The sequence below is a fragment of the Nocardia cyriacigeorgica genome (assembly GCF_005863245.1).
Lineage (GTDB): Bacteria > Actinomycetota > Actinomycetes > Mycobacteriales > Mycobacteriaceae > Nocardia > Nocardia cyriacigeorgica_C.
The window spans coordinates 519,045-632,942 of the sequence record NZ_VBUT01000003.1 but is presented as its reverse complement, the minus strand read 5'-3'; the positions used below and the strand labels follow the sequence as shown (position 1 = coordinate 632,942).

Sequence of the window (113,898 nt, the reverse complement as noted above, 5' to 3'; positions counted from 1 at the left end):
CTGTGGCTGTTGCAAGCGGCGATGGTGCGCGGCGCGCTCTATGAAACCAACGGCTATCCAGCGACTTTCGGCTCCTATTTCCATCTCGGCAACGCGGGCAACGTGCTATTGACCGCCGGGCTGGCGTTCCTGGCCACCACGCTTGCCTCGGCACTGTGCCTGCTACCGGGTATCGCGGTGGGAATGGGGTGCATGTTCTCGCTGCATTACGTGATCGATCAGAACCAGGGGCCGATCGAGGCCATCACCTCGAGCGTCAAGCTGGTGATCACCAATATCTGGCCGGTGATCCTGCTGATGCTCACGGTCCTGGTCGTCGCACTGCTCGGCCTGCTGGCCTGCGGTTTCGGTCTGCTGGTCGCCGGGCCGGTGGCGACCATCGCCGTCACCTACGCCTACCGCACCATGACCGGTGGACACGTCTCGGCCATCTGAGCAGCCCCGGAAACGCCGATGGCCGGCCCTGTGCGGGGCCGGCCATCGAGACGTAAGTCGCTACCGCTTGGCAGTTTCGGACTCGACGGGCGCGCCATCGGCCGAAACCTCGGTCACACCCTTGATTTCCGGCTTGGCGTCCAGGCCGGCTTCCTTACGCTGCTGCGCGGTGATAGGCGCGGGCGCGTCGGTCAGCGGGTCGACGCCGCCACCGGTCTTCGGGAAGGCGATCACCTCGCGGATGGAATCCATGCCCGCCAGCAGCGCGGTGATCCGGTCCCAGCCGAAGGCGATACCGCCGTGCGGCGGGGCACCGAAAGCGAAGGCGTCCAACAGGAATCCGAACTTCTCCTGCGCCTCGTCATGACTGATACCCATCACCTCGAACACGCGCTCCTGCACGTCACGACGATGGATACGGATGCTGCCGCCGCCGATCTCGTTGCCGTTGCAGACGATGTCGTAGGCGTAGGCCAGCGCGGAACCCGGATCGGTGTCGAAGGTGTCCATCGACTCCGGCTTCGGCGAGGTGAACGCGTGATGCACCGCGGTCCAGGCCGAATAGCCCAGCGCGACATCGCCGCTCGCGGTCGCCTCGGCGGCGGGCTCGAACAGCGGCGCGTCCACGATCCACACGAACGCCCACGCGTCCTCGTCGATCAGGCCGACCTTGCGCGCGATCTCGCCACGCGCGGCACCGAGCAGCGCGCGCTGCGCCTTGGGCGCACCCGCGGCGAAGAACACGCAGTCACCGGGCTTGGCGCCGACATGGTCGGCGAGGGTGGCGCGTTCGGTCTCGCTGAGGTTCTTGGCGACCGGGCCGCCGAGCACCCCGTCCTCGTCGATCAGCACGTAGGCAAGGCCCTTGGCGCCGCGCTGCTTGGCCCATTCCTGCCAGGCATCGAGCTGACGGCGCGGCTGGCTCGCACCACCCGGCATCACCACCGCGCCCACGTACGGAGCCTGGAACACCCGGAACGGAGTGTCCTTGAAGAACTCCGTGCACTCGGTGATCTCCACCCCGAAGCGCAGGTCCGGCTTGTCGGTGCCGAAGCGGCGCATCGCCTCGTGGTAGGTCATGTGCGGGATCGGGGTGGGGATCTCGTAGCCGATGAGTTCCCACAGCGCCACCAGGATCTCCTCGGCCAGCAGGATGACGTCCTCCTGGCGAACGAAGCTCATCTCGATGTCGAGCTGGGTGAACTCCGGCTGACGGTCGGCGCGGAAGTCCTCGTCCCGGTAGCAGCGCGCGATCTGGTAATAGCGCTCGATACCACCGACCATCAGCAACTGCTTGAACAGCTGCGGGCTCTGCGGCAGCGCGTAGAAGTTGCCGGGCTGCAACCGCGCGGGGACCAGGAAGTCGCGGGCGCCCTCGGGGGTCGAGCGGGTCAGGGTCGGCGTCTCCACCTCGACGAACTCGTGGCGGGCCAGCACCCGGCGGGCGGCGGCGTTGACCTTGGACCGCAGCCGGATGGCGTGGGCCGGGCCCTCCCGGCGCAGGTCCAGGTAGCGGTGGGTCAGGCGGGCCTCTTCACCGGGCTGCTCATCGAGCTGGAACGGCAGCGGCGCGCTCTCGTTGAGCACCTCGAGCTCGCTGACGTTGACCTCGATCGCGCCGGTCGGCAGGTCGGGGTTCTCGTTGCCCTCGGGACGCTGTTCGACCACGCCGACGATCTTGACGCAGTACTCCGCGCGCAGGCGGTGCGCCTGCTCGGCGGCCTCACCCTCACGGAACACCACCTGCGCCACTCCGGAGGCGTCGCGCAGATCGATGAAGATCACGCCACCGTGGTCACGCCGCCGGGCCACCCAGCCGCTCAGGGTGACGGTCTGACCGGCGTGCTCGCTTCGCAGCGAACCAGCCAAGTGGGTGCGCAGCACGATGTTCCTTTCGACGAATGTGACACCGGAACGCCCTCCCGGTGCAAGCCATCGTAGTGAGACACATTCGCCGAGCGGAAACCGATATCGGGTCCATGCGTGCGAAGCTGTAGCGGACACGTCACAGATAGGGATTTCTCATGACCTTCAACGAGGGTATGCAGATCGACCCGAATCGAGCCTCTTCCGGCGGCGGGCCGGGCATGGGCGGCAAGTTGGCCCTCGGCGGCGGCGCCGGCGGACTGATCGTGCTGGTGCTGACCCTGCTGCTCGGCGGCGATCCCGGATCGGTGCTCGGCCAGTTCACCGGCGCCCAGGATGTGCAGTCCCAGCCCACCGCGGGCACGCCCGAGCACTGCCGCACCGCCGCGGACGCCAACCGGTACGTGGACTGCCGGGTGGTGCTCACCGCGCAGAGCCTGGACGCGGTCTGGGCCGCCGAGCTGCCGAAACAGGCGGGTGTCGAGTATGTGGAACCAGAGCTGGTCTTGTTCTCGGGCTCGGTGTCCACCGGCTGCGGCAATGCCACCAGCGCGGTCGGCCCCTTCTACTGTCCGGCCGACCAGACCGCCTACTTCGATGTCAGCTTCTTCCAGGAACTCGTCGACCGGTTCGGTTCCAGTGGCGGTCCGCTGGCCCAGGAGTACGTGGTCGCGCACGAATTCGGCCACCACATCCAGACCTTGCTCGGTGATATCGGCCGCGCCCAGCGCGATCCGCGCGGCCCGGAATCCGGCGCGGTGCGCACCGAGTTGCAGGCCGATTGCTACGCGGGGATCTGGGCGCACTTCGCCGACAAGATGCCCGCCCCCGGCGGTGATGGACGGCCGTTCCTACAGAAGCTCTCCGACACCGATATCGCGGACGCGTTGTCGGCGGCGTCGGCGGTGGGTGACGACCGGATCCAGCGGGCCGCGCAAGGACGGGTCAACCCGGAGGCGTGGACGCACGGATCGTCGGAGCAGCGGCAGAAATGGTTCCTCGCCGGCTACCAGAGCGGCCGGATGCAGGCTTGCGATACCTATTCCGCCCGCGATCTGGACAATCCGGCTGCCCGCTGAACCACCGCTCGGCTCGTCCGCTGCGCGCGTAGCTGTCCGAAAACAGCGGCCTCGCACCGGTTTCGGTGCGAGGCCGCTGTCATGTGCCCAGCGATCGGACCCTGTCTAGAACTGGTCCTGGTAGTAGTCGGACCCGTCGCCCTCGTCGGTGCTGGTGGCGCCGATGACCTCGGGGGTGGATTCGCCCAGCGGGCCGGTGAGGTCGTCGTTGCCGGTGCGGCTGCGGTACGGGTCGACGTTGCGCGAGTGCTCGTCCTCGTTGTTGTTGCGCTGCCCCGCGGCACCGGCCGCACCGGGGCCGCCCATGAATCCGGAACTCGAAGCAGGCGTGGTGCCGAGGCCCGCGCCCATCGGCATGCCGGCGACGGGCGCGCGCATACCACCGGGCAGCGCGACGCCGCCGGGTGCGCCGGAAGTGCCGGGCAGAGAAGGGATTCCGGCCACGCCGCCGCTACCGCCACGACCTGCCCCGCCGCCGCTGCCGCCACGACCGAAACCGCCCGTGCCGAACGCTCCGGCGCCGCCGCCGCTGCCGGCCGAACCACCGCTGCCGTAGCTCGCCGCGCTGGTGGACAGGCCATTGGTGCCGCTGGTGCCGGAATCGAATCCGGCCGCGGTGGTGGCGACCTCCTCGGCCTGCGCCATGAGCGGTTCGCCGACGTTCTGCATGACCGCCTGCGCGATCTCCTGGGGCGCCGGGCCGTTCTGCCCGACCAGCTGGCTCACCAGCCCGTTGAGCTCGGCGGTCTTGCCCGCCAGATCGCCTCGGGTGGCGTTGACGACGCTGACGGCCTGGCCGAGGTGCTCGGTGGCGGTCGCCATCAGGGTGGCCTGGGCGGGCGGGGTCATGATCACCGGCGCGAGCGCGACGGCCTGGCTGGCGAACGAGGTGGCGATCGTGGTGAGCTGGGCGTTGCCCTGCTGCACCACCGCGGCCGCGCGCTGGGTGAGCTCGGAGATATCGATTCCGCGCTGGCTGGTCTCCAGACCCTCGCTGTTGGCCTTCTGACCCGCGTCTTGTGCGGCGGTGGCGGCCTGGCTCTGCCAGACCTGCTCGACGGCCCCGAGGCTGCCCTTGCCGACCTGCATCGCCATCTCGATGACCTTGGAGGACTGGCTGAGGATGGCGGTGGGGTCGAAGGCCCCCATGACACCGGTGCCGAAGCTGCCGAGCAGATCGAGGATCGGCTTGAACAGCATGTCGATGCCGGGCAGGGCGGGCAGCGCGATACCGCTCATCAAGGCGCCGACCGGGTCGGCGGGCAGGGCCGGAAGCGCCGCGGCCGCCGGCGTCGCGGACGCACCCGCGGCCGAGGCGGCACTCGCGGCGGAGGATCCGCCGAGCACACTGCTCACCGCACCGCCGGCTTGACCGAGCACGCCCTGGGCGGCGTCGAGGACCGGCGCCGCGGCGTGGTTGATCACCGCTTCGGCATCGCCGATCAGGGCCGATGCCTCCGGCGGCAGACCGCTGAGGACGTCCTCTGGCGTGGAGACGGGCGCACCGAGACCGGACATGCCCGGCATGCCGACCGGTGCGGCACCGACGCCCGGCCCCTCATCGGTGATCTTCTGCGCGAGAACGAATTCCGGCGGTTCGATCGGCGGGAGGTCGGCGGGCAGCTGCGGCATCGGCAGGTCGAGGATCGCCTGCTGGTCCGACGGCACCGCCGGGGCTTGCTGCGCGGCAGCGGCGACCTGATCGCGAGCCTGCTCGAGCATCGACCGATCGGCTTCCGGCGCGATCACGCCGGACGCGCCCGAGGCATCCAGTGGTTTCACAGGACACCGCCGATCTCTCCGGCGGCCTTGCCGAGATCGCCGGCATTGCCGAGATCGGTGACGTCGTAATTGGTCGCCGAACTGAACGCCGCCTGCGACAACTTGGCGTACTTATCGGACAGATCCTGGATATCGCGCGCCTGCAAGACCTGCGCGGCCGCGAACGACATCAGATAGTCGGCGCCGATCAACCCGAATACCGGAGTCATCGCCGAGACGCTGGCGACCACGTCCATATTCCCCGCCCCGGCGATATCGCCCGCGATCGCCGCATTCGTGGCACCGAACGCGCGGAGCCCTTCGGTTTCTACCGAGACATCACTCATGGAGCTGCCCCCCAATCCTCATCAACATCAGTGTCGTCAACATCGCGTTGCTCGAACGTCCGCTCGTCTGCCCCTACAGCGCAAGTTCACCCGACAGCACGGCCGCTTCGGTTGCGGCCCAATATAGCCGACGACGCCGACATCGCTCGACCCCTCTCACACGCGCGCGGCAAAATTGGAACGTGTTGCAATTTAGAACAAGTTCTATATTCTCTGTCCCATGAAGGTCGCAGTGACCGGCGCAGCCGGGTACCTTGGCACGAACTTGCTCCCCCTGCTCGCCGATCGCGGACACGAGATCACGGCGATCGACCGGGTCGTGCCGCAACAGCCCGGCCCAGCGGGCGTCACCTGGGTCTCCGCCGACGTCCTCGACCCCGCATCCATGCGGTCGGCCCTGGCGGGCGCCGAGATCGTCTACCACCTCGTCGCGGTGATCACCCTCGCCGAGAAGAACGACCTGGCCTGGCGGGTGAACACCGAGGGTGTGCGCGTGGTGGCCGAGGCCGCCCTGGCCACCGGGGTGCGCCGGATGGTGCACGCCAGCTCCATCCACGCCTTCGACCAGTACACCTGCGGCGGCAGCATCGACGAGACCTCGGTCCGCTCGACCGATCCGTCACTGCCGGTCTACGACCGTTCCAAGTGGCAGGGCGAGATCGAGTTGCGCGCCGTCATCGACCAGGGACTGGACGCGGTGCTGTGCAATCCGACCGGCGTGTACGGCCCGCGCGATCTGAGCACCCCGCTGTCGCGGATCAACCGCACCCTGCGCGACGCCGCACTCGGCCGGGTGCCCGCGATGATCGGCGGCGGATTCGACCTGGTCGATGTCCGCGATGTGGCCGAAGGCCTGATCCTGGCCGGCGAAAAGGGCCGCACCGGTGAGAATTACCTGCTCGGCGGCGAAATGACCTCGATGCTCGACGTCTGCCGCACCGCGGCCACGATCAACGGCAAGAAGGGCCCGCGCTTCGTCATCTCGCCCAAGGTGATCACCGGGCTGATGCCGGTGCTCGAGCCGATCGGCAAGCGGTTCGGCACCGATATCGTGTCCAAGGCCGCCATCGGGGCCCTGGTATCGGCCCCAATGGTCGACCACGGCAAGGCAACTCGCGAACTCGGCTACCAGCCGCGGCCGCTACAGGAGACAGTGCGCGACCTGGTGGCGTTCTTCGCCGATCCGGCCGCCACCACGCCGTCGCAATCGCGCCGGATTGCTTGACAGCGGTTAGAACGCATGTTCGACTAGCGGGGTGCGGTGGCAAAGCCAGACCCTGGACGCCGACGACGGCGCGCTGCCCGGCCTGGACCGGGCAGGCTTCGTCCGAACTGTACAGACCCCCGAATTCGACGGCATCACCTTCCACGAAGTGCTCTGTAAGAGCGCGCTGAACAAGATGCCCGAGGAGTCGGGCCTGCCGTTCCGGTGGACGATCAACCCGATGCGCGGGTGTTCGCACGCCTGCCGGTACTGCTTCGCCCGCGGCACCCACGAATACCTGGACCTGGACGCCGGATCCGATTTCGACAACCAGATCGTCGTCAAGACCAATATCGCCGCGGTGCTGCGGCGCGAACTCGCGCGCCGCAGCTGGCATCGCGAAACCGTCGCCCTGGGCACCAATACCGATCCCTATCAACGCGCCGAGGGCCGATACCGGCTGATGCCCGGCATCATCCGGGCCCTCACCGACTCCGGTACCCCCTTCTCCATCCTCACCAAGGGCACGCTCCTGCGCCGCGACCTGCCGCTGCTCACCCTGGCCGCGCAGCAGGTCCCGGTGCATATCGGGGTATCGCTGGCGATGCTCGATCCGGAACTGCATCGCAGCGTCGAGCCGGGCACTCCGTCGCCCAAGGCCCGGCTGGAGCTGGTGCGCGCACTCGCCGACGCCGGCTTCGAGGTGGACGTGATGGTGGCGCCGGTGATCCCCTACCTCACCGACAGCAGTGCTCATCTCGATGAGCTGTTCGCCGCCATCGCCGAGGCGGGCGCACGCAGTGTCATCGCCTTCCCCATGCATCTGCGCGGCAGCACCCGCGGCTGGTTCCTCGGCTGGCTGGCCGAGACCCATCCGGCGCTGCTGCGCCGCTACCGACAGCTCTACGGCCGCGGCGCCTACGTCACGCCCGAGTATTCGCGCTGGCTGCGTGGCCGCATCGACCCGCTGCTGGAGCGGCACCGGCTCACCCGGGAGACCCGTGAGCCCGATGAGACGGTCGAACCGGCTCCGGTGACCGCCGATCCGCAATTGGCCCTGTTCGCCTGACCGGTCCGCTCCGCCACGCTGACGTGCGGCGACGCGCCCAGGATCGCCCGCTTTCCCGGCAGCCCACCCGCCGAGCGGAGTAGGTTGGCCAGGGGCAGCTCTCTTCGACAGGAAGTGAAGCAGGCACATGGTCGACCACCACGACATCGCGAGCCGGGCAGCCGTTCCCGGCTCGACACTGCGGGCCGCCACCCCGGTGGATCGGGTGGTGATCCGCTTCGCGGGCGATTCCGGCGACGGCATGCAGCTGACCGGCGATCGCTTCACCCATGAGGCGGCCGCCTTCGGCAACGACCTCGCCACCCAGCCCAGCTTTCCCGCCGAGATCCGCGCACCCCAGGGCACGCTGCCCGGGGTGTCGTCGTTCCAGATCCAGATCGCCGACCACGACATCCTGACCGCGGGCGATCAGCCCGACGTGCTGGTGGCGATGAATCCGGCCGCTTTGAAGGCCAATCTCGGCGACTTGCCGCGCGGTGGCACCGTCATCCTCGATACCGACGAATTCACCGCCCGCAACCTGGCCCGCGTCGGCTACACCAGCGATCCGCGCACCGACGGCACCCTGGCCGATGTGGTGGTGCATCCGGTGCCGATGAGTTCGCTGACGCTGGCCGCCACCGAATCCGCCGACGTCGGTAAGAAGGCCGCCCAGCGGGCGAAGAATATGTTCGCGCTCGGTCTGCTGTCGTGGATGTACGGGCGCGAGCTCGGCGGCACCGAACGATTCATGCGGGAGAAGTTCGCCGACTCCCCCGCCATCGCCGAGGCCAACATCCTGGCCTTCCACGCCGGCTGGAATTACGGCGAGACCACCGAGAGTTTCGCGACCACCTACACCGTCGCGCGCGCGGCCCTGCCGCCGGGTACCTATCGCCAGATCACCGGCAACACCGCGCTGGCCTACGGGTTGATCACCGCGGGGCAGCTGGCGGGTCTGCCGGTTTTCCTCGGCTCGTATCCCATCACCCCGGCCTCCGACATCCTGCACGAATTGAGCAGGCACAAGGACTTCGACGTCACCACCTTCCAGGCCGAGGACGAGATCGCGGGCATCGGCGCGGCATTGGGCGCCGCACTCGGCGGGGCGCTCGGTGTCACCAGCACTTCGGGGCCCGGGCTGGCGCTGAAGAGCGAGACGATCGGCCTGGCCGTGATGACCGAGCTGCCACTGGTGATCATCGATGTCCAGCGCGGCGGCCCGTCCACCGGGCTGCCGACCAAGACCGAGCAGGCCGATCTGCTCCAGGCCCTGTACGGGCGCAACGGTGAATCACCGGTCGCGGTGCTGGCACCGCGCTCGCCGGCGGATTGCTTCGACACCGCGGTCGAGGCGGCCAGGATCGCGCTGACCTATCGCACGCCGGTGCTGCTGCTGTCGGATGGCGCGATCGCGAATGGTTCGGAGCCGTGGGCGATTCCGCGGGTGGACGAGCTGGCGCCGATCGACCCCGGCTTCGAAACCGAGGCGCCCGGAGACGGCCCCTTCCAGCCCTACGCCCGCGATCCGGAGACGCTGGCCCGCCCGCTCGCAGTGCCCGGTACAGCCGGGCTGGCCCACCGCATCGGCGGTCTGGAGAAGTCCGATGGCAGCGGCGAGATCTCCTACGATCCGGCCAACCACGAACTCATGGTGCGGTTGCGCCAGGCCAAAATCGACGCGATCGGCGTCCCGGACGCCGTGGTCGACGACCCGGATGGACGCGCGGAACTGCTGCTGGTGGGCTGGGGCAGCTCCTTCGGCCCGATCGGCGAGGCCTGCCGGCGCGCGCGCCGACGCGGCGTCCCGGTGGCCCATGTGCATCTGCGCCACCTCAACCCGCTCCCGCCGAACCTGGGTGAGCTGCTGCGCGGCTACCGCACCGTGGTCGCCCCAGAAATGAACAGCGGGCAGCTCGCGACGCTGCTGCGGTCCCGCTACCTGGTGAATGTCCGGCCGTGGACCAAGATCGCGGGCACCGCCTTCTCCGCTCAGGAACTCGTCGGCGTCATCGACGCCGCGCTCGACGGATCACTCGACGACATGGAACAGGACAAGGCCTTCGCCGCCAGGGCGCGGGCCACCTATCGCAGCCCCGGGGGCCGCTCATGACCATCATCGACCTCACCGGTGCCGGCGCCTTTCTGGGTATGCCGGACGCGTCGGGCACGGCGGCGGTGCCGCGCTCCGACAGCCCGCACAAGGCCAAGGATTTCGCCTCCGACCAGGAAGTGCGCTGGTGTCCCGGATGCGGCGACTACGTCATCCTGGCGACCGTGCGTGGCTTCCTCGCCGAACTCGGGGTGCGCAAGGAGAACCTGATGTTCGTCTCCGGGATCGGCTGTTCGAGCCGTTTCCCGTACTACCTCGACGCCTACGGCATCCATTCGATCCACGGCCGAGCGCCCGCCCTGGCCACCGGTCTCGCGGTGACCAGGCCGGATCTGTCAGTGTGGGTGGTGACCGGTGACGGCGACGCACTCTCGATCGGCGGCAACCATCTGATCCACGCGCTGCGCCGCAACGTCAACCTGACGATCCTGCTGTTCAACAACCGCATCTACGGCCTGACCAAGGGTCAGTACTCCCCTACCTCCGAGCCGGGCAAGGTCACCAAGTCGACGCCGATGGGTTCGGTGGATCATCCGTTCAACACGCTGTCGGTGGCGCTGGGCGCCGAAGCCACCTTCGCCGCACGCGCGCTGGATTCCGATCGCGCCGGGCTCACCGAGGTGCTGCGCGCGGCGACCGCGCACCGGGGTGCCTCGTTCGTGGAGATTCTGCAGGATTGCCCGATCTTCAATGACGGGTCCTTCGATGTGCTGCGCCGCGGCGACAGCGAGTCCCGGCTGATACCGCTGCGGCACGGGCAGCCGATCGTGTTCGGCGCTGACGGCGAATACGCGGTGGTGCGTGACGGTTTCGGTCTCGCGGTGGCGCGCACCGCGGATGTCGCCGAGGGCGAGATCATCGTGCACGATGCGCACGCCGACGCACCCGAATACGCCTACGCCCTGTCACGGCTGTCGGATCAAGGGCTCGAGCATGTCGTCACCGGCGTCTTCCGCGATGTCGTCCGCCCCACCTACGACGACGCGGTGCGCGCCCAGACCGCGGCGGCAAAGCAGGGCCGGCGCGCCGAGCTGCAAGAGCTGCTGACCGGTACCGAAACCTGGACGGTCGGCTGACACGTCACTCAGGCCGGTTTGGCGAATCCCAGGTCGATCACCGCGCTGCGCTCGGCCTCGAGTTCGGCGACCGAGGCGTCGATCCGGGCGCGGGAGAAATCGTCGATCTCCAGATCCGGCACGATGGTGTATCCGCCGCCAGCGCAGGTCACCGGGAACGAGCTGATCAGCCCCTCGGGCACGCCGTAGGAGCCGTCGGACGGCACCGCCATCGACACCCAGTCACCCGCGCTGCCGAGCGCCCAATCGCGGATGTGGTCGATCGCGGCGCTTGCGGCGCTGGCGGCCGAGGAGGCGCCGCGGGCCTGGATGATCGCGGTGCCGCGCTGTTGCACGGTGGGCAGGAAGTCATTGCGCACCCAGTCGGCGTCCACCACCTCGAGCGCCGGGCGGCCGGCGACGGTGGCGTGGGTGAGGTCCGGGTACTGGGTCGCCGAGTGGTTGCCCCAGATCGCGACCCGCTCGATCTCGGCGGCCGCAGCGCCGGTCTTCTTGGCCAGCTGGGCGATGGCCCGGTTGTGATCGAGCCTGGTCATCGCGGTGAACCGCTCGGCAGGCACATCGGGGGCGTTGGACATGGCGATATAGGCGTTGGTGTTGGCCGGGTTGCCCACCACCAGCACCTTGACGTCGTCGGCCGCGCTGGCGTTGATCGCGGCGCCCTGATCGGTGAAGATCGGCCCGTTGGCGGCCAGCAGGTCCGAGCGCTCCATCCCCGCGGTGCGCGGCCGCGCGCCGACCAGCAGCGCGATATTCGCGCCGTCGAATCCCTCCCACGGATCGTCACTGATATCGACCGACTCGAGCAGCGGGAACGCGCCGTCCTCGAGTTCCATCGCGACACCTTCCAGCGAAGCCACCGCGGCCGGAATCTCGAGCAGGCGCAGCCGGATCGGGGTGCCGGGGCCGAGCATGGCGCCGGAGGCGATCCGGAAGAGCAATCCGTAGGCGATCTGGCCGGCCCCGCCGGTCACGGCGACGGTCACGGGCGCGGGTCGGGCGGCAGCACTCACAGCGACTCCTCAGCGGTCGGCCGGATGATCTGGCGTTTTCCACCCTAGCCAGCCGCACAGCCGGAATCGGCCGACCGTGAGGTATCAGACACCTCAGCTCAGTTCGGCCACTTCACTATCGGTCAGCACCACCGGGGAGACGTAGTCCTTGGCGCGGGCGAGGGCGACCGCACGATAGAGCGGACGCTCCCCCAACCCGGCATCGCGCGCCTCGGCCCGCAGCTGGTGCACCAGCATGTCCGAGACCGCCACCGCGGTCGCCAGATGGCTGGCGGCCAGCGCGTCGGCCAGTTTGCGCAGGCCGAGCAGATGCAGTTCGCGACCGCTGCCCGCGTCGGTGTACATGGCCAGCGGGATGATCTGGGTGTCCGGCCCGGCCGTAACCCGCAGCACGATCCGGCTCAACCGGCCCGGATACACCAGGATCTCCACCCCGGTCGCCTCGGCGAGCGGGATCCGGCGCTCACCGAAGAGCCTGCGCGCGTGAATCGTGGTCCCGCGCAACCACATCCGCCGACGCCGCAGCGCCAGCGCGTAACCGACGGTCGGCGCGCCGACCACGAGCCCGATGAGGACCGCGATCGGCCAGCTCAGCCATACCGCCGCCAGCAGCGCGGCGCCGATGCCGACGCCGATGGCGGCCAGGGCCAGGCGCCGCAGCATCGGCGCGTACACCTCGGGAGCGACCAGGTCGAGCCCGATCGGCGGATCGGATTCGCCCGGTGCGGGAGTTGGTTCGGTCACGGTCGCGCAGTCGTCCTCACGGCGGGAAATGTCGCGGGCACCGTACTACTCCGCGCGATGCAGCGCGGCGGTAACAGCGCCGACCACCTCGCCGAGCGGGATCTGCCGCTGGTCGCCGGTGGCCATGTTCTTCAGGCCGATGGTGTGTTCGGCCAGATCGCGGTCGCCGAGCACCAGGGTGAACTTCGCACCGGAGCGATCGGCGGCCTTCATCGCGCCCTTCACCCCGCGTCCGCCGTAGGCCAGGTCGACCCGCACCCCGGCGGCGCGCAGCTGTGCGGCCAGCACCACCATCCGCTGGGTGGCGGCCTCGCCCAGCGGCACGCCGAAGACCTCGCAGCGCGCCGGATCGCCCGCCGACTTGCCCTCGGCGGCCAGCGCGAGCACGGTGCGGTCGACGCCGAGACCGAAACCGATCCCCGACAGCGCCTGCCCGCCCAGCTGCGCCATCAGGCCGTCGTAGCGGCCGCCGCCGCCGATCCCGGACTGCGCGCCGAGACCGTCGTGGACGAACTCGAAGGTGGTCTTGGTGTAGTAGTCGAGCCCGCGCACCATCCGCGGGTTCACCACATACGGCACCCCCAGCGCGTCGAGGTGGCCGAGCACCTGCTCGAAGTGCGTTTTCGCCGATTCCGACAGGTGATCGATCATCAGCGGCGCGTTGGCCGTCATCTCGCGCACCTGCGGGCGCTTGTCGTCGAGCACGCGCAGCGGGTTGAGCTGGGCGCGGCGGCGGGTCTCCTCGTCCAGCGGCAGCCCGAGCAGGAACTCCTGCAGCAGCTCGCGGTACTGCGGACGGCAGGTCTCATCGCCGAGTGAGGTGACCTCGAGGCGGAAGCCGTCGAGGCCGAGGCCGCGGAAACCGGCGTCGGCCACGGCGATGACCTCGGCGTCCAGGGCGGGATCATCGACGCCGATGGCCTCGATGCCCACCTGCTGCAGCTGACGGTAGCGCCCGGCCTGCGGACGCTCGTAGCGGAAGAACGGGCCGGAATAGCACAGCTTGACCGGCAGCTGTGCGCGGTCGAGTCCGTGTTCGATGACCGCGCGCATCACTCCGGCGGTGCCCTCCGGGCGCAGCGTGACGCTGCGGTCGCTGCGGTCGGAGAAGGTGAACATCTCCTTGCTCACCACATCGGTGGACTCGCCGACACCGCGGGCGAACAACTCGGTGTCCTCGAAGACCGGCAGCTCGATATGCCCGTACCCGGCGAGTCGGGCGGCGCGGATCAGGCCGTCGCGCACCGCGACGAACTCGGCCGAGCCGGGGGGCACGTAGTCCGGTACCCCCTTCGGGGCGGAGAAGCTGCTGGTCTTGGTCACGATGGTCCAGTTTCCCTCACTACCGGGCCTCGAGTCCAACCGGTTTGTCCGCGCGGGTCGCGGCGGGTGCCGGGCGGTCTCAGGAAGAGATGGCACACTCTTAGCCGAACATGACACTTTCGTAGTGAGAGAACAGCGCACGGCCGGGCCCCCGGGTCCGGCCGCCGCACGGGAGGAACGTGGTAGTGCCGAGCAACGAACAGCGTCGAGCGGCAGCGAAACGCAAGCTGGAGCGCCAGCTGGCCAACCGGGCCGCGCGGGCGCGCAAGCGCAAGCAACTCACCATCGCCATGTCGGCCCTCGGCGTCGTCGTCGCGGTCGCGGCGGTGACCGGCGTGTACTTCCTGACCCGCGGTGAGGACAACGACAACACCGCGGCCGAGACCCCGGACGCCTCGCTGTCGAGCACCCCGATCGCCGCGCCTCCGCCGCCGGCCCAGGCCAAGCCCGCCACCGTCAGCTGCGCCTACCCCGACAGCCCCAAGCCCGCCGACAAGCCCGCGCAGAAACCGCGCACCGAGGGCATCCAGACCACCGGCGACAACGCGACGCTGAGCATCAGCATGGAGACCAGCCAGGGCCCGATCGGCCTGACGCTCAACAACGCCGAATCGCCGTGCACGGTGAACAGTTTCGCCAGCCTCGCCGGTCAGGGCTTCTTCGACGGCACCAACTGCCACCGGCTCACCCAGGGTCCCGGCCTCGAGGTCCTGCAGTGCGGCGATCCCACCGGCACCGGTATGGGCGGACCTGGCTACCAGTTCGACAACGAGTACCCCACCGATCAGTTCGCCCCCGATGACCCTGCCCTGCAGGAGCCCATCGCCTACAAGCGCGGCGTCATCGCCATGGCCAATGCCGGCCCCGGCACCAACGGCAGCCAGTTCTTCCTGGTCTACGGCGATTCCCAGCTGCCGCCGAACTACACCATCTTCGGCACCGTCGACGAGACCGGCCTGGCCACCCTGGACAAGATCGCCCAGGCCGGCCAGGACGAGTCCAACGGCCCCGGCGACGGCAAGCCGAACCTGCCGGTGACGCTGAATTCGGTCCGCATCGACTGAATTCCCGACCGTCGGATCGGGCCCGGAACGGCACTGCGTTCCGGGCCCGAGCTGTAGGCGGCGGACCGGCTCCGCCGTCATCATCCGGCTCCGCCGACCTCGCACCGAAGATCATCCGGCGAGTTCGGTTCCATGCCGGAAATGTGCGATATATGCTGATGAGCGGTCCGCTCGTACGACTGGGCCAGGTGTTCTCGGGTAATCTCGTAATACGGAGTGCGCGTAGCGAAGTCGGCTGCGCGGCTCCCGGTGTTCGCGCAGGCGGGCCAGGACCGCCGAGCGGCCACCGTGTCGCATGGCGGTTGTATCGATGACGTAAGAAGTCGATGACATATGAAGCGGCGTTCATGACGAAGCACCACAATCATCCATAGGGATCACCGCAGCATCGGGAGCAGCCATGTCCGAGGAACTGGACGATATCGGCCGGGAAACCGCGGCCATGATGAAGACCATGTTGCAGATCGCGACCCTGGTCGCGCTGAAAACCCGGGAACGTGGTCAGAAGGAAGCCGAGGCCAGAGCCAAGCTCACCGAGGCCAAGATCAAGGAAGCCCGCGAAGCGCAGATCCGTGAGGCCCGCGAATCCAAGTCCAAGGATCCGCGCAATATCGAACTGGCCCAGATGATTTCCCGGCCCGCGCCGGAGAAGACGCTCGGCCAGGAGAAAGTGATGGGGCTGGCGCAGCAGGCCACCGCGACCGTCGAGCGCGAGAGCATGCCCTACCGGGGCGTATCACTGCACAAGGATCGCCCCTCGGTCCCCGCACCCACCGGCGGGTCCGTCGCCGCGGCCGCGGCCAAGGCCGCCATCCGATACGACTCGCCGGAACGTCGCGCCGCGCTGGCCGCCCATCTGGCCAAGATCGGTATCGCACCCGAGATCGCCGCGGTGCGCATGTTCATGGAGATCGGCCAGGCCAAGCCACCCATCGAGGCCATCCGCACCCGCCCGGAACCCGGTCTGGAAATCCTCACCGGCAAAGACCAGGAGCGCACCCGCGGACTCGAACGCACGCGCTGACCACACGATTCACCCGGCGCCCGTCGAATTCGGCGGGCGCCGCGTCGTGTTCGCCACGGCGTCGGGTGCCGACGGCTCAGGTGGTGCGGCTGTACTCTTCCGGGTTGCTGAACAAGCCCTCCGGATACGTGGCGACCGGCAGCCTGGTGAGCATCTCCTTGTGCCCGTGCCGCACACTGCAGTACTTGAACGGGCCCTTCGGGTCGAATAGCACCGCCATGTGCTTATCGGCATGGTTGAGCAACCAGATGCTCATCCCGGTGGTCGGATCCTGCCGGTAGAACTCGAACGCCCGCCACACCGCTTCCAGCCGCGCCACCGCCTCCTTGTGCCGCCACCATTCCGGGCACCACACGGTGTCGTTGATGTCGGTGACCTGCCGCTGATACAGCCCGGTCAGGTAGTTGTGCACGAACTCCCCGACATCGTGGTATTCGGTTTCCGGCTGCTCATTGCTGGTCAAGTGGACGAACCTCCTCGATCTGGCCGGAGCCGGCAGCCGGTTCCGGTGACGGTACTGCCTTGGTCAGCGACGGCGCCGGGATCAGATCGGTGATCACGGTCTTGCGCTGCGGATCGTGCTGCTCGATCGACTGCTGCACCGCCGCCGCGTAATCGCCTTCCCACCACGGGACGGTCCGCACCAGCACCGGCGGCGCACCGGAGGGGAAGACGATGACCCGCCCTCGTGGCAGGGTCGCCAGCGCCTGCACGGTGAAGGTCTTCGACGAACCGAGCGAGCGCGAATAGCTCTTGCTGCCCTTGGATTCCGACACCGACGCCGAAATCGACGAATGCTCGCCGATCGCCTCCGAACGCTCGCGCAGGAAGTTCGTATCGTCGACGCCGCTGCCGAGCACCTTGATATTGGCCGCCGACCACAGCGCGTTCATGCCGGCTTCACCCCAGCAGCGCACGCCCTGCGCCCACGATTGCAGCACCGTCATCACCACGATGCCGCGCGAGCCGAAATGGCTGTACTGCTTGGGCAGATCCTTCCAGCGCACCACGTTGGCCGCCTCGTCGAGCACCGCGAGCAGCGGAATCGGCAAGCGCCCGCCCGCCGACCGCGCGGCCTTGCGCATCGCGATATCGATCACGGCCTCGGTCAACGCGCTGACCAGCGGTGACGCCGACCCACGACCCTCGAGCGAGAGGCTGTAGAGGGTGCCGTTGCGCTCGATGAAATCCAATTCGTCGAACTGCTGCCGGTTTCCGCCGGGGGTGACCCAGGGGTGCACGTTGGTGAGTTTGAGGCAGCGCACCATCTTCTTGGCGGTACCGAAGATGCCGCTGCGGGTGCGGTCGTCGGTGTTGTACTGCGAGGCCAGGCCCGATGCGGTGAAGTCGTGTCCCGAATCGCGCAGCAGCTGGATCGGCTCGATATTGCCCGGATTGGTGACCCACTCCCATACCTGGGTGATCGGTTTGCCGCCGACCGCCGCGGCGAGAAACAGCCCGGCCAGCAGATCCTCGGCTTCCGGGTCGAAGAAGGCGTCGGTCTTGGCGTCGGAACCGTCGTCGCCGTCGGCGAAATGGCCCGCCAGCCGGGCGGCGCGCATTTCACAGCCTTCATGCCGGGCATCGACCCAGGCCAACGGGTCCCAGTACCAGCTGGCCTCCTCACCCGCCACGCCCTGCGGGTCGAAGACGAAAGTGGGCGAGCCCTTGGCCGCGCGGACGTCGCGGGTGGCGTCGACCACGTCGCGCTTGTTCGACGTGGCCAGCACCGGGCCGATGGCGGTGAGGATGGCCGGGATGACGCGGGAGGTCGACTTGCCCTGACGCGGGCCCCAAATATCGAGGTGCAGATCCTCATACGAGCCGTACAGCATCACCCCGTCGGCGACACCGATACCGATCGGCACACCGGGGGCGTCGTCGTAGCCGAGGCGCACGCCGAGCTGCTTGGCCTTCTCCCGCACACCGGCCTCGGTGAGCGAGGCGATGGCGCTGCCGTTGCCCATCACATCGGCCTTCTCGTCGACACTGAGCCTGCCCTTGTTGCGGCGCGCCTGCAGCCGGCGCCGGATGACGACCACCGCAATGCCCGTGGCGATAACCAGCAGCAGGATGACCGTCGCCCCGCGCGGCCAATGCAGTTTGCCGCGGATCAGTCCGGCCACGATCTCGATCGGGTTCACCGGGATGTCCTGGCGGGTGACCGCGAGCATATTGCCCAGGTGCAGTGCAATCCACAGGGTGGCGAGGACGGCGCCCACCACGTAGATCAGGATGAGGGTGCCGTCGGGTCCGACAACTGCCGGATCCTTCACCGGTTTCTTTTTCGCCATACCTGCCTCCTGAGTGATCCCGTGTGGAAAGCGTTGTCACCGATAGCCGTCGAGCCGCCAGCCGTCCGGGGTGCGGACCACGGTGGCGATGACGGTGGCGGGCGGCAGCGGTTCCTCGCGTCCGTCGGGGTAGACGACGGTCTGTTCGATGCCGATCTTGAATTGCTGCACGTTCGGATCCGCACCGGCCGGCGCCTTCTCTCCGGACGCGAAGGTGAAGGCGTCGATCCTGGCGCCCGCGTCCGCCCATTCGGCCCAGCGCAGGGCCGGTTTGGGGGTTTCGGAGCTCGTGGCCTCCACAACGCGCATCAGGCTGGGACCGAGCCACTTCCGTGCCCGCACCAGTGACGCACCCTGATCCTCGCTGACCGGATTCCAGGTGTAGATCTCACGCAGGGCCGCGACCGCCACGCCCTCGGGGGTCACGGGGTCCGGTGCCGGAACAGCTTCGAGCTGACGGGTGGTCGAGGTGGCGGGTCCGCTGCCCGGACCTGCCAGGCCCTCGTCCTCGCGACCGCAGGCCGCGCTCATCATCGCGATGCCCGTCACCAGCACCACCACCAGTTTCGCCTGCGCCGATACCCTGCTCTTCCAGGCTAACTGTCCGCACCGCCGGTTCGGCGCTGCCGCACGCGTGTTCACAGCACTCTCCTCGCTCGTGCGTCACCGGGTACCGGCGCCTCGGCCACCCCACCGGGGGAATCGGCGGTCGCGACCGGCGCGGAGCGGATCATCTGTCCGTCACCGGCATAGACGCCGACCTGCGCGGGCCCGCGCGGTCCGAAGTCGCTGAATACCAGGTCGCCGGGCTCGATCGAGCTCAACGGCACCTCCACTCCGGCTTCCCACTGTTGTTCGGCGGTGCGCGGCAGCGTGATCGAACCCGAGGACGCCGCGAAGACCGCCGCCGCGGTCAGACCCGGACCGTCCAGGCCGCCGCCGGTGGGCCCCTGCGGGCCGCCGCCGCCCCACACGTACGGGGTGCCGAGCCACTCGTGGGCGGCCTGCACGACCTGGCTGCCCTCGGTCCCCTCCCCCGGCACGAAGCGTCCGAGTGATCCCGGCGCGCGGTACTGCGGCTCCATTGCCAGGATGTTCGCCACGTACGGGTGGGTCTCGGAATAGTGCGCGGCAACCTGATTCGGCATGCCGCCGGAAGCGAGCACGGCGCCCTCACCGGCGTTGTAGGCGGCCAGCGTCAGGGAGATCAGATCGCCCTGCACCCGGCCCTCGGACATCCAGCCGGAGATCTTGTGCGCGATGGCGCACATATAGCGGCCCTGACCGACGATGGCGTCGCCGTCGTCCCACACACTGGCGACCCCGTTGCCGTCGGCGTCGATCACATACGGTTGGCCGTCATCGGGATTGATGCTCGCGGCCGTCCCCGGCAGGAACTGCGCCAGACCCTGCGCGCCTGCGGGTGAGGTCGCGCCTCGCCGGAAACCGGATTCCTGCCTGCCCTGTGCCGCCAGCAGCGACGGCGTGATCTCCGGGCAGATCGAACCGGCGCGCCGGTACCAGATCTCGAGTTCGGGCGGAACCTTGCCGTCGGCCAGCGCGCCACCGGCGCTGCCGAAGCCGCGCACGCAGCGTGGGTCGTCGGAAAACGCCCGCGCACCACCGACATCGGGGGTCGGTGCGCCCTCGAGCCACGGCATCGGATCGATCTGACGCCCACCGGTGAACCGCCCGCCCGGCACCACCTCGAAATGCAGGTGTGGACCGCTGGATTCGCCGGCCGAGCCGACGTAGCCGATGTGCTGTCCGGCGCGCACGGTCTCCCCCACTCGCACCAGCACGCCGCTGTCCCACATATGCCCGTACACCGCCGAGTACGCGCGGCCATTGGTGTCGACCGAGTCGACGACGATCCAGTTGCCGAATCCGGAGGCCGGTCCGGCCGCGACCACCCGGCCGTCGCCGACCGAGAAGATGGGGGTGCCGTCGGCGGCCGCCATGTCCACACCCTTGTGGCCGCCGCCGCGGGAGCCGAAGACGTCGGAGATGCTGTAGGTCCCGGTGGCCAACGGCAATGTCCGGCGCAGCGAGCCGACACCGGCGGCCAGCGATGGAGTCGCGGTCACGGCCGGATTCGGCTGTGCCGCAGAGGTACCCGCACCCGGTGTGGCGGACGCGGCACCGGCCGCCCGCGGATCGCCGGGCGCGTATCCACCCAGCGGCGGCAACATCGTCTGGGTGGGTCCGAGAACCTCTCCACCTTCGCACGGGTCGTCCACCGAGGGCAGCACGATCACCACCACCAGCATCATCAGGCCGAGCGCGGCTCCGACGACGAGCGCCAGCACCGAGCGCACGTTCATGACACCCTCGCAGGGTTCACGTGCGGCGCCGGGCTTCGTTGAGGGTGTCGGCCAGCGCCCGGTTCATCTCCGCCGCGGCCGCCAACTGCTGCTGCAACAGGGCGACCTTACGCCGCAGGGCCACCGCGTCCATGCGTTCCAGGCTCGGGCCTTCCGCGGCCCGCACCCAGTTGCGCACCGAATTGGTGTGCACGCCGATCTGTTCGGCGACCACCCGGCACGCCTCGGACTCGCTGCGCAGTTTGCCGGTGAGCGCGATGACCTGCTCGACGGCGGCATCGCGCACCTCCGGCGACACTTTGCGATAAGACCGGTGCGGCATCATGCTGCGCTCCCACCCGCCGAATCCGAACCACCCGGATCGGGACCACCCGCGGGTCCGGGTACCCGATTGAACTCGTCGAAACGCTGGTTGGTGTCGTGGATTCCGCTTTCCTTCTCCGACAACGTGAACTCCATGTGGAACGGAATCCCGGGCCGGCGATCCTCACCGATCTTCAGCAGGAACTTGCCGGTACCCGGCGGAGACGGCCGCACCTGACCGGGCTTGAGCGCCTCACCGGTCAGCGCCTGCGGCGCCGACCATCCGGTGACCATCTCCTCCTCGGCCGCGGTGAACGGAATCGTGCTGTCGAGGCGTTTGATCTCCTCGGCGGGCAGGGCGCCGAAGATCTTGGCGCGGGCCCGTTCCAGGAAACCGAGCGCCTTGGCGATGGCCGCTTCCGAACCCAGCGACTGCAAATCCTTGATGGTGTGGCTGATCATGATCAGCGCGGTGGCGATACCGCGCTGCAGACGGGTCAGCTCGTCGACGCGGTCGACCATGAAGTCGCCGAGACCGAGCACCTGCCACAGCTCGTCCATCACCACCTGGAAGTAGCGCTGCGGCGCCATCCCCGCATCGGTGAGCGTGTGCGCGGCCTCGACCGCGGCGAAACCGTCGGCCCAGCAGGCCAGCATGACCGCGGCCTTGAGCTTCTTGTCGCCCTGCGGAATATGCGAGACGTCGATGCAGACGGCGACCGAGTCGGTGTCGATGGGCACCGAGGTCTGCCCGTTGAACACCGCACCGAAGGGGCCCTGGGTGAGCGCGCGCAGCGACCGGCGCAGATTCTTGATCGCCACCTGGTACTCGGCCTCGTTGTCCGCGCCGGCGTCGAGCATCAATTCCTCGCCGCCGGCGACGATCACCTCGAGCAGGTTGTCCATGATGGGCGGCTTGTCCGGGGTGAATCCACTGCCCGGGCGGTAGAGGATGCGCAGGGCGGTGGAGATGAGCGTCTCCTCGAAATCGCGCACCCGCGCACCACGCACCAACTCGACCAGACCGGCGATGAGCGTCACCTGACGGGCCCGCAGATCCTGCAGCACCTGCAATTGCAGTGCGGGCAGATGATCGAGCTGCGGCACCACCTGACCGAGCACACCGGCGGCCAGCGGGTTGAGTTTGCCGTGGCCGTAACCGAGATCGATCACCTGGCCGCCGACCATCTCCACCATCTTGCGATAGTCGGGTTTGACGTCGGCCAGGATCAGCGGCGTGATGCCCTGGGCGATCCCGCCGAGCACGATCCGGCGCACCAGCGACGACTTGCCGAAACCGTTGAGGCCGAGCACGAACAGGCTGGGCGCGGTGATGAAACTGCCGCGCATGAACCAGTTCATCGGGTCGAAGCACACCGGAGCCCCGGTGTGCAGATGCGAGCCGAGCGGCGTACCGATCAGCGGCGCGCCGGCACCCACCGACCACGGCCACAGACCCGCGACCTGAGCCGTGGTGGCGCGGTACTCGACGGGACGGCCCACCACGTTCATCCGGCCGCCGCCGGGGCCCGCATAGCCGCGGTCGGTGAGCTGGGCGGTCTGCCGGTCGAAACCGTCTTCGTAGACCTGCTCGGCGCGGGCCGCGTAGTTGCGGCGGCGGATGTCGTCGGTTCGGATACGGAAGGTGGCCCAGGCCGCGCGCAGCCCGGACTGCTCGCGGCTGATCATCTCCAGCCTGGCGCGGGTGTCGTCGTCGAGCAGCGGCGGCCCGGACTGCTGCCGCTTGTCCGCCTTGGCCTTCGCCCGCTGCACGGCCCGGTCCTGCTTCGGGCTGCGCATCGCGCGGTCGGCGGTCTTGTCGAACTTCACCGGCCGTGCGCGCGTGGCATCGCCGCGCTTGGGGCGGGCGCGTCCGCCGCGGCCGGGCTGTGCGCCGGCGGCGGCCTGATCGGTGCCGGGTGCCTCGGTACGCGAGCGTTCGCCGTCGGGGCGTGGCGCAGCCGAGCGCGGACGTCGTCCGCCCGTGCCGCGCCGCTCCCGGGCGGGTTCCTCCCGTGTGGTTTCGCGCCGACGCTCGGGGCGGGCCCATTCGTCGTGATCGGCCTCGGTCCGCCGGGACCGGCGGAGGTCCTCGCGCTCCCGTACGGGTGGCTCGTGCTCGCGTGCCATCAATCGCTCACCCCGCAAGTGCTTTCGGAATCGTCGCGTGTTCGGGCAGGATCACTCCGCAGCCGAGTGAGGCCGCGAAGGCCGCCGCCTGGTAGCGGTAGCAGCGCCGGATCTTCAACCGCGCCTGGGTGGACAGGTCGCGGGTGATCGCCTCGATCCGCGGCAGATCGCCGCGCAGGGGCTCGGTGATGGTCACCAGCGCCCCGAAGCGGGTCACGCCGTGTCCACGCGCCTGCTCCTCGCGGGCCTGCTGGGTGGCGCCGACCCGCAGGGTCGCCGACGCGGAGACGACTCCGCGTTCGCTCTGCTGGGCCACCAGCGCGTTCTTGAAGTCGTCATCGACGATCTCGGCGGCGTCGGCGGCTGAATGCGGACGGTACACGATGGCGATACGCTTACGCGGCACTTCGGGATTCGGGGCCAGCAGACGCTGCAACACCCGTTCGTCGACCGCGCCTTCGGGGGCCGCGTCCATCTCCCAGGTGACCGAACGGCCACCGTCGTGCACGAAGTGATCCCATTTCTCGTCGTGCGAGACCGGGCCGGCGTCGGCCCAGTCCAGGCCGTGGCCTTCGGGTTCGCCCGCGGCGACCTCGAGGTCGGCCTGCGAGGCGGGATCGTAGCTGCGCCGGATGAACGAGATCACCTCATCGGCCGACATCGGCTGCGCGCGCACGCCCGCTTCGGCCAGGGCTGCGCAGATGCCGGGCAGCCTGCGCCCGATCTCCACCGCTTCCTCGGCCGGGTTCTTGCGGCGCTCGGCGGTGGTGGCCTTGAACGTGATGGCCACCCGCGGCAGCAATTGCACGCGCTCCTGCGGCAATTCGGTGGCCAGTTCGTACATCACCTGCTGGGCCAGCTCCGGCGCTTCCGGCCGCGTGATCGTGGATACCTCGGTGAGCAACCGGTTTCCGGTCTCGGGCACGGTATCGATGACCGGGACGACGGCGACGATATCGCTGGTCTGGCCCACCGAGGCGAGGAAGGTGCCCCAGGCCGAGACCCAGCGGTCGATCACCGGCTGGTCGACCGCCTCATGGCCCTGCGGCCAGGCCCGCAGCACCACGGTGTACTGGGCGAACTGCGGCAGATGGATCATGCCGAAGCTGTAGCCGCCCGCGTCGATGCCCTCGTACAGCTTCGACGGCGCCAGCAGTCCCGGCAGCCGGGTGACCCCGCCGGGGATCCGGGAGAACCGGCCGCCGCGGTACACGTGCTCGCCGCGACTGCGCGAACGCATCCAGTTGAACATCATCAATCCCGTCTCGTAGCCGGAGCGGCCCCCCGTCCGCCACACCAGTGGAACCATGACCGCAACGCCGACGCCACCCACGATCAGCCCCCATTGGAAACCGCCGACCATCGCGGTGATCAGGGCGGTGATCACGACGACGAAACCGAGCACGGTCTCTTCCCAGCGCAGGCCGAAAAGCCCGGCGCTGCGCGGTTTCTGCCACAGGCCGTATGAACGGCGCTCGTAGGTGTCGAGGTTCGTCATCGCGGAATGGTGCTCCTCCCGAGGTCGGGTGAGCGGTTGGCCCAGCGGTCGCCCGCGACATCACCCATGACTTGATCTGCCCGGTTCATCCCGGAGGTCGCGGCCCTGGCCGCGCCGATCCGGCCCGCGGCGCGCGCCGCACCGGACGGTACTCCGGCCGCGCCCGCGGGTGCGCCGGAGGCCCGTGGCGGTTGGCCCGCCGCGCCTCCGCCGCCGCCGCGTGGTGGCGGTGCGGGCCGGGGCGCACCACCGCCGCGTCCGCCGCTACCACCGGGCGGCGGGCTGCCCGCACCGCCGAAGTATCCGGCCGACCCGGGCGCCGCGGCACCCTTCACACCAACGGCCTTGGTGCCTGCGAGGGCGCCGATGCCCGCGGCGGCCAGCAGGGTGCCGCCGGTCGCGGTCAGACCGGAACCGCCGCTGCCGACGATCGCGACCGCCGGGGTCACCAGGCGCATCAGCGCGGGCAGGACGAACGCGACACTGCACAGCAGCACGATCGAGACCAGCATGCGCTGGGCCTGTTCGGCATCCGGCAGCCCGGAGGTGGAGGTCAGCTCGTCGACGTGGCCCGCGGTGGTGAACGCGATCATGTAGACGATCGCGGCGACCGGCTTCCACAGCATGAACGCGATGATCCAGCCCACCAGCTTCTGATAGGACTGCTTACCGGTATTCATGCCCGACGCCGCGGCCGCCAACGGCAGCACACCGGCCGCGATCACCAGCAGACCCTGCCGGACGATCGCGAGCACGATCTGCGCCAACGCGCCGAGCAGGCCGACGATGGCGATGATCAGCACCAAACCTGGTGAGAAGGCTTGCAGCTTACTGGTTTTCACCATCAGTTCGGCCAGGTTCTTGGCATTGCCGTTGGTGGAGTCGGCGATGATCCACTCGGCGAAGCGGTCGGAGGCCACTGTGCCCGCGACGATCACCGCACCCAGCATCCAGGAGCTGAACACCACCCGCGCGAACATCCGGAACGATTCGGCCGCTTCGTTCATCACGGCCCCACGTCTGGCTTCGGCCAATCTCAGGCCCGAGATCATCACCGAGGCGATGAGCAGCAGGATCTGCACCTGATAGGTGTAATCGTTGATCTTGGTGAACAACGCCCCGGAATCACTGACGGCTTCGTTGGGCACCTTCATCCAGAAGGTCAGCGCCAGGATGATCGCCTCGCCGAGGCCCTTCATCAGCGAATCGACGACCTTGCCGAACGTCGAATCCCAGGCCTTGTCCTTCACCGCGGTGGCGGCCTGCCCGGGATGGGAGGCGGCATTGCCCGCCTTACACACCGCCGAGGCCGCGTCACCGAGCGAGACGCCGGGAATGCCGACGTTGTCGAGGGTTTCGTGGATTTCGTTGCATGCCTCGTCGAAGCCGTAGGTCTGGCCGTAGGCCACCGTCGGCGTCGCGATCATCACCGTGAAGATGACCGCGAAGATCGTGACAATACGCCTCACCATGTGAACCCCTCGGTGTTGTGCGGGGAATCGGTCCGGTCCAGCTGTTCGCCTGTCACCCTCGTGAGCTTTCCCTGTGCGGGTGGCCGCCTCGGTATCGCGCAATGCCGTCACCATGCCGTCCACCCCTCGAGCGTTTCGATGTACTCCGCCGGCGGGTTCTCCGAGGTGGTCGGCTTCAGCCGCCAGTCACCCGCGTCCCACACCATGATCATCCGCATCGCCACCCACAACTGTTTGCCGTCCACCACCTGCGCGCGGGTGGCCAGCCGCACGATGGCCATATCGTCGGCGTAATCGTCGACCTTGAACGCATCGGAGGCGACGAAATACCGGGTCACGCTTTCCGGCTGCTGTTCGGGCAGACGATCGGCCTCCAGCGCGCGGTCGTAGGCTGCGATCTGCTGCGCCGACACCCGCACCTGCCGCACATACAGATCCCGGTGCGCCGGACGGGCATTGAGCCGGTAGGTGATCTGCGCCGCGGCCAGCGCCGCGCCCTGCGGGGTGTGCGCATAGCCCACCGCGAGACCGTCTTCGATGCGCGTCGGCCCGTCGGAGGTGGAGAACGGCACCGAGGCCCCGTACACCCGCTGCCAGCCGCGCGGTTGCCTGGTGCCCGCGGGCGCCGCGGTCAGCCAGTCCGGATCCGAGGGCTTCGCCTGCAATTCCGGATTCTGCGGAAGCGGCTGTCCCGCAGGGTTGTTCGGGATATCGACCCTGCGTCCGAAGATATCGACCTCCGGCTCGGCGAAACCCTCCGCCCCCGGCCCGTCGACCACCGAAACGCTGCCCTGGCCCGCGGGCTCGTCATCGCCGCCGACATAGACGAAGACCCCCACGATAACGATGAGCGTGAGCACCGCGGCGGAGGCGACGAGCCCGAAGGAGACGCGGTCACGCGCGTACGGCTCCTTCTTCTCGCTCACTGCGGGGCCTCCAATATCACGATGTCGCTGGGTAATTCGTCGATGGCGTCGACCGCGGGTTCGGTCGAGTCCGGGTCGGGCAGCCGTAACCTCCAGTCGTCGCCGAACCATTCGACGACGGTGTGGTTCACCGCCATCGAACTGTCCGAATACTCGGTATAGACGTCCACGGTGGAGCGTTCATCGGTGTATCCGGTGATCTTGTAGCCGAGCAGGCGCGGCGCGTACTCCGGTGACGCCGGTCCGGTGATGGACAGCAGTAATCGGTTGACGACCCACTCGTCCTTGCCCGGTCCGGGCAGCACCTCCGCGGCGACCACCTTCGGCCACTGGCTGTCGGTGGCCACCGATAGCCGCACCGTATGGGTGATGGCGGCGACCGCGGCGCCGGGCGGCGAATGATCGAAGCCGGTTGCCGCGCCGTCGGATTCGCGCGCGGGACCCTGATCGGTATGTGGCAGGGCCACGCCCTGGAAGGGTTCCCAGCGCACGTTCGACGGCGGGGTGGACAGATCCGGCCCCGCGTTGTCGCTGTTCCCGCAGCCGACCGCGGCCAGCAGCATCGTCGCGGCGACGGCGCCCGCGGCCGGGCCGCGGACGCCACGCCGCCTCGCCTGCCGGCACATGGACGCACATACTGTGGACGGCTCATCCCCGCGTGTGCGGGGACCATCGATCCGGCAAGGCCGGCTTCCTCGAGTTCGATGCCGTCGGCTCATGCAGGCAGGAACGCCAGCGCGATACCGGAGGCCGTGCTGGCCACCCCCGCGCCGAGCAGACTCATGAGGACACCGTGCGAGGAGTCGTTCATCGCCAGGTCGCCGCGGAACGCGATCCACAGCTTGCCCGCCGAGACAATCATCCAGGCCAGGCAACCGATGAGCACGAACCACAGCAGCCAGTTGAGCAACTGCATGATCGGCTCCACGACCTCGGCCGGCATCTGCTTGTAGGCCAGCAATTCCATGGCCCGCACACTCGACATCGTCGACCTCACGTCCCGATAACAGCGTTCATGATGGTGCCCGCGCTGGTGGCGACGACGCCGCCGATCATGGCGCCCGCCACCATCTTCGGCGATTCCAGGCCACCGCCGGTCCACTTCTCCCAGGCGAATTTACCGCCGGCATAGGTGATGCCGCAGATGCCCGACAGCAGCACGAACCAGGTCAGGTAGCGCACCAGCTGCAGGATCTTCTCCGACCCGGGAGGCGCCTCGGGTGTCGGATTGCCCACCTGGGCGAGAACGGTGCCGTATGTGTCCTGCACGGCGAGGAGGATCGTGCTCATCGGGTGCCTTTCTCGATGGGTGGAGGGGTGGATATCGACGGCATCGCACGCATATGGCTCATCAGTGCCCCGGTGGGTTGGTGGTCATCGGCGGACGGTCCCAACCCGGCGGTGCAGGCGGAGCGCCGTTGGGCCCCCACGGTTCGGGCCCCTGCTGCTGCGGGTTCCAGCCTCCCGGTCCGGCATACGGAACGGGCGGCGGAACCGGCTGCGGGCCGGGCGCATTCCAGCCGGGCGGCTGTCCCGGTGCTGCCCAGCCCTGTGGGGCGGGCGCGCGCCGGCGATCGGAGTTCGCGACCCGGAGCAGGACGACGACCACCACGCCTGTGGCGGCCAGCGGAAGACCGATCAGCAGCGCCCAGAATCCCCAGCGCCCGATCTGGAGTGCGGTGTCTGATCCGGGCGGAGCCTCCGGCGTCGGATTGCCGACCTGCGCCAGGATCGCCTGCGCCCCCTCGTGCAACGTCAAGGCCGTACTCATCGCACCCCCTCCTCGTTCGCCTCGCCGGCGATGCTCTCGCGGGCGGCCGCGACGATCTCGGCTCCGAGATCGCGCACTTCCAGCGGAACTTCGTCGAGCGGGTCGATCCTGCGTTTCTTCAGCGGCGGTTCCACCCCCGGCGCCCACACCGGCAGCTTCTCCGGTTCGACGAGGGTCCATTCCTCGTACCACGGCACCTGCCACATCCGCCCGGCCAGCGAGCCGACGACCTCGCGGTAGCGACGGATCTCGGCGGGCATGCGACCGGGCCGCGCCGCCACGGTGATCAACCCGAGCACCTCCGACGGACCGGCGAAACCGGCATGATGCTGACGCAGCAGGTCATGGGCGCGGGTCAGGCCGGCGATCGTCTCCCGGCACACCAGGACGACAAAGGGCGATTCGCGGTCGAAGACGCCGGGCCAGCGGCGGCCCGAATCCGCCGCGGGCGCAAGCACGTGCGCGAGGCTACTGGCCCCGGCCCCGCCGTGCACGCCGAGCAACCAGACCAGCGGCGCACGCCCCGCACCGGGCACCGGGCGGTCCCAGATGGGCGCGCGCCGCGACTCCGGCGGGGCGATCACCCCGGCCGGTGCGGGGTCGGGTTTGCGGCGGCGAAGATTCATGGCGGCGGTCATGATGCCACCCCCGCGAGAAGACGCCCATACGCTCGACGCGTCTGATCGTCGAGCGAGATGTGGCGGACGAGTTCACCGCGCGCCAGATGCGCGTCGTAGGGGATCTCCACGATGTCGCGAACCCAGCCGGACAGATGCTCACGCAAATGGTCGGCAACCCGGGAATCGACGCCGGGCTGCTGATGCGAGATGACGATGGTGGTATCGCCGACGATTCCGCTGCCCGGCCCGTCCACGGCGTCGCCGAACTCGTCGTCGAGCCATTCCAGGGTGACGCGCAGCCGGTTGGCGGCATCGGTGCGCGCCGGAATGGCAAGCACCAGAGCGACATCCGCGTCATCGAGCAACGGCCGCAGCTGCCGTCCGGCAATCGGATGGCCACCGTCGTAGACCGCGGTGTAGCCGGCGTCGTCGATGGCGCGGGCGACAGTGAGGTAACTCGCACGCCTGCGCAGCGGCGCCGCATCGCGCCACAGCAGCCCGAACCCGGAAGTGGAGCGCGACAGGCACTCCTTCAGCGGCGCCGGTTCGTCGTCGCCGCGGCCGTACAACCACGACTGCAGGCTGATCGGATGCAGGTGTTCATCGGCGCCGCGCAGCCCGAGATCGCTGCCGGCGGCGGTCGCGTCGACCGCCACGGTCTGCGCGCCCGACAAGGCGAGCTCACCCGCCAGTCCCAAGGCCGTCGTGGTGGTCCCCGCACCACCGCAGCCGCCGACGACGAGGACCGGCCGATGCCCGGTGCGTCCGTCACGGGTGGGTTCGCGCTCGCCGCGCAACCGCACCACCGGAGCCTTTCTGCGCCCGGAGCGGTCCGACGGTGCGTCGGCATCCGGCGCATCGTCGAGCCAACGGCTCCAGTCGTCTCCCATCGCTCTGCTCTCCCTCTATCCGGCCGTGATACCCGTGATGAGGGTGCGGCCGCCGATCACCGCGGTGGTGACCATCTGCTTGCTGTAGGTGGCCGGTTGGCCGTCGGGCCGGTACTCGGTGACTTCGACCGAGTAGCGGCCCTGGTCGAGGGTCACGATGCGCACGCAGTGCGTGGTGCCCTCGGCGATGCTGTCGATGCCGCGCTGGATCACCGGAACGGGCGAGACCGGCGCATCGGGAGCGACCACTTCGCGGGCCAGCACCGCGGACCGATCCACGTAGTAGGCGTACTGGAAACGCAGGATCGCGTCGGGGCCCGAATCCGTGCCGCCGGGCTCCGCGCTGCGCACGACCTCGTCGGTGCGTTCGGTCGGGCACCGATGCGCCGGGCCCGCGGCGGAATCGGAGCTGCCCGCGGCGAACTGGACCGCGGTGTCATCGGCGGCGCGACGCTCGCCGGAGCCGCCGAGCAGATACAGCACTCCGGCCGCGGCGGCGGCCAGGAGCAGCACCGTCGCGATCAGGACGATGAACGCGCGCGCCCTGCCGCCACCCGAGCGCTTGCCCGCGCTGCGCAGGTCGCGCGCGGTGCCGAGCCGGACGGGTCCGGCGATCTCCTCCGGATCGTCGTCGGGCCACGGGAACCGGACGACGTCACCGTTGCGCGGGGTGTAGTCGTCGTCGGGTCCGGGCGCGCGATCGGCCACCCAGTCCGACCAGCCGCCGGTGAATTCGCTGCGCCGCACGGGCGGTTCGGGAGGCGCGACGGGTTCCTCGTCGTCATGGATGTAGTCGGGGTACCTCGCGGGACCGTCGTCCTCGTCCGCTACCGGCGCGCTCTCCTCGGCGGGGCGTGCCGGGGCGCTCGACCCGGTGTCCGGCTCGAGGGCGTCGTACCAACGATCGAGATGTTTGTACGACTTCAACATTCCCCCATTCCCGCAGATCGGGGCGCGTGGTGTCGCATCGTCGAACCCTCTCGGCGATCAGTTCGTGGAGAACGGGTAGGCGGTGGGTGTGTCGGGTCGTTCGGTCGTCGCGATCGGTTCGATTCTTCGGTCCGCAGTCGCGCCGCCAAAGGAGGCGCCGTCGACTCCTGTCCCAAACGGGAATTGTCCCGTACCCGATTGGTCAGGTGAAGTCGACGCGCCGGGGCCGGGCTCGGCGAATTCCGGCGCGGGCGCCCGCGGGGCGTCCTGCGCGGTCTCCGAGCCCGGCTGGGGCGCAGTATCGGAACCGAAGGTGCCTGCCAGATCCCTGGCGACGGCAGCGAACCACTCGGCCACGAACGTCGTCGGTGCGTCGCCGTCGGCCGACACGGTGGCCGTGCCGTAGGCACCGTGACGCTGGACGGTATCCCAATACCGCACCCATGTGGTGGTATTGAGCAGTTCTTTGTTGTCGGTGATGTTCTGCACCACGGCGTCGAAGGCCTGATTCACCAGGCGAACACCGGTGGTGGGCGGGATCAGCTGCGGGATCGCGCCCACCAGTTTGGTGCCGAGCGCCAGCAGCGCGGCGGGCGGATTGCTCAGCCCCGCGGTCGCCAGATCGGCGAGGGCGGCCGGGTTCAGCACCGAGCGCACCACGGTGACCACCGCGTTCAGTCCGATCATGCCGACTTTGAGCAGGGCGCGCAGCGCCGCCGGGATGTCGAGCGGGGTGCGCGGGTCGGCGGCGTCGGCCAGGCGCTGGGAGATCGACTTCTTCGGCGAGATCGACAGACTCGCCAGCGAATTACCCTGGATGTCCTCGTTGACCACCTTGGTGGCGGTTTTGATCGAGGTGTAGGCCAGCGCCTGCGCGACCGAGACCAGCGAGGCGATCGGATCGCCGCCGCTGAGCTTGGCCTGGCCCGCGATATTCGCGACCGCCTTCAGGATGGGCGCGCCCTCGGGGGCGTCGCAGGCGAGATCGCCTGCCGCGCAGAAACTGGCCACCCGGCCGGTGAGCGCGCCGAAGTTCTCGGCCTTGTCGCGTTCGGGACCGATTCCGCCGCCGCTGGCGGGCACCTGCGGCAGCGCCACGATCCGCGCCAGTTCCTCGCCGTCGGTTCCCGGCGCGGCGTCGGGCGTGGCCTTGCCGGGGGCGCCGGGGAACAGCGGTGCGCCCGGATTGCGGGTGGGGTCGGCGAACAGCGCTACCGCGGCGACCTTTTCGGGCGCAAGCACGCCGGCGCCCTGCCCGACTTCCTGGGCGAAGATCGAGGCCACGTGCGCACCCTGGGAGTAGCCGACGATGCCGAACCTGGTGTTCGGGCAGCGTTCGGCGACCGATGAGGCCATGCCGCGCAGCCTGGACAACCCTCCGGCTACCGATTCCGAATACGGCACGACCCCACCGCCGGTGGCACCGCCGAATCCGGATTCATAAGGCACGTAAGCACGGTCGACAAGCCCCTCATCTGGCGCTTTCGCCATCATCGGCATGAAGACCGTGGACAGCATTCCGGTGTCGGTGGTGGGTGCGGCATCCGGGGACGACTGGCCGGTGCCCTGAATTCCCAAGGCGTACAGCACAGGACAGCTATCTATCGGCAAATTCGTCGACGGGCCCGCGACATTCGGTGCCTGCGCCGACGCCGTACCGCCCGTGACCGTACCGGCGGTAGCGGTCGACACAGCGACGGCGAGCGCGATCAGCACCCCCGAAAATCGTGTCGTGCATCCAGCCATAGCGACCCGCAATCCGTATTGCAGAACTTACCTAGCGCCGTGAAACGCAATAGACCGTAACAGATTCCGGCTATCACCGCTGAAGCGGAGGAAAGTTTACAGGGTGCACCGCTCGACCCCGGTGACGCCACGGCGCGGCGATGCGAAACAGTGCCAAAGTTTCCGAACTCGCCGACGGCCTTGCCAAGCCCCCATGACATCCGCCCACGCCCGACGAGCCCACATGACGGGATGGCATGGCACGAAGTGGGACCTACCGATCCCGGTCGACGACCGCCGTGCGGGCAGCCGACTCAGGCCGCGGAGGTCACCCGATAGACGTCGTAGACGCCCTCGACATTGCGCACGACGTTCAGGATGTGGCCCAGATGCTTGGGATCGCCCATCTCGAAGGTGAACTTGCTGATCGCTACGCGATCGCCGTGGGTGGCGACCGAGGCGGACAGGATGTTGACCTTCTCGTCGGCGAGCACCTTGGTGACATCGGAGAGCAACCGCGTGCGGTCCAGCGCCTCGATCTGGATGGCCACCAGGAACACCGACGACGGCGACGGCGCCCACTGCACCTCGATGATGCGTTCGGACTGCTCCTGCAACGAACCGGCATTGGTGCAGTCGACCCGGTGCACGCTCACCGCGCCACCGCGGGTCACGAAGCCCATGATCTCGTCGCCGGGCACCGGCGTACAGCATTTGGCCAATTTGGCCACCGTGCCCTCGGCGCCGGGAATGAGCACGCCGGCGTCACCGGAGACGCGCTGGCGAGACGGGACGGTCGACGGCGTGGAGCGTTCGGCGAGTTCGTTCTCCACATCGCCGATGCCGCCGAGCTGGGCCATCAGCCGCTGGACGACGTGGTGCGCGGAGACCTGGTGCTCACCGACCGCGGTGTAGAGCGCCGAGATGTCGGTGTAGTGCAGTTCCTTGGCGACGGCGTTCATCGCGTCGACGTTCATCAGCCGCTGCAACGGCAGCCCGACCCGGCGGACTTCCTTGTTGATCTGCTCCTTGCCGCTTTCGAGCGCCTCTTCGCGGCGTTCCTTGGCGAACCACTGGCGGATCTTGGCCTTGGCTCGCGGGGAGACCACGAAGCTCTGCCAGTCGCGGCTGGGCCCGGCGTTCTGCGCCTTCGAGGTGAACACCTCGACGACCTCGCCGTTCTCCAGCTGACGTTCCAGCGCCACCAGCCTGCCGTTGACGCGGGCGCCGATGCAGCGGTGCCCCACCTCGGTGTGCACCGCGTAGGCGAAGTCCACCGGGGTGGATTTCTGCGGCAGCGTGATCACATCGCCCTTGGGGGTGAACACGAAGATCTCCGGCGCCTTGAGGTCGAAGCGCAGCGACTCCAGGAACTCGGCCGGGTCGGCGGCCTCACGCTGCCAGTCGAGCAGCTGGCGCATCCACGCCATGTCGTCGACCTCGGCGGTATCGCTGGAATGCTTGCCGCGGGTCTCCTTGTACCGCCAGTGCGCGGCGATGCCGAACTCGGCGGTGCGGTGCATGTCCTGGGTGCGGATCTGCACTTCCAGCGGCTTGCCGTCCGGGCCGACGACGGTGGTGTGCAGCGACTGGTAGACGCCGTAGCGGGGCTGGGCGATGTAGTCCTTGAACCGCCCGGCCATCGGCTGCCACAGCGAATGCACCACGCCGACGGCGGCGTAGCAGTCGCGCACCTCGTCGCACAGGATGCGGATGCCGACCAGGTCGTGGATGTCGTCGAAGTCCTTACCCTTGACGATCATCTTCTGATAGATCGACCAGTAGTGCTTGGGCCTGCCCTCGACGATGGCGTTGATCCGGCTGGCGGCCAGCGTGTTGACGATCTCGGCGCGCACCTTTGCCAGATAGGTGTCACGCGAGGGCGCGCGGTCGGCGACCAGGCGCACGATCTCGTCGTACTTCTTGGGGTGCAGGATCGCGAACGCGAGGTCCTCGAGCTCCCATTTCACGGTGGCCATGCCGAGCCGGTGCGCCAGCGGCGCGATGACCTCGAGGGTCTCCTTCGCCTTCTTGGCCTGCTTCTCCGGCGGCAGGAACCGCATGGTGCGCATGTTGTGCAGCCGGTCGGCCACCTTGATCACCAGCACGCGCGGATCGCGCGCCATCGCGATGATCATTTTGCGGATGGTCTCGGCCTCGGCCGCCGCACCCAGATTGACCTTGTCGAGCTTGGTAACGCCGTCGACCAGGTGCGCGACCTCGGGCCCGAAATCGGCGGTGAGCTGCTCGAGCGAGTAGCCGGTGTCCTCCACGGTGTCGTGCAGCAGCGCCGCAACCAGCGTGGTGGTGTCCATGCCGAGCTCGGCCAGGATGTTCGCCACCGCCAGCGGGTGGGTGATGTAGGGGTCGCCCGACTTGCGGAACTGTTTGGCGTGCCGTTCGTCGGCGACGTCGAAGGCCCGCTGCAATAACGTCAAGTTCGCTTTGGGATACAGCTCGCGATGCACGGTCGCCAACGGCTCGAGCACCGGCTTGACCGCCGCGATACCGCGCTGACCGGTCATCCGCCGAGCCAGCCGCGCCCGCACCCGCCGCGACGCCGAGGTCGGCACGGCGGCGGGAGCACCCTGCCGCACCACACCTGGGTTCGGACCTGGAGTCGCGGGCTTCGCCGGCTGAGCCGCACCATCGGACGAGGTGGCCGACGCACCGCCGGGCCGCGAGGCAGCCGATTGCTCGACGTTCGCCTCGCCCAGATGCTGAGTCATGCCACCACCTCTCCACGCCGCAGCCGGACCGCTCCGACCACCGCAACCTCCCAGACCATCAACTCTAGCCTTCGCCGTCTCGCGCCGTCCGGCAACAGGTTGCTCAACCCATTTTCTGGGACCTTCGTACCGAAGTACACCGCGCAGAGGCGACCCTGGGCTTCCCGCTGCCGGATGGATACCGGCCGTCCACCCGGCCAACCGGCGACGGGGTAAGTCGAGCGGTCGCGTGGCGGAAGTTCAGTGGTGTCGTTCGCGGTCAGACGGTGACGATGGCCGACAGCGGGTAGTCGCCCTGCCGCTTGCGCCCGCCGAGCGATTCCAGCTCCAGCACCACCGCCGCCGCGACGATCTCGGCGCCGGCCTGGGTGAACAGGTCGGCGGCGGCGGCGAGGGTGCCGCCGGTGGCGAGGACGTCGTCGAGGAGCAGCACGCGGCGGCCGGTCAGGGGGACGCCGTCGGCGGGGATTTCCAGGGCTGCTTTGCCGTATTCGAGGTCGTATTCGCGGGTGACGACCGGGGGCGGGAGTTTGCCTGCCTTGCGGACGGCGATGACGCCGGTGCCGAGGGTGGCGGCGACGCCGGCGCCGAGCAGGAAGCCGCGGGCGTCGACGGCGGCGACCAGGTCGGCGTCGGGGGCGCTGGCGGCCAGGCAGTCGATGACGGTGCGGAAGCCTTCCGGGTCGGCGAAGACCGGGGTGAGGTCGGCGAAGCGGACGCCGGGCTCCGGGAAGTCATCGCACCAGCGGGTCAGCTGCCCGACGATCTGCGCGGCCCTGCTGGTCCGCTCGGCGACTGCGTCGTCGGATTCGATCGCCGCGTGCTTGCTCATCGACACCTCTCCATAGTCACATCACCCACAACACCGGTCACCGCTTCAGTACCCACCGGTCCATGTTCCAACCGGTACCCGCCTGGGTGGGGGCCGCGATGCCGTTCTGCAAACCGCTGCCGAAGGCGATGGTGCGCGGCGTGGCGAACAACGGGATGCTCGGCAGCTGCGCCCACAGCAGGCCCTCGGCCTCGGTGAGCAGATTCAGCCGTGTGGTCGAGTTGTCGTCGGCCGCAAGCTGATCGGTGATCGCATCGTAACGGCCGTTGCCGAATCGCCCGAAATTCAGCCCGCTACCGGTCCGCAACGCGCTGGTCGCGGCCACGCCGTCCAGCGAGCCCGCCGGGCCGGGGACGCTCGCGGTACTGCCGAGCACGGCGTCTACCGCGCCCGCGGCCAGCTGCGCCGGGCGGAAATCGGGGGCGCCCGCGTCGACGACGGTGATACCTGCGGGTTTGCAGGATTCGGCGATCTTGGCGACGGTGCGCGCCCGGCGGTCGTCGGGGGTCTGGTAGCCGATGCGGACGGTCAGTGCCGGGCTACCGGCCGCCGCCAGCGCCGCCTTCGAACCCTCTACATCGACAGTGCGATACGGGTCAGCAGCGCCGGTGATCGCCGAGTAATAGAGCGAATCCTGTTGGACGATACGGGAATTCAACGGCGCGGAGCCCCGGCCAGATTCCGGGGCCTCGGGTACGTTGCCGAGTTCGTCGAACAGTGCCTGGCGCGGCACGCACAGGGCGAGGGCGCGCCGGGCCTCGACCGAGCCGAGCGCGCCGCCGGTGGACAGCACCAGTTGCTCGACACCACGACCGGGCACTTGCTGGACCGAGAAGCCACCAAGATCGAGCCCGGGCACCGAACCGGTCCCGATATCGATCACGCTCACCGCACCCTCGGCCACCTTCGCCGCCAGATCCGTCGACTTCGGCCACACCACCACGCGACCGGTCTCGGGCTTGTTGCCCCACCAGCGTTCGTTGGCCACCAGCACCAGACCCTCGTCCTCGGTGAAGGATTCGATCCGGTACGGCCCCGACGACGGGAACCGGCTCACGTCCAGTTCACCGGGCGCGAGCGTCCAGCCGCTGTTCCAGAAATCCGCCAGCCGCTGGATGGCGGACGGGTCGCCGGATTGCATCGCCGACACCACATTCGGCACGTTCGCCGCCTGCGCCGCGATATGCGCGGGCATCAGCTCACCGGCGGTGAACAGATTGCGCCAGGGCAGGTAGCGGCGGTCGGGCCGGAAGACGACAGTCGCATCTTTGGAACCGGGGAGGCATTCGATCCGCTCGATGTCCTCGTATCCGGCGGTGCTCGCGGCGTCGAACAGCGGGACCGGGGCGCCGTCGCCGGGCCGGGTGAACCGCCCGCTGCGCGCCGCCCAGGCCAGCACTAGATCGTCGCAGGAGGTGGGCACCCCGTCGGAGTACACGCCGTCGGGGTTGAGCCGGTACTGGATGGTCTGGGACTCCCCCGGCACCTCCTTGGCGGTGCCGACGTCGGTGTCGGCGACCTGCTGGCCGTCGGGCCCGGTGTAGAAGAAGCCGGTCAGCACCCGCCCGAACACCGCGGTGGCGCCGGTGCTCGCGCCGAGCGTGCTGCCGCCGTTGTAGCTGGCGACGGCCGCGTCGACGGCGAATCCGATGGACGGGACCTGGCTTTCACTCGAACATCCGGCGGCAAGTCCGGCCGCGACCGCCGCGGCGGCCGTGGCCGCGAGCAGTCGATGCGGCCTGCGCAGGAAACCTCGCGGCTGACGCATGACCCGACCCCCTGTCGTCAGTGGTTCTTCCGGTGTCGTTTTCCGCTCGGCCGGGCCCCGGGACGCGGCCCGGTATCGCGGGTGCGCCGCGGTGTCTCAGGAGTTTCGCGGGCAGGAACGGCGCCCGCACGACGACCGGCGGCCGGCTTCGCGCCCGAACGCTTGGCCAGCACCTTCTTGGTGTGCGCGGCCACCGGACCGAAGCGTTCCTTGATCGACACCAGCACCGGCACCGCGAAGAAGATCGACGAGTACGCGCCGACGATCATGCCGACCAGCTGCACCAGCGCCAGATCCTTCAGCGTGCCGACACCGAGCAGCCACACCGCGATGACCAGCATGCCGATGATCGGCAGGATGCCGATGACGGTGGTGTTGATCGACCGCATCAGGGTCTGGTTGGCGGCCAGGTTGGCCTGTTCGGCGTAGGTGCGCCGGGTCAGGTGCAGCACGCCGCGGGTGTTCTCCTCGACCTTGTCGAACACCACGACGTTGTCGTAGAGCACGAAGCCGAGGATGGTCAGCAGACCGATCACCGCGGCGGGCGTCACCTCGAAACCGACCAGCGAATAGATGCCCGCGGTGACGACCAGGTTGAAGAACAGCGACGCGATCGCGGCGATGGACATATCCCGTTCGAAGCGAATCGCGATGTAGATCATCGTCAGCACGACGAAGACCAGCAGCGCGATCACCGCCTGCCGGGTGATCTGGCTGCCCCAGGTCTCGCTGATCTCGGCGATGCTGATCGCGTTGCGCGTCACCTCGCCGTCGGCGTTCTTGGGCTGGAACTCGTCGAACAGCGCGGTCTGCAATGCCGCGGTCTGCTCGAGGTCGAGGGTCTCCGAGCGCACCTGGATGGTCGTCGAATCGCCGGAGCCGACCTTCTGCACCGTCACCGGCTCGTGGCCGATGGTCTGGGTGTAGACGTCTTCGACCTGCTGGGTGGTCGCGGTGTCGCTGGCGGGCAGCTGGATGCGCGAACCACCGGCGAAATCGATGCCGAGGGTGAAGCCGCGTACGGCGATGCTCAGGATCGACAGCAGCAGGAAGATCGCGCTCAGCGTGTAGAACAACCGCCTGCGGCCGACGATCTCGAAGCCACCGGTGCCGGTGTAGAGGCGTTCGAAGAAGCTGTGCCGCGGGGCGGGCGCCCGGTTGGCGGCGTCGGGCTCCACGGTCGGGCTCGAGGTGCTCATCGTGCGGTCTCCTTCACCAGCGCCGGTCCGCCGGCGCCGCGTTCCCTGGCAATCTGCTGGATCACACCGAGGCCGTTCACCGACGGCTTGGCCCAGAACGGCGAGCGCGACGCCAGCATCATCAGCGGCGCGGTGACCAGGTAGAGCACGATGACGTCGAGCACGGTGGTGAGGCCGAGGGTGAAGGCGAAGCCCTTGACCTGACCGGCGGCCAGGATGTAGAGCACGACGGCGGCGATCAGACTGACCGTCTTACCCGAGAGGTTGGTGCGCTGGGCGCGGGCCCAGCCGCGTGGCACCGCGGACCGGAAGCTACGGCCCTCCCGCATCTCGTCCTTGATGCGTTCGAAGAACACCACGAACGAGTCGGCGGTCATACCGATACCGATGATCAGACCCGCGATGCCGGCCAGGTCGAGGGTGAACCCGATCCAGCGGCCGAGCAGCACGATCAGGCCGTACACCGCCACACCGGCGGCGACCAGCGACAATCCGGCCAGGAAGCCGAGCATGCGGTAGTAGAGCAGGCAGTACAGCAGCACCACGATCATGCCGATCGCGCCGGCGATCAGACCGGCGCGCAGCGAGGACAGGCCCAGGGTCGCGGAGACGGTCTCGGCTTCGGAGGTCTGGAACGACAACGGCAACGAACCGTACTTCAGCGTGTTGGCCAGTTCCTTGGCGCTGGAGGCGGTGAAGTTGCCCGAGATCTGGGTGCTGCCACCCTGCTGCGGACCCTGCTGCACCACCGGCGCGCTGACGACCTGCGAGTCGAGCACGAACGCCACCCGCTTGTAGACGTATTCGCCGGTGAGGTCGGCCCATGCGTCCGATCCGCTGGACTTGAACTCCAGGGTCACCTCGTGGCGCGCCTGCTGCTGGTTGAGGCCGGAGGTCGCGTCCTTGATCTCCTGGCCGTCGATGCGGCTCGGACCGAGCAGGTAGACCTCGCTGCCGTCGGTCGCGCAGGTCACCAGCGGTTTGGTGGGATCGTCGTTGCCGGCGAGCGGGTCGGGCTTGCTGCAATCCATCGACGCCATCGCGGCCTGCTGGGTGGCGGGATCCTCGCTCTGCCGCAGCGCCTTCGCGGCCGCGATCTCCTGCTGGCTGCGTTCCTGCGGGGTCAGATCCGCGTCGTCGGCCGGCGGGGCGGGAGTGGGCGCCGGTGCGGGCGACGGGTTCGGCTCGGTCGGCGCCTGAGCCGGGAAGACCCGGTTCTGCGGTGCCGGAGCCTGCCCGGTGGCGGGTGCGGTCCCGTTCGGCGCGGGTGCGGGCGCCTGCCCCGGCGTGCCGGTGGCGGGCGGCTGGGTGCCCTGGCCCGGCTGCGGCGTCGGCGCGCTTCCCGGTGCGGGCGCGGCCTGCAATACCGGCCGGATGTAGAGCTTGGCGGTGGTGGCCAGCGAACGGGCCTGCTGGCTGTCGTCACCGGGCACGGTGATCACCAGATTGTCGCCGTCGATGACGACCTCGGAGCCGGAGACGCCGAGGCCGTTGACCCGGTTCTCGATGATGCCCTGGGCCTGCTTCAGGCTGTCCTGGCTCGGCTTGCTGCCGTCGGGGGTGCGGGCGGTCAGCGTGACCCGGGTGCCACCCTGCAGGTCGATGCCGAGCTTCGGTGTCGGGGATTTGTCACCGGTGAAGAACACCAGCGCGTAGATCACGGCCAGTAGCGCGGCATAGACACCGAGCAACCTGAACGGATGCGCCGATCCCTGGGAAGGTGGCACAGTTGGTCATCTCCTAGGCGGAAGTCGAGGTGGAACAGGCGGGCACACGCCGATGACGCCGGGTGCCGTGCGGTTCACCGCAGCGGGGCAGCCGGCGCATGAGCGGACGGTCAGTCCTTGGTCAGCCGGGTTTCGGTCTGCTCGGCGGTTTCCTCGGTGGTGGTACCGGGCGCCTCGTCGGCTTCGGTGTCACCGGTCGTCTCTTCGGCCTCGTCGTCGACGCGAACCTCGCGGATCGCCTGACGCAGCCAGGTGGTGACGACCTCCTCGGCGATCTCGAGATCGACGGTCGTGTCATCGGCCTCGACCACGGTGCCGTACAGACCCGACGTGGTGATCACCTGATCGCCGACCTTCAGGGCATCCTGCATGGCGGCGACCTTCTCGGCCTCCCGCTTCTGGCGGCGGACACCGAGGAACATCGGCACGAGCAGGGCTACCAGCAGCAGCGGAAACAGCAGTTCCATCGTCGAAGTCAGTCCCTAGTCTGTGGGTGGGAATGGACAGGTACTCACACAGTCTGCCAGCTCCGGTCACCGGCACCGCACCCGCACACCCCGGAGGACGTGCGCGCCATCGGCCACCGTAGCGCGCGCGAGCGGGCCCCGCGACAGAAACCGCGGGGCCCGCTCAGACGCGCGCCTCAGGCGCTGCGACCGTAGACGTAATCGTCGAGCGGGAAGCTCACCGCTTCCCGATGCGCGTTGATGGTGCTGGTCGGGCGCAGCAGGGCCGCTTCGCCGTGCTGGTTGAAGTAGTAGCTGCGCGCGGTCGAGCAGCTGCCGCCGTAGAACACCGAATCGTCGAGCTTGCTGGTCACCCGGTCCAGGAACTCGCTGTTGGCGCGTTCGGTGACCTCGAAGGTGGTCTCGCCGCGCCGGAACAGCTCGCCGAACAGCCTGCCCATGTGCTTCATCTGCGCCTCGATGGTGGTGAAGTAGGACAGCCCGCTGTAGGAGTAGGGGCTGTTGAGGCTGAGGAAGTTGGGGAACTTGGGCACGGTGATCCCCTCGTAGGCCTGGAACCTGTTGTCGCGCCAGAACTTTCCGAGGTTCACCCCGTCACGGCCGATGATCTCGATGGCCGGGAAGTTCACATCCCACAGGTTGAACCCGGTGGCCAGGATCAGGGTGTCGATCTCGGTCTTGTGCCCGTCCGCGGTGACGATGCCGTCGGGTTCGATGCGCTCGATGGAGTTCGTCTCCAGCCGGACGTGCGGTTCGTTGAACGTCTTGAAGTACTGATTGGAAAAGGTCGGGCGCTTGCAGCCGAAGTCGTAGTCCGGGGTGAGCTGCTTGCGGATCTGCGGATCGCGTACCTGGGCCCGCAGATGGGCCTTGGCCAGCAGCGCCGCGCCCTTGTTCATGAGTTTGGCCTGCCGGAAATGCAACACGCCGACGACCATCAGGGCCTCGAGCATGCTGGTGTTGACCAGCCGCGCGGCCTTCTGCGTCACCGGCGCGGCGGCGAACAGCTTCTGCACCGGCGCCGGAATGGGCGCGTCGACCTTGGGCACCACCCAGATCGGGGTGCGCTGGAAGACGGTGAGCTCGCGGACCTGCTTGGCCACCTCGGGCACCAGCTGCACGCCGGTGGCGCCGGTACCGATGACGGCGGCCCTGCGATCGGTGAGATCGATGTCGTCGTCCCAGGCGGTGGTGTGCAGGATCGTGCCCTCGAACGAGTCGATGCCCGGGAACGGCGGGGTGTAGGGCTGAGAGAGGAAACCGGTGGCGGCGAGCAGATAGCGCGCGGTGAGCGTCTCACCACCGGCGATCGAGACGATCCACTGCTGGTCTTCCTCATCCCAGCGGGCACCGTCGACGGTGGTGCCGAAGCGCATCCGCCGGCGCAGGCCGTACTTGTCGGCGACGTGCTCGGCGTACTTCTTCAGCTCCGCGCCCGGCGCGAACAGCCGCGACCAGTACGGATTGGGTTCGAAGGAGTACGAGTAGGTCACCGAGGCGATATCGACGGCAAGCCCCGGATACCGATTCACATGCCAGGTGCCGCCGAGATCGTCCTCACGTTCCAGGATGACGAAATTACTCAGGCCGAGCCGGTCGAGCTCGATGCCCGCCCCCATTCCGCCGAAACCCGCACCGACCACGATCGCATCGAACTGAGGCGCCACGTCGAACCTCCTGCATTCTGAACCGACTCTCCGGGAATGACACATCATTCCGTTTGTGACGACAGTATCATCGTCAATGTGACGAAGCCATCCACGCGGGCCGAACGACGTAAGGCCGAACTGCGCCAAGAGATCATCGACACCGCCTTCGTGTGTTTCGCCGAAAAGGGCTACCACGCGACCGGCATCGCCGATATCGCCGCTCACCTGGGGATCGGCCACGGCACCTTCTACCGCTACTTCAGCAATAAACGCGACATCATCGACCACGTCATCGACGATCTGGCCGCACGGATCATCGAGGCGCTCGGCACCGAGAACGCCCCGGACGCGGCCACCAGCCTCGATGAATACCGTGAGCAGCTCGACCGCATCGGCACCGCGCTCACCCGCATCCTGATCGAGGACCGCCGGGTGGCGCAGCTGCTGCTGTTCCATGCCACCGGTATCGACGACGAGCTCACCGAACGCCTGTACGGGCTGCTCGACACCGCCGACCTGCTGACCGCCGGCTACCTCGAGCACGGTGTCGAACTCGGCTATCTGCGCGAGGACCTCGACACTGTGAACACTGCGCGCGCGGTGACCGGGATGCTGATGGCCGGGGTGGTGCACGGGCTGCGCGATATGGACGAGGCGCGGATCGCGGCCCTGAACGAGGCGATCCGGCGCCTGCTCATCGAGGGCGTGCGCAAACCCTGATCCGGCGGTCGAGCCCCGAAAACCGGCCCGAAGCACGGTAATCCGGCCGCGGTGCTGTCACAATGACGGCCGTGACTCCCGAGGATGTCGGACGGACGACGTTCGCCTTGACCCCGCCCGGACTTCGCGGCTACCACACCGACGAGGTCGACGCATTCCTCGAGCTCGTCGCCGCCACCCTCGGCGGCAATGGCGTGCTCACCGCCGACGACCTGCGCCACGTCAGTTTCGGCGCGCCGCGCGGTGGACGGCGCGGCTATCGCGCCGAGCAGGTCGACGAATTCCTCGACCGGGTGCACGCCGAACTCGAGTTCCGCCAGCGCGGCGTGCGGCCGGTGCCCGCGGCGCCGCCCGGTCCGGCGCCGGCGCGCTTGCTGACCCCGGCCGATGTGCACCGGATGCGGTTCACGCCCGCCCCCTTGGAGCAGCGCGGATACCACATCGAGGAGGTGGACGCCTTCCTCGATCTGGTCGCGGCGACGCTGGCGCATGACGGGCCCGGCAGTCTGACCGTCGAGGACGTGCGCGCGGTGCGGTTCACGGTGGCGCGGCTCGGTGTGCGCGGCTATCAGCGCGACGAGGTGGACGCGTTCCTGGATCTGGTGGTCACCGCCTTGCAGCAGCCCGCTGGTCTGCGCTGAGTCACAGCGCGCAACCCTGCGCTCGCGGCGGTCCAGCCGCGTTGCATGCGACATCCTCCGGGACGGCCGCTCAGTCGAACAGGTCCAGCGTCGGATGTGGTTCGCGCCCACGGACTTCGATCGAACCGAAGACCAGATCGGGCGGCGGAACCAGTCCGAGATGCTCCCATGCCGTCGCCGTCGCGACCCGCCCGCGCGGAGTCCGGGCGATCATCCCCGCGCGGACCAGGAACGGCTCGCACACCTCTTCCACGGTGGCCGCCTCCTCCCCCACCGCGACCGCCAGCGTCGACACACCGACCGGGCCGCCGCCGAAACCGCGCACCAGCGCGCCGAGCACGGCACGGTCGAGCCGGTCGAGTCCGAGCACGTCGACGTCGTAGACCTCGAGTGCGGCCGCCGCGATCGGGCGGGTGATGCGGCCGTCGGCGCGGACCTCGGCGTAATCGCGGACCCGGCGCAGCAGCCGGTTGGCGATGCGCGGGGTGCCGCGCGAGCGCCCGGCGATCTCGGCGGCGGCATCGTGGTCGATCTCGACGCCGAGAATGCGTGCCGACCGTTTCAAGATGCCGAGCAGCTCGCTCGGTTCGTAGAAGTCCATATGCCCGGTGAAGCCGAAGCGGTCGCGCAGCGGTCCGGTGAGCGCGCCGGAGCGGGTGGTGGCGCCGACCAGGGTGAACGGTGCGATGTCGAGCGGGATGGAGGTGGCGCCCGGTCCTTTACCGACGACGACGTCGACCCGGAAGTCCTCCATCGCCAGGTACAGCATTTCCTCGGCGGGGCGCGCCATCCGGTGGATCTCGTCGATGAACAGCACATCGCCTTCGACCAGATTGCTCAGCATGGCCGCGAGATCGCCCGCGCGCTCGAGGGCGGGGCCGGAGGTGATGCGCAGGGCAGTGCCGAGTTCGGCGGCGATGATCATCGCCATGCTGGTCTTGCCCAGGCCCGGCGGACCCGACAGCAGGATGTGGTCGGGGGTGCCGCCGCGTCCGCGGGCACCGCGCAGCACCAGGGCGAGTTGTTCGCGCACCCGCGGCTGGCCGATGAAATCGTCCAGCGACTTCGGGCGAAGGCTGGTCTCGATATCGCCGTCGGCGCTGGAGAAGTGGGCGTCGACCGGTGATTGCTCGTCGTCGTAATCCATGCGGGCCTACCGGTTCTTGCCGAGCAGGCCGAGCGCGGCCCGCAGGGCGGCGGAGGTGGTGGCGGCCGGATCGTCGGCCAGGACGGTGTCGACGGCGGATTCGGCCTGCTTGAGCGGGAATCCGAGTCCGGTCAGCGCCTCGACGACCTGCTCGCGCACCGGCGTGACCAAGGCCGCGGGCGCACTACCGGGCGGACCCGACTGCACGGGAACCAGATTCACCTTGTCACGCAGTTCGACGACCATGCGCTCGGCGCCGCGTTTGCCGATGCCAGGCACCCGGGTGAGCGCGGCGACATTGCTTTCGGCCAGCGCCTTGCGCAAGGCCTCGGGTTCGAGCACGGCGAGCACAGCCATGGCCAGGCGGGGACCGACACCGGAGACGGTTTGCAGCAGCCCGAACAGGTCGCGCGCCTCGGTGTCGGCGAAGCCGTACAGCGTCATCGAGTCCTCGCGCACGATCATCGCCGTGTACAGCCGGGTCTGTTCACCGCGGGTGAGCCCGGACAGCGTCGCCGGGGTGGCGTTGAGCCGGTAGCCGACGCCCGCGGCCTCGACCACCACATGGTCGAGCGCGATCTCGACCACCTCACCGCGTATCGACGCGATCACCGGCGCACCGCCTTTCGTTGTCGCTCCAGCTTCTCGGCGTACCGCTTGCGGGCCTGCTCGGCCTGCGCTTCGGCGCGGGCCATCCGTTCCATCAGCGGCGCACGCCAACAATGACAGATGGCCAACGCGAGCGCGTCGGCGGCGTCGGCGGGTTTCGGGGCCACCTGGAGGCCGAGGATGCGGGTGACCATGGCGGTGACCTGGGCCTTGTCGGCAGCGCCGTTGCCAGTGACAGCCGCCTTGACCTCGCTGGGGGTGTGGAAAGCGACCGGAATGCCGCGCCGGGCAGCTGCCAGCGCGATCACGCCGCCCGCCTGGGCGGTTCCCATGGCGGTGCGCACGTTGTGCTGGGCGAACACCCGCTCGATCGCGACCGCGCTCGGGCGGTGGGTGTCCATCCAGTGCTCGGCCGCGTCGGCGACCCGCATCAGCCGCAATGCCAGATCCAGGTCGGCGGGAGTGCGGACGACGTCGACGTCGAGGGCGGTGACCTTACGGCCGACCCCGCCTTCGACCATGCTGAGCCCGCATCGCGTGAGCCCGGGGTCGACACCCATCACCCGCACGGAACACCCCTTCGGACACGCGAACAGTTGTTCGAAGTCTAGTGGACCGGCGGCGCGGGCGGTTCCAGCGACACGGCCACCGCCCCGACCCCCTCGTTCCCACGTCACTGCTTCCCACGTCTGGTCCCCACCGTCCGAGACACGTAGGGTTCCGTGCCGCCGTGTTATCGCGAGCACGGCGACAGTGAACGGAGTAGTAAGAGCGTGTCCCCTTTGGCGAAGATCGCCGCAATCGCCGCGGCGGGTGTGATCGGCCTGGTCCCGGCCGCCGCCCCTGCCCTTGCCCAGCAGTCATCGGAACCACAGCAACCCGAGTACGCGCCGACCATGCTGGTACTCGACGCGTCGGGGTCGATGCTCGCCGACGATCCCAGCGGCGGAACCAAGATGGAAGCCGCCAAGACCGCGGTCCGGACGTTCATCGCCTCGGCGCCGGACGCATCCCGCGTCGGGCTGACGGTCTACGGCACCGAGACCGGGAACTCGGAGGCGGACAAGGCCGCGGGCTGCCGGGATGTGCGGGTGCTCCAGCCCGCCGAGACCATCGATAAAGCGGCGCTGACCTCGGCGGTGGACCAGATCGTCCCGCGCGGCTACACCCCGATCGGCACCTCGCTGCGCACCGCGCACGACGCCCTGCCGAAGCAGGGGCCGCGCTCGATCGTGCTGGTCTCCGACGGGCTGGACACCTGCACCCCACCCGACCCGTGTGAGGTCGCGGCCGAGCTCGAGGCCGAGGGCACCGATCTGGTTGTGCATGCCATCGGTTTCGGGGTCGACGAGGCCTCGCGCGCGCAGCTGACCTGCCTCGCGCAGCGCACCGGCGGCACCTACACCGACGCCGTCGACGGTAAGGCCCTCGAACAGGCGCTGCCTCGGGTCAGCGCGGCGGCCCTGCGCAACTACGCCGCCGTCGGCACGCCGATCCAGGGCGGGCCGGATCATCAGAGCGCGCCGGTCGCCGGGCCCGGCCAGTACCTGGACGTGATCGATCACCGTAAGCCGCGCTTCTACGCGGTCGATGTGCCCGACGGCGCGACCGCGTATTTCACCGGCACCGTGTCCTTCCCGCGCGGTAAGGACGACTGGTCCGCGGTCAACCGGATGGACCTGCGGGTCTTCGGCACCGACGGTTCGGACTGCGGGGTCTCGGAGAAGGAGATCTCCACCCGTTCCGGCGACGGCGTCGCGCTCACCGTCAGCACGGTGTGGAACGGTGCGGCCGAAGCCGATTCGCGTAGTGCCGAGTGCGGTGGCGGCGGGCGCTACTACTTCAGCCTCGAATGGGGTGAGGTCGCCGAGGGTGCTCCCGCCCAGCTGCCGCTGGAGGTCTCGGTCGGGGTGGAGCCCGGCGTCACCGATCCCGGCGCCCCGGCAGCGTCCGAGCCGGTGCAGTTCACCGCCCCGGACGGGCCCGTACTGCCGGTGACCGGCGGCGGTTCGTTCAATGTCGCGGCCACGCTGCCCGGGTCCGGCCGCTTCACCGATACGGTGCAGCGCGGCGAATTCGTCTTCTACCGGGTGAAACTCGACTGGGGTCAAGGTCTGGCCTACCGGGTGCGTTTCGGCGAGACCCCGGGCCGGGGCAGCGAGCACACCTCCAATGTCGAGACCACGCTCTACTCGCCCTATCGCGCCGAGATCGATTCCGACACCGGCGCCTACACCGGCTCCGAGCAGGTGCTGCCCTCCGGCAAGGATCTGGCGACGGTGCCCGTGCGGTATCTGAACCGCGAGGAAGGCGGCAAGCTCGTCGCCCAATCGATCGCGGGCTGGTATTATATCGCGGTGAAGGCCGGGCAGACCGTCAACCCGGACAAGCGCGCGGCCCCGGTCCCGGTCGAACTGGAACTCAGCATCACCGGCGCCGCGGAGCCCGGACCGCAGTACCGCAGCGGCACCGGCGAAACCTTCGGTAAGGAAGGCAAGTCGGCGCAGGCCACCGATCAGGATCGGGCGAGCACCGCCGTCAGCGATTCCGGTGACGACGGCGTGCCCGCGGTGGTGTGGGTCGCGACGGCGCTCGGCGTCTGCATCGTCGCCGCGATCATCGTGGTCGTGGTGCTGCTGAGGCGCCGCGGCACTCACTGATCGATGCGGTAGCAGCCGGGCGCCTCGGCCTCATCCGGCGATGAGGCCGAGGCGCCCGGCCGGGTTCGGCTATCGCCCGCTGGCCCGGGGTGTCGCTATCCCAAGATGAGGCCGACACGCTGGGCCAGCCATGGCAGCTCCCGGGTCAGACCGGTCGACCAGACCCGCCAGTCGTGGCCGCCGGGCAGTTCGAGGTAACCGACGGCCATCCCCGCGTCACGGGCGTCCTGATAGGCGCGGCGCGAACCGGGCAGGGTGTCGGCGTCGTCGTTGCCCACCACGAAGACGCCCGCGCTGCCCGGGTAGCGCTGTCCGGCCAGTAGGTCGTGCGGGTTGGCGCGGGCATAGGCGGCGGTGTCGCCGTCGAAGACACCCAGGGTGTGTTCGCGGTCGGTGAGGTTCAGCTCGTCTTCCGCGGACATGGCCAGGAAGGTCGGGTAGACCTGCGGGAACCCGGCCGCCAGTTGCAGTGCGCAGGTTCCGCCGTAGGACAGCCCGCCGACCGCCCAGGCCCGCGGATCGGGATCGACGGACAGGTGCGCGCGGATCCAGTTCGGGACGTCGGTGGCCAGGTAGGTCGCCACCTTGGCATGCGGGCCATCAGCGCACAGCGGGTCGTTCCAGGTACTGCCGGTGCCGTCGGCGACCACGACGATCGGCGCCAGCCCCTGATGGTCGCGGGCGAAGGCGTCCATGGTGTCGGGCAGGCCGCCGCTGGTGGCCCAGTCGCGCGGGCTACCGGGCTGGCCTGCCAGCAATATCAGTACGGGCAGCTGTGGGCGCGGATCGGCGAAATATGCGGGCGGCAGGTAGATTTCGGCCGGGCGCGCGTGGAATCCGGAGGCCGTGCCCGGTATCGCGGCGTGGGTGATCCGGCCCGTGGCCGCAAGTCCGGGCGGTGCGGTCCAGCCGGCTTCCACCGGATCGTGGTCGGGGCGCAGCCCGTGCGCCGGGGTGACCTCGCTGAACGGGATCTCGTTCCAGCGCTGGACGCCCAGCGCGGCACCGACTGTCGGGTAGGCGTCGTAGATCAGGTTGACCTGATTGGCACAGGCGGCGACCACGACGGCCGCCGCGATCGCGACCGCCGCCGTGCGAGCCGCCCCGCGTGACCGGAATGCCAGCACCGCACCGAGCAGGATCACGAACAGGCCGAGGCCGACGCTGCCGTAGACGCCCACGCCCAGCGGATCGGGAATCAAACGCAAGACCGAGCGCACCAGGTACGCACCGCCTGCGGTGATCACCACGGCCGCCGCCGCGCACGCCGCGACCGTCCGGAAGCCGGGCGTCCGGCGGCCGGTGAGCAGCCAGGCCAGGCCCGCGATCGCTGCCAGTACCAGCAGCGCCGGAAGCGGACCCGACACCAGCGACCAGGCCGGCACCGCGCTCACCGGCCCGCTCCCGGCACCGGTCGCCGCCGTCGCCCGGCGCCACGACGCTCACAGGTATGGGTGACGCCCGAGCGGCGGTCCGGGGCGGCGCGCAACAGGTCGGCTCGCCCCGGGCCCGGCGGTGATACCGCGGGCCCGCGTCGCCACGACGCCATAGGGCTCAGCACTCGGCCAGGGTAGGCGCGCGACGGGCTCGGCAACTATGGCGCAGATCGCAAAATAGCGCTTCATCAGGCATTTCTCAGCTTCGCCACGTCCGCGGCGCAGGCGCTCGGCCCGCAGGCGGAACCGCGCTCACTCGCTCGGGTACTTGTAGAAACCCTCGCCGGTGGCCACGCCGAGCTTGCCCTTATCGATGTAGTTCTCCTTCAGGAACGCCGCGAAACGCTGGGCGGCCGCGTCGCCGTGCACGGAGATGTTGTACGGGGTGGTGAGGCCGATGATGTCGAAGATCTGGAACGGCCCCATGGGTGCGCCGGTGGCGATTTTCCACGTCTTGTCGACGGTCTCCGGTTCGGCGTAGCCGTCGGCGACCAGTTCGCCCGCCGCGTTCAGGAACGGCACCAGCAGCGAATTCAGCACGTAACCGGCCTTTTCCTTGTGCAGCTCGATCGGCACCATGCCGATGTCCTTCGCGAACTGCACGACGGTGCGGAACACCTCGGGATCGGTGTCGGCGGTGCCCATCACCTCGGCGGTGTTGAACGCCCAGACCCGGTTGGCGAAATGCAGGGCCAGGAAGCGGTCGGGGCGGCCGGTGGCGTCTTTCATATCGCTGGGCAGCAGGGTGGAGGAGTTGGTGGCGAAGATCGTCTCCGGTGGGGCCAGCGTGCCCAGCTCGGTGTAGGTATCGACCTTGATCTTCAGCACCTCGGGGATCGCCTCGATGATCAGATCGGCTTCCCCGGCGGCGTCGGCGAGATCGGCGGTGAGCCGGATCCGGGAGCGCGCGGCCTCGGCCTTGCCGTCGGCCGCGCCCGCCACCTCGCGGCGGTAGGTCTGCACCAGCTCGTCGAACCGGCCGGCCGCCTTGTCGAGCGCCGCGTCGTCGATGTCGTAGGCGACCACGTCGAAGCCGCTGTAGGCGGTCTGGAAAGCGATCTGCGAACCGAGCACGCCCGTGCCGAGCACGGTGACCTTGCCGATGGTTGCGGTCATTGCCCTGCCTTTCCCTGACGGATACCGGTCACCCGCGCGGGCGCCGACGATGAAGGTCCCGAATGACAAAGCCGATCTTCCAGCACGCTACTAGTCGGGCCCGGCGGCGTCGATCCGTTCGTCCGCCGAGTCCGGTCTGCGCCCTGATCTCGACGGGTTGTGAGGCGGTCAGCCGGGCGCGTGGGCGGCGAAGGCGGCGTAGGCGCGCTCGTCGAACAGGACGAAACGAACCTCGCGTACCGAAGTGTCCGCACCGGTGACGGTTTCGACGGCGATGCGGGCGCCGTCGTCGATCGGCCAGCCGTAGATGCCCGTCGAGATCGCCGGGAACGCGACGGTGCGGGCGCCGAGTTCGTCGGCGACCCGAAGCGATTCGCGATAGCAGGAGGCCAGCAGCTCGGAACGGTCCTGTCCGGCCGACCAGACCGGGCCGACGGTGTGGATGACCCAGCGGGCCGGGAGGTTTCCGGCCGTGGTCGCCACCGCCTGACCGGTCGGCAGCCCCTTGCCGTATCGCGACGCTCGCAGTTCCCGGCATTCGGCCAGGATGGCCGGACCGCCGCGCCGGTGGATGGCTCCATCGACTCCCCCGCCGCCGAGCAACGACGAATTCGCGGCGTTGACCACCGCGTCGACGTCCTGTTCGGTGATGTCACCGCGTACGAGCCGCACCTCGACCATGCCTCGATTCTCTTCGGCGGACCGTGGCCACGCCACCGCTTTCCGGCCGGCGCCGCCGACGCCGCGCGGCACATCGTTGGCAAACCGATGCGCATACCCCTGGCGAATGTCCCGCACACACAGCCCCGTCGCTTCTACCATCCGAGGATGAGCATTGGCGCCAAGGCTGTCCTCGAGGGCGGCCCACAGGACCTGCCCGCACGAATCGTGCCGATCACTCCGCCGGGTTTCGAGCTGAAGATCCCGTTCAAGGGCGGCTACGAACACTTCAAGACCACCGGGCGCGAGCAGGACACGCCCGAGGGCCGGCTGCCGGTCTACGCCTGGAGCGACCGCACCGAAATCGCGGAGTGATCTCGCGGCATCCGTTCGGGCGGCGGCACTGATCGGGCCGCCGCCCACTACCTCGCTGTTCCACCGGGTCCGCCGATGGACAAATACGTAACCACATGGTTACACTTTTCCCATGGACGAGGTGGCGAGTGCGATCGCCGATCCGGTACGCCGGGAGATCCTGGAGCTGCTGCGCGGCACCAGGCTCACCGCCGGAGAGATCGCCGGGCACTTCCCCATCAGCAGGCCGGCGATCAGCAGACATCTACGCGTCCTGCGCGGCAGCGGCCTGGTCCACGACGAACTCGTGGGCAGGCAGCGCTACTACCGGCTCGACACCGCACCGTTCGAGGACCTCACCCGCTGGCTGGCCGGATTCGCCGAGCCCGCCGGGTGGGAACGCCACCTCGACGCACTCGATACCGAGGTCTACCGGACCAGGCGGGAACGCCGGACCGCAGACGGCGCGACCGCGGCGGACCACACGACGACACAGGAGAACACCGCATGACCCCCAGCCCCACCGGACGACTCTTTCCCGCGCCGACCGGGCGCGACCTGGTGCTGACCCGCACCTACCGGGCACCGATCGAGGACGTGTGGGCCAGCATCACCGAATCCGACCGCACCGCGCGCTGGTTCGGTCCGTGGCAGGGCGATGCGGGCCCCGGCAAGACGATCAAGGTGCAGATGGCCTTCGAAGACGAGCAGCCGTGGATGGATATGCGCATCGATACCTGCGAACCACCGCACCGCCTCGGTGTCTCCGCCGAGGACGAGGCCGGATCCTGGTTCCTCGACGTCGAACTCACCGAGACCGACGGCACCACCGAGCTGCGCTTCACCCACCACCTGCGCAGCGAGGACGAAGTCGCGCAGGCCCCGCAGGTCGGGCCGGGCTGGGAGTTCTACCTGGACATGCTCGGTGCGGCCCGCGCGAACACCGGCCACCCCGATTTCGACGACTACTACCCGGCGATGAAGGCCTACTACGAACAGCAGATCGGCTGAGCAGCCCGGGCTGTTCAGCTACTGACGCCGACGGCATACCCGATGGTCGACGCATCGGGTATGCAGTCGAGCATCGCGCGGGCGACATCGGCGCGCGGGATGCTCAGCCCGGCCGGGCCGCCGTCGACGATGCGCCGGATCCGGCCCGTGCCCGGCGCGTCGGTGAGCCTCGACGGACGCACCGACGTCCAGTCCAGGCCGCTATCGGCCAGGATCGCCTCCATCCGATCGAGATCGGCGTACAACTCCTTCAGCACCGCACGCAACGGCACCGAGACCGCTCGAACCCGCAGCGGCTGACCCGCCCCGGTTCGATTGAGCGTGCCCGCCGACACCACGATGAGGCGTCGCGCTCCCACCGCGCGCATGGCGTCCACCACCGCGGTGGCCGAGGTCGAGGCCGGGCGCAGCGGATCGCGGCGGCCGTTCGCACCGATTCCCGACAGCACCGCGTCCGCGCCCGCCACCGCGTCGGTGAGCGATTCCGCGGCCAGCGCATTGCCTCGGACCACTCGCAGGCGATCATCCGGCTCATGCGGCAATCGATCGGGATCGCGCACCACTGCCGTCACCTGATGACCGTCGGCCACCGCCTGCCGGACGAGGTGGCGCCCCACTCCGCCGGTCGCACCGAGAACCGTGATTCGCATGAGCGTCTCCCGCCTGATCAATACCTCGAATAACTTCTGTTCTCAGAATAGTTTGAATATCAGAACATTGCTAGAGTGGTCCCATGCCCGACGCCGCCGCACCCTTCGCCGACGACCCCGCCGCGCCGGGCCGCAGACTCTCCGCCCAGGAACTCGACGCGCTCAGTCACGTCCCGCTGATCTCGGCCTCCTTCCGGCGCGCGCAGGGCGACATGCCGGAGGCGCTCCGCGCGACATTCCAGACCCATGGGCTCGGGCCGCGGCACGGCGCGGTGCTGACGCAGCTGATGGCGGGCGAACCGGCGAGCGTCACCGATCTGGCCCGGCGCCTCGGCGTCTCGCTGTCGACGGCCAGCCAGCTCGTCGGCGATCTCGCGCGGGCGGATCTGGTGCTGCGCGAGGAGGACCCGCGCAACCGCCGACGCACCCTGGTGTCGATCGCAGCGGCGGTCAGGCCGGTCTTCGAGCAGTTCCTCGCGGTGCGCTCGGCAGCGCTGCTGCGCGCCATCGCACGATTGGAACCAGCCGATCGGCCGGCGTTTCTGGCCGGATTGGCCGCATGGGCGCAGGAGGAACAGCAGGTCACAGCTCTGGCCGCACCCACCGATCGGCGCACGAAGGACGCGTGAGGGTCGGCGCCTGGACACCGAAAAGCCCCCGCAACGACATCGTCGCGGGGGCTTCGGAGACTGTCGCCGATCCGGCGAACGGCCGGGCTAGTCTTCCAGCTCGGCGAGCACCTCATCGGAGACGTCGACGTTGGTGTAGACGTTCTGCACGTCGTCGCTGTCTTCGAGGGCGTCGACCAGCTTGAACACCTTGCGGGCGCCGTCGGCGTCGACCGCGACACTGACCGAGGGCTGGAAGCCGGACTCGGCGGAGTCGTAGTCGATGCCCGCCGCCTGCAGGGCCGAACGCACCGCGATCAGGTCGCCGGGTTCGCTGATGATCTCGAAGGATTCGCCCAGGTCGTTGACCTCTTCGGCGCCGGCGTCCAGCACCGCCATCAGCACGTCGTCCTCGGTGAGGCCGTTCTTCTCCAGGGTGACGATGCCCTTGCGGTGGAACAGGTACGCCACCGAACCCGGGTCGGCCATATTGCCGCCGTTGCGGGTCATCGCGACGCGCACCTCACCGGCGGCGCGGTTGCGGTTGTCGGTGAGGCATTCGATCAGCACGGCGACACCGTTGGGGCCGTAGCCCTCGTACATGATGGTCTGCCAGTCGGCGCCGCCGGCTTCCTCGCCGCCGCCGCGCTTGCGGGCGCGCTCGATGTTGTCGTTGGGAACCGACGACTTCTTCGCCTTCTGGATGGCGTCGTACAGGGTCGGGTTGCCATCCGGGTCACTGCCACCCGTCCGGGCCGCCACCTCGATGTTCTTGATCAACTTGGCGAAGAGCTTGCCGCGCTTCGCGTCGATCGCCGCCTTCTTGTGCTTGGTGGTGGCCCATTTGGAGTGGCCGCTCATTCCCCTACTTCCTTCAGGTCGATGGCACGTGTGGTCGTCTACGGTACCGGCATGGCCGGGCGGACAACTTCCCCAGCCTACTCGGCGGGTCCACGGCCACGGGCGGGGCGGCCCAGATCACGCGGTGCCCATTCCTAGGGGTGCGCCTGTCGGCTCGAGCGGGTCAGACGGTGCGGACCAGGTCGACGAACAGGCGGTGCACCCGCAGATCCCCGGTGACTTCCGGGTGGAACGACGTAGCCAGCACATTGCGCTGGCGCACGGCGACGATCTTGCCCGCGGCCGGACCGCTCGGCACCCGGGCCAGCACCTCGACGCCGTCACCGACCCGCTCGACCCACGGCGCCCGGATGAACACCGCGCGCATCGGGCCGCCGTCGAGTCCGGCGAACTCCAGATCGGTTTCGAAGGAATCGACCTGGCGGCCGAAGGCATTGCGCCGCACCGTCATATCGATGCCGGACAGATGTTTGGCGTCGGGCCGGGTGTCGAGCACCTCGTCGGCGAGCAGGATCATGCCCGCGCAGGACCCGAAGGCGGGCAGACCGTCACGCAACCGCGCGCGCAGCGGTTCCAGCAGGTCGAACACCTCGAGCAGTTTGCTGATAGCGGTGGATTCACCACCGGGCAGCACCAGCCCGTCCACGGCGGCCAATTCCTCGACCCGGCGCACCAGCGTCGGCCTGGCACCGCAGCGCTCCAGCGCCGTCACGTGTTCGCGGACATCGCCCTGCAGGGCGAGCACGCCGATGGTCGGCTGTGCGCTCTCACTCGCGGAGGTCTGCGCCGCGGGGGCGGCGACCGCTGAAAGGTTCACTCCGCACAGCTTACGAGGGGCCGGGGTGTGGGCCTGCTCACGGTCGCCGTCAACATTGCGTCAAGCCGTGCCGCTGATCCCCGCGCACGGCTCGACACTCACTGACATGACAACTGTGTTTCCGTCGCCGGAGCCCGTGCGGCCGGCGGACCCACCGGCCGCTCGCCGCGGACTCACCGTTTCGACCGGCTTGTCCGGGCTCTCCCTCGACGCCATGGCGTCGGTCTCCTACGGCCCCGAGGCCATCGTGCTGGTGCTGGCCGCCGCTGGCGCGGCCGGGCTCGGGATGACACTGCCGGTCACCCTGGCGATCACCGCACTGCTCGCGGTGCTCATCGCCTCCTATCGGCAGGTCATCGCGGTGTTCCCGAACGGCGGCGGCGCCTACGCGGTGGCCAAGGCGCAGCTGGGCGACCGGGCGGCGCTGGTCGCGGCGGCCTCGCTGATCGTGGATTACGTGCTGAACGTCGCGGTGTCCATCGCGGCCGGGGTGGCGGCGCTGACGTCGGCGTTCCCGGCGCTGCACGGCTACACCGTGTGGTTGTGCCTGGCGGTGCTGATCGGCATCACCGCGGTGAATCTGCTCGGCATCACCCACAGCGCACGGGCATTCATGATCCCGACGATCGTGTTCGTGGCGGGCATCTGCACGGTGATCGTCGCGGGGCTGCTGCGTTCGGAGCCGGCGAGCGTCACCACCGGTGCGGCCGCGGTCACCGATATCCAGACGGTCGGAGTTCTGTTGCTGCTCAAGGCGTTCTCCAGCGGATGCGCGGCGCTGACGGGCGTGGAGGCGATCGCGAACGCGGTGCCGAACTTCCGCGCACCCGGTATCCGACGGGCCCAGCGCGCCGAGGTCGCGTTGGGGGCGCTGCTGGGCACGATGCTGATCGGGCTCGCGCTGCTGATCGAGAAGTTCGCGGTGCACCCCGTCGCGGGCACCACCGTGCTGTCGCAGTTGACCGAGGCGGCGCTCGGCCACGGAATCGGTTACTACATCGTGCAATTCGCCACCGTTGTCCTGCTGGCGCTGGCTGCCAACACCTCCTATGGCGGGCTGCCGACGTTGACTCGGCTGCTCGCCGACGACAATTGCCTGCCGCACCGGTTCGCGGTCAGCTCGCCGCGCCGGGTGTACCGCTACGGGGTGCTCACCCTCGGCATCTGCGCGGCGGTGCTGCTGATCGGATCGGGTGGGAACATGAACGCCCTGGTGCCACTGTTCGCGATCGGGGTGTTCGTCGGCTTCACCCTCGCGCAGGCGGGTCTGGTGCGGCACTGGTGGACGAACCCGCGGGCACCGCGTCGGCGACTGCTGTTGGCGCTCAACGGATTCGGTGCCGTAACCACCGCGACGGCGGCCGCGGTAACGACGGCGATGAAGTTCCGGGAGGGCGCCTGGCTGATCATCGTGGTGCTGGCCGCGCTGGTGTTCGGCATGCGGCGGGTGCGGCGCGCGTACCGGCGCATGGGTGCCCACCGCCGCGCGGACGCCGTGCCACCCGCCCCGCAGCCGGGTGCGGCAGTCGTCGTGGTGCCCGTGGCGGGCGTGTCGGGACTGACCTGCGAGGCGTTGTCGACGGCGCTGTCGCTGAGTAGCGAAGTGGTGGCGGTGCACGTCTGCCTGGACGACGAACGGCCCGAGGAATTCGGCGCCGCCTGGGAGAACTGGCATCCGCGGGTGCCGTTGGTGCTGCTCCCCGATGACGACGCCACCGTCGGCGGTCCGGTCGCCCGCTACCTGCGCACGACCTACCCGGACCGGCGCAAGATCGTGGTCGTTGCCGAGGTCGATCCGCCCGCCGGCTGGGATCGGGTGCTACCCAGCCATCGCAGCGACGAACTCGAACGCACCCTGCGACGGATGAGCGACACCCTGGTCTGTCATCTCCGCGTCCAGGCGGTCTGAACTCCGTGCGCCGCGCTACTTCTCGCGCCGGGTGCGGATCAGGCCTTCCTGGACCACCGAGGCGACCAGTTCACCGGCGCGGTTGAAGATCTTGCCGCCGGTGAGCGCGCGACCGAAACCGGCCGACGGCGAGGACTGGTCGTAGAGCAGCCAGTCGTCGGCCCGGAACGGGCGCAGGAACCACATGGCGTGATCGAGCGAGGCGTCCTGGGTGGGTTCGTCGGGGTGGGTGACCTTCGATGAACCCAGCAGGGTCATATCGCTCATGTAGGCGAGGGTGCACACGTGGAACAGCGGATCGTCGGGCAGCGGGTGCCGGTAGCGGAACCACACCTGCTGCGGCGACACCACGCCGGGACGCTGGGTGACCGATTCCTGCGGGACCGGGCGGATATCCCAGTGCTCCCATTCCCGCATCGCCCACAACCGTTCGGGGCTCATGGTGGTCTTGGCGTCGGGCAGATCCTCGGGCGGCTGCACCACCGGCATCTCGTCCTGATGGGCCGGGCCGTCGTCGCCGACGTGGAAGGAGGCCGACATGGTGAAGATGGCGGCGCCGTCCTGCACGCCGGTCACCCGGCGGGTGCAGAAGGAGCGACCGTCGCGGATGCGTTCGACCAGGTAGACGGTGGGCTGGTCGGGGTTGCCCGGACGCAGGAAATAGCCGTGCAGCGAATGCACCTGGAACCGCGGATCCACCGTGCGCACCGCCGAGACCAGCGCCTGGCCGGCGACCTGACCGCCGAAGGTGCGCTGCAACTGGGTCTTGGGTGAGGCTCCACGGAAGATGTCCCGCTCGAGCCGCTCGATCTCCAGCGCTTCTTCGATGGTCGCCAACGTCTCCGCCTCTCCGTGCCACTGGCCGGTCGTCCGAGTACTGCACAACCGCGCGGGTTATCGGACGGCAATTACGGACCGGCCGGTCCCGACGGGACTTCTATGTTCGCACGCAGGCAGGCCGGGGACCGGCAGGGGGCCGCGGGAGCGGGAACGAAGATGACGGCGGTCACACCCAGCTGCGAGCCCGCAACCGCGGCCGCGCGCTCGGCCTGCCGACGGGCTCAGTCGCAGGCAGGTGACTGCTCGCCGAACATCGACAGCATGGTGCAGGCCCAGATCAGCTCCACCTTCCAGGTGCCGTCCTCATCCACGAACGGGATCTCGGCGGGGGTGGTCTGACCGTTGAGGGTGATGTTGGCGTTCGCATAGAAGGCTTCACCGAGGGGCTTCGGGTTCACGCCGATGATGCGCAGCTTCGCCCCGGTCTCGTGCACCGTCTGCGCCAGCCGGTACGGCAGCTCGGGGTCGGCCTGTGCGCCCTGGACGAACGCGAGCTTGTGCGCGTTGCGGACCGGGTGAGTCCACGCCCATGTCCGCGCCACCGGGTCGAGGCCGGTGGTCAGCTGGTCGTCGAGTGCTTCGGCGGACGGCGGCGCCGGATCACTATCAGCGGTGGCCGGGCCTGCCGGGCCGAATGTCAGTGCCAGGCTTGCTGAGACGAGAAGGCCCGCCCTGCGAAGGATCACTCTCGCGTACCTCCTGCGTCGTGGAACCGGCGCAAACCGAGTTCGCCGAGACTCGGAAACTAGCACGAGAGCGCTGAATTCAGCGCTGCGTTCGACTGCCGGGCGCAGCCGCGCGCGCAGCGGGCGGGCTCGAACACAGGCCGGTGTACACACGTACGTGGGCGTCTGTGTGCGTCAGCAGGACGGATACGGCGGAGCGGGTGTCACATCACCTGACGTGACACCCGCTCCGGCAAGTCCCGGTGCCCTATCGCGGGCGCCGACTCACCAGCCCCGCTCGGCCAGCCGGTGCGGCTGCGCGATCTCCTCGACGTTGATGCCGACCATGGCCTCACCCAGGCCACGCGACACCTTGGCGAGCACGTCGGCGTCGTCGTAGAAGGTGGTGGCCTTGACGATGGCGGCGGCGCGCTGGGCCGGGTTGCCGGACTTGAAGATGCCCGAGCCGACGAACACGCCCTCGGCGCCGAGCTGCATCATCATCGCGGCGTCGGCCGGGGTGGCGATACCGCCGGCGGTGAACAGCACCACCGGCAGCTTGCCGGTCTCGGCGACCTCGCGGACCAGCTCGTAGGGCGCCTGCAATTCCTTGGCGGCGACATAGAGCTCGTCGGCGGGCAGCGAGGACAGCTTGCGGATCTCCTGGCGGATCTGGCGCATGTGGGTGGTGGCGTTGGAGACGTCACCGGTGCCCGCCTCGCCCTTGGAGCGGATCATTGCCGCGCCCTCGGTGATGCGGCGCAGGGCCTCACCCAGGTTGGTGGCACCACAAACGAACGGAACGGTGAAGTTCCACTTGTCGATGTGGTTGGTGTAGTCGGCCGGGGTCAGCACCTCGGACTCGTCGATGTAGTCGACGCCGAGGCTCTGCAGGATCTGTGCCTCCACGAAGTGGCCGATGCGGGCCTTGGCCATCACCGGGATCGACACCGCGGAGATGATGCCGTCGATCATGTCCGGATCGCTCATCCGGGAGACGCCACCCTGGGCGCGGATATCGGCGGGCACGCGCTCGAGCGCCATGACGGCGACCGCACCGGCGTCCTCGGCGATCTTGGCCTGCTCCGGGGTGACGACGTCCATGATCACCCCGCCCTTGAGCATTTCGGCCATGCCGCGCTTCACGCGGGCGGTACCCGCCTCACGGGTCGCCTCGGTGGTCTGGGTGGTCTCGGGCGTGGTCACGGCAAACTCCTGTGTCATGTGCGCCTAATGGGTCGTCAGCGGTAGAACGACACGATTCTAGGCGTGCCCCGAAGCGCCCTTGATAGCCAGTTGAGCACGACTGGCCTTGCCACGACCAGCGCGTTCGTCACGCCGGAGCCGGACTGGACCGCTCAGGGTGCCCGGTGGAGGACGAATTCGCCGGACCCGATGCGGCTTCGACGGGTCCGGCGAACCTGCCGGATCGATCAGATCGGGTTGATCACCAGCAACGTCGCCCAGTACTCCGCGGCGGCGGCGCCGATGATCGGCATCAGGAAATCGAACAGGATGTACGACACGTACTCATTCACCTCCACCCACCGAGTCGACCCTCGCTCGGCCGGTCAAACCGCATCGACGGTAGCACGGTGGTGAATCCGGTCACACCGCATACGGAATCGCCTGGTCAGCGGATCGAACGGACCTCTGGGTCGGTGTCGGCATCGGCGGCGGCCGCGGCTTCGGCGATGAGCTCGTCGAGGTGATAGGGATACACGGTCTCGCCGGCGGCGTCGAAGGTGGTGATGTCGGCGGCGGTGCACCAGCGGTGTCCGGTGATCGAGCGGCGCTCGACGTAGGTGAGGTTGGCCGGGCGCGGATCGAACTGCCGCACCCGCAGCGCGAAGAACAGTTCCTCGGAGCGGATGAGTTCACCGTTGAACGGAAACACCGCCACCCGCCGCCAGATCGGGCCGCGCAGCGCCGCCGGATCCGCGGTGTAGCCGGTTTCCTCGTGGATCTCGCGGACCGCCGCCGCGCGCAGGCTCTCCCCCGGCTCCACCCCGCCGCCGACGGTGAACCAGAACGAGACCTCGGGCACCTTCGGGTCGTTGCCGCGCATGAGCAGCACCCGGTCCTGCTCGTCGATCAGCACCGTACGGGCCGAGGTGCGGATGGTGTCGACCTCGAGCCCGGTCGCGGCCGCCGGGGTGGCGCGTTCGGTGATCTCGAAGTAGGTCGGCAGCGGCGCGGTACCGCCCAGGTGCAGCAGCCGCACCGGGCGCCGGGTGCGCAGGGCGAGGGTGTCGCGGACGGCGTCGTTGTGGAATCGGCGCGCGATCAGCACCCTGGCCTCGGCGTCGGCCAGCTCGGCCACCAACTGCGGGCGCAGCTGCCCGATATCGACCGCGGACAGGGCAGCGGAGAGCTGATTCTCCACCGTTTCCCGGTCGGCACGCCCGGCCCGTTCGGCGCGGTCGGCCAGCGTGGACAGCTGTTTGGCCTGTTCGGCGAGCGCCGGATCCGACACCGGGCCCGCGATCGCCATCGCCACCGCCCGTGCCACCACCGCGCGCCGGGCCAGCGCGCCGTCGAGCGCCTGCCAGGACTGGTCCGAGCGCACATGCAGCCGGTCGAGCCGATTGGCCGTGGAGTACGCCCACAGGCCGATGGCCACGACCACCGCGGCGATCAGGGCCAGGACGAGAACGGTTGTCGCGGAGAAGGTGATCATCCGGCTGCCCTCACCCGGATGTCGCCGACGGTCACCGTCTCGTACACCCGCAGAATCTGTTCGGCCACCACCGGCCAGTCGTATTCGCCGACCACCTGGGTGGCCGACCGCACCAGCTCGGTGCGCCGCGCCTCGTCGGTGAGCACGCTGTCGAGCGCGGTGGCCAAGGCCGCCGAATCACCCACCGGTACCAGCAGACCCGCCGTGCCGTCGCGCAGCACCCGACGGAAGGCGTCGAGTTCGCTGGCGACGACCGCGGTGCCCGCGGCCATGGCCTCGATCAGGATGATGCCGAAGCTCTCCCCACCCAGATTGGGCGCCACGTAGACGTCGGCGCTGCGCATCGCCGAGGCCTTCTCCGCATCGGAGACCTGTCCCAGGAACCGCAGATGCCCGGCATGCGGGCCCGCCTCCTTGCGCAGCCGTTCCTCGTCGCCGCGCCCGACGATCAGGATCTCGATCTCCGGATGCCTGCGCACCAGGTCGGGCAGCGCGCCGAGCAGGACCGCCATGCCCTTGCGCGGTTCGTCGTAGCGGCCGAGGAACAGCACCGTGCCGCCCGGGCGCGGATAGCCGGGCAGCATCGGGGCGCGGGCGAAGGACGCGACATCGACGCCGTTGGGGATCTCCACCGCATCCGAGCCGAGCGCCTCCACCTGCCAGCGCCGCGCCAGCTCCGAGACCGCGATCCGCCCGCTGATCTTCTCGTGGTACGGGCGGAGCACACCCTGGAAAGTGCTGAGCACCAACGATTTCGTGGTCGAGGTGTGGAAGGTCGCCACGATCGGGCCCTCGGCGATCTTGAGCGCGAGCATCGACAGGCTCGGCGCGTTCGGCTCATGGATGTGCAGCACATCGAAATCGTTGCCGTCGATCCAGCGGCGGATGCGGGTGTAGGCCGTCGGCCCGAACGACAACCGGGCGACCGACCCGTTGTACGGGATGGCCACCGCGCGGCCCGCGGAGACGACGAACTCCGGTAGCGGTGTCGAATCCGACGCGGGCGCAAGCACACTCACCTTGTGCCCGCGTTCGATCATCACCCGCGCCAGCTCGACCACATGCGCCTGCACACCGCCCGGGACATCGAACGAATAGGGGCAGACCATGCCGATCTTCATCGCAGCGCAACTCCCCCGCCGGTGTTCCCGCCTCGCGCGCCGGGATCGTCCAGGGCCGCCTGCGCGGCCGCGATTCTGGCCCGTCTCTGCTCGGACAGATCGTTTTCCCACAGCGGTTGCAGCATGTGCCAGTCGGCCGGATGCTCGGCGATATTCGCCGCGAAATGGTCGGCGAGCGCCTGCGTGGCCGCGGCAACGCCACCGGAAACATCCAGTGGCGCTCCGGTTTTCAGCCCCCAGCCTTCGACTCCGGCGTCATCGACGGTGAACCAGGCGTGCACCGGCATCAGCGCCGCGCCGGTCTCGATGGCCAGTTTCGCGGCACCGGCGGGCATCCAGGTGCGCTCGCCGAAGAAGTTCACCGGCACACCCTTGCCGGTCAGATCACGCTCACCCATCAGGCAGACGATCTTGTTCTCCCGCAGCCGCGCCGCCAGCTGCGGGAAGGGCGGCTGTTCACCGCCGGTGAGCGGGAAGACCTCGAAGCCGAGGCTTTCCCGGTACGCGACGAATCGTTCGAACAACGATTCCGGTTTGAGCCGCTCGGCAACGGTGGTGAAGGTGCCGTAGTTCTGCACCAGCCACATCCCGGCCATATCCCAGTTGCCCGAATGCGGCAGCACGAAGATCACGCCTCGGCCCTCGGCCAGCGCGGCGTCCAGGTGCGGAATGCCGTCGACCGGCATGCGGCCCGAGGCCGCGAGCGCCGCGTGGTCCATGGTGGGCAGCCGGAACGCCTCGCGCCAGTAGCGGGCATAGGAGCGCATGCTCGCCCGGATCAGCTCGTCGGGCACCGCTTCGGGGGCGAGGCCGAGCACTCGGGCGAGGTTGCGGCGCAGTTGATGCGGGCCGCCGCCACGCACTGCGCGATCGGCACCCCAGTCGAACAGCGTGCGCGCGGTCGGTTCCGGCAGTGCACGCACCACGCGCCAGCCCGCGGCGTAGGCGCGATCGCTGACCGCACCTTTGAGACGAGCGGCGAGGCCGTCCTCGGCCTGCACAGGCGCGGGACGGGTCGCGGTCGCGGTCACGACCGCCGCTCCGGGTCCGCGGAACCCTCGGTCTGCGCCTGCGGCGGCGTCATCGGGATGATGTCGCGCGCCCCGGCCGAATTGCGCACCGCCAGCACGCGCTGGAACACCGTCACGATGCTGAGCACCGCGAGGATCCACATCGCGACGTGCACCGCCCAGGTCAGCCATTCGATCCCCCAATATCCGCCGATGCCGGTGAGTCCGGCGCCCACCAGCACGATGACCAGCCGATCCGGGCGTTCGATGAGCCCGCCGTCGGCGGACAGTCCGCTGGCTTCGGCCCTGGCCTTCGCGTAGGAGATCACCTGCGAGGTCACCAGCACGACCAGGGTAGCGAACAACAACGGCTTGCTGTGTTCGTGATAGACCGCCCACCAGGCCAGACCAGCGAAGATGGCGCCGTCGGCGACCCGGTCGCAGGTGGCGTCGAGCACCGCGCCGTATTTGGTGCCGCCGCCGCGGGCCCTGGCCATGGCGCCGTCGAGCATGTCGAACATGACGAACAGCCAGATCACCATGGTGCCCCAGAACAGGTGACCGGACGGGAACAGCGTCATCGCCGCGATGATCGAGGCGGCCGTGCCGATCAAGGTCATCGCGTCGGGGGTGAGGCCGGTGCGCACCAGTGCCCTGCCGAGCGGCGCCGTCGCTTTGGCGAACGTCGCGCGACCGAAGATGCTGAGCACCGATCTACTCCTCGTCCCAGGCCGCGGCGAGCAGCGCCCTGGTCTCCCTGAGCAACTGGGGCATCACCTTCACCCCGCCGACCACCGTGATGAAGTTCGCGTCGCCGCCCCAGCGCGGCACGATGTGCTGGTGCAGGTGGTCGGCCAGCGAGCCGCCCGCCACCCCGCCCAGGTTGAGCCCGATATTGAACCCGTGCGGCCGCGAGACCTTCTTGATCACCCGGATCGCCTGCTGGGTGAACTTCATCAGCTCGGCGCTCTCGGCCTCGGTGAGGTCTTCCAGGTTGGCGACGCGGCGGTAAGGCACCACCATCATGTGGCCGGGGTTGTACGGGTACAGGTTGAGCACCGCGTACACCAGCTCACCGCGGGCGACGACCAGGCCGTCCTCGTCGGTCATCTTCGGGATATCGGTGAACGGGTGCCCGGTCGCGTCCTTGGGCGTGGCGGTGGCCGCCTCCGCGATATAGGACATCCGGTAGGGCGTCCACAGCCGCTGCAACCGATCCGGTTCGCCCGCACCGTGATCGACGATGTCTCCGCCGTTGTCGGTGCCGCGCAACGCCGCGGCGCCGCTGTCGCTCATCGACGCTCACCGCCGCCGGCGGGACGGATCTCGAAGCCTTCCGCGGTGGGCGAGCTGTTGTCGCGCCGCGCGATCCAGTCCACGATGGTCTCCACCGCGTCGGCCACCGGAACCCCGTTGACCTGGGTGCCGTCGCGGAACCGGAAGCTGACGGCGTCGGCGTTCACATCACGCTCGCCGGCCAGCAGCATGAACGGCACCTTCTGCGCGGTGTTGTTGAAGATCTTCTTCTGCATCCGGTCGTCGCTGCGATCCACCTGCGCGCGCACTCCGGCCTCGTGCAGCAGTTCGATCACCCGGTCCAGATGCGGCGCGAAAGCCTCGGCAACCGGGATGCCGACCACCTGCACCGGTGACAGCCACGCCGGGAACGCGCCCGCGTAATGCTCGGTGAGCACGCCGAAGAAGCGTTCGATGGAGCCGAACAGGGCGCGGTGGATCATCACCGGACGCTGCTTGGTGCCGTCGGAGGCGGTGTATTCGAGGTTGAACCGTTCGGGCAGGTTGAAGTCGAGCTGGATGGTCGACATCTGCCAGGTGCGGCCCAGTGCGTCCTTGGCCTGCACCGAGATCTTCGGCCCGTAGAACGCGGCGCCACCCGGATCGGGCACCAGCTCGAGGCCGGAGGCCGCGGCCACCTTCGACAGGGTCTCGGTGGCTTCCTCCCAGATCTCATCGGAGCCGACGAACTTGTCCGGATCCTTGGTCGACAGCTCCAGGTAGAAGTCGTCGAGGCCGTAGTCCTTCAACAGATCGAGCACGAAGTGCAGGGTGTTGGTGAGCTCGGCGTGCATCTGCTCTTTGGTGCAGTAGATGTGCGCGTCGTCCTGGGTCATGCCGCGCACCCGGGTCAGGCCGTGCACCACACCGGACTTCTCGTACCGGTACACCGAGCCGAATTCGAACAGCCGCAGCGGCAGCTCCCGATACGACCGGCCCCGCGCGCGGAAGATCAGGTTGTGCATCGGGCAGTTCATCGGCTTGACGTAGTAGTCCTGGCCGGGTTTGCGGACGGTGCCGTCCTCGTTGTACTCCGCGTCCAGGTGCATCGCCGGGAACATGCCGTCGCGGTACCAGTCCAGGTGCCCGGACACCTCGAACAGGTGACCCTTGGTGATGTGCGGGGTGTTGACGAACTCGTAGCCCGCCGCCACATGCCGCCGCCGCGAGTACTCCTCGAGCTCTTTGCGGATGATGCCGCCCTTGGGGTGGAACACCGGCAGGCCCGAGCCCAGCTCGTCGGGGAAGCTGAACAGGTCCAGCTCCAGGCCGAGCTTGCGGTGATCGCGGCGTTCGGCCTCGGCCAGCAGATGCATGTACTCGTCGAGCGCCTCCGGCGACTCCCAGGCGGTGCCGTAGATGCGCTGCAGGTCCTCGCGGTTCTGGTCGCCGCGCCAGTAGGCGGCGGAGCTGCGGGTGAGTTTGAAGGCGGGAATGAACTTGGTGGTGGGGATGTGCGGGCCGCGGCACAGATCGCCCCACACCCGCTCACCCGAACGCGGGTCGAGGTTGTCGTAGATGGTCAGCTCTTTACCGCCGACCTCCATCACCTCGGGATCGTCGATACCGGACTTGTCGCTGATCAGCTCCAGCTTGAACGGCTCGTTCGCCAGCTCCACCCTGGCGTCCTCGACCTCGACCACCCGGCGCGAAAACCGCTGCGCGCCTTTGATGATCTTCTTCATCCGCGATTCCAGCTTGGCCAGATCCTCCGGGGTGAACGGCTTGTCGACGCGGAAGTCGTAGTAGAAGCCGTCCTTGATCGGCGGGCCGATGCCGAGCTTGGCCTCGGGGAACTCCTGCTGCACCGCCTGGGCCAGCACATGCGCGGCCGAATGCCGGATGACGCTGCGTCCGGCCTCGGTGTTGGCGGCGACCGCGGTCACCTCGACGTCGACGTCCGGGGTCCAGGACAGGTCCTTGAGCTCACCGGCGGCGTCGCGGACCACGACGATGGTCTCCGGTCCCTTGGTCGGCAGGCCCGCCTCACGCACCGCGGCACCCGCCGTAGTCCCGGCCGGCACCCGGACGAGGGCGGCTGGGCTGAGGGGGGCTGTGGTGGTCACGGCTGTGCTCTCCTTGGCGTTCGCGGCCGGGTTCGATCCGGCGCGCTCCGGTTCGGTGACGGCTCGATCCGTCGGTCGTGGCCGGTGGGACCCGGCCGCGACCATGCTATCGGGACGGCCGTGCTCATGTGGCGACGGACCATCGGCAGCGTGGCGACGGTCGATCCCCGCTATGGGGCCGCAGTGTCCGGTCCGTCCCCCTCGAGCGGTTCGGCGCCGCAGCCGCGCCTCGCCGGCGCTTCGGTCGTATGGTCGTCGTTCAGTCCTGCGCCGCCATCCGGGCGAGCAATTGCTCACGTTCGGCGCTCGGGCGCTTCGGGCACGAGGTGCACATCTCGCACCCGGGAACCTCGTAGACCAGGCAGCACGAGATGCGGCGGACGAAGGTACGGTCGCCGATCTCGACGAATCGCGGCGCGGGCAGCTTGCCGCCGATCTCGGCGGCCAGCCGGGTCCCGGCCTCGGGCACGCCCGCGTCGATCGCCCGGTTGCCGATGGCGTCGGCGACCACCGCCCACAGCGCGGGCTGCCGCGCCCCGGAGACCGCCGCGATCTGAGCGATCACCGCCGCGAGCGTGTCGTGCAGCGCGGTGCCCGCCGCGGACCGTGCCGGGACGGATCGGTCCTGGTCCACCACCGCGGCCTCGACGTCGTGGAATCCATCACCGCATGGTTGCGCGCCGCCGCCCGGCACGAGGTCCTCGATCGAACCGGCACGCTCGCGGGTCGCGTCACCGGATCGGCCGTGGTCCTCGCGGTCGGCGTGAACGGCCGTCGAGGTGCCGCCGGACCGAGCGAGGTCATCGCCGGCCTCGGCGTTCGGCCCAGCGGTTTCGCCGACGATGTCGCTGGGTCCGGTGAAGACGATGCGGTCGACGCCGCCGTCGGGCCGCACATCGCAGCCGATGCGGTCCAACCGGGCCAGTGGCGCGCGTTCACCGGCGGCGTAGGCCCGTGCCACGGGCTCGACCAGCGCCGAGGCCACCATGCACCACCAGAGGGTGCCGCCGACCCGCGCCGCGCCCGTCCCCCAGGAGCGCCCCATCTCCGCGATGCGCGCGGTCAACCAGTCCGGGTCGGTGAGCATCCGGCCCGGGACGGTGTTCACGACATCAGGGGACTGCGCAACCATGGCCACTCGACTCCGATCCAGCCGCCGATCAATCCGAATGTTCCGAGAATCCACAGCGTCGCCACGACCAGCGCGGCGGTCGCCAGTGCGGCCAGTGTCTTGAACACCGGCCCTCGGGCGCCGTACCAGGCCATGACCTGCCGGTATCGGTCCCGCAGCCAGCCGAGCGCACGCCGCGCCCAGGAGAACTCGGTGGCCAGGATGCCGAGACCGGCGAAAACCATCGCCCAGCCGGGGCCGGGATAGGGAATCGCGACGATGCCGATGACGAGCACGATGGTCCCGACCAGCGCCACCACGATCCGGTAAACGAGGTTCAGGGTAGGTCGACCGCTCACCTTGTTCCGGAAGGCGCGCCAGGGGCCGGGCTTGGTGGACTGTTCCGGGTCCAGCTCGATGCTCACGGTTCCAGCCTAAAGCGCCGCCGGATACGACCCCGCCGAACTGCGCGGCGACACGAGAACTGCGCAGGTAGACGGCTGCCACACCGTCTCGGGCCACACACTGTGGGCTCGCGCTCACCGGATCGAGGACGCGACCGTTGTCACCGGTGCCCCCCGCGGCGCTCAACATGCCCACCCATGCGTGCACCCGCCCATCCGCTCGGGATGGACGGGTGCACGCTGCTGTCTGCCGACGACTCAGACGAGCGCGGCGGCGACGCGACGGCCGGATTCATCGATATGCGCGATCCCGTCGACGCTCACCTCGATCACCCGCGCGCTGGCGATGTCGAAGAACAGCCCCGACACCGTCACGCCACGTTCGGCGACCGCCCGGCTCACCACCGGATGCTGCTGCAGATGCTCGAGCTGCACCGCGATATTGACCATGCTCAGCTGGTCGACCTCGCCGAAGCCCGCGGCCGCGGCGGCCGCGCGCACCGGATGGCCGGCCCGGAAGCGTTCCAGGCTGGGCTGGGCGTGTTCGAGCCAGGCGTCGATCTCGGGTCCGCACGGCTGCCCGTTGTGCAGCGCCGTCATCGCTCCGCAGGAGGAGTGACCGCACACCACCACCGAGCGCACGCTCAGGTTCTGCAATGCGAACACCAGCGCCGATTCCACCGAGGCGTCGCCGGATTCGGGCACCAGGTTGCCGACGTTGCGCACGGTGAACAGATCACCGGGCCCGCTGTTGGTGATGATGTTGGGCACGATCCGCGAATCCGAGCAGGTCAGGAAGAACGAGTCCGGATCCTGCCGGTCGCGCAGTTCGTCCAGGTGCGGTCGCACCAGGTGCGCGTGGCTGCGGTGGTAGGCCGCGATACCGCTGACGATCGGATCGTGGACGTCGTCGCTGCCCTTCTTCTCGTCGCGGTCGTTCATCCGCCACGGTCCGAGCACATCGTCGAGGACCACGCGGCCGAAGCTGCGCGCGGGCGGTGCGCTGGTGGCGGCTTCCATCCGCGCCGAGCCGATCTCCACGAAATCGACTGTGCCGCCGTTGGCCTCGTGCTGGCGGGCCCAGTCGATGATGGCCTCGTAGGCGGCGTGGTCGAGGAAGTCGACGGTCATCTCGACGGTGACGCCGACCCCGGCGGGCACCTTGGCCAGCGTGGAGGACAGTTTCGGCAGGGCGAGGAAGGTGCACGAGCCGTCGATGCTCACCAGCCAGCGGTCGCTGCCGGGCAGCGGTTTGGCGTCGATGACCACGCGCACGACCCGCCACAGCAGCAGCGCGAACGCCAGTGCCAGGCCGATCAGCACGCCCTCGAGCAGGTTCAGGAAGACGACCGTGGCGATGGTGACCAGGTAGACCACCAGATCGCCGGTGCGATGCGCCATCTTGATGTGCGCGATCTTGACCAGCTGCACGCCGATCACGATCAGCAGACCGGCCAGTGCCGCCAGCGGGATCTGCTGCACCAGCCCGGCCAGCGCGACCGAGAACAGCAGCACCCACACGCCGTGCATGACCGCCGACGCCTTGCTGCGCGCACCCGCCATCACGTTGGTCGAGCTGCGCACGATGACGCCGGTGACCGGCAGGCCGCCGAGCAGGCCGGACAGCATATTGGCCGAGCCCTGGCCGATCAGCTCGCGGTCGAAGTTGGCGCGCGGACCGGTGTGCATCTTGTCGATGGCGACGGCCGAGAGCAGGCTCTCCACGCTGGCGATCAGCGCGAAGGTGAGGATCATGATCGCGACGGCCGACCAGTTGCCGCTGGGGATCTCCGGCAGCCCGATCGCGTCGAACAGTGAACCCTCCAGCTTGATGCGCGCCACGTCCAGCGGCAGCACCAGCGAGAGCACGGTGGCGAGCAGGATGGCTACCAGCGGTCCCGGCACCACTCGAATGCGTTCGGGCACATACTTCCAGCCGAGCATGACCGCGATGACGACCAGCCCGATGAAGGTGCCACCGGCGTGCAGCGAGCCCAGCTGCGCGGGCAGCGTGGAGATATTGGCCCAGGCCGAGCTCTCCGAATCACCGCCGAGCAGCACGTGCACCTGCTGCAATGCGATGGTGACACCGATACCGGCGAGCATCGCGTGCACCACCACCGGCGCGACGGCCAGCGCGGCGCGGGCAATGCGGCTCAGACCGAACAGGATCTGTAACGCACCGGCCGCGACGACGATGAAACCGGTGATGCGCCAGCCGAATTGGTTGATGGATTCGGCGACGATGACGGTGAGACCGGCAGCCGGACCGCTCACCTGCAGGACGGAGCCGCCGAGCGAACCGGCGACGATACCGCCGATCACGGCGGCGATGAGACCGGAGGCGACGGGCGCACCGGAGGCGTAGGCGATGCCGAGCGAAAGCGGCAGCGCGACAAGGAAAACCACGATCGACGCGGGCAGATCGTAGCGCAGGATCGAAGACAGACGGTCGGACAGGGTGGATCCGGACTCGGAGTCGCCTGGCGGTGACAGCGGCGGGTTCGGATCGATCTTGGTAGCCATTGTTCTCCTTCGCCGACTCGGCAGGCGCCGAGGTCGGTTGACGATCAACATGTCCAGTCGGGCAAGGACCGCGAACCGGCATCTCGCGGTGAAGAGGCTCTCGGCACGGCGGCGGGCCGAGATTTAAACCACAACAATGATATTAGTAAAGACTTAGCAAAGCCTGAGAAGCGGACATTTCGTACGTTTCACCACAATCCGACCAGAGCGTGTGCTGTCTCACAGTGTCACCGCCTCTGTGGCGCGTGCCTCCCCGGTGTCCGGTCGGGTCGAGTGATGTTCGGGCGCGCCGCTACTCGCGCATGCGATGCGGCCGGACCGGACCCGGCACGGTCATCGCACGGCGTTCAGCAGCATCCGGACGGCGCGCACACGGCGCAGGCCCGCGACGCGGGCTGCCATCCGAAGTTCCTGCACTGCGCGCGAATTCGCCTGGTCGAGAACATCGCGACAGGCCGGTCGAGGTGGCTGCGCATGGCCGCCGGGCAATGACGAGGTCCGTGATGCGGGATCGGTGTCGGTCGACATATTTCTCCTTCGCCGGTCCGGCCACGGCCGATCCGGTTCATCGGTGGAACATGCACTGGCATCGAGATCGAGCGCGGGCGAAGCGGTGGCGCGGACACTTCGTGACTACCGAGACGCCCGGGCAACGCGGAACAGACCAATGGTAAAGACTTACCAAAGCTGGTGAAAAGGCTTTGGGACTCGAAGATGACAACCGCTATCAAACTGTGACACACGCCACAGTCGAAGGTTTGTCAGTCATGGGAAATCCGGCGCCCTTGCTGTAGCCGGACGCTGCGTGAGAAATCGAGGCTTGGCTACAGGCTCCGAAACCAAGAAGAGGCCCTGACCGGGTTTTACCTGGTCAGGGCCTCTTTTCGTGTGGTCCCAGCTGGGATCGAACCAGCGACCTTCCGCGTGTGAGGCGGACGCTCTCCCGCTGAGCTATGAGACCATCATCGACCGGCGAGCGGTCACTCGGACCGTGCTGCGGGGCACCGTCCGAACGAGTAGGAACCTTAACACGCAACCCCCGCCGACCACCAAATCGCCCCTCCCGCAGTGCCCCCGGGCGGTCGTCCCCGCGTCGGGCCGGCGGGGCGCGAGGTGGCCGAACCAGCACCTGGCGCAGGCGATCCGAGCGGCGCCGGCGTTACCGACCCGGCCGGGCACGCCCGGCGGCACCCTCCGTACCGGCGAGGGTCCCTCCGGCCAACGCAACGGAACTACCGCCGTGTAATTCGATTTCGGGCCCTCCTACCAGCGGATTTGTACGTTACGGCGAACGTCGGCTAATGTTCTGTCTCGCACCACGGAGGCGAACAACCCGCCACCGGGATGCAGAATGCGGATGTAGCGCAGCTGGTAGCGCATCACCTTGCCAAGGTGAGGGTCGCGGGTTCGAATCCCGTCATCCGCTCGAGAGGTAGGGCCAGGCAATAATTATTCGCCGTCCCCCTTTGCGCGGTGGAGTGGCCGAGTGGTGAGGCAACGGCCTGCAAAGCCGTGCACACGGGTTCGATTCCCGTCTCCACCTCGCGCGATTAGCTCAGCGGGAGAGCGCTTCCCTGACACGGAAGAGGTCACTGGTTCAATCCCAGTATCGCGCACCACATGAAAGTCCCGGCTCCGGCCGGGGCTTTCGTGCTTTCCAGGGCCTTGCCTGCCCTATCTCCCCGCGAACCGATGGCCGACTCCGCGGATCGAGCCGGCCGAACTCGTCGGTGCCCACCGCTAGGCTGACGCCGACAACGGCGAACCGACCGGGTGACCGGTCCACGGCAGAAGGTCATGTGGGTGGCGACAGATCAGGTTCGGGACCAGCAGGGCGCCGGGCAGCCGGATGCCGCCGACACCGCTGACGGCATGGTGGACGACCTGGCCGAACACCTGAACTTCGCCCTCGACGACATCGACGAACACCTGGCCCGCCTGATCGACGATTACGCCGTCGACCGCCCACGCGGCGCAGAAATCCTGCGACTACGCCTCGGGATCGGCGACCAGTGCCCGGAAACGCTCACCCGGATCGGGGCGCGGTTCGACTTCTCCCGGGACCGGATCCGGCAACTGCACACCAAAGCGGTCGGCGAACTCATCCGACAGGCCAAACTCACGGGCGAGCTCCCCGCGGCCGAGTTCGCGCAGCGCTATCCCACCACCGCCAAGGACCAGCAGCTGGTACGGGCGCTGCTCACCGAAACCTACGTCACCGCAACCGACCTCGTCGCCAACGAACTCTCCTACCTGAAACTGCGGCTGGCCGGGCACGAGGCAGCCGACGCCAAACGCGTCTCCGGATTCGTCGCGCAGCGCCTGGCCGCCTGGCGCAAGAAGACCAACCACCGACTGGCCAGGCTGCACGACGGCGCCCCCTTCCCCGTCGGCCACGACCACGCCTGGCTCGACCGCATCGACTGGCCGCCGGACGCCGCCTCCCCCGCGGCCCTGCCCACCGACTCCGCACGCACCCTCGACGGCGACGACGACGGGCGCGGCCGCTTCTACCTGGACAAAGTGGGCCGAGATGTCGGCTTCGATTCCGGCCTGGAATCCCGGCTGCTGGGTGTGCTCAATGCCGACGAACAGATCAGTACGTTCCAGGAGAACCCCGACGCGGTGCTCTACCGGGTGGACGGCGAAGAAGGCGTCCACTTCCCCACCGCTGCCGCCCGGCTCGCCGACGGCCGCATCGCACTGATCGATGTACAACCGCTCGGCCGGGTCGCCTACCGCGACTACCGCGCCCGAGCCGCCGCCGCCCGCGCCTACGCGCACGGCAACGGCTGGGGCTGGCTGGTGTGGACCGGCTCGACGATCGGTGTGGCCGACCTGGCCGAGCGCCGCGTCGACGCCGCGCTGGATGCCCGCCTGACCGAGTTGGTCGAGCAGGGTGCGGCCTCCTGGGCCGCGCTGCGTCAGCTACGCGCCGACGCCGGCCTCACGCCGCTGGATCTCGCGGCGGCGGTGCTGCGGCACAACTGGTCGTGGGATCGCGGCTCGCACCGGCTCAGCGCATCACCAGCGTCGCCGTCATAAAGGTCACCAGCAGCATCATCGCGAAGATGGTGATCAGCTGCCATTGATTGATCGTCTGATGCAATCGGCCGATCGCGGCACGCAGCGCACGCTCGGAGCGCTGCTGGTCGATGAGTTTGCGATTGGCCTCGGCCACCGCGTCGGCGTGCTTTTGCACGGTGTGCTCCGAGCGCTCCATCCGGTGGGTGAGCTTGGCGATCTGTTTGGTCTTGTCCCGCAACGATTTCCGCGACATCGCCAGCGCGGTGCGCTGGTTCACCAGCTCCTGGCGCTGACGGGCGATCAACATCGCCTGCGTCTTGGTGTGCTGCTCCCAATCGGTCACCGATGCCCATCCCTTCCTCAACTCGTCGCGGTAACCCCACGCGACCTCACCGTCGACCCACTGACGCAGGAACTCTCGCAATTCGTAAGGCTCCTGCCGCGGCACCACCACACCCTCGGGACCGAGCTCCAGCACACCCGAGACGGTGCGATAGTCGCAAGCGTTGGGTTCGAGGTCCTCGATACCGAGTGCGGGCAGCTGCGCCACCCAGAAACCGGGCGCGCACAACCACAGCACTCCGGCGAAGCCGATGGCCCGCAACCGGTCCGTATGTGCCTGCGCCAGTTCCTGAGTCAGCGGTCCGGTGCGCACCTCGATGGCGTACTGGCTGTCACCTTTACGCCAGTAGACGTCTACGGTCACCGAGCCGATCCGGCGGTCCACCACGGCCTCGTCGGCGCCGAACGCGAGCATCCGCGCGGCCAGCCAGAACTTCAGTCGCTGCACATCCCACTGCGCGGCGACACACCGTGCGCACCCGCACCCGTAGCCCGCCGGTGACTCTCTGGCCGGCCGTGTTTTCCCTGGTCCGTCCGATATCCCCAGCTCGGCAAGGATTGTCCGGCGCCCGCACGCGTTGTCTGTCCGCTGCTTCGTCTGCACGCGACCACCCACCTAACCCATCCCATAGCGACCTGCCCGGCACAGACCGGCACTTTCCAGGGTGCGGCAACCGGCCGGTCCCCGCCACCCTTTCACCGTGAGGCGTTATCCAGATGCGACGCGCCCGCGACCGGCCTGCCGCCGCGGTGTGATGTCGGCCGCGTCCGGATCGGCCTCGGTGGCGGGTCCGCGGGTGAGGATCGTGCGGATCAGCCCGCGCAACCATAGATGACCGCTGTCGGCGGTGTTGCGGGGATGCCATGCCATGCCCACCGAAATGCCCGGCAACGGCAGCGGAATGTCGAAGGGACACAGCCCCAATGGGCCGAGCAGGCCCGCGCTGAGCCGGGCCGGAGCCGGGCAGACGAGTCCACCCGCGCGCACCGCGAGCAGCGCCGTGACCAGATCGGGGACGGTCGCGACGACGCGGCGGGTGCGTCCGTGCAGGGCGAGCCGGTCGTCGATGGGACCGCGGGCGCGCCCGACCCGGGAGATGCTCAGATGCGCCGCGCCGGCATAGGCGGCGACGGTCACCTTGTCGGTGATCAGCGGGTGCTCCGGGCTCGCCACGCCGATCCAGCGGTCGAGCAGGACGTGCTGGACGACGGTCTCCGGGTCGGTGTGGTCGAGGACGCCTACCTCGACGTCCACCCGGCCCTCTCGCAGCGCGCCCGCACCGTCGATGGTGTCGGGCACGAAGTGCAAGGTGACGCCGGGCGCCTCGGCGCGTACGGCGGCCAGCAGCGGCGCGGACAGCTCGGCGAGTACGCCGTCGCCGGCCCGGATGGTGAACCCGCGCTTGAGGGTTGACGGGTCGAGGGCCGCGCGCGGAGTGAGCAGCGTGCGGCCTTGGTCGACGAGGCGGCTCACCTCGTGGCGCAGTTCCAGCGCCCGTGGGGTCGGCACCAGGTTGCGTCCGGCCCGTACCAGCAGCGGATCGCCGAGCACGCGGCGAAGGCGCGCGAGGGTGCGGCTCATCGCGGGTGCGGAGGTCTGCAACCGTTCGGCCGCCAGCGTGACGCTGTTGGTTTCCAGCAACGCGTCCAGCGCGACCAGCAGGTTCATATCCAGCGACTCCACCGGCGGATTATCGCCAGCGCAAGAGTCGGCAGCAAACTTGCCGCGCCGGATAAGCCGCAGCCCAGGAGGCCGGGTGCGAGCAGATGATCCGCCCGAGGTCCCCGCAACAGAGGTCGAGGGCAGCATCTTCGTCTCGACCGGTTGTGCCCGGCCTATCGCCGATCTCGGCACTCCCGCGAGTCGGGCGAACCGCTGCCGCAGGCCCTGGCACCGCACGCGGGTTGCCGCATGCCCGCGGCCGGTGTCGGAGCAGACGAGCCGGCGGGCGTCAGGAGTCGCCGGCGTAGGCGTCCTGCGCTATCGGCGCACTGTTCAGCGGCGGGGCGCTGGATGTGCGCCGGTTGCCGAGCACCTGGTAGGCGGCCGGCCGGATGGGCCGCACCCACTGCGCCGCCCGCGCGCCGCGTGGCAGCTTCACCCCCAGGTCGGCGAGCATATCGTCGAGGTTCTGGATGGCGAACGGTTCGATGGCGGTGCCGTGCGCGTGCTTGCCACCGGTGCGCTCGTGCAGCCAGGCCAGCCTGCGGTCGGTGTGTTCGGCCATGGCCTCGGCGCTGGGCAGGGTCAGATCACCGGTCAGCAATGCGGCGGTCCAGTGCGCGGCGACCTCGGCGCCGAGCGCGCTGATCAGCGAGGAGTTGTAACCGGCGAAGCTGAGGTGGGGCACGCCGAGCGGCAGGATGTGCCGGTACAGGCGGAAGTTGCCGTTGTCGTCGGTCAGCTGCCGCTGGATGTAGGGCGTCAGGAACGGCACCCGCTGCTGGAAGCCGGTGGCGCAGACGACGATATCGGCCGGGATGCGTTCACCGTCGGACAGGATCGCCGTCGGCCCGGCGGGACCGGCATGCAGTTCGGCGATCGTCGTTTCGCGCCGGACGGTGATGCGTCCCTCGGCGACCTGCTCGAAGAAGCCCTCGGTGGCCACGCTCACCGACTGGTCGGCAATGGATTCGATCGTGCTCTGCGGCATCAGGCCGAGCTCGTCCAGTCGCAGGCGTTTGGCGGCCAGCGCCTGCACCAGGTCCAGATTGCTTTCCCGGAACGACCGCGCCGGACCGTGCAGGAAACGTTCGAAGCGGCCGGGTTCCTGGTGGCGGAAGTGCGCCTCACCGGTCCGGGTCAGCAGCAGCCGTTCGGCATCGATGCCCTTGGCCAGTGTGCGCGGCAGCTTCCAGGTCAGGCGGCGCGCCAGCACGGTGGTCGAGGCCGCGACGTGGCTGACGGCCTCGGCCAGATCGCAGGCCGAGCGCCCGTAGCCGACGATGACGACGTTCTGATCGCGCACCGCCTCCACATCGACGAACTGCGAGGCGTGTCCGAGCGCGCCGCCACCGGCCTGATAGGCGTCCTCACCACGGAAGTACGGCATATAGGGCTCGTTGAACACCCCGTTGGCGATCACCAGGTGATCGCAGGAGGTGCGGTGGATCCCGTCACCCTCGCGAACTTCGAGCAGCCAGCCGCCGTCCACCGGGTCGGCGGCCACCACCTCGGTGCGCAGCCGCAGGGTGTTCTCGAAGCCGAACCGGCGCACGTACCCGGCCAGGTACTCCTGCATCTGCTGCCCGTCGGGCACACGCGGCCAGTCGGCGGGCATGGGATGGTCGGAGAAGTGGTAGGTGTGCTTGCTCGTCTGCGCACGCAGGCCCGGATAACGCCTGGTGGCGCTCCATACCCCACCGACGTCGGGGGTGCGGTCGAACACCTCGACCGAAAAGCCCGCCCGACTCAGCACTTTCGCGCAGGCCAAACCTGCGATACCCGCACCGACGATTCCGATACGGTTCCCGCTCCTCATGCGCAGGAGACTACGTCGCCGCGGCCCGCCAGCAAAGCGGAGCCCCGGTCACGGGGCCCGCAGGACCCGTGGCGGGGCCGATCCGGGCGGACACCGCGAAGCCGCGCACGGTGATCGCCGGACGTAGCGAGGTGGTTGCGGTCGGCACGGTGCCACACCCGGCAAACTCGGGGCACTCGCCATGGTTCGTGCTGTACTGGACATATGAGCAACACCCCAGTCATCGTGGACCGGGCCGGACTATGGGATGCCGAGGCACTCAGCGATGTCGCCGCGGCGACCTTCCCGCTCGCGTGCCCGCCCGGCGCGACCGCCGACGATATCGAGATCTTCATCTCCGAGGTGCTGTCGGGCGAACGATTCGGCGAGTACCTGTCGGATCCGTCGCGCACGGTGCTCAAGGCGGTCGCGGGCGGTGAGATCGTCGGTTACGCGATGCTGGTCGGCGGCGAACCCGCCGATCCGGAGGTCGCGGCGGCGGTCACTCCGCGGCCGGTGGTCGAGATCAGCAAGATGTATGTGCTGCCGGGCCACCACGGGACCGGCGTGTCCACGGCGTTGATGGTGGCGGCGCTCGACCGGGCTCGCGAGGACGGCTATGCGGGGGTATGGCTCGGGGTGAATCAGGAGAACACCCGGGCGCAACGCTTCTACGCCAAACATGGTTTCGACACCGTCGGCACCAAGACCTTCACCGTCGGCAACCAGGTACACCACGATTACGTGATGCAGCTGGTGTTCTGAGGCCGGCTCAGGCCAGCATGCGCGCTTTCAAGGTCGCGATCTCGGTGTCGGTCAGGCCGAGACCGGTGCGCACGTAGTTGTCGAAGCTGCCATAACTGGCAGCGGCTTGGTCGAACGCGGCATCGAGCCAGGCGGCGTCGACACCGTTGAGCAGATCGCCCGGTTCGGCGCCGCGGTACCGGTTCGACAGCAGGTAGTCCTCGGTGACGGTGGCGCGGTCGACGCCGAGCACGCTCAGCAGGACCGCGGCCGTCCAGCCGGTGCGGTCCTTGCCCGCCGTGCAGTGGAACAGCACGGCGCCTCCGTCAGCGGCCTGCGCGTTCTCGATGACGTCACGCAGCACCGACGCGATGGCCGCGTTGGCGCCGGGGGCGGTGATGAAGGCGCGATACATCTCGGCGCCGCCGGCCAGGCTCGAGACCAGTTGCGGCAGTGGCGCGCCACCGATCACGTCGTACCAGTTGGCCCGTGCGCCCGCGGGGACCCGGTCCGGGGCGAGCGCGCGTTCGTAGACGGTGCGCAGATCGTCGACGTCGCGGACTTTGCGTTTGGACAGTTCGGTGAGATCCGCCGCGGTGAGGTGATCGAGTTGATCGGTTCGGAACACCAGTCCGGGGCGCACGGTCCGACCGTCGACGGTGCGATAGCCGCCGAGGTCGCGGGCATTGCGGGCGCCCTCGAGGTGCAGGGAGCGGTCGATGGCGAGCGTGCTCGACGCCGACGGCGGCTCGGCGGGCGCGACGGCGGCGGTGGGCCCGAAGGCGATCGCCAACCCGGCGACCAGTGCGATCGGCACACGCAGCCCGTCACCGACCATGGTGGAACGGTGGACCATGGCGAAGCTCCCCTCATCGGCGCGCGGTGCCCGGCCTGTTATGCCCACGGCTCCCACGGCAATTCCCGCCCAGCAAACCAAGCCGGATACCTTGCGGTCAACCCCGTTTCGGCGAGTCGCGGCCGATCATGCCGCGTCGCATCCGGACCGCTCCAGCGGCCCGACGTGGCGATACTCCGCGACCGCCACCGCACTCGTTCGGCTCAGGCCGTCACTTCGAACCGCGACAGGGCCAGCAGACGCGAGATCGCGCGCAGGTACTTCTTGCGGTAGCCACCATCGAGCATCTCCTGCGAGAAGATCTCGTCCAGCTTGGCGCCGGACACCGTGACGGGCACGCTGGCGTCGTAGAGCCGGTCGGCCAGCACCACGATGCGCAGCGCCACCGCCTGATCGGTGACCGGATGCACGCCGGAGATGTAGACCGAAGAGACGCCGGCGATCAGCGCACCGTACTTGGACGGGTGCAGGGTGCTCAGATGTTTCAGCAGCTCGTCGTAATCGTCCAGCGTCGAACCGGGGGTAGCGGCAGCGCGTTCGGCGAGCTCGTCCGGCGAGGTCGGTTCGGGCGCGGGCGGCAGATCGCGGTGACGGTAGTCGGGGCCGTCGACGCGCACGGCCTCGAAGATGGCGCCGAGCTTCTTGATCTCGCGCATGAAGTCCTGTGCGGCGAAACGGCCCTCGCCGAGCTGGCCCGGCAGGGTGTTGGAGGTCGCCGCGATGGACACCCCGCTGGCCGACAGTTCGGTGAGCAGGCGCGAGACCAGCATGGTGTCGCCCGGATCGTCGAGCTCGAACTCGTCGATGCACAGCACGCTGTTGGCGCTGAGCCGCTCGACCGCGTTGGTGAAGCCGAGCGCGCCGACGAGGTTGGTGAGCTCGCCGAAGGTGCCGAACGATTTGGGTGCGGGCGCGCTGTGGAAGATCGAGGCCAGCAGGTGGGTCTTGCCGACGCCGAAGCCGCCGTCGAGGTAGAGGCCCGCGCCGTCGACCTGCTTCTTCTTACCGAACAGGCTCTTCTTCGAGGCGGCCTTGTGGATCTTGGCGACCTGCCCGGCGAACTCCTCGGCCTTGCGCACGGCGGCGGCCTGGCTGGGTTCGTTCGGATCGGGGATGTAGGAGGCGAAGCTGACCTCGTCGAACATGGGTGGCGGCACCATCTGGGCGACGAGTTGATCCGCCGGAACCTCCGGATGGCGATCGACGAGGCGTTCTTGCATGGGCGAAGCCTAATGACGTGGTGTGATCTGTCTTCATGCAGCGTATCCACAATGCGATCCAGCTCACAGGACTGACCGACGAGGAACTCTTCCAGCTCTACGGCTACCCCACCGGCCTCGACCGTCCATGGGTGCGAGCGAATTTCGTGTCGAGCATCGATGGCGCCGTCACCAGCGACGGCCTGTCGGGCGGATTGGGCACCGACGCCGACCGCAGGGTGTTCCTCGCGCTGCGCGAGCTGGCCGATGTGGTGCTGGTCGGGGCGGGCACCGCGCGCGCGGAGAACTACGGCCCCGCCAAGACCGATCCGGCGCTGCGGCGCAGGCTGCACGAGCTGGGGATCGGCGGCCATCCCGAGGGCACGCCCCCGCCCATCGCGGTCGTCACCGCCAGCGCCGCGCTGGACGCCTCCGGACGGCTGTTCCCCGAATCCCCCGCTGCGCCTGCCGGAACACATTCCGGCGCGGTGCCCGACTCCCCCGGTGATCCGGCAGCGCAGACGCCCGGGACACAGGTCTCGAACCAGGTCGCCCCGCTGATCATCACCACGGCGGCCGCCCCCGCCATCCGCAAGCGGCAGCTCACCGATGCCGGGGCGGAGGTGATCGAAGCCGGTGACGTGGCGGTGTCGCCGCAGGCCGTGCTGGACGCGCTGGCCGAGCGCGGGCTGACACGGGTGCTGTGCGAGGGCGGGCCGCGATTGTTCGGCGATCTGCTGGCCGCGGACTGCATCGATGAACTGTGCCTGACCACCGCGCCGGTGCTGATCGGCGGTACCGCGCCGCGAATCGCGCTGTCGCGCGAGGAGTTCCGGGTGACGATGCGCCCGGCCCACATTCTGCTGGACGAGGACGCCACGACGCTCATCCGGTGGGTGCGCACCTGAGGGCCTGTGTGAAACACGGCACGAGACCTGGCAGGGTGTAACGCATGCGCTGGACTCGGGCCGTGGTACCGGCCTCGATACTTTCGATCATGATCGCCGGATGCGGGGCCGGACCCTCGGATCGCCCCGGCGTGGCCATCGAACGTCCGCCGGTCGCGGGCGAGGCCACCACCTCGGCCGCCGCCGCGCCGCCGCCGCAGGCCGAGGTGCCCAAAACCGATCTGAACTGGCGGGAATGCACCACGCCGACGCTCGATCTGCTCGGGCTCGGCCCCGCGCCCGAGGGGCTGGTGCTCGAATGCGCCGAGTATTCGACGCCGATCGACGCCTCGGGCGCGATTCTGGGTTCCTTCCGCAACGGCGCCATCCGGGCCCGGCTGCCGCAGACCCCCGCCGATGCGGCGCCGGTCGTGCTCACCTCCGGCGCCGACCGGTCTTCCACCGCGACTCTCGCCGGGCTGGCCATCGGCCCGGCGAACGCGATCCTGGCCCAGCGCCCGATCGTCGCGGTCGACCGGCGCGGCATCGGCAGCTCGCAGCCGATCGACTGCCTGCCGCCGGAAATCCGCACCGCCATGCACGACAACGCCCAGTTCTCCCCCGGCGGCGACCAGATCGCCACGATGGCCGAGCTGAGCCAGGACGCCACCATCGCCTGCCGCGACTTCCTCCAGCCCTACGACGGCACCTTCGACGCCGCGCACGCCGCCGACGACATCGAGCAGCTGCGCAAGCAGTGGCAGGTCGAGCACATCGCGTTGCTCGGCACCGGCAACGGGGCGCTGGTCGCGATGGCCTATGCCCGCAAGTTCGGCGACCATCTGGCGCGCCTGGTACTGGATTCGCCGCACGCGGTGGGCGTGGACGCGGTGACCAAGGGCGAACAGCAGGTACAGGGTGCGGAGGCGGCGCTGACGGCGTTCGCACAACGCTGCGTGGGCCTGAACTGCTCGCTGGGACCCGATCCGCGCGCAGCGGTCACCGCACTGCTCGGAAAGGCCACCGCCGGGCAGCTCGGCGACATTTCGGCAAACGGCTTGCTCACCGCGATCACCGGCTTCCTCGGCAGCCCGCGCGGCGACCAGAACAACCGGGTGACCGAACTCGCCGACGCACTCTCCGCCGCCGACCGCGGTGACCTCGCGCCGCTGGAGAATCAGGTCCAGCGCGCCACCTCGGCCACCGCCGACGACGGCCAGTTCGTCAACGGCTGCACCGACACCCAGCAGCCGCCCACCGCGAACCAGGCCGCCGGGCTGGCCGAGGACTGGGGCGCCAAGTACCCGGTGTTCGGTCGCGCCGCCGCGATCTCCCTGCTGACCTGCTCGGCTTGGCCGGTGCTGACCCCGCCGGCGGCCCCGGAGAAGCTCGCGGTTCCGGTGCTGGTACTGGCCGGGGTGGCCGATCCGGTCAGCGGTGCCGGTCAGGCGTCGGTCACCGGCGCGCTCGGTCGCGCGGGCGCCCGTAATGCCACCCTCACCTGGCAGGGTTACGGCCATCCGGTGTCCAACCACTCCGGCTGCGCGCAGCGGGCCGTGGTCGAGTATCTGAAGGACGCGAAGCTGCCCGCCGACGGCACCGCCTGCCCGGCCTGAGCGGCGCGATGCACGCGCGTTCGGGCCGCGATGCGGCGCCCTCGCAGAGCCCGCCCCTGGCACGCCGGGGCGGGTCCGGGCAACCATCTGGGCACGATCCGGTGTACCGTGCCCCAGTGTTACTTCGACAGCTCGAGCCCCGGACAGCTCGCACCACCGCCGAGGTGATCAAGTTCGCACTGTGGCCCCTTGCGGTCATGACCGTGCTGAACAGGGTCCTCATCAAGGCTGTCAATGGTTTCGTCACGGACGATTACAAGCCCGTCTACCAGGCGTCGCTGGACTTCCTCAACGGTCGCGCGGTCTACACGGCCAACTTCGACTCGGTCGATCCGCACTACCTGTATCCACCGAGCGGCACCCTGCTGATCGCGCCCATCGCCATCATCGACTACGAAAAGTCGCGGTGGCTGTTCATCCTGCTGAACGCGGTGGCCATCCTGATCGCCTGGTATCTGCTACTGCGGCTGTTCAACTACACGCTGAAGTCGGTCGTCGCGCCCGCGCTGCTGCTGGCCATGTTCATGTCCGAGACCGTAATCAACACGCTGGTCTTCACCAACGTCAACGGGTGCATCCTGCTCGGCGAGATGATCTTCATCATCCTGCTACTGCGACGCAGAGATCTGTGGGCCGGCGCGATATTGGGGTTGACGGTCGCGGTCAAACCAACGCTCGCCCCGCTGCTGCTCATCGCTGCCGCACGTCGGCAGTGGAAGGTGTTCATCACCGCTATCGGCGTGCCGCTCGTTCTCAATGCGATCGCATGGCCGCTGATGAAGGATGCGAGCTCGTTCATCACCCGTACGGGGCCGTATCTGATGGAGACGCGCGACTACTTCAACAGCTCGATCGCGGGCAACTCCGAGTACTACGGGCTTCCACCGTGGCTCAGCTGGGGAATGCGCCTGATGCTGGGCGCGATCGTTGCGATCACTTTGTGGCTGTTGTACCGCTACTACCGCGATGACGAGCTGTTCTTTGTCTGCACGAGCTCAGGTGTCCTGCTCACGGCATCTTTCCTGCTGTCGCTGGGGCAGATGTACTACTCGATGATGTTGTTCCCGTTCCTGATGACGGTGGTGCTGCGCAACTCCGTCCTGCGCAACTGGCCGGCGTGGCTGGCAGTCTTCGGGTTCATGAGCTACGACAAGTGGCTCTCCGACCGCTGGCAGAGCATGGGGCGCAACCTCGAGTACCTGCGCATCACGTTCGGCTGGACGTTGCTGCTGATCGTGGTGTTCTGCGTACTCGGTGAGCGGTATCTGGCCGCGCGCCGGGAAGGCCGGCTGCAGTTCGGCATCGATCCGGCGTGGATAGCGACAGCGCCGGATCTGCGAGGATCCGCCAGGTCTATCGCGGATGAGCCCACGAACGCCGTCGACGCCGGGCAGGCAAGCTCATCCGGCTCGCTCGACGGCCGACCGCGTGATCGAGCCGGGTCAGCGCAGAACAACACAGCGACGGCGGAGGACAAGCGCATTACCGTGGAGTGATGAGCTCCGAATCGGATACCTCCCTGCCCGCCCCGCGGATCCGGCTGACGCCGCAGGAGTGGAGGGCCAAGCTGAGTCCCGAAGAGTTCGCGGTGCTGCGTGAGGCGGCCACCGAGCGGCCCTTCGTCGGCGAATACACCGACACCAAGACCGAGGGCGTCTACACCTGCCGGGCCTGCGGCGCCGAACTGTTCCGCAGTACGGAAAAGTTCGACTCGCACTGCGGCTGGCCGTCGTTCTTCGATCCGGCCGACTCCGACGCGGTGATCCTGCGAGCGGACAATTCGCTCGGCATGCGCCGGGTCGAGGTGCTGTGCGCGAACTGCCACAGCCACCTCGGGCACGTCTTCGAGGGCGAGGGCTACCAGACACCCACCGACAAGCGGTACTGCATCAATTCGATCGCGCTGCGGCTGCACCCCTCGGACACCGCAACCCGCCAGTAACCCGACGTGCCGTGCGCAAACGGTACGCAACCATGCGTGAGTGCGCATGCCCCGAAAGTTCGGGGCATGCGCGATACACCGGTCAGGGCAGTGCGGTCATCAACTGTTCGACCTCGACGCGCGGGCCGGTGAAGAACGGGACTTCCTCGCGCACGTGCAGGCGGGCCTCGGTGGCGCGCAGGTCGCGCATCAGGTCCACGATGCGGTGCAGTTCCGGCGCCTCGAAGGCCAGAATCCACTCGTAGTCGCCGAGCGCGAACGAGCTGACGGTATTGGCCCGCACATCCGGGTAGCCGCGGGCCGCCTTGCCGTGGTCGGCCAGCATCTTGCGGCGCTCCTCGTCGGGCAGCAGGTACCACTCGTAGGACCGCACGAACGGGTAGACGCAGATGTAGTTGCCCGGATCCTCACCGGCCAGGAAGGCCGGGATGTGGCTCTTGTTGAACTCGGCGGGCCGGTGGATGGCCACGTTGCTCCACACCGGGGCGCTGGCCTTGCCGAGGGCAGTGGTGCGGCGGAAGTCGGCGTAGACCGCCTGGAGGTCTTCGACTCGTTCGGCGTGCGTCCACAGCATGAAGTCGGCGTCGGCGCGCATCCCCGCGACGTCGTAGATGCCGCGCAGCACCACGCCGCGATCTTCCAGGCCGTCGAAGAAGGCACGCGCCTCCTTGATCGCGGCCTCCCGGTCATCGCCCAGCGCACCGGGCTGGACCTGGAACACCGAGAACATCAGGTACCGGATGGTGGAATTGAGAGCCTGGTAATCGAGTCGCGCCATACCCCCATCGTGCCACTCGGGACTTTCGCTGCTGCTGCCGTCCCCGGCCCAGCCGTCGGCGCTCGCGGTGGGCGGGCCGATCGCGCGACCTGCGCACGAACGCCGGGTCAGCGACCCACAACCGCGAATCAGCGAGACAGCACCCCTCGGCCGCCCAGCCGTTGGCGGCCCAACCGTCACTGCCACACGGCTGACGGGCCGGACGCGCGACCTGCGTTCCCGAACGCCGGCTCGGCAACCAATCCGATTCAGCGAGGCGGGCACCGCCCGTCTATGCAGCCCGCCGGTCCAGCAGCCCGACGGAGCAGGTCTCCTCGAGCCAATAATTCATCCTTTTCTGAATACATATTTCGATGTACTGTTTGCTCATGGAGACCTCGCTGCACCACGACGCGTTGGCACGGTTCGGTCACGCGCTATCCGATCCGACGCGCACCCGGATCCTGCTGAGTCTGCGCGAAGGTCCCGGTTATCCGTCGGAGCTGGCCGAGCAGATCGGCGTGACGCGCCAGATCCTGTCCAACCATCTCGCCTGCTTGCGCGGATGCGGACTGGTGGTCGCGGTGCCGGAGGGGCGGCGCAATCGCTATGAGCTGGCCGATGCCCGGATCTCGGCCGCGCTGTCGGATCTGCTCGGCTTGGTCCTGGTGGTGGATCCGGCGTGCTGCCCGGACGCCGATACGCAGGAGTGCTGCTGATGGATTCACTGGGCATGCCCACGGTGCAGGCCGGTCCGGGCGCGGATCGAAAGGCGCTGCTGGCGCGGCGGATCCGCTGGTTCGTCGCCGCGACCATCTCCTACAACGTGATCGAGGCGATCATCGCGCTCACCGAGGGCGTGCGCGTGTCGTCGACGGCGCTGATCGGGTTCGGGCTGGACTCGGTGATCGAGGTCTCGTCGGCAGCCGCGGTGGCGTGGCAGTTCGCCGGACGCGATCCCGCCAAGCGGGAGAAGATCGCGCTGCGGATCATCGCGTTCTCCTTCTTCGCCCTCGCCGCCTACGTCACCGTCGAATCGGTCCGCGGCCTGCTCGGCATCGGTGACGCCGAACCTTCCCCGATCGGCATCGCGCTCGCGGCCGTGAGCCTGGCCGTCATGCCGGTGCTGTCCTGGGCGCAGCGCCGGGCCGGCCGCGAACTGGGTTCCGCCTCCGCCGTCGCCGATTCCAAGCAGACGCTGTTGTGCACCTACCTGTCCGCGGTGCTGTTGATCGGCCTGCTGCTCAACAGTCTCTTCGGCTGGTCGTGGGCCGACCCGATCGCCGCCCTGGTCATCGCCGCCATCGCCGTGAAGGAAGGTCGCAACGCCTGGAAGGGCGATGCGTGCTGCGCCGTGCCCCCGGCCGCACTCGGCGCGAGCGGGCGCGCCGGACACGACTGCGACTGCTGCGACAGCTGATCGCTCGGCCGCTCCGACGGCGGCCGGTCAGCTCAGCGCAGCCGCGATGTGGTGAGCGGCGGCGGTGGCGGAGGCGACGCAGGCGGGCACACCGACGCCGTGCAGGTACGCGCCGGTGATCGCCAAGGTGTCGAATTCGGCGGTGGCGGACTCGATCTCGGCGATGCGCTCGGTGTGTCCCGGCGCATACTGCGCCAGGGCGCCCGGCCAGCGCTGGACGGTCGCCGACAGCGGGGAAATAGGCACTCCGGTGACGGTCGCGAGGTCGGCGACCGCGGCTGCGACCAGTTCGCCGTCCGGCCAGGCCAGGACCGCGTCGTCGCCGAACTTGCCGAAAGAGGCGCGGACCAGCGCGATCTCACGTTCGGCCAGATGCGGCCATTTGCGGCTGGACAGCGTGAATGCCTTGGCGCTCAACGGTTCTCCGGTGGCGACGAGGACGCCGGAGTTCCGCGGCAGCGGCGTGTCGCGGGGCAGGGCGAGTGCCACCACGGCCGAGGAGGACAGTTCGATCCCGGCGAGAAGCGATGCCGCGGCCGGCACTTCCTCCGCGAGCAGCCGTGCCGTCACCGGGGCAGGCGTGGCGAGGACGACGGCGTCCACCGCGCCCACCGGTTCGAGCCGCCACCCGGCGGCCGTCTTGGTGAGGCCGGTGGCCTCGCCGGTGACGAACTTCGCACCGGAACGGTCCGCGAGCGCCTCGAGCAGCACCCGATACCCGTCACGGATGCCACCGAACACCGGTGCGTCCGACGGCGGCGGCAGCGCGGCGGAGACCGCGGCGGTCAGGCTGGGTGCGCCCCTATCCAACGCGGCCGCGAGGCCGGGCAGCGCCGCGCGGACGCCGATGGAGCGCGAGCTGCCCGCATACACCCCGCCCAGCAGCGGGTCGACGCTGCGTTCGGCGACCTCGGCGCCGAACCGGTCCGCGACCAGGCTGTACACGTCGATATCCGAACCCGGCCGCCAGCTGAACGGCTGCTCGGGTTCGGCGGCTACCCGCTCGAGCGTCGCCTCCGACACCAGCCCGCGCAGCGATTCGGCATCGGACGGAATGCCCATCAGCGTCCGCGCGGGCAGCGCGTGGGTGCGCCCCTCGGACCAGATCAGCGGACGCAGCCCGGCGGGCCGCACCAGCTGATCGTCGAGCCCGAGCTCCGCCAGCAGCTCGATCACCTCGGGCCGGCGCCCGACGAACGCCTCCGCCCCCAGATCGACTGGATCACCGTTGATCTCACCGGTATAGAGGATTCCGCCCAGCCGATCGCCGCGCTCGAGCACGACGATCTCGACGTCCGGCCCGAGCAGCCCGCGCAGCCGATACGCCGCGACCAATCCGCTGATACCACCGCCGACGACCGCGATTGTCATACCTCGACGGTAATCCCCGCGGAGCTGCCGTCGACGCGGTGGTCGGCGAAACGGCCGGGAAGGCACGCGCCAGTCGGGCGGGCGCCGCTCAGCCACCCGACGGATGCGCAGCGTGGTTGCGCGGGAACGCGGCGCGGTGCGGATCGGCACGGTGCCATCGTGATAGCTGCGCGACAGTCACCGCGAGTCCTCGGCAGCCGATCCACGCGCGGTCCTCGCACCGGCCGGCACTCAGCTCCCGACATGAGGGAAATCGGCGGGCACGAGCTTGCCGGCCTCGATCAAGCATAACCGCGCCTGATGCTTGATCCGGCAGTTCGTAATCAGGCAGCGGATGTGCTTCTGCATCACCAGATGTGCGGTGCGGGTATCCATGACGGGCAGTGGCGCGTGCCCGATCCACGGTTCCAGTTGCAGGTCATAGTCGTTCATCGAATTCATCCGTTCGTTCCTCGCGTGGCGTGATGCGAACTGTGGGAGCATCCGGTAGCCAGGCCATGGCAGGGGCGGCCGGCCACCCGGGGGCGACGACTCCAGCGTGTTTCCCAGGTGTTCCGAAGGGGTGAGGGTTCCGAGCTGTCCCGTTGTCCCTTCGAGGTTTCCGGCTACCGGATGCATCGGTAGCCAACACCGAGGCCTCGCCTCGGCGTATGCGTTGACGGGTGATCCACCCGGATCGACCCGTTTTCCCAGCGAACACTCGGAGAACACAAAACGATGCACGATCAGTTAGAGCGAGGGACTCACCCACCGCAGCCGCTCATGCCACCCACCGCGCGCTCGCGAACCACCAGGGTTGTGGGTGGCGATGATGCGTAAGGCACCTACAACACTTGCGCGCCGACACCTCGGCCGAAAGCTCCGGGAGCTTCGACTGCAAGCCGGGATGTCCATCGTCGATGCAGCCCGACACATCGAACGGGGTGCTGGAACACTCCAGCGTCTCGAGATGGGCGAAACCCCCCGTATTCGACTGGTCGACGTGCGCGCCCTGTGCGAGCTGTTCGATGCACTCGATGAACTCGATGACATGCTCGAGTTGGCGAGAGTTGCGGCCGACAGCGAAGACGGGCGGTGGTGGAACGAATTCGACCTGGACATTCGCGAGGACTTCCGGCTTTACGTCGGCCTCGAGCGAGCAGCCGGCAAGCTCACAATCTTCCGGCCGGACATTTGTCCCGGACTCTTCCAAACCGCCGCGTATGCCAAGGCGCTGGACACGAACTTCCGCCCGAACGCCTCATCCGAAGACCGCGATCAGCGAATCCAGATCAAGCTGAACCGGCAGCGCATCTATACCCGCAAGAGGAACCCCGTCGCGGTGGACCTGATCGTCGACGAAGCCGTACTGAGGCGCGTCGTCGGCAACGGCCGGGTGATGGCACGGCAACTGAGGTACCTTGCCGATGCGCCGCCCAATGTGACCGTCCAGGTCCTTCCGTTCGTGCGGGGGTATCCGCTCGGCCTTGCCCCCGGTCCGTTCGTCGTGCTGGAGTTCGACAAGGCGGTCTCCGAGCCGCCGACTGTCTTCGTTGAGGGATTCCGCGGCAACCTGTATTACGACCGACCCGACGCCGTGCAGCAGTATCGGGAGGCGGTGTTGATGCTTCACCGTGCGGCGCTTTCTCCCACGGACAGCAAGCGATTTCTACGAGAATTGGCAAGGGAGTACGACAATGGACGTTGATCTGTCCAACGCACAGTGGTTCAAGTCTCGACGCAGTACCGGACCGAACGAGTGCGTGGAGGTCGCGCACCTGGATGTGGGGGCCGTCGGCGTCCGTGACTCGAAAAACCCGACCGGTCCCGCGCTGATCTTCTCCCCCGCCGAATGGGATGCGTTCCTCTCCGCCACCCGAAACGGCACGTTCAACCGGTACTGACCATCCCAGCGAAGCCCCTGGCCTCCCACAACACCGGGAGGTCAGGGGCTTTCCCATGCGATGTCACCTGTCTCCGGGAGCCGGGATGCACCTCACACAGGGCATACGCCCGTGCGCCAGTCGGTCGGAGTGAATTGCTCGATGTGCACACGCTCACCCGGGACACCCGCTGCCGCTAGTTGTGCGCGGACCGCGTCGAGGAAACCGTCGGCGCCGCAGACGTAGATGTCGGCGCCGGCCGGGAGGGTCGTCTCCGACAGGTCGAGCAGTCCCTGATGGGCCTCGCCCGCGTCATCCTGGTACCAGAGTTCGAGGTCGGCCGAGTCGAGGCGGTCGACGAGAGTGCGCATGCGGTCGAGCAGCGGGTGGGTGCGTGGGGTGCGGTCGGCGTGCAGGACCAGGATCGTCCGGGTCGATGCGTGGGCGGCGAGGTATTCGAGGGCGCCGATCATCGGGGTGATGCCGATGCCGGCGGAGATGAGGACCAGGGGCGTGGTGGCGTCGGTGTCGATGGTCAGGTCGCCGAAGGGCAGGGTGATCTCGAGCCGGTCGCCCGTCGCGAGGTGGTCGTGCAACCAGCTCGACACCTCACCAGCGGGGCAATCCGCGACGGCTTCCACCCGCTTGACCGCGAACGCAAGCTTTCCTTCACCCGGGTTGTTCACCAGGCTGTACTGGCGGAGCTGGCGCGCACCGTCGGGCAACCGCACGCCGACCGAAACATATTGGCCCGGCAGGAATTCCGGGAACGGGCGGGCCGGATCGGCCGATTCGACGGTGAAGACCCCGGCACCGGCCGGGTCGTCGTCGCGCGCCACCACCACCGCCTCCCGGAACACGTCACCGGGTTCGACGCCCGCCGATACGTAGAGCTGCTTCTCCAGGTCGATCAGCGCATCCGCCATCAACCAGTAGACGCGGTCCCAGGCCGCCGCCACCGGCGCTGTCACCACGTCGGCGCCGAGCACCTCGACTATGGCGGCGAACAGGTTGTCGTGCACCACCTGGTACTGGTCGGCGGTGATGCCGAGGGAGGCGTGCTTGTGCCCGATCCGCGACAGCATCGCCGCCGGATGCGGCAGCGCCGGATCCACCAGGTAGGTGGCGAAGGACGCCACCGAGGCGGCGAGGGCACGTTGCTGAGACCCCTGGGCCTGGTTGCCACGATTGAACAGGTCACGGATCAGTTCGGGATGATTGCCGAACAGCCGCCGGTAGAAGACGGTGGTGATCTCGTCGATATGGGCGCCGACCAGAGGCAGGGTGGCGCGGATTGTTTCGGCGTACTGCGCTTCGAGTTCGGGTTCGGCACGGACGACGCTGTCGGTGTTCACTGGCTTTCCTCCACATCGGAACTACCGCTCACCGATCCGATGGTGAGCAGATGCAGCAATTCGACCGTCGGCCCGGTGACGAGATCGGTGACGGTGTATCGGTCCAATTCCCGATAGAACGCTTCCTTGGCGTCGGCGAGAATTCTCCGCAATCGGCAGGAACCGGCCAGCGGGCAGGGATGATCCCCCTCGCAGAGCACGACCTCACGATCGTTTTCCAGCGCCCGCACCAGCGTGCCGACCGACGCGGCGCGGCCGGCCTCGGTGATGAACAGTCCACCGGACCGACCACGCTGCGCCTGCACCAAGCCCAGGTCCACCAGCCGCGACACGGCCTTCGACACGTGGTGTTCGGATGCGTTGACCTGGCGCGCGATCAGCCGGGTGGTCACCCGGTGATCATCGCCGTCACTCACCGCCAACCGCATCAGGGTCCTGAGCCCGATATCGGTGAAGCGAGTCAGCTGCATGCCATCGAAGCTACCGAGGCTCCGGTCCCGGAAACCAATTTCTGGCGGGTGTTCTTAATTACCCGATTTCGTGCGGTTTTTCGACCACGGAAAAGGCATGCGGTGACGCAACGACAGCATTCAGAAATTATTGCGACACCACGGAATCGGTAGTTCGGAAACATATTCCGCACGCGTGCGCGGCGATTTCACCGCGCACGGATGCGGCGGACATCACAGGCTGTGGACGAGTTCCACCAGCGCGGTGATGACACCCGGATCGGTATCGGGCAGCACCCCGTGGCCGAGGTTGAAGATATGGCCGGTGGCGCCGAGGGTGATCGCCTCGTCGGCCTCGCGGGCGATCCTGCGGGCCTCGGCCTCCACCGCGTCCCAGCCGGCGAACAGGATCGCCGGATCCAGGTTGCCCTGCAACGCTTTTCCTGGACCGACCCGGCGCACCGCCTCGGTCAACGGCACCCGCCAGTCCACCCCGACCACGTCGGCGCCCGCCTCGCCCATCGCCCCGAGCAGTTCACCGGTGCCCACCCCGAAGTGGATGCGCGGCACCCCGGCCGCGGCGACCTCGGCGAACACCCGCTCCGAATGCGGCAGCACGAACCTGCGGTAATCGGCCTGCGAGAGCGCGCCGGCCCACGAGTCGAACACCTGCACCGCATCGACCCCGGCCGCGAGCTGGGCCTGCAAGAAGGCGATGGTGATGTCGGTGAGCACGCCCAGCAGCTCGTGCCAGGTTTGCGGATCGGCGTGCATCATCGCCTTGGTGCGCTCGTGATGCTTGCTCGGACCGCCCTCGACCAGGTACGACGCCAGCGTGAACGGGGCGCCGGCGAACCCGATCAGCGGCGTCTGCCCGAGCGCGTCCAGCAGCAGCCCGATGCCGTCGGTGACGGCGCCGACCTCCTCCGGCCGCAGCCGCGGCAGCGCACGCACGTCGGCGGTGGTTCGTACCGGCGCGGCGACCACCGGGCCGACGCCGGGCACGATGTCGAGGTCGATGCCGGCCGCCTTGAGCGGAACGACGATGTCGGAGAACAGGATTGCCGCGTCCACACCGTGACGGCGGATCGGCTGCATGGTGATCTCGCAGACCAATTCCGGATCGAAACAGGACTCCAGCATGCCGATGCCCGCGCGCAGCTCCCGGTACTCCGGCAGCGACCGGCCGGCTTGGCGCATGAACCACACCGGGCGCCTGCTCGGCTCGCCGCCGGTGGCGGCGGCCAGGAAGGGGGCATCGGTCAACCGGCGGCGCGTCTGTGTGCTCACCATCGTCATCGTAGGCGGGTCCACCCGCCCCTCAGCGGCGCGCCTCCGACTGCGCCGGGGACGGTAGGTCTACCGTCACCTCTCGTGACACCGCTCGACTACCGCGACGGCGCCGCATCGACCGAGGGCTCCGACGGCGAACCAGCTTCCTTTCGTGCCGCGGTCGAGGCGATGGGCACCGCATCAGTGCATCCCCGGATCGAGCTGGCCCCTATCCGCCCGCCGCAACGGCTGGCACCGTATTCCTACGCGCTCGGGGCCGAGGTCAAACATCCCGAGACCGGCGTCGTGCCGATCGACTCCGAGGGTGACGCGTTCGGCAGGCTGATCCTGCTGCACGATCCCGAGGGCGACGAAGCCTGGCACGGCACCTTCCGGCTGGTCGCCTACATCCAGGCCGATATCGACGCCGCCCTGGCCACCGACCCGCTGCTGCCCGAGGTGGCGTGGAGCTGGCTGGTGGACGCGCTGGAATCGCGTGGCGAGCCGTTCACCGCGCTCGGCGGCACCGTCACCTCCACCAGTTCGGTCCGTTACGGCGATATCGCGGGCCCGCCGCGCGCCCACCAACTGGAGCTGCGCGCCTCCTGGACCGCGATGACCACCGAGATGCGTCCCCATGTGGAAGCCTTCGGTGAGGTGCTGGCCTTCGCCGCCGGGCTGCCACCCGCCGGTATCACAGATTTGCGGCCACAGTCGTACACCAATAACGATCACAGCTGAGCGCCACGTAGAGTTCACCTCTATGCCGGAAGCAGACGGGCCCGGCCGCGCCTTGGGGAGCGGCGAGACGGACAGTACGACCACGCAGGTCTCGGCGGACGCCGATACGGAGACCGCGGTACCGCTGCTCGTCCCGGCCGACGGTGTCCCGCCGGTGCTCAGCACCGCCGCCGAGATCGCCGAGGCCGCCGCCCGGATCGCCGCGGGCACCGGCCCGCTGGCCGTGGACGCCGAGCGCGCCTCCGGTTTCCGCTATTCGGCCCGCGCCTACCTGATCCAGCTGCGCCGCGCCGGGGCGGGCACCTTCCTGATCGACCCGATTCCGGTGGCCGATGATCTGGCACCGCTGGCCGAGGCGATCAACGACCTCGAATGGGTGCTGCACTCGGCCGACCAGGATCTGCCCGGGCTCGCCGAGCTGGGGTTGCGGCCTGCGGCCCTGTTCGACACCGAGCTGGGCGGGCGCCTGGCCGGGTTCGACCGGGTCGGGCTCGCGGCCATGGTCGAGCGGCTGCTCGGGCGGGCGCTGCGCAAGGGCCACGGCGCCGCGGACTGGTCGACCCGGCCGCTGCCGGAGGCCTGGCTGAACTACGCGGCCCTCGATGTGGAGCTACTGCTCGAGCTACGCGAGGCGGTGGCGATCGCCCTGCATCAGCAAGGCAAAACCGAATGGGCGGCACAGGAATTCGAGCATGTCCGGCTCGCCGAGCCCGCGGCGCCCAAGGCCGACCGCTGGCGGCGCACCTCCGGCATCCACACCCTGCGGCGGGCACGTCAGCTGGCGACGGTGCGCGAACTGTGGACCACCCGCGACGAACTGGCGCGGCAGCGCGATATCGCGCCCTCGCGCATCCTGCCCGATTCCGCCATCATCGCCGCCGCCAACGCCGAACCGCGCACCATCGCCCAACTGCGCGAACTCCCCGTGTTCGGCGGGCCGCGCCAGCGCCGGTATTCACGCGAATGGCTCGGCGCCGTCGAACGCGCCAGGGCGCTGCCCGATACCGAGCTACCGCCGCTGTCGCAGCCCTACGACGGGCCCCCGCCGGTCAATCGCTGGGAGCGGCGCGACCCGGTGGCCGCTGCCCGCCTGAACCGCGCCCGTGCGGCCATGGGCGAGCTGTCGACCGAGGTGCTGGTCCCGGTGGAGAACCTGCTGACCCCGGACGTGGTGCGGCGGCTGTGCTGGGACGGGCTCCCCAGCTACGACTTCGGCCCCGATTCGGCCACCGAACTCGGCAAACAGATCGACGAATTCCTCCGCTCCGCGGGCGCGCGGCCCTGGCAGCGCGAACTGGCGGTGCCGCGCCTGACCGTCGCGCTCATCGTCACCGACGATTCGGCCGCCGAGGCAGCTGGCTAGAGACGACCTGAGCCGACCGATGCCGGGCTCAGCCCGCGTCGACCCAGCCCGCGATGCGGCGGGCGATGTCGGGGGCGGTCAGACCCAGCTCCTGGCGGACCTGGGCGACGGTGCCGTGGTCCAGGAACTGTTGCGGGACACCGATATCGCGGGTGGGGACGTCGACGCCCGCGGTGCGCAGGCGGGCCGAGACGCTGGAGCCGATGCCGCCGTGCAGGCCGCTGTCCTCGACGGTGACCACCATGCGGTAGTTCTCGGCCAGCTTGACGATGGTGTCGGAGACCGGCAGCACCCAGCGCGGGTCGATGACGGTGACCGAAATACCTTCCGGCGCCAGGAGTTCGGCGACCTCCACGGCCATGGATGCGAAGGAGCCGACCGCCACCAGCAGGACGTCACCGTGCTGGGTGCGGGCGGTGCCGTCGCCGTCGGGCAGACGCAGCACATCGACACCGTCGAGCCGCTCCACGGCCGTGATCTCTTCGATCACACTGCCTTTCGGGAAACGCAGCGCGGTGGGACCGTCGGTGACGGCCAGCGCCTCGCCCAGCTCCTCGCGCAGGGTGACGGCGTCGCGCGGCGCAGCGACCCGCATACCGGGCACGATGCCGAGCACCGACAGATCCCACATCCCGTTGTGGCTCGCACCGTCGGAGCCGGTGATGCCCGCACGATCCAGCACCAGGGTGACCGGCTGCTTCAGCAGCGCGACATCCATCAGCAGCTGATCGAAGGCCCGGTTGAGGAACGTCGAGTAGATGGCGACCACCGGATGCATGCCGCCGAGCGCGAGACCGGCCGCCGAAGCCACCGCGTGCTGCTCGGCGATGCCCACATCGAACATGCGCTCCGGGAATCGCTCACCGAAGGCGGCCAGACCGGTCGGGCCGGGCATGGCCGCGGTGATGGCAACGATGTCGTCGCGGCGCTGCGCGTGCTCGATCAGCTCCGCCGAGAACACCGAGGTCCAATCCTTGGCCTTGCTGCTGCCCACCGGCTCACCGGTCAGCGGGTCGATCGGCCCGCAGGCGTGCATCTGATCGGCCTCGTGGTTCTCGGCCGGTTCGAAGCCGCGACCCTTCTGGGTGACGGCGTGCACCACCACCGGACCGCCGAAATCCTTGGCGTGGCGCAGCGCACCTTCCAGCGCGCCGATATCGTGCCCGTCGACCGGGCCGACGTATTTGAGGCCGAGATCGCTGAACAGCTCCTGCGGGCTGACCGCGTCCTTGATGCCCGCTTTCACCGCGTGCATCATCGAATACGCCGAATCGCCCACCCGCGGGATGCTCTTGAGCAGCCTGCGGCCGGCGTCGAGCGCGTGTTCGTAGGCCGGCTGGGTGCGCAGCGCGGTGAGCCGCTGGGCCAGCCCGCCGATGGTGGGGGCATAGGAGCGGCCGTTGTCGTTGACGACGATGACCACCGGCCTGTCGGGTGCGGCGGCGATATTGTTCAGCGCTTCCCAGCACATGCCGCCGGTGAGCGCGCCGTCACCGACCACCGCCACCACATGCCGGTCCTGGGCCGACAGCGCGAACGCCTTGGCCAGGCCGTCGGCGTAGGACAGGGCAGCCGAGGCATGCGAGGACTCCACCCAGTCGTGTGCGCTCTCGGCGCGGCTCGGGTAGCCGGACAGGCCGCCCTGGGTGCGCAGGGTGTCGAACTGGTCTTTGCGTCCGGTGAGGATCTTGTGCACGTAGGCCTGATGGCCGGTGTCGAAGATCAGTGGGTCGGCGGGCGAGTCGAAGACCCGGTGCAGCGCGATGGTCAGCTCGACCACGCCGAGGTTGGGGCCGAGGTGACCGCCGGTGACCGCGACCTTGCGGACCAGGAACTCACGGATATCCGCCGCCAGCTCGCGCAGCTGCGGCACCGTCAGCTGCCGCAGGTCTTCGGGCGTGTCGACCCGGGAAAGCATTCCCACCTGAACTCGCTCCCTCCGGATAGCGCATCTGATCCGATCAGTCTACGGAGCCACGCTGTGTGCCTCACACGACGACGGAGCCCCACCAGCGGACATGGCCGGTGAATGTGAGACTCGACATACGATGCCCAGCTTAGAGTGGGCTCGTGGGCGGGCGCGAACAGTCGAGGACAGGAGAACCCGTGGGCAAGAAGAAGGCGTCGGGCGCGGTCACCACATTCGGTCACGGGACCGTCCGCGCGACCCCCGACCTGATGCGCGTCACCCTGTCGGTGGAAAGCCGCGCAAGCAAGGTGGCCCTGGCCTACGGCCGCGCCGGTGAGCGGGTCTCCGCGGTCACCGACTCGCTGCGCTCCTACGGCGTGCCGAGTACAGACATCGCCACCAGCGGGCTGTCGGTGCGGGCCGAGACCGTCTGGGTGGAGGGCGGCGGCAACAAGGTCACCGGCTATCTGGCCACCACCTCGTTGACGATCACCCTGCGCGAGATCGGCGAGGACGCCGATCCCGGCCCGGCCACCGTCATCGCGCACTGTGTGGACGCCGGCGGCGACGATGTGCGCCTCGGCGGCCTCGAACTCACCGTCGCCGACCCCGCAGCCGTGCTCGGCGCCGCCCGCGACGCGGCCTGGGACGACGCGAAAGCCAAGGCCGAGCAGTACGCCGCCCGCGCCGGCCGCGCCCTCGGTGCCGTCGTCGAGATCACCGAGAACACGTCCGCGTCGGTCCCGGTTCCCCGGCCGCGGATGCGCGGCGCCACCGAAATCGCCTACGCCGCGGCGCCGGTGTCCGTGGAACTCGGCGAGTCCGAACTCGCCGCCGACCTGCGGGTCACCTGGGAACTCGACTGAGCTCCCGGATCCTCGAACGCCCGGCCGCTGCGGCAGACCTTCCTCGCCCGCGGGTAGCTCAACGCTCCAGTAGCGCAAGGCATTCGACGTGATGGGTCGCCGGGAAGGCGTCGAAGGCGCGCAATCCGGTGAGTTCGTAGCCCGCCGCGCGGTAGAGGCCGACGTCGCGGGAGAAGGAGGCGGGGTCGCAGCCGATGTGGATGATGCGCTCGGGCCCCGCGCAGGTCACTGCGCCGATGACAGCCTTGCCCGCGCCCGTGCGCGGCGGGTCCAGCACCACCACCCGCGGTGTGCTGCCGCTGTGCTCGGCCACCCAGCGTTCGACGCGGCCACCGCCCAGATGTAGCCACGGCAGGTCGGCCAGCGCGGCGATGCCGTCGGCCACCGCGGTACGCGCCGATTCCACCGCCCGCACCGCACCGGACGGACCCACCTGTTCGGCCAGCCGGGCCGCGAAAACGCCGACGCCGCTGTAGAGATCCCACGCGGTGGCGCCGGTATCGAGGGCCGCCCATCCGGCCACCACATCCGAATAGCGTTGCGCGGCATCGCGATGGGCCTGCCAGAAGCCGGTGGCCGACAGTTCCCAGCGCCGGCCCGCCACGTATTCGACAGCCCGGCCGCTGCCCTCGATCAGCCATTCGTCCCGGGCCGCGTGCGCGGCGGCGCGGTGGGCGGCCGCGCGTTGACGTTCGGCGTTGCCGGGGCGGGATTCACCGCGACGGCCGCGCGGTCCCCCACGCTTGCCGTGATGCGGGCGCTCACCCGCCCGCCCGCGACGCGGACCCTCACGCCCGGTATCGGTGCCACTCTCGCCGCGGCGATCGCGCTCGCGGCCGAAATCGGTCTCGACCGGCGGCGCCAACTCCACGATGTGGCGGGCGCCATCGCCGTCGACCGCGATCACCAGGTCGGCGCCCGGCGTCCACCGCCGCTCGGCGATGCCGTCCAGCGCGCCGGCAACCGGCTGCGGGCAGCGCAGATCGGCGATGACGTCGGTGCTGCGATACCGGTGGGCACCCGCGCGGCCTGCCGCGTCGACCGGCAGCCGCACGCGGGTGCGCCAGCCGCCGGTGCCGGTGCCCGCGTCCAGTGGCTCGACCACGATGTCGCGGTCCAGCCCGGCGATCCGGCGTAGCTGTTCGGCCACCACCGCGGCCTTGAGTCCGCGTTGCGCGGCGGGCCTGGCGTGTGAGAAGTCGCAGCAGCCCGCCCCACCCGGGCCCGACACCGGGCAGGTGGCGGGCACCCGATCCGGCGAGGCCTCCAGGATCTCGATCGCATCGGCCCGGCAGAACGATCCGCCGGCGTCCTCTGTGACGCGGGCGCGCACCAGTTCACCGGGCAGGCTGTGCCGTACGAACACCACCCGGCCCTCGTGTCGCCCGACACAGAACCCACCGTGGCCGGGCGGCCCCAGCCGGATCTCGAAGGTCTGCCCGGACCAGTCGCTCATCGCCCGCACGCGCCTGGCCGGTTCACGACCGATCCTCGTATCCACGCCGCACCGCGCCGGGTGCGTTGGTGACCCCGGCCGCACGGGCCTTGGCCGAGGAACTGAGCTGCCAGGGCACGCTGGTCACCATCACGCCGGGCTCGAACAGCAGCCTGCCCTTGAGCCGCAGCGCGCTCTGATTGTGCAGCAGCTGCTCCCACCAATGGCCGACCACGTACTCCGGGATGAACACCGTGACGACATCGCGCGGTGCGTCCTTGCGCACCCGCTTGACATAGTCGAGTACCGGTTTGGTGATCTCGCGGTACGGCGATTCGATCACCTTCAGCGGCACATTGATATCGCTTTGCTCCCATTCGCGCACCAGCGCCCTGGTGTCGGGATCATCGACATTGACGGTGATCGCCTCGAGCGTGTCCGGGCGGGTGGCGCGGGCGTAGGCCAGTGCCCGGCGGGTCGGCAGGTGCAGCCGCGAGACCAGCACGATCGAATGCGACCGGCTCGGCAGCACACCGTCCCACTCGTGTTCGTCGAGTTCGCGTGCCACCGAATCGTAGTGGCGCCGAATCATCCTCATCACCACGAAGATCGCGACCATCACGAAGATGGCGATGTAGGCGCCGGCGAAGAACTTGGTGATGAGCACGATCACCAGCACGGTGCCCGTCATGGTGAGGCCGACGGCATTGATCACCCGCGACCGCTTCATCCTCGCCCGCTGCGCGGCATCGGTTTCGGTGCGCAGGTGCCGGGTCCAGTGCCGCAGCATGCCGAACTGGCTCAGCACGAAGGAGACGAACACCCCGACGATGTAGAGCTGGATCAGCTTGGTCACCTCGGCGTCGAACAGCACCACGAAGGCGATGGCGGCGCCGGACAGGAACAGGATGCCGTTGCTGAAGGCCAGGCGGTCGCCGCGGGTGTGCAGCTGACGCGGCAGGTAGCGGTCCTGCGCGAGCACCGAACCGAGTACCGGGAACCCGTTGAACGCGGTGTTGGCGGCCAGCACCAGGATGAGCGCGGTGACGACGGTGAGGAAGAAGAACCCGACCGGGAAGCCGGCGAAGACGGTTTCGGCCAGTTGGGCGATCAGCGTCTTCTGCTGGTAGTCGGCGGGGGCGCCGACCAGGTGCTCCGGGTTGTGCGCGTAGACGATCCCGATCTTCTGGGCGAGCATGATGATGCCCATCAGCAGGGTGATCGAGATGGTGCCGAGCAGCAGCAGGGTGGTCGCGGCGTTGCGCGACTTCGGTTTCCGGAACGCGGGCACACCGTTGCTGATGGCCTCGACACCGGTCAGCGCGGCGCAGCCGGAGGAGAACGCGCGCGCGATCAAGAAGGCGAAGGCGATGCCGTAGAGGTGCTCGTCTTCGGCCTCCAGCCCGAAGCCCGCCGATTCGGCAGTGAGATCCTCGCCGAAGACGTAGATGCGCAGCAGACCCCAGCCGAGCATGAAGAACATGCCGAAGATGAAGGCATAGGTGGGGATTGCGAACGTCTTGCCCGACTCACGCACACCGCGCAGATTGATGGCGGTCAGCAAGGCGATGGCCACCACCGCGAACAGCACCTTGTGGGTGGCGACGAACGGGATGGCCGAGCCGATATTGGAGGCCGCCGAGGAGATCGAGACCGCGACGGTGAGCACGTAATCCACCAGCAGCGCACTGCCCACCGTCAACCCGGCGTTGGGGCCGATATTGGTGGTGGCCACCTCGTAGTCGCCACCACCCGACGGGTAGGCGTGCACATTCTGCCGGTAGCTGGCGACCACCACCGCCATCACGATCGCCACCGCGACACCGACCCAGGGCGCGTACACGAAGGCCGAGATCCCGGCCGCCGACAACACCAGGAAGATCTCTTCGGGCGCATAAGCGACCGACGACATGGCATCGGAAGCGAAAATGGGCAGCGCGATTCGCTTCGGCAGCAACGTATGACCGAGCGAATCACTGCGGAACGGCCTGCCGAGCAGCATCCGCTTCGCCGCTGTCGTCAACTTGGACACTGGAGCGAGCATAGGCCCCGCCGAAACGCCGCGTCCCGGGACGTCACGGTAGTTCCCCTGTTCGATGCGGTGCCGACATGTTTGATGTGACCTGGCGGGGGGAACATGGCTGCGGGGACACGCGGCGAGTACGGTTCGATCCCGGACGGACGAACAGACCGGCCGCCACGGTTTCCAGGAACGAGGTTGCACGGTGTACGTAGTGATCATGGGGTGCGGACGCGTGGGTTCGTCGCTGGCGCGCGCCCTGGTCCGGATAGGTCACGAGGTCGCCGTGATCGATCGCGATCAGAGCGCCTTCCGGCGGCTCGGCGCGGACTTCCCCGGTGAACGGGTGCTCGGCGTCGGATTCGACCGGGACGTGCTGACCCGGGCCGGAATCGAACGCGCGGGCGCCTTCGCCGCTGTCTCCTCCGGCGACAACTCCAACATCATCTCCGCGCGCGTGGCCAGGGAGATGTTCGGCGTCGAACGCGTGGTCGCGCGGATCTACGACGCCAAACGCGCCGCCGTCTACGAACGGCTCGGCATCCCCACCATCGCCACCGTGCCATGGACCACCGACCGCTTCCTGCACACCCTCATCGGCGACGCGGGCACCACCACTTGGCGTGACCCCACCGGCACCGTGGCCGTCGCCCAGCTGACCCTGCACGAGGACTGGTACGGGCGCACGGTGCGCGATCTGGAACGCACCGTCGGCGCCAGGGTCGCGTTCATCATCCGCTTCGGCCAGGGTGTGCTCCCGGAGAGCAAGACCGTGGTGCAGGCCGACGACATCATCTATGTGGCCGCCACATCCGGGTCGGTCGGCGAAGCCGTCGCCCTCGCCGGTAAGCCCCCAGCGAACGAGGACTGAGATATGAAGGTGGCCATTGCCGGCGCCGGAGCCGTCGGCCGATCCATCGCCAGGGAGCTGCTGCGCAGCGGACACCAGGTGATGCTGCTGGAACGTCAGCTCGACCACATCGACCCCGCCGCCATCCCGGACGCGATCTGGGTGCACGCCGACGCCTGCGAGCTCGCCCTGCTCGAGGACGCCGACCTGGAAACCTATGAGGTCGTCATCGCCGCCACCGGCGACGACAAGGCCAACCTCGTGCACAGCCTGCTCGCCAAGACCGAATTCGGCGTGCGCCGGGTGGTGGCCAGGGTCAACGATCCGCGCAACGAATGGCTCTTCGACGGCTCCTGGGGTGTGGACGTCGCGGTCTCGACGCCGCGACTGCTGGCCTCGCTGGTGGAGGAGGCGGTGTCGGTCGGCGATCTGGTGCGGCTGATGACGCTGCGGCAGGGCCAGGCGAACCTGGTGGAACTCACCCTGCCGCCGGACACATCGCTGGCCGGTAAACCGGTCCGCACCCTGAAACTGCCACGCGATACCGCGCTGGTGACCATCCTGCGCGGCGGACGGGTCATCGTGCCCGAGGCCGACGACCCGTTCGAAGGGGAGGACGAATTGCTGTTCGTCACCTCACCCGAGGGCGAGGACGAGCTGCGCGCGGCCCTCAACTCCCACGGCGCCGCGTCCTGAGCGCAGCGCTCAGGAGGCCACCTTCAGTTCGGCGCGCAGCTTGTTCAGCGCCCGGTGCTGCATCACCCGCACCACGCCAGGGCTGGTGCCGATCGCGTCGGCGGTCTCGGCCGCGGTCCAGCCGAGGATGATCCGCATCACCAGCACCTCGCGGTGCACGGGTGCGAGCACCCGCATCAGCTGACGGGTGGCGCGCTGGCGTTCGGACACCAGGGCCCGTTCCTCGGGTCCGGCCGCCAGTGACGCCGTGTCGGGCATGTGGTCGGTCGGATAGACCGGGTGGGTCTGGGCGCGGCGGAAGGCGTCGGCGACCTTGTTCGCCGCGATGCCGTAGACGAAGGCCAGAAACGACTTGCCCTGTTCCCGGTAGCGCGGGATGGCGTGCACGGTGGCCAGCATGACCTCTTGCACGACGTCATCGGCGGTGACCTGAAGGTGGGCGGTGTTGCCCATCCGGGATCGGCAGTAGCGATACACCAGCGGGTGGATCAGCCGCAGAAGATCGCTGATGGCACGGCTGTCGCCCGCGGCGGCGGGACCGATGAGGGTGTTCAGTTCGGCCGAGATCCGGCGGCTCTCCGACAGGGCCGGATTGTCCTGCCTGCGGCCCGTGCGGGTGGTGGCGGTGGTGCGCTGGGTAGCCAATTCGCCAGTCCTCTCAGCGATCGTTCGCGGTGATAGAACGATCCTGCGCCGATCGAGAGGCTGCCGACAGATACCCCAGGGTGGGTAGGGCCCCACCTTCACGGCGGGTCGAGGCCGACCCGCGGAATCAGGCCTTGGCGTGGCGGCCTGCGGCGCGGCCGGCGACGGGCAGATGCCCGGCCCGGCGCACCGCCCACACCGTGACGGTGAGCGCCACCGCCGTCAGCGGCCAGCCCATCGCGATGCGCGCGAAGGCGAGCCAGCCCGTGTGGTCGGTGTCGTAGAAGTGCGACTGCACCAGGTACCGGGAGCCGAAGACCAGCACCCAGGCCAGCGTGGCGATGTCGTAGAGCCGGATCACCCGCCGGTCGGCGCGCCATTCGGTGCCGTGCCCGTTGAGCACACCCCAGATGACGCCGACCAGCGGCCAGCGCACCAGGATCGAGGCGAGGAACACACCCCCGTATACCAGGCTGGTGTAGATGCCGAACAGGAAGAAGCCCTTGGCCTCCCCCATCCGGTAGGCGATGAACGCGCAGATGCCGACGCCGATGAAACCGGAGATCGCCGGCTGCACCGGATCGCGGCGTATCAGCCGCCAGACCAGGATCGCCGCGGCCACTCCGAGCGAGGCCCAGATCGCGGCGGTGAGCCCGGCGAAGGTGTTGACCGGAACGAAGACCAGGACCGGAAGGGTCGAATAGATCAGGCCACTGAAGCCACCGAGCTGTTCGAGCAGCGTCTGCTGGCGGGCTACCTCGGCCTCGACCTCCTCACCAGCGGCGCCGGCGGGCGCGGGCTCCGGCGCGGTGGTGGTGGTGAGTTCGGCGGGCGTCGGTAGGTTTTCGTCGCTCGATGGCATACGTCAGCTGTTCCCGCGCAATTCGTAGTAGGGGTTGTACATGACCTTGCGGCCGTCACGGTCGCCGACGCGACCGCGGACCATGATGCGCCGTCCCGATTCGATGCCGGGGATGCGCTTGCGCCCGATCCACACCAGGGTGATGGCGTCGGTGCCGTCGTAGAACTCCGCCTGCACACTCGCGCCTGCGGACTGGGGGCATGCCTCCACACTGCGAAGGCGCCCGAGCATCGTCGCTTCGTCGCCGCGGCGACACTCCGATGCCAGGCAGGCTCCCGAGGCGTCGGCCGTCTCGGCCAGCTCCTCGGCGTCGAGCTGATCGATGTCCTCGGTCAGTCTGCGTCCGAGCCTGCGAAAATATCCCGAGGCGGGGTTCGAAGCCGCCTTTCTTCCTCCGAAGGAAGACATCGCTCGGTCTCCTGTAGAGCTGATGGACGTGGGTCGCACGACCATCTCGTTGTTCGCACGACCGTCTGCGGCCGTACACCGCCACTGTAGATGGGCAACCACCGCACCGCTACGCTCACCTCCGATGTTCGACTCACCCACACCCGCCGTCGTTGTCGGGCTCCCAGGTACGGGCTCCGACGCCCACTTCGCGCGCCGCGCGTTCGGGCCCGCCTGCGCCGTGCACGGACTCGAATTGATCGCCGTCGATCCGGACCCTCGCGCGGTCGTCGACAGCTATGTCGCGGCCCTCGACGAAGCCGCACGCCGTGGCCCCGTATTGGCGGCGGGAATCTCACTCGGGGCCGCGGTGGCCATCGAATGGGCGAGCACTCGCCCCGATGCCGCGGCCGGTGCCATTGCCGCGTTGCCTGCCTGGACCGGACCCGACAGCAGCGGCTGTCCCGCCGCCGCCAGCGCCGCCGGTACCGCGGCGGCCCTGCGTGCCGACGGCCTCGACGAGGTGGTGGCACGGATGCGGGCGGGCAGTCCCGCCTGGCTGGGTGAGGCGTTGGATCGCTCGTGGCGATCTCAGTGGCCGGACCTGCCGCAGGCGCTGGAGGAAGCAGCCGCCTACAAATGGCCCGAGCCGCAACGCCTGGAGACCCTGACCACGCCGGTGGCGGTGATCGGAGCGCTCGACGATCCGGTCCATCCGTGGCCGGTCGCCCAGGAATGGGCCCGGCTGATCGCGACATCGGTACTGGAGGAACTCACCCTCGACGAACTGGGCGCCGATCCGGCCGTCCTCGGCCATCTGGGACTGGCCGCCTTCGGCTGAGCCCGGCGGTGCTGGTGCGCCGGGCTGCCGCCCCGATAACGGCCCGCTAGTTACGGCCGAGCTGTTGCATGGCCGAACCGTCGGCACCGCGCCGCGGCTGATCGGGCATGACCGGACGGCCCACACCCGGCGCGATGCCCGGCACCACTCCCGGTGTGCCCTGCTGGGCGGCCAGCGCCTGCTGCTGGGCCGCGATGGCCTGCTGCTGAGCCTCGATCTGCTGCTGATGGGCCGCCGCGAGCTGATCGGCCAACTCCTGCGGCAGCACCACGGGCAGCGGCTCGCGCACGGGCAGCGGGTCGGTGCCCCGGCGGATCACCGTTTCCGCCAGAATCGCGCGCGCGGCCGTGACCAGCGGGGTGTCGGCGTCGGCGGCGCCCGAGGGGCCCGCGGCCACCAGCCGGACCATCCAGCGATAGCCGTCCACACCGATGAAGCGCAGATCCGCCCCTTCGGTGACGGCGAAGATCTCCCGGCCCCACGGCCCGGTCTCGATGGCGACCTTCGCGCCGTCCTTGCGCAGCGAATCGGCCAGGTCCGAGGCCACCGTGCGCCACTGGCCCGGCGATTTCGGCGCCGCGTACGCCGCGACGGTGATCCGCCCGTGCTCGGTGGCCAGATGCACCGCCTGCGGGGTGCCCTCGGGGGTCATCTCCACCTGGAGCTGGCCACCCGGCGGCACCGGCAGGATCACCGAACCGAGGTCGAGGCGCTGATCGGCGACCGACTCGAGCAGTTCGGCGACTTCCTCGTAGTCGTAGGGGCCGGTGGCCGGCGGCTCGTCGTCGTCGGGCGCGGCATGCTCGCCGCGACGGTAAGCGGAGTCGTCGTCGTAGTCGTCCTCGGCGAGCGCGTCGGCGAAATCGTCGGAGTACTCCGGGTATTCGTCGGTGTCGTATTCATCGCCGTCGAACTCGGCGTAGTCGCCGGGTTCGTCGTAGCGGTCGTCGTCGACGGATCTGTCGCGGCGGGTGGACTTCTTCTTCCCGAACATCGCGTCATTCCTCCTTGCCGGTCGCGGCCGGCGCCGTATCGGAGGCACCGAGGCTCGCGTGTCCACCGCTCGAGCCGTAGCCACCCGCACCCCGGGTGGTCTCGTCGAGCCGGTCGACCTCGACGAAATCCACCAGTTCCACCCGCTGCACCAGCAGCTGGGCGATCCGGTCGCCGCGACGCAGTTCGATCCGGGTCCGTGGATCGTGGTTGATCAGGCACACCTTGATCTCGCCCCGGTATCCGGCATCGATGGTGCCGGGCGTGTTGACCACCGACAGGCCGGTCTTGGCCGCCAGCCCCGACCGCGGATGGATGAGTCCGACGGTGCCCACCGGGAGGGCCACCGCGATGCCGGTGCCGACCAGCACCCGCTCCCCCGGTTCCAGGATGACGTCCTCGGTGGTGCACAGGTCCACGCCCGCGTCGCCGGGATGGGCGCGCGTCGGCACGGGGATGCCGGGATCGAGCCGCAGCAGAGGTATCGGTGAAAGTGCGCTCACGTAGCACGAGCCTACGCGTTTTCCCGGCCGTACCTGTGCGGAGGACCGGCGAGCCGCTGGCTTACTCTTGAGTTGTGTCCGACCAGCCCGTACCAGCCGATACCCAGCGCACGACCCGGCCGGGTTCGTCCGCTTATACCGAGCGCCTGTGGGTGCCGCTGTGGTGGTGGCCGGTGGCGTTCGCGATCGCCGGTCTGCTGGCCGCCGAAATCCATATGGGTGCGCCCGGCGTGCGGGCCTGGCTGCCCTACGTGCTGCTGTTCCCGGTGCCGGTGTGGGTGCTGCTGTGGCTGAGCCGCCACCGCGTCGCGGTGGCCGCCGACGCGAACGGCGCGCCGGAACTCCAGGTGGATCGGGCACACCTGCCGGTGGAATTCATCGCCCGCGCGGCCGTGGTGCCCGCGAGCGCCAAGAGCGCGGCGCTGGGTCGTCAACTCGACCCCGCCGCCTATGTGCAACATCGCCCGTGGATCGGGTCGATGGTGTTGCTGGTGCTGGACGACCCGGACGATCCGACGCCGTACTGGTTGATCAGTACGCGCCGGCCCGAACGGGTCCTCGCCGCGCTGGGGCTGCCGAGCGCGGACTGACACCGCGGTGCGAGAGCGCGGTGTAGCGGCCCGGCGAGGGGATCTCAGATCCCGGTTCGCGGGGCCGTTGCCATATCGGGCGCGCGCTCAGGCCGCGCAGTCCATGCAGATCAGCTGACCGCCCTTATCGCTGGCCAGTCGGCTGCGGTGGTGCACAAGGAAACAGCTCGAGCAGGTGAACTCGTCGGCCTGTTTCGGAATCACCCGGACCGTCAGCACTTCTTCGGACAAGTCCGCGCCGGGAAGCTCGAACGACTCCGCGGTATCGGATTCGTCGATATCCACGACGGCGGACTGAGCCTCGTTGCGACGAGCCTTCAGCTCCTCCAGCGAATCCTCCGACACGTCGTCGGATTCGGTGCGCCTCGGTGCGTCATAGTCGGTTGCCATGTCGTCTTCCCCTCGTCCTTACTCCGTATATCCCGGATCGGCGCGGACATTCCTCGCGGTTGTCCACACCGCCCCGCCGGTGGCACACATCACACGTGTACCGGTCCCCTATCAGGGCAGATTCTGAGGTTCTGCACCGGATAGCAGTCGGACAACGCTGAACATGCCCTGCTTGTTCCCGCGACCAACCACCGATTTTCGGGCCGGTGTTTCGATCTGGGCCGCCAGACAATAGCGGACCCCCAGACAAAAGTCGCAATCAAAACACAGCCGAGTCGAAACCGTCAGGGAATCGACACCATCGCTGTCACGAATCGAGACCGACGGCACGGCGGCTGCAAGGTTCGCCCGGACATTTTCGTAGAGTGTGCTGGTGGTTTCACTGATCACCGAAGGCAGCGCAACGGATTCGCGGGGACGACCCTTCATCCGGCGGCGCCTGCAGCCCTGGCTCGTCCTGGTCGCGGTTTTGGCCCTCATCTGCACGATCGTGTGGATCAAGGCGCTGACGACCGAGGACGCCGACTACACGGCGATGGCGTGCAATTCGCCGAGCCCGGCCACCGATCCGGGCGCCGAACCGCAGCCCCCGCTGGGGCAACGGGTGGGTCCGAGCCGGCTCGAGAACGTGGAACCGGCCGCGTTGGCCGACACCAAGGTGCGCGTGCTCAATGCCAACAACCAGCGCGGGCAGGCCGCCCATGCCGCGGCCCAGCTCGGCGACCTCGGTTTCGGCAGCGTCCCGAATCAGGCCTATGGCAACGATTCGATATACGTCAACGGCGATCTGGAATGCATGGGCCAGATCCGCTTCGGCGTGAACGGCCGCCGGGCCGCGGCCTCGGTGCAGCTGGCCGTGCCGTGCGCGGAACTGATCGAGGACAAGCGCGAGGACGACACCGTCGACCTGGTGCTCGGTTCGCTGTTCCGCGACATCCAGCCGTCCAACGACGCCGAAGAGGTGCTGCGTTCACTGAAGAACCCGGCTTCCGGCGAGACCCCGGCCCTCGATATCGATCTGCTCGATGCGGCCAGGAAGGCCCGCTGCTGAGAAGGACGGTCAGGCCTCGGGGATCGGTGCGCTGACCCCGAGCTCGTCCAGCAGGGCCAGCAGCTCGTCGGCGATCCCCGGCGCGGCCGCGACGAACAACTCCCCCGCGGCACCGGCCGAATGCGACGGCGGTGCCACCACCCGTGCCCCGGCCTCGGTGGCGATCAGCGCGCCCGCGGCCCAGTCCCACGGATTGAGGCCGTGCTCGTAGTGGGCGTCGACCCGGCCCTCGGCCACCATGCACAGATCCAGCGCCGCCGCACCGATGCGGCGGATGTCACGCACCCGCGGTAGCACTTCGGCGACCAGCGCGGCCTGACGCGCCCGCCGCGCCGCGCCGTAGCCGAACCCGGTGGCGACCAGCGCCATGCGCACCTCCTGCACCGCAGTGCAGCGCAAGGGGTGCACTGAGCCATCGGCGTCGACGCGTTCGGCGCCGAGCCCGAGCCCGGCGTGATAGGTCCGCTCGGCGGCGACGTCGACCACGGCACCGGCGATCGAGCGTCCGCCGCGCATGGCGGCCACGGAGACGGCATAGGCCGGGATCCCGTACAGGAAGTTGACGGTGCCGTCGATCGGATCGACCACCCAGACCACGGTGTCGTCGTCGGCGCGCGACAGATCGCCGCCGCCCTCCTCGCCGAGGATGTGATCGGCCGGGCGCAGCCGGGCCAGCATGGTCCGGATCAGCTGCTCGGTCTCGGTGTCCACCACTGTCACCGGGTCGGTGGGTGTGCTCTTGGACTGGACGGCGCCGTCCGCGTCACCGGCGGGCCCGAACACCTCGGGTCTGCGGGTGCGCACATGCGCGGCGGCGGCCTCGGCCAGCTCGACCGCCAGGCGGCGCAACTCGGCGGCGTCGGGTGCGGCGATCGGGGAGTTCTCGGTGGTCAGGACGGCAGGCTGGGGCGAGGACGACGAATGCGGCACGTCCTCCATCGCACCACAGATCCTGCGGACCGCGCAGCCGCGAGCGCCCACTACTCTTGTCGTGCACGACACAGCGCCGTCGTCGGGCACACCGTTCGCGCCCCGGCTGGCGGCCGCGAAGCCCCGGTGCGGCGGCGCGTATTCCGTACTGGCCGGCACAGGGAACGAGGAACTGTCATGTCTGCTCGGGGGCACGCATTCGGAATCGATATCGGCGGCAGCGGCGTGAAGGGCGCCACGGTGGATCTGGCCACCGGTGAACTCGTGCACCAGCGCATCAAGATCGCCACCCCGCAGCCCGCGACCCCGCACGCGGTGGCCGAGACGGTCGCCGATCTGGTCGCCCAGGCCGGCTGGGACGGGCCGGTGGGCATCACGCTGCCCTGCGTGGTGCTCGACGGGGTGGCCCGCTCGGCCGCCAACGTGGATCCGGCCTGGATCGGCACCGACGCCAGGACGCTGTTCAGCGCCTCGCTGGGCGGCCGCGCGGTGACCGTGCTCAACGACGCCGACGCTGCGGGCATGGCCGAGGACCGCTACGGCGCGGCAAAGGATTTCGACGGCCTGGTGCTGTTGCTGACCTTCGGCACCGGCATCGGCTCGGCGGTGCTCTACAACGGCACCCTGGTACCCAACAGCGAGCTCGGCCACGTCGAGATCGGCGGCATGGAGGCCGAGCATCGCGCGGCCGCATCGATCAAGGATCGCGACGGCCTGTCGTACCAGCAGTGGGCGGTCCAGGTGAGTACCGTGCTGATCGGCCTGGAGAACCTGTTCTGGCCGAAAGTGTTCGTCGCCGGTGGCGGGATCAGCCGCGATGCCGCGCAGTGGATCCCCTTGCTGACCAACCGGACTCCGGTGATTCCGGCGAACCTGAAGAACACCGCGGGCATCGTCGGAGCGGCCATGGCCATCGATGCGGGAATCGCACCTTAGCGGTTGCGGGCATCGCAGGCGAGACCTCGCGGGTCCGATCGTTACAATGGAACTGCCCGGCGGTGAGCCGGTGAAACCCGACCGGCGCTGGCCGGTGCAACCCGACAGACCGCTCCGCCGGATATCTACTCTGGCGTGACGCCGCACGAGACCGTCACGAAAGGGCGTACGTGGTAGCCACGAATACCCGTCAGACCGCCGAATCGGCCGACGCCGACTCCGCCGATGTAACCGAAGCACGGCCGGTTCGCAAGGCTGCCGCCAAGAAGGCTCCGGCGAAGAAGGCCGCCGCCAAGAAGGCTCCCGCCAAGAAAGCCGCCGCGAAGAAGGCCCCGGCCAAGAAGGCCGGTGCCAAGAAAGCCGCACCCAAGGGCAAGGACGCCGAGGAACACCTCGACGACGAGTCGCTGGATGTGGAGGATCTCGGCGATCTCGAGGTCTCCGAGGACGACCTGGCCGACGAGGGCGAAGACCTCGTCGAAGTGGTCGCCGAAGAAGCCGAGGAAGCGGCCGAGGAGCCCACCGCCGCGGACAAGGCCTCCGGCGACTTCGTCTGGGACGAGGAGGAATCCGAGGCGCTGCGCCAGGCCCGTAAGGATGCCGAGCTCACCGCCTCCGCCGACTCGGTGCGCGCCTACCTCAAGCAGATCGGCAAGGTCGCGCTGCTCAACGCCGAGGAGGAGGTCGAGCTCGCCAAGCGCATCGAGGCCGGCCTGTACGCGGCGGAGAAGATGCGCGAGTTCGCCGAGGCGGGTGAGAAGCTGCCCGTGGCGGTGCGCCGCGACTTCAACTGGATCATCCGCGACGGCAACCGCGCCAAGAACCACCTGCTCGAGGCCAACCTGCGTCTGGTGGTCTCGCTGGCCAAGCGCTACACCGGTCGCGGCATGGCGTTCCTGGACCTGATCCAGGAGGGCAACCTGGGTCTGATCCGCGCGGTGGAGAAGTTCGACTACACCAAGGGCTACAAGTTCTCCACGTACGCCACCTGGTGGATCCGGCAGGCCATCACCCGCGCCATGGCCGACCAGGCCCGCACCATCCGCATCCCGGTGCACATG

Annotated in this window: 110 protein-coding genes and 4 tRNA genes (2 of these 114 running past the window's edge); 39 read left to right on the top strand and 75 right to left on the bottom strand. The window is 69.0% G+C overall.

Annotated elements, in window-relative coordinates:
* A protein-coding gene (locus tag FEK34_RS09500; protein WP_138447429.1) for a hypothetical protein crosses the window boundary here: on the top strand, positions 1-435 show its 3' portion. It extends 501 nt beyond the left edge of the window; the window shows 435 of its 936 coding nt (coding positions 502-936); its start codon lies off the left edge, out of view; its stop codon occupies positions 433-435.
* Between the two features lie 60 nt (positions 436-495).
* Here FEK34_RS09500 and aspS read toward each other — a convergent pair whose 3' ends face one another.
* The gene (aspS, locus tag FEK34_RS09495; protein ID WP_138447428.1) at positions 496-2,319 is read right to left on the bottom strand and encodes an aspartate--tRNA ligase; all 1,824 of its coding nucleotides are present in this window, start codon (positions 2,317-2,319) and stop codon (positions 496-498) included.
* A gap of 140 nt (positions 2,320-2,459) precedes the next feature.
* Between aspS and ypfJ the strand changes: the two genes are divergently transcribed.
* The gene (gene ypfJ, locus FEK34_RS09490; RefSeq protein ID WP_138447427.1) at positions 2,460-3,380 is read left to right on the top strand and encodes a KPN_02809 family neutral zinc metallopeptidase; all 921 of its coding nucleotides are present in this window, start codon (positions 2,460-2,462) and stop codon (positions 3,378-3,380) included.
* Between the two features lie 105 nt (positions 3,381-3,485).
* Here the strand turns inward: ypfJ and FEK34_RS31115 are convergent, their stop codons facing one another.
* Positions 3,486-5,162 (bottom strand): hypothetical protein, encoded by a 1,677-nt coding sequence (locus FEK34_RS31115; RefSeq protein WP_138447426.1) that lies wholly within the window; start codon positions 5,160-5,162, stop codon positions 3,486-3,488.
* Positions 5,159-5,488 (bottom strand): type VII secretion target, encoded by a 330-nt coding sequence (locus FEK34_RS09480; protein ID WP_138447425.1) that lies wholly within the window; start codon positions 5,486-5,488, stop codon positions 5,159-5,161. The genes FEK34_RS31115 and FEK34_RS09480 overlap by 4 nt, the downstream gene beginning before the upstream one ends.
* Before the next feature lie 220 nt (positions 5,489-5,708).
* Here FEK34_RS09480 and FEK34_RS09475 point away from each other — a divergent pair, with 220 nt between their 5' ends.
* The 4 genes from FEK34_RS09475 (at position 5,709) to FEK34_RS09460 (ending at position 10,929) form a co-directional block, all read left to right on the top strand.
* On the top strand, positions 5,709-6,713 hold the full coding sequence (locus FEK34_RS09475) for an NAD-dependent epimerase/dehydratase family protein (RefSeq protein ID WP_138447424.1): 1,005 nt from the start codon (positions 5,709-5,711) through the stop codon (positions 6,711-6,713).
* A 31-nt stretch (positions 6,714-6,744) separates the two neighbouring features.
* Positions 6,745-7,761 (top strand): Rv2578c family radical SAM protein, encoded by a 1,017-nt coding sequence (locus FEK34_RS09470; protein WP_138447423.1) that lies wholly within the window; start codon positions 6,745-6,747, stop codon positions 7,759-7,761.
* Between the two features lie 127 nt (positions 7,762-7,888).
* On the top strand, positions 7,889-9,853 hold the full coding sequence (locus FEK34_RS09465) for a 2-oxoacid:acceptor oxidoreductase subunit alpha (RefSeq protein ID WP_171048111.1): 1,965 nt from the start codon (positions 7,889-7,891) through the stop codon (positions 9,851-9,853).
* Positions 9,850-10,929, top strand: a complete 1,080-nt coding sequence (locus FEK34_RS09460) for a 2-oxoacid:ferredoxin oxidoreductase subunit beta (RefSeq protein WP_138447422.1) — start codon at positions 9,850-9,852, stop codon at positions 10,927-10,929. Before FEK34_RS09465 ends, FEK34_RS09460 begins: the two co-directional genes overlap by 4 nt.
* Before the next feature lie 8 nt (positions 10,930-10,937).
* Here FEK34_RS09460 and FEK34_RS09455 read toward each other — a convergent pair whose 3' ends face one another.
* The 3 genes from FEK34_RS09455 to hisS all read right to left on the bottom strand — a co-directional run bounded on the left by FEK34_RS09455 (position 10,938) and on the right by hisS (position 14,009).
* Positions 10,938-11,942, bottom strand: a complete 1,005-nt coding sequence (locus FEK34_RS09455) for a malate dehydrogenase (RefSeq protein WP_138447421.1) — start codon at positions 11,940-11,942, stop codon at positions 10,938-10,940.
* A gap of 93 nt (positions 11,943-12,035) precedes the next feature.
* The gene (locus FEK34_RS09450; RefSeq protein WP_138447420.1) at positions 12,036-12,686 is read right to left on the bottom strand and encodes a hypothetical protein; all 651 of its coding nucleotides are present in this window, start codon (positions 12,684-12,686) and stop codon (positions 12,036-12,038) included.
* 45 nt (positions 12,687-12,731) lie between these two features.
* Positions 12,732-14,009, bottom strand: coding sequence for a histidine--tRNA ligase (gene hisS / locus FEK34_RS09445; RefSeq protein ID WP_138447419.1), 1,278 nt, complete (start codon positions 14,007-14,009; stop codon positions 12,732-12,734).
* 185 nt (positions 14,010-14,194) lie between these two features.
* On the opposite strand from hisS, the gene FEK34_RS09440 reads away from it, so the two are divergent.
* Positions 14,195-15,073 carry a peptidylprolyl isomerase gene (locus FEK34_RS09440; protein WP_138447418.1) on the top strand — a complete coding sequence of 293 codons (879 nt, stop codon included), beginning with the start codon at positions 14,195-14,197 and terminating at the stop codon, positions 15,071-15,073.
* A gap of 400 nt (positions 15,074-15,473) precedes the next feature.
* On the top strand, positions 15,474-16,097 hold the full coding sequence (locus tag FEK34_RS09435; protein ID WP_138447417.1) for a hypothetical protein: 624 nt from the start codon (positions 15,474-15,476) through the stop codon (positions 16,095-16,097).
* Between the two features lie 76 nt (positions 16,098-16,173).
* Here the strand turns inward: FEK34_RS09435 and FEK34_RS09430 are convergent, their stop codons facing one another.
* From FEK34_RS09430 to FEK34_RS09315, 24 genes are all read right to left on the bottom strand, one after another.
* Positions 16,174-16,560, bottom strand: a complete 387-nt coding sequence (locus FEK34_RS09430; protein WP_138447416.1) for a DUF4913 domain-containing protein — start codon at positions 16,558-16,560, stop codon at positions 16,174-16,176.
* Positions 16,547-18,391 (bottom strand): type IV secretory system conjugative DNA transfer family protein, encoded by a 1,845-nt coding sequence (locus tag FEK34_RS09425; protein WP_138447415.1) that lies wholly within the window; start codon positions 18,389-18,391, stop codon positions 16,547-16,549. Before FEK34_RS09425 ends, FEK34_RS09430 begins: the two co-directional genes overlap by 14 nt.
* A gap of 36 nt (positions 18,392-18,427) precedes the next feature.
* On the bottom strand, positions 18,428-19,033 hold the full coding sequence (locus FEK34_RS09420) for a hypothetical protein (protein WP_249358907.1): 606 nt from the start codon (positions 19,031-19,033) through the stop codon (positions 18,428-18,430).
* Positions 19,030-20,715, bottom strand: a complete 1,686-nt coding sequence (locus FEK34_RS09415) for a M23 family metallopeptidase (protein ID WP_138447414.1) — start codon at positions 20,713-20,715, stop codon at positions 19,030-19,032. Before FEK34_RS09415 ends, FEK34_RS09420 begins: the two co-directional genes overlap by 4 nt.
* A 16-nt stretch (positions 20,716-20,731) precedes the next feature.
* Positions 20,732-21,040, bottom strand: coding sequence for a transposase (locus tag FEK34_RS09410; protein WP_014351781.1), 309 nt, complete (start codon positions 21,038-21,040; stop codon positions 20,732-20,734).
* The gene (locus FEK34_RS09405; RefSeq protein ID WP_138447413.1) at positions 21,037-23,148 is read right to left on the bottom strand and encodes a hypothetical protein; all 2,112 of its coding nucleotides are present in this window, start codon (positions 23,146-23,148) and stop codon (positions 21,037-21,039) included. Before FEK34_RS09405 ends, FEK34_RS09410 begins: the two co-directional genes overlap by 4 nt.
* Positions 23,149-23,155: 7 nt before the next feature.
* Entirely contained in the window at positions 23,156-24,646 is a 1,491-nt protein-coding gene (locus tag FEK34_RS09400) for an SCO6880 family protein (protein ID WP_138447412.1), read from the bottom strand.
* Complete coding sequence (locus tag FEK34_RS09395; RefSeq protein ID WP_138447411.1) at positions 24,643-26,118, bottom strand: hypothetical protein; 1,476 nt, start codon at positions 26,116-26,118, stop codon at positions 24,643-24,645. Before FEK34_RS09395 ends, FEK34_RS09400 begins: the two co-directional genes overlap by 4 nt.
* Positions 26,119-26,225: 107 nt before the next feature.
* Positions 26,226-27,044 carry a hypothetical protein gene (locus tag FEK34_RS09390; protein WP_138447410.1) on the bottom strand — a complete coding sequence of 273 codons (819 nt, stop codon included), beginning with the start codon at positions 27,042-27,044 and terminating at the stop codon, positions 26,226-26,228.
* On the bottom strand, positions 27,041-27,670 hold the full coding sequence (locus tag FEK34_RS09385) for a hypothetical protein (protein WP_249358906.1): 630 nt from the start codon (positions 27,668-27,670) through the stop codon (positions 27,041-27,043). Before FEK34_RS09385 ends, FEK34_RS09390 begins: the two co-directional genes overlap by 4 nt.
* 89 nt (positions 27,671-27,759) lie before the next feature.
* The gene (locus FEK34_RS09380) at positions 27,760-28,029 is read right to left on the bottom strand and encodes a hypothetical protein (RefSeq protein WP_036537890.1); all 270 of its coding nucleotides are present in this window, start codon (positions 28,027-28,029) and stop codon (positions 27,760-27,762) included.
* Positions 28,030-28,037: 8 nt separating this feature from the next.
* Positions 28,038-28,334 carry a hypothetical protein gene (locus tag FEK34_RS09375; protein WP_014351788.1) on the bottom strand — a complete coding sequence of 99 codons (297 nt, stop codon included), beginning with the start codon at positions 28,332-28,334 and terminating at the stop codon, positions 28,038-28,040.
* Between the two features lie 61 nt (positions 28,335-28,395).
* Entirely contained in the window at positions 28,396-28,815 is a 420-nt protein-coding gene (locus tag FEK34_RS09370) for a hypothetical protein (RefSeq protein WP_138447409.1), read from the bottom strand.
* Positions 28,812-29,453 (bottom strand): hypothetical protein, encoded by a 642-nt coding sequence (locus FEK34_RS09365; protein ID WP_138447408.1) that lies wholly within the window; start codon positions 29,451-29,453, stop codon positions 28,812-28,814. Before FEK34_RS09365 ends, FEK34_RS09370 begins: the two co-directional genes overlap by 4 nt.
* On the bottom strand, positions 29,450-30,325 hold the full coding sequence (locus FEK34_RS09360) for a MinD/ParA family ATP-binding protein (protein ID WP_138447407.1): 876 nt from the start codon (positions 30,323-30,325) through the stop codon (positions 29,450-29,452). Before FEK34_RS09360 ends, FEK34_RS09365 begins: the two co-directional genes overlap by 4 nt.
* A gap of 15 nt (positions 30,326-30,340) precedes the next feature.
* A complete protein-coding gene (locus FEK34_RS09355) occupies positions 30,341-31,255 on the bottom strand; it encodes a hypothetical protein (RefSeq protein WP_171048110.1) in 915 nt (304 codons plus the stop codon).
* Between the two features lie 57 nt (positions 31,256-31,312).
* Positions 31,313-32,845 carry a cutinase family protein gene (locus FEK34_RS09350; RefSeq protein ID WP_249358904.1) on the bottom strand — a complete coding sequence of 511 codons (1,533 nt, stop codon included), beginning with the start codon at positions 32,843-32,845 and terminating at the stop codon, positions 31,313-31,315.
* Between the two features lie 449 nt (positions 32,846-33,294).
* Entirely contained in the window at positions 33,295-35,709 is a 2,415-nt protein-coding gene (locus tag FEK34_RS09345) for a RelA/SpoT family protein (protein ID WP_138447406.1), read from the bottom strand.
* Positions 35,710-35,968: 259 nt separating this feature from the next.
* Positions 35,969-36,541 carry an adenine phosphoribosyltransferase gene (locus FEK34_RS09340; RefSeq protein WP_249358902.1) on the bottom strand — a complete coding sequence of 191 codons (573 nt, stop codon included), beginning with the start codon at positions 36,539-36,541 and terminating at the stop codon, positions 35,969-35,971.
* Positions 36,542-36,578: 37 nt separating this feature from the next.
* A complete protein-coding gene (locus FEK34_RS09335; RefSeq protein ID WP_138447405.1) occupies positions 36,579-38,309 on the bottom strand; it encodes an ABC transporter substrate-binding protein in 1,731 nt (576 codons plus the stop codon).
* A gap of 17 nt (positions 38,310-38,326) precedes the next feature.
* Positions 38,327-39,508: a protein translocase subunit SecF gene (secF, locus tag FEK34_RS09330; protein WP_138447404.1), complete on the bottom strand. Its 1,182-nt coding sequence runs from the start codon at positions 39,506-39,508 to the stop codon at positions 38,327-38,329.
* Positions 39,505-41,235 (bottom strand): protein translocase subunit SecD, encoded by a 1,731-nt coding sequence (gene secD, locus FEK34_RS09325; protein WP_138447403.1) that lies wholly within the window; start codon positions 41,233-41,235, stop codon positions 39,505-39,507. Before secD ends, secF begins: the two co-directional genes overlap by 4 nt.
* 110 nt (positions 41,236-41,345) lie before the next feature.
* Positions 41,346-41,702 (bottom strand): preprotein translocase subunit YajC, encoded by a 357-nt coding sequence (gene yajC / locus FEK34_RS09320; protein ID WP_104359277.1) that lies wholly within the window; start codon positions 41,700-41,702, stop codon positions 41,346-41,348.
* A gap of 176 nt (positions 41,703-41,878) precedes the next feature.
* Positions 41,879-43,369, bottom strand: coding sequence for a flavin-containing monooxygenase (locus tag FEK34_RS09315; protein ID WP_138447402.1), 1,491 nt, complete (start codon positions 43,367-43,369; stop codon positions 41,879-41,881).
* Between the two features lie 36 nt (positions 43,370-43,405).
* On the opposite strand from FEK34_RS09315, the gene FEK34_RS09310 reads away from it, so the two are divergent.
* Positions 43,406-44,071, top strand: coding sequence for a TetR/AcrR family transcriptional regulator (locus FEK34_RS09310; protein ID WP_138447401.1), 666 nt, complete (start codon positions 43,406-43,408; stop codon positions 44,069-44,071).
* 62 nt (positions 44,072-44,133) lie between these two features.
* Positions 44,134-44,712 (top strand): DivIVA domain-containing protein, encoded by a 579-nt coding sequence (locus tag FEK34_RS31110; RefSeq protein ID WP_138447400.1) that lies wholly within the window; start codon positions 44,134-44,136, stop codon positions 44,710-44,712.
* 70 nt (positions 44,713-44,782) lie between these two features.
* Here the strand turns inward: FEK34_RS31110 and ruvB are convergent, their stop codons facing one another.
* Genes ruvB through ruvC form a run of 3 tightly spaced genes read right to left on the bottom strand, consistent with a single transcriptional unit; the run spans position 44,783 to position 47,037 of the window.
* Entirely contained in the window at positions 44,783-45,859 is a 1,077-nt protein-coding gene (ruvB, locus tag FEK34_RS09300; RefSeq protein ID WP_138447399.1) for a Holliday junction branch migration DNA helicase RuvB, read from the bottom strand.
* A 6-nt stretch (positions 45,860-45,865) separates the two neighbouring features.
* A complete protein-coding gene (gene ruvA / locus FEK34_RS09295) occupies positions 45,866-46,471 on the bottom strand; it encodes a Holliday junction branch migration protein RuvA (protein WP_138447398.1) in 606 nt (201 codons plus the stop codon).
* Positions 46,468-47,037 (bottom strand): crossover junction endodeoxyribonuclease RuvC, encoded by a 570-nt coding sequence (ruvC, locus tag FEK34_RS09290; RefSeq protein ID WP_138447397.1) that lies wholly within the window; start codon positions 47,035-47,037, stop codon positions 46,468-46,470. The genes ruvA and ruvC overlap by 4 nt, the downstream gene beginning before the upstream one ends.
* A 204-nt stretch (positions 47,038-47,241) precedes the next feature.
* On the opposite strand from ruvC, the gene FEK34_RS09285 reads away from it, so the two are divergent.
* Complete coding sequence (locus FEK34_RS09285; protein ID WP_249358900.1) at positions 47,242-49,128, top strand: vWA domain-containing protein; 1,887 nt, start codon at positions 47,242-47,244, stop codon at positions 49,126-49,128.
* 95 nt (positions 49,129-49,223) lie between these two features.
* Here the strand turns inward: FEK34_RS09285 and FEK34_RS09280 are convergent, their stop codons facing one another.
* From FEK34_RS09280 to FEK34_RS09270, 3 genes are all read right to left on the bottom strand, one after another.
* Positions 49,224-50,513 carry an alpha/beta hydrolase gene (locus tag FEK34_RS09280; protein WP_138447576.1) on the bottom strand — a complete coding sequence of 430 codons (1,290 nt, stop codon included), beginning with the start codon at positions 50,511-50,513 and terminating at the stop codon, positions 49,224-49,226.
* A 303-nt stretch (positions 50,514-50,816) separates the two neighbouring features.
* Complete coding sequence (locus tag FEK34_RS09275; protein WP_138447396.1) at positions 50,817-51,680, bottom strand: 3-hydroxyacyl-CoA dehydrogenase; 864 nt, start codon at positions 51,678-51,680, stop codon at positions 50,817-50,819.
* A gap of 168 nt (positions 51,681-51,848) precedes the next feature.
* Complete coding sequence (locus tag FEK34_RS09270; RefSeq protein WP_138447395.1) at positions 51,849-52,361, bottom strand: O-acetyl-ADP-ribose deacetylase; 513 nt, start codon at positions 52,359-52,361, stop codon at positions 51,849-51,851.
* A 147-nt stretch (positions 52,362-52,508) separates the two neighbouring features.
* On the opposite strand from FEK34_RS09270, the gene FEK34_RS09265 reads away from it, so the two are divergent.
* The 3 genes from FEK34_RS09265 to FEK34_RS09255 all read left to right on the top strand — a co-directional run bounded on the left by FEK34_RS09265 (position 52,509) and on the right by FEK34_RS09255 (position 53,705).
* Positions 52,509-52,715: a DUF5988 family protein gene (locus tag FEK34_RS09265; RefSeq protein ID WP_036537938.1), complete on the top strand. Its 207-nt coding sequence runs from the start codon at positions 52,509-52,511 to the stop codon at positions 52,713-52,715.
* Positions 52,716-52,827: 112 nt separating this feature from the next.
* A complete protein-coding gene (locus FEK34_RS09260; RefSeq protein ID WP_138447394.1) occupies positions 52,828-53,205 on the top strand; it encodes a metalloregulator ArsR/SmtB family transcription factor in 378 nt (125 codons plus the stop codon).
* Entirely contained in the window at positions 53,202-53,705 is a 504-nt protein-coding gene (locus FEK34_RS09255; protein ID WP_138447393.1) for an SRPBCC family protein, read from the top strand. Before FEK34_RS09260 ends, FEK34_RS09255 begins: the two co-directional genes overlap by 4 nt.
* A gap of 14 nt (positions 53,706-53,719) precedes the next feature.
* Here the strand turns inward: FEK34_RS09255 and FEK34_RS09250 are convergent, their stop codons facing one another.
* Positions 53,720-54,355, bottom strand: coding sequence for an NAD(P)-dependent oxidoreductase (locus FEK34_RS09250; RefSeq protein WP_138447392.1), 636 nt, complete (start codon positions 54,353-54,355; stop codon positions 53,720-53,722).
* A gap of 83 nt (positions 54,356-54,438) precedes the next feature.
* On the opposite strand from FEK34_RS09250, the gene FEK34_RS09245 reads away from it, so the two are divergent.
* The gene (locus FEK34_RS09245; RefSeq protein ID WP_138447391.1) at positions 54,439-54,984 is read left to right on the top strand and encodes a MarR family winged helix-turn-helix transcriptional regulator; all 546 of its coding nucleotides are present in this window, start codon (positions 54,439-54,441) and stop codon (positions 54,982-54,984) included.
* 87 nt (positions 54,985-55,071) lie between these two features.
* Here the strand turns inward: FEK34_RS09245 and FEK34_RS09240 are convergent, their stop codons facing one another.
* Both FEK34_RS09240 and pdxT read right to left on the bottom strand, forming a co-directional pair.
* Entirely contained in the window at positions 55,072-55,824 is a 753-nt protein-coding gene (locus FEK34_RS09240) for a YebC/PmpR family DNA-binding transcriptional regulator (protein ID WP_138447390.1), read from the bottom strand.
* Between the two features lie 163 nt (positions 55,825-55,987).
* A complete protein-coding gene (gene pdxT / locus FEK34_RS09235; RefSeq protein ID WP_138447389.1) occupies positions 55,988-56,641 on the bottom strand; it encodes a pyridoxal 5'-phosphate synthase glutaminase subunit PdxT in 654 nt (217 codons plus the stop codon).
* A 106-nt stretch (positions 56,642-56,747) separates the two neighbouring features.
* Between pdxT and FEK34_RS09230 the strand changes: the two genes are divergently transcribed.
* Positions 56,748-58,550 carry an APC family permease gene (locus FEK34_RS09230; RefSeq protein WP_249358899.1) on the top strand — a complete coding sequence of 601 codons (1,803 nt, stop codon included), beginning with the start codon at positions 56,748-56,750 and terminating at the stop codon, positions 58,548-58,550.
* Between the two features lie 15 nt (positions 58,551-58,565).
* Here FEK34_RS09230 and FEK34_RS09225 read toward each other — a convergent pair whose 3' ends face one another.
* From FEK34_RS09225 to FEK34_RS09160, 14 genes are all read right to left on the bottom strand, one after another.
* Positions 58,566-59,387 (bottom strand): acyl-CoA thioesterase, encoded by an 822-nt coding sequence (locus FEK34_RS09225; protein ID WP_138447388.1) that lies wholly within the window; start codon positions 59,385-59,387, stop codon positions 58,566-58,568.
* A gap of 224 nt (positions 59,388-59,611) precedes the next feature.
* The gene (locus tag FEK34_RS09220; protein ID WP_138447387.1) at positions 59,612-60,076 is read right to left on the bottom strand and encodes a hypothetical protein; all 465 of its coding nucleotides are present in this window, start codon (positions 60,074-60,076) and stop codon (positions 59,612-59,614) included.
* Between the two features lie 264 nt (positions 60,077-60,340).
* Positions 60,341-61,279 (bottom strand): pyridoxal 5'-phosphate synthase lyase subunit PdxS, encoded by a 939-nt coding sequence (gene pdxS / locus FEK34_RS09215; protein WP_138447386.1) that lies wholly within the window; start codon positions 61,277-61,279, stop codon positions 60,341-60,343.
* A 409-nt stretch (positions 61,280-61,688) separates the two neighbouring features.
* Complete coding sequence (locus tag FEK34_RS09210; protein ID WP_138447574.1) at positions 61,689-62,732, bottom strand: NUDIX hydrolase; 1,044 nt, start codon at positions 62,730-62,732, stop codon at positions 61,689-61,691.
* Positions 62,732-63,856, bottom strand: a complete 1,125-nt coding sequence (locus FEK34_RS09205; protein ID WP_138447385.1) for a glycosyltransferase family 4 protein — start codon at positions 63,854-63,856, stop codon at positions 62,732-62,734. The genes FEK34_RS09210 and FEK34_RS09205 overlap by 1 nt, the downstream gene beginning before the upstream one ends.
* On the bottom strand, positions 63,853-64,857 hold the full coding sequence (locus FEK34_RS09200) for a phosphatidylinositol mannoside acyltransferase (RefSeq protein ID WP_138447573.1): 1,005 nt from the start codon (positions 64,855-64,857) through the stop codon (positions 63,853-63,855). The genes FEK34_RS09205 and FEK34_RS09200 overlap by 4 nt, the downstream gene beginning before the upstream one ends.
* Before the next feature lie 26 nt (positions 64,858-64,883).
* Complete coding sequence (gene pgsA / locus FEK34_RS09195) at positions 64,884-65,576, bottom strand: phosphatidylinositol phosphate synthase (protein WP_138447384.1); 693 nt, start codon at positions 65,574-65,576, stop codon at positions 64,884-64,886.
* A 4-nt stretch (positions 65,577-65,580) separates the two neighbouring features.
* Complete coding sequence (locus FEK34_RS09190; RefSeq protein WP_138447383.1) at positions 65,581-66,162, bottom strand: HIT family protein; 582 nt, start codon at positions 66,160-66,162, stop codon at positions 65,581-65,583.
* A complete protein-coding gene (thrS, locus tag FEK34_RS09185) occupies positions 66,159-68,228 on the bottom strand; it encodes a threonine--tRNA ligase (protein WP_138447382.1) in 2,070 nt (689 codons plus the stop codon). The genes FEK34_RS09190 and thrS overlap by 4 nt, the downstream gene beginning before the upstream one ends.
* Before the next feature lie 259 nt (positions 68,229-68,487).
* Positions 68,488-69,336, bottom strand: a complete 849-nt coding sequence (locus FEK34_RS09180) for a (2Fe-2S)-binding protein (RefSeq protein ID WP_138447381.1) — start codon at positions 69,334-69,336, stop codon at positions 68,488-68,490.
* Positions 69,333-69,764 carry a TIGR02611 family protein gene (locus FEK34_RS09175; RefSeq protein ID WP_138447380.1) on the bottom strand — a complete coding sequence of 144 codons (432 nt, stop codon included), beginning with the start codon at positions 69,762-69,764 and terminating at the stop codon, positions 69,333-69,335. The genes FEK34_RS09180 and FEK34_RS09175 overlap by 4 nt, the downstream gene beginning before the upstream one ends.
* Positions 69,765-70,001: 237 nt before the next feature.
* On the bottom strand, positions 70,002-72,269 hold the full coding sequence (locus tag FEK34_RS09170) for a SulP family inorganic anion transporter (RefSeq protein ID WP_138447379.1): 2,268 nt from the start codon (positions 72,267-72,269) through the stop codon (positions 70,002-70,004).
* A gap of 333 nt (positions 72,270-72,602) precedes the next feature.
* Positions 72,603-72,797: a hypothetical protein gene (locus FEK34_RS09165; RefSeq protein WP_138447378.1), complete on the bottom strand. Its 195-nt coding sequence runs from the start codon at positions 72,795-72,797 to the stop codon at positions 72,603-72,605.
* A gap of 361 nt (positions 72,798-73,158) precedes the next feature.
* Positions 73,159-73,230: transfer RNA gene (locus FEK34_RS09160), tRNA-Val, on the bottom strand.
* Between the two features lie 392 nt (positions 73,231-73,622).
* Between FEK34_RS09160 and FEK34_RS09155 the strand changes: the two genes are divergently transcribed.
* The 4 genes from FEK34_RS09155 to FEK34_RS09140 all read left to right on the top strand — a co-directional run bounded on the left by FEK34_RS09155 (position 73,623) and on the right by FEK34_RS09140 (position 75,314).
* Positions 73,623-73,695: transfer RNA gene (locus FEK34_RS09155), tRNA-Gly, on the top strand.
* Positions 73,696-73,741: 46 nt separating this feature from the next.
* Positions 73,742-73,812: transfer RNA gene (locus tag FEK34_RS09150), tRNA-Cys, on the top strand.
* Position 73,813: 1 nt separating this feature from the next.
* A tRNA-Val gene (locus FEK34_RS09145) sits at positions 73,814-73,888 on the top strand.
* Between the two features lie 184 nt (positions 73,889-74,072).
* On the top strand, positions 74,073-75,314 hold the full coding sequence (locus FEK34_RS09140) for a sigma factor-like helix-turn-helix DNA-binding protein (protein ID WP_249358897.1): 1,242 nt from the start codon (positions 74,073-74,075) through the stop codon (positions 75,312-75,314).
* Here FEK34_RS09140 and FEK34_RS09135 read toward each other — a convergent pair.
* The 3 genes from FEK34_RS09135 to FEK34_RS09125 form a co-directional block, all read right to left on the bottom strand.
* On the bottom strand, positions 75,286-76,086 hold the full coding sequence (locus tag FEK34_RS09135; protein ID WP_249358896.1) for a hypothetical protein: 801 nt from the start codon (positions 76,084-76,086) through the stop codon (positions 75,286-75,288). The two genes, FEK34_RS09140 and FEK34_RS09135, sit on opposite strands and share 29 nt — an antisense overlap.
* Before the next feature lie 261 nt (positions 76,087-76,347).
* Positions 76,348-77,322: a LysR family transcriptional regulator gene (locus FEK34_RS09130; protein ID WP_138447377.1), complete on the bottom strand. Its 975-nt coding sequence runs from the start codon at positions 77,320-77,322 to the stop codon at positions 76,348-76,350.
* 268 nt (positions 77,323-77,590) lie between these two features.
* On the bottom strand, positions 77,591-79,120 hold the full coding sequence (locus tag FEK34_RS09125) for a flavin-containing monooxygenase (protein WP_138447376.1): 1,530 nt from the start codon (positions 79,118-79,120) through the stop codon (positions 77,591-77,593).
* A 204-nt stretch (positions 79,121-79,324) separates the two neighbouring features.
* On the opposite strand from FEK34_RS09125, the gene FEK34_RS09120 reads away from it, so the two are divergent.
* Positions 79,325-79,864 (top strand): GNAT family N-acetyltransferase, encoded by a 540-nt coding sequence (locus FEK34_RS09120; RefSeq protein WP_138447375.1) that lies wholly within the window; start codon positions 79,325-79,327, stop codon positions 79,862-79,864.
* Positions 79,865-79,871: 7 nt separating this feature from the next.
* Here the strand turns inward: FEK34_RS09120 and FEK34_RS09115 are convergent, their stop codons facing one another.
* Positions 79,872-80,699 (bottom strand): tyrosine-protein phosphatase, encoded by an 828-nt coding sequence (locus tag FEK34_RS09115; protein WP_138447374.1) that lies wholly within the window; start codon positions 80,697-80,699, stop codon positions 79,872-79,874.
* A 203-nt stretch (positions 80,700-80,902) separates the two neighbouring features.
* Positions 80,903-81,919 carry a cell division protein ZapE gene (gene zapE / locus FEK34_RS09110; protein ID WP_104359247.1) on the bottom strand — a complete coding sequence of 339 codons (1,017 nt, stop codon included), beginning with the start codon at positions 81,917-81,919 and terminating at the stop codon, positions 80,903-80,905.
* Between the two features lie 35 nt (positions 81,920-81,954).
* Between zapE and FEK34_RS09105 the strand changes: the two genes are divergently transcribed.
* The 4 genes from FEK34_RS09105 to msrB all read left to right on the top strand — a co-directional run bounded on the left by FEK34_RS09105 (position 81,955) and on the right by msrB (position 86,343).
* The gene (locus FEK34_RS09105; RefSeq protein ID WP_138447373.1) at positions 81,955-82,806 is read left to right on the top strand and encodes a pyrimidine reductase family protein; all 852 of its coding nucleotides are present in this window, start codon (positions 81,955-81,957) and stop codon (positions 82,804-82,806) included.
* A gap of 89 nt (positions 82,807-82,895) precedes the next feature.
* Positions 82,896-84,401 (top strand): alpha/beta hydrolase, encoded by a 1,506-nt coding sequence (locus FEK34_RS09100; RefSeq protein ID WP_138447372.1) that lies wholly within the window; start codon positions 82,896-82,898, stop codon positions 84,399-84,401.
* A 101-nt stretch (positions 84,402-84,502) separates the two neighbouring features.
* Positions 84,503-85,897: a glycosyltransferase family 87 protein gene (locus FEK34_RS09095; RefSeq protein WP_249358938.1), complete on the top strand. Its 1,395-nt coding sequence runs from the start codon at positions 84,503-84,505 to the stop codon at positions 85,895-85,897.
* Positions 85,897-86,343 (top strand): peptide-methionine (R)-S-oxide reductase MsrB, encoded by a 447-nt coding sequence (msrB, locus tag FEK34_RS09090; protein ID WP_138447370.1) that lies wholly within the window; start codon positions 85,897-85,899, stop codon positions 86,341-86,343. The genes FEK34_RS09095 and msrB overlap by 1 nt, the downstream gene beginning before the upstream one ends.
* 82 nt (positions 86,344-86,425) lie before the next feature.
* Here msrB and hemQ read toward each other — a convergent pair whose 3' ends face one another.
* A complete protein-coding gene (gene hemQ, locus FEK34_RS09085) occupies positions 86,426-87,121 on the bottom strand; it encodes a hydrogen peroxide-dependent heme synthase (protein WP_138447369.1) in 696 nt (231 codons plus the stop codon).
* A 368-nt stretch (positions 87,122-87,489) separates the two neighbouring features.
* On the opposite strand from hemQ, the gene FEK34_RS09080 reads away from it, so the two are divergent.
* Together FEK34_RS09080 and FEK34_RS09075 are read left to right on the top strand one after the other, a co-directional pair.
* Entirely contained in the window at positions 87,490-87,819 is a 330-nt protein-coding gene (locus FEK34_RS09080) for an ArsR/SmtB family transcription factor (protein WP_138447368.1), read from the top strand.
* On the top strand, positions 87,816-88,520 hold the full coding sequence (locus FEK34_RS09075; RefSeq protein ID WP_138447570.1) for a cation transporter: 705 nt from the start codon (positions 87,816-87,818) through the stop codon (positions 88,518-88,520). The genes FEK34_RS09080 and FEK34_RS09075 overlap by 4 nt, the downstream gene beginning before the upstream one ends.
* Positions 88,521-88,547: 27 nt before the next feature.
* On the opposite strand, the gene FEK34_RS09070 is transcribed toward FEK34_RS09075, so the two are convergent.
* Together FEK34_RS09070 and FEK34_RS09065 are read right to left on the bottom strand one after the other, a co-directional pair.
* Entirely contained in the window at positions 88,548-89,891 is a 1,344-nt protein-coding gene (locus tag FEK34_RS09070; RefSeq protein WP_138447367.1) for a protoporphyrinogen oxidase, read from the bottom strand.
* A gap of 231 nt (positions 89,892-90,122) precedes the next feature.
* On the bottom strand, positions 90,123-90,332 hold the full coding sequence (locus tag FEK34_RS09065; RefSeq protein WP_138447366.1) for a hypothetical protein: 210 nt from the start codon (positions 90,330-90,332) through the stop codon (positions 90,123-90,125).
* Between the two features lie 367 nt (positions 90,333-90,699).
* Here FEK34_RS09065 and FEK34_RS09060 point away from each other — a divergent pair, with 367 nt between their 5' ends.
* Together FEK34_RS09060 and FEK34_RS09055 are read left to right on the top strand one after the other, a co-directional pair.
* A complete protein-coding gene (locus tag FEK34_RS09060; protein WP_349292421.1) occupies positions 90,700-91,578 on the top strand; it encodes a helix-turn-helix domain-containing protein in 879 nt (292 codons plus the stop codon).
* Positions 91,568-91,774, top strand: a complete 207-nt coding sequence (locus FEK34_RS09055; protein ID WP_138447364.1) for a DUF397 domain-containing protein — start codon at positions 91,568-91,570, stop codon at positions 91,772-91,774. The genes FEK34_RS09060 and FEK34_RS09055 overlap by 11 nt, the downstream gene beginning before the upstream one ends.
* 92 nt (positions 91,775-91,866) lie before the next feature.
* Here FEK34_RS09055 and FEK34_RS09050 read toward each other — a convergent pair whose 3' ends face one another.
* The 3 genes from FEK34_RS09050 to hemE all read right to left on the bottom strand — a co-directional run bounded on the left by FEK34_RS09050 (position 91,867) and on the right by hemE (position 94,856).
* Positions 91,867-93,108 (bottom strand): globin domain-containing protein, encoded by a 1,242-nt coding sequence (locus tag FEK34_RS09050; RefSeq protein WP_138447363.1) that lies wholly within the window; start codon positions 93,106-93,108, stop codon positions 91,867-91,869.
* Complete coding sequence (locus tag FEK34_RS09045; RefSeq protein ID WP_138447362.1) at positions 93,105-93,578, bottom strand: RrF2 family transcriptional regulator; 474 nt, start codon at positions 93,576-93,578, stop codon at positions 93,105-93,107. The genes FEK34_RS09050 and FEK34_RS09045 overlap by 4 nt, the downstream gene beginning before the upstream one ends.
* Positions 93,579-93,791: 213 nt before the next feature.
* Positions 93,792-94,856 carry a uroporphyrinogen decarboxylase gene (hemE, locus tag FEK34_RS09040; RefSeq protein WP_138447361.1) on the bottom strand — a complete coding sequence of 355 codons (1,065 nt, stop codon included), beginning with the start codon at positions 94,854-94,856 and terminating at the stop codon, positions 93,792-93,794.
* Positions 94,857-95,018: 162 nt separating this feature from the next.
* Here hemE and FEK34_RS09035 point away from each other — a divergent pair, with 162 nt between their 5' ends.
* Positions 95,019-95,570 (top strand): DUF3000 domain-containing protein, encoded by a 552-nt coding sequence (locus FEK34_RS09035; protein WP_249357868.1) that lies wholly within the window; start codon positions 95,019-95,021, stop codon positions 95,568-95,570.
* A gap of 22 nt (positions 95,571-95,592) precedes the next feature.
* Positions 95,593-96,933 carry a ribonuclease D gene (locus FEK34_RS09030; RefSeq protein ID WP_249358894.1) on the top strand — a complete coding sequence of 447 codons (1,341 nt, stop codon included), beginning with the start codon at positions 95,593-95,595 and terminating at the stop codon, positions 96,931-96,933.
* A 28-nt stretch (positions 96,934-96,961) separates the two neighbouring features.
* On the opposite strand, the gene dxs is transcribed toward FEK34_RS09030, so the two are convergent.
* Positions 96,962-98,857: a 1-deoxy-D-xylulose-5-phosphate synthase gene (dxs, locus tag FEK34_RS09025; protein WP_138447359.1), complete on the bottom strand. Its 1,896-nt coding sequence runs from the start codon at positions 98,855-98,857 to the stop codon at positions 96,962-96,964.
* 182 nt (positions 98,858-99,039) lie between these two features.
* Here dxs and FEK34_RS09020 point away from each other — a divergent pair, with 182 nt between their 5' ends.
* On the top strand, positions 99,040-99,708 hold the full coding sequence (locus tag FEK34_RS09020; RefSeq protein WP_138447358.1) for an SIMPL domain-containing protein: 669 nt from the start codon (positions 99,040-99,042) through the stop codon (positions 99,706-99,708).
* Between the two features lie 58 nt (positions 99,709-99,766).
* On the opposite strand, the gene FEK34_RS09015 is transcribed toward FEK34_RS09020, so the two are convergent.
* Positions 99,767-101,164 carry a class I SAM-dependent RNA methyltransferase gene (locus FEK34_RS09015; RefSeq protein WP_138447357.1) on the bottom strand — a complete coding sequence of 466 codons (1,398 nt, stop codon included), beginning with the start codon at positions 101,162-101,164 and terminating at the stop codon, positions 99,767-99,769.
* Between the two features lie 22 nt (positions 101,165-101,186).
* Complete coding sequence (locus FEK34_RS09010) at positions 101,187-103,175, bottom strand: APC family permease (RefSeq protein WP_138447356.1); 1,989 nt, start codon at positions 103,173-103,175, stop codon at positions 101,187-101,189.
* A gap of 193 nt (positions 103,176-103,368) precedes the next feature.
* On the opposite strand from FEK34_RS09010, the gene FEK34_RS09005 reads away from it, so the two are divergent.
* Positions 103,369-104,034: a potassium channel family protein gene (locus tag FEK34_RS09005; protein ID WP_036537979.1), complete on the top strand. Its 666-nt coding sequence runs from the start codon at positions 103,369-103,371 to the stop codon at positions 104,032-104,034.
* A gap of 3 nt (positions 104,035-104,037) precedes the next feature.
* A complete protein-coding gene (locus FEK34_RS09000; protein ID WP_138447355.1) occupies positions 104,038-104,709 on the top strand; it encodes a potassium channel family protein in 672 nt (223 codons plus the stop codon).
* 9 nt (positions 104,710-104,718) lie between these two features.
* Here the strand turns inward: FEK34_RS09000 and FEK34_RS08995 are convergent, their stop codons facing one another.
* The 3 genes from FEK34_RS08995 to FEK34_RS08985 form a co-directional block, all read right to left on the bottom strand.
* Entirely contained in the window at positions 104,719-105,354 is a 636-nt protein-coding gene (locus FEK34_RS08995) for a sigma-70 family RNA polymerase sigma factor (protein ID WP_138447354.1), read from the bottom strand.
* 127 nt (positions 105,355-105,481) lie between these two features.
* Positions 105,482-106,216, bottom strand: coding sequence for a DUF3159 domain-containing protein (locus tag FEK34_RS08990; RefSeq protein ID WP_249358892.1), 735 nt, complete (start codon positions 106,214-106,216; stop codon positions 105,482-105,484).
* 3 nt (positions 106,217-106,219) lie between these two features.
* Positions 106,220-106,624, bottom strand: coding sequence for an OB-fold nucleic acid binding domain-containing protein (locus FEK34_RS08985; protein ID WP_036537982.1), 405 nt, complete (start codon positions 106,622-106,624; stop codon positions 106,220-106,222).
* A gap of 124 nt (positions 106,625-106,748) precedes the next feature.
* Here FEK34_RS08985 and FEK34_RS08980 point away from each other — a divergent pair, with 124 nt between their 5' ends.
* Complete coding sequence (locus FEK34_RS08980; protein ID WP_138447353.1) at positions 106,749-107,444, top strand: alpha/beta fold hydrolase; 696 nt, start codon at positions 106,749-106,751, stop codon at positions 107,442-107,444.
* 46 nt (positions 107,445-107,490) lie between these two features.
* Here FEK34_RS08980 and FEK34_RS08975 read toward each other — a convergent pair whose 3' ends face one another.
* Both FEK34_RS08975 and dut read right to left on the bottom strand, forming a co-directional pair.
* The gene (locus tag FEK34_RS08975) at positions 107,491-108,438 is read right to left on the bottom strand and encodes a DUF3710 domain-containing protein (protein ID WP_138447352.1); all 948 of its coding nucleotides are present in this window, start codon (positions 108,436-108,438) and stop codon (positions 107,491-107,493) included.
* 4 nt (positions 108,439-108,442) lie between these two features.
* Complete coding sequence (dut, locus tag FEK34_RS08970) at positions 108,443-108,940, bottom strand: dUTP diphosphatase (protein WP_138447351.1); 498 nt, start codon at positions 108,938-108,940, stop codon at positions 108,443-108,445.
* Positions 108,941-109,014: 74 nt separating this feature from the next.
* Here dut and FEK34_RS08965 point away from each other — a divergent pair, with 74 nt between their 5' ends.
* Positions 109,015-109,530 carry a DUF3093 domain-containing protein gene (locus FEK34_RS08965; RefSeq protein ID WP_138447350.1) on the top strand — a complete coding sequence of 172 codons (516 nt, stop codon included), beginning with the start codon at positions 109,015-109,017 and terminating at the stop codon, positions 109,528-109,530.
* 87 nt (positions 109,531-109,617) lie between these two features.
* On the opposite strand, the gene FEK34_RS08960 is transcribed toward FEK34_RS08965, so the two are convergent.
* Together FEK34_RS08960 and FEK34_RS08955 are read right to left on the bottom strand one after the other, a co-directional pair.
* Positions 109,618-109,920 carry a DUF4193 domain-containing protein gene (locus FEK34_RS08960; RefSeq protein ID WP_138447349.1) on the bottom strand — a complete coding sequence of 101 codons (303 nt, stop codon included), beginning with the start codon at positions 109,918-109,920 and terminating at the stop codon, positions 109,618-109,620.
* 111 nt (positions 109,921-110,031) lie between these two features.
* Entirely contained in the window at positions 110,032-110,310 is a 279-nt protein-coding gene (locus FEK34_RS08955) for a hypothetical protein (RefSeq protein ID WP_138447348.1), read from the bottom strand.
* Here FEK34_RS08955 and cei point away from each other — a divergent pair.
* Complete coding sequence (gene cei, locus FEK34_RS08950; RefSeq protein WP_138447347.1) at positions 110,294-110,971, top strand: envelope integrity protein Cei; 678 nt, start codon at positions 110,294-110,296, stop codon at positions 110,969-110,971. The genes FEK34_RS08955 and cei overlap by 17 nt on opposite strands.
* A 9-nt stretch (positions 110,972-110,980) precedes the next feature.
* On the opposite strand, the gene FEK34_RS08945 is transcribed toward cei, so the two are convergent.
* Positions 110,981-111,910 carry an inositol monophosphatase family protein gene (locus FEK34_RS08945; protein ID WP_138447346.1) on the bottom strand — a complete coding sequence of 310 codons (930 nt, stop codon included), beginning with the start codon at positions 111,908-111,910 and terminating at the stop codon, positions 110,981-110,983.
* A 168-nt stretch (positions 111,911-112,078) separates the two neighbouring features.
* Here FEK34_RS08945 and ppgK point away from each other — a divergent pair, with 168 nt between their 5' ends.
* The gene (ppgK, locus tag FEK34_RS08940; RefSeq protein WP_138447345.1) at positions 112,079-112,837 is read left to right on the top strand and encodes a polyphosphate--glucose phosphotransferase; all 759 of its coding nucleotides are present in this window, start codon (positions 112,079-112,081) and stop codon (positions 112,835-112,837) included.
* Between the two features lie 170 nt (positions 112,838-113,007).
* Positions 113,008-113,898, top strand: the 5' portion of a protein-coding gene (locus FEK34_RS08935; RefSeq protein WP_138447344.1) for an RNA polymerase sigma factor. It continues 471 nt past the right edge of the window; the window shows 891 of its 1,362 coding nt (coding positions 1-891); the start codon lies at positions 113,008-113,010; its stop codon lies beyond the right edge, outside the window.

Excerpts from the sequence above, each read along its gene's own strand:
- FEK34_RS08990 (WP_249358892.1), bottom strand. The coding sequence starts at position 106,216 with ATGCCATCGAGCGACGAAAACCTACCGACGCCCGCCGAACTCACCACC.
- FEK34_RS09275 (WP_138447396.1), bottom strand. The coding sequence starts at position 51,680 with ATGACCGCAACCATCGGCAAGGTCACCGTGCTCGGCACGGGCGTGCTC.
- FEK34_RS09345 (WP_138447406.1), bottom strand. The coding sequence starts at position 35,709 with ATGACTCAGCATCTGGGCGAGGCGAACGTCGAGCAATCGGCTGCCTCG.
- FEK34_RS09475 (WP_138447424.1), top strand. The coding sequence starts at position 5,709 with ATGAAGGTCGCAGTGACCGGCGCAGCCGGGTACCTTGGCACGAACTTG.
- FEK34_RS09205 (WP_138447385.1), bottom strand. The coding sequence starts at position 63,856 with ATGAAGATCGGCATGGTCTGCCCCTATTCGTTCGATGTCCCGGGCGGT.
- FEK34_RS09360 (WP_138447407.1), bottom strand. The coding sequence starts at position 30,325 with ATGGGAGACGACTGGAGCCGTTGGCTCGACGATGCGCCGGATGCCGAC.
- FEK34_RS09065 (WP_138447366.1), bottom strand. The coding sequence starts at position 90,332 with ATGAATTCGATGAACGACTATGACCTGCAACTGGAACCGTGGATCGGG.
- ppgK (WP_138447345.1), top strand. The coding sequence starts at position 112,079 with ATGTCTGCTCGGGGGCACGCATTCGGAATCGATATCGGCGGCAGCGGC.
- FEK34_RS09245 (WP_138447391.1), top strand. The coding sequence starts at position 54,439 with ATGCCCGACGCCGCCGCACCCTTCGCCGACGACCCCGCCGCGCCGGGC.
- FEK34_RS09115 (WP_138447374.1), bottom strand. The coding sequence starts at position 80,699 with ATGGTCCACCGTTCCACCATGGTCGGTGACGGGCTGCGTGTGCCGATC.
- FEK34_RS09395 (WP_138447411.1), bottom strand. The coding sequence starts at position 26,118 with ATGGTGAGGCGTATTGTCACGATCTTCGCGGTCATCTTCACGGTGATG.
- FEK34_RS09385 (WP_249358906.1), bottom strand. The coding sequence starts at position 27,670 with ATGTGCCGGCAGGCGAGGCGGCGTGGCGTCCGCGGCCCGGCCGCGGGC.
- ruvB (WP_138447399.1), bottom strand. The coding sequence starts at position 45,859 with ATGGATTACGACGACGAGCAATCACCGGTCGACGCCCACTTCTCCAGC.
- FEK34_RS08960 (WP_138447349.1), bottom strand. The coding sequence starts at position 109,920 with ATGGCAACCGACTATGACGCACCGAGGCGCACCGAATCCGACGACGTG.
- FEK34_RS09310 (WP_138447401.1), top strand. The coding sequence starts at position 43,406 with ATGACACATCATTCCGTTTGTGACGACAGTATCATCGTCAATGTGACG.
- pdxS (WP_138447386.1), bottom strand. The coding sequence starts at position 61,279 with ATGACACAGGAGTTTGCCGTGACCACGCCCGAGACCACCCAGACCACC.
- FEK34_RS09240 (WP_138447390.1), bottom strand. The coding sequence starts at position 55,824 with ATGAGCGGCCACTCCAAATGGGCCACCACCAAGCACAAGAAGGCGGCG.
- FEK34_RS09480 (WP_138447425.1), bottom strand. The coding sequence starts at position 5,488 with ATGAGTGATGTCTCGGTAGAAACCGAAGGGCTCCGCGCGTTCGGTGCC.
- FEK34_RS09465 (WP_171048111.1), top strand. The coding sequence starts at position 7,889 with ATGGTCGACCACCACGACATCGCGAGCCGGGCAGCCGTTCCCGGCTCG.
- FEK34_RS09370 (WP_138447409.1), bottom strand. The coding sequence starts at position 28,815 with ATGAGTACGGCCTTGACGTTGCACGAGGGGGCGCAGGCGATCCTGGCG.
- FEK34_RS09265 (WP_036537938.1), top strand. The coding sequence starts at position 52,509 with ATGAGCATTGGCGCCAAGGCTGTCCTCGAGGGCGGCCCACAGGACCTG.
- FEK34_RS09355 (WP_171048110.1), bottom strand. The coding sequence starts at position 31,255 with ATGTTGAAGTCGTACAAACATCTCGATCGTTGGTACGACGCCCTCGAG.
- FEK34_RS09080 (WP_138447368.1), top strand. The coding sequence starts at position 87,490 with ATGGAGACCTCGCTGCACCACGACGCGTTGGCACGGTTCGGTCACGCG.
- FEK34_RS09000 (WP_138447355.1), top strand. The coding sequence starts at position 104,038 with ATGAAGGTGGCCATTGCCGGCGCCGGAGCCGTCGGCCGATCCATCGCC.
- FEK34_RS09035 (WP_249357868.1), top strand. The coding sequence starts at position 95,019 with ATGGGCACCGCATCAGTGCATCCCCGGATCGAGCTGGCCCCTATCCGC.
- secF (WP_138447404.1), bottom strand. The coding sequence starts at position 39,508 with ATGAGCACCTCGAGCCCGACCGTGGAGCCCGACGCCGCCAACCGGGCG.
- FEK34_RS08980 (WP_138447353.1), top strand. The coding sequence starts at position 106,749 with ATGTTCGACTCACCCACACCCGCCGTCGTTGTCGGGCTCCCAGGTACG.
- FEK34_RS09255 (WP_138447393.1), top strand. The coding sequence starts at position 53,202 with ATGACCCCCAGCCCCACCGGACGACTCTTTCCCGCGCCGACCGGGCGC.
- zapE (WP_104359247.1), bottom strand. The coding sequence starts at position 81,919 with ATGCAAGAACGCCTCGTCGATCGCCATCCGGAGGTTCCGGCGGATCAA.
- FEK34_RS09100 (WP_138447372.1), top strand. The coding sequence starts at position 82,896 with ATGATCGCCGGATGCGGGGCCGGACCCTCGGATCGCCCCGGCGTGGCC.
- FEK34_RS09365 (WP_138447408.1), bottom strand. The coding sequence starts at position 29,453 with ATGACCGCCGCCATGAATCTTCGCCGCCGCAAACCCGACCCCGCACCG.
- FEK34_RS09260 (WP_138447394.1), top strand. The coding sequence starts at position 52,828 with ATGGACGAGGTGGCGAGTGCGATCGCCGATCCGGTACGCCGGGAGATC.
- FEK34_RS09070 (WP_138447367.1), bottom strand. The coding sequence starts at position 89,891 with ATGACAATCGCGGTCGTCGGCGGTGGTATCAGCGGATTGGTCGCGGCG.
- FEK34_RS09060 (WP_349292421.1), top strand. The coding sequence starts at position 90,700 with ATGATGCGTAAGGCACCTACAACACTTGCGCGCCGACACCTCGGCCGA.
- FEK34_RS09055 (WP_138447364.1), top strand. The coding sequence starts at position 91,568 with ATGGACGTTGATCTGTCCAACGCACAGTGGTTCAAGTCTCGACGCAGT.
- FEK34_RS09405 (WP_138447413.1), bottom strand. The coding sequence starts at position 23,148 with ATGGCACGCGAGCACGAGCCACCCGTACGGGAGCGCGAGGACCTCCGC.
- FEK34_RS09270 (WP_138447395.1), bottom strand. The coding sequence starts at position 52,361 with ATGGTCGAGGTGCGGCTCGTACGCGGTGACATCACCGAACAGGACGTC.
- hemE (WP_138447361.1), bottom strand. The coding sequence starts at position 94,856 with ATGACGATGGTGAGCACACAGACGCGCCGCCGGTTGACCGATGCCCCC.
- FEK34_RS09120 (WP_138447375.1), top strand. The coding sequence starts at position 79,325 with ATGAGCAACACCCCAGTCATCGTGGACCGGGCCGGACTATGGGATGCC.
- FEK34_RS09045 (WP_138447362.1), bottom strand. The coding sequence starts at position 93,578 with ATGCAGCTGACTCGCTTCACCGATATCGGGCTCAGGACCCTGATGCGG.
- FEK34_RS09435 (WP_138447417.1), top strand. The coding sequence starts at position 15,474 with ATGTCCGAGGAACTGGACGATATCGGCCGGGAAACCGCGGCCATGATG.
- FEK34_RS31110 (WP_138447400.1), top strand. The coding sequence starts at position 44,134 with ATGACGGCCGTGACTCCCGAGGATGTCGGACGGACGACGTTCGCCTTG.
- yajC (WP_104359277.1), bottom strand. The coding sequence starts at position 41,702 with ATGGAACTGCTGTTTCCGCTGCTGCTGGTAGCCCTGCTCGTGCCGATG.
- FEK34_RS09460 (WP_138447422.1), top strand. The coding sequence starts at position 9,850 with ATGACCATCATCGACCTCACCGGTGCCGGCGCCTTTCTGGGTATGCCG.
- FEK34_RS09400 (WP_138447412.1), bottom strand. The coding sequence starts at position 24,646 with ATGACGAACCTCGACACCTACGAGCGCCGTTCATACGGCCTGTGGCAG.
- ypfJ (WP_138447427.1), top strand. The coding sequence starts at position 2,460 with ATGACCTTCAACGAGGGTATGCAGATCGACCCGAATCGAGCCTCTTCC.
- msrB (WP_138447370.1), top strand. The coding sequence starts at position 85,897 with ATGAGCTCCGAATCGGATACCTCCCTGCCCGCCCCGCGGATCCGGCTG.
- FEK34_RS09230 (WP_249358899.1), top strand. The coding sequence starts at position 56,748 with ATGACAACTGTGTTTCCGTCGCCGGAGCCCGTGCGGCCGGCGGACCCA.
- FEK34_RS09335 (WP_138447405.1), bottom strand. The coding sequence starts at position 38,309 with ATGCGTCAGCCGCGAGGTTTCCTGCGCAGGCCGCATCGACTGCTCGCG.
- FEK34_RS09190 (WP_138447383.1), bottom strand. The coding sequence starts at position 66,162 with ATGAGCGACAGCGGCGCCGCGGCGTTGCGCGGCACCGACAACGGCGGA.
- FEK34_RS09425 (WP_138447415.1), bottom strand. The coding sequence starts at position 18,391 with ATGGCGAAAAAGAAACCGGTGAAGGATCCGGCAGTTGTCGGACCCGAC.
- hemQ (WP_138447369.1), bottom strand. The coding sequence starts at position 87,121 with ATGGCGCGACTCGATTACCAGGCTCTCAATTCCACCATCCGGTACCTG.
- FEK34_RS09105 (WP_138447373.1), top strand. The coding sequence starts at position 81,955 with ATGCAGCGTATCCACAATGCGATCCAGCTCACAGGACTGACCGACGAG.
- FEK34_RS09410 (WP_014351781.1), bottom strand. The coding sequence starts at position 21,040 with ATGATGCCGCACCGGTCTTATCGCAAAGTGTCGCCGGAGGTGCGCGAT.
- FEK34_RS09380 (WP_036537890.1), bottom strand. The coding sequence starts at position 28,029 with ATGTCGAGTGTGCGGGCCATGGAATTGCTGGCCTACAAGCAGATGCCG.
- FEK34_RS09170 (WP_138447379.1), bottom strand. The coding sequence starts at position 72,269 with ATGGCTACCAAGATCGATCCGAACCCGCCGCTGTCACCGCCAGGCGAC.
- FEK34_RS08985 (WP_036537982.1), bottom strand. The coding sequence starts at position 106,624 with ATGTCTTCCTTCGGAGGAAGAAAGGCGGCTTCGAACCCCGCCTCGGGA.
- FEK34_RS09125 (WP_138447376.1), bottom strand. The coding sequence starts at position 79,120 with ATGAGGAGCGGGAACCGTATCGGAATCGTCGGTGCGGGTATCGCAGGT.
- FEK34_RS08975 (WP_138447352.1), bottom strand. The coding sequence starts at position 108,438 with ATGTTCGGGAAGAAGAAGTCCACCCGCCGCGACAGATCCGTCGACGAC.
- FEK34_RS08945 (WP_138447346.1), bottom strand. The coding sequence starts at position 111,910 with ATGGAGGACGTGCCGCATTCGTCGTCCTCGCCCCAGCCTGCCGTCCTG.
- FEK34_RS09415 (WP_138447414.1), bottom strand. The coding sequence starts at position 20,715 with ATGAACGTGCGCTCGGTGCTGGCGCTCGTCGTCGGAGCCGCGCTCGGC.
- FEK34_RS09030 (WP_249358894.1), top strand. The coding sequence starts at position 95,593 with ATGCCGGAAGCAGACGGGCCCGGCCGCGCCTTGGGGAGCGGCGAGACG.
- FEK34_RS09165 (WP_138447378.1), bottom strand. The coding sequence starts at position 72,797 with ATGTCGACCGACACCGATCCCGCATCACGGACCTCGTCATTGCCCGGC.
- FEK34_RS09015 (WP_138447357.1), bottom strand. The coding sequence starts at position 101,164 with ATGAGCGACTGGTCCGGGCAGACCTTCGAGATCCGGCTGGGGCCGCCC.
- FEK34_RS09375 (WP_014351788.1), bottom strand. The coding sequence starts at position 28,334 with ATGAGCACGATCCTCCTCGCCGTGCAGGACACATACGGCACCGTTCTC.
- FEK34_RS09250 (WP_138447392.1), bottom strand. The coding sequence starts at position 54,355 with ATGCGAATCACGGTTCTCGGTGCGACCGGCGGAGTGGGGCGCCACCTC.
- FEK34_RS09340 (WP_249358902.1), bottom strand. The coding sequence starts at position 36,541 with ATGAGCAAGCACGCGGCGATCGAATCCGACGACGCAGTCGCCGAGCGG.